Source organism: Acinetobacter baumannii (assembly GCF_009759685.1).
Classification (GTDB): domain Bacteria; phylum Pseudomonadota; class Gammaproteobacteria; order Pseudomonadales; family Moraxellaceae; genus Acinetobacter; species Acinetobacter baumannii.
The window spans coordinates 2,421,344-2,535,482 of record NZ_CP046654.1 but is presented as its reverse complement, the minus strand read 5'-3'; the positions used below and the strand labels follow the sequence as shown (position 1 = coordinate 2,535,482).

The following is a 114,139-nucleotide window of genomic DNA, read 5'->3' as shown; positions in this document are numbered from 1 at the left end:
CAAGCTTCCAATGTGCACGGGAGTAAGGTTATGCGAAATCTGGCTGGTCTAACTTGCATCATTGCAGCCATCTGCTTTCTCGGTTTACCCGTTATTCTTGCCATGCTGGTGTTATGGGTTTTTATCAGTTTAGCAAACTATGCTCTTGGGGGAGATCAATAAATGGATAAGAACCTCAAACAGATCACCATTGTTGTTTATTTGGTCATTGGTTTCTTTTATGCCATCTATCAACATTTCTGGGGACTCTATAGCTATAAAGGTTTTGCCTTTAACTTAGGTCAAGGGCTGGCCTGGCCTTTTATCATGTTTCCAACCCTGGGAAAGATTGTAGGCGGTATTCTGATCTTGCTGTTCATTATTTTTATTGTATTAAAACCCAAATAAAAGTTGCTACGTCAAATGCCACTGTATGTTGAAAATGTATCTCTAGGTGAACCTACAGTGGCTTTACATCTCCTGGTGTAGATGAGCGACACAGCGCCATCTTATATAAATCACAGAAATAATAGCATTGGATATCATCAACCATGAAAATGATAAACCTATCAAAAATATTACTGATCACTTCATTGATGGGATTTTCATTCCATCTGTCAGCAAGCCCGGTACCTGTGTACAAAGGTGTTCCTAAAACCGACAGCCAGTTTCCGCAGTTTCTTAAGAAAAACCATAATCAGATTGTTCAGCTTGATCTCACGATTCGAAATCCGGCTGAGTTTGACGATATCACCTATGGCTATCGGGGTGTAAGCCCAACCTTTTACGTGGCACCACTGGGTAAACTTAATTATGAAGTTTATATCGATTGCGACAAAATCAAACATCCAAATGCAACCACCACCATTGGTCAATGTGCACCCTATGTCAAATGGAATCCTCAAACAGGCCATTTAACAGGAAAGTTTAAAGTAGTTAGCCAAGGTAAAAATGGGATGGGGAGTATGCTGTATAACCTGATTGCCACTCCATAACCACGGACTGCTTTTTATATTCAACTCAAAGTATGTTAAAGAAGCAAAGAAGAAATCTATGAAAAAAACAATCATTGCCTTAGTTACATTCCTTACCTTATTTACAACAATGTTTGCCGAAGCAAAAACTGACCCAGACCTAAAACTGGTCAAGCAAAAAGCTGGTCAGATCGTGTCAGCAAATCGCCAACCTGACAATGGAAATGCCTTCAATATTGGAGTCAATAAAGATGAACATCCACATGAATATACCATTGCATATGATCTAGGTATCTCAGGCGATATCATCAGTTGTGAAATTCGGGTTAAGGTTGAGAATAAAATGGTTATTCAAACCACAGGTGTTATCTGTAGTTAACCACTCTCTAGAACTAAAATTTCAATCTTATTCTAACTCCATATGAAAATCAGGGAGGTTCACCCTCCCCAACTTTATGCCCATCCATCAATAAAACAATTGACCACAGCTTTGGCATTGAAAGCTGCAACTTGGGGTGACAGGCGCACGATCAAACAAACTATTGAAAATACCACCGACTACGGCTCCTGCAATCCCACCCACTATAGGTGAAATTGGCAAACTCTTTGATAATGCAGCACCCATCGTGGCAAATGATGCTGACGATGCCAGGCTCTGGCTTCCTGTTTGGGAATGATGGTTCACCACCCGAATAACATGTTCTGAATGGCAGTTTGGGCAAGTAATGTTCATAAGATATACCTCTGAAATAGAAAAGGCTTACCAATGCGATAAGCCAATAAAGAGAAGATGTTTCTCATCTAGATGGTACATATCTGTGTATGATTCCAATTAACGCTGTGACATGCCAAAGGTACGCATCTTCCTCGTTGTTTTTACTCGGAGATATTGTTCTTTTTCAGGTCGTGCTAAATAGGATAGCGTTGAACACATTCTTCGCACCTGATAATCAACTCCGCTATAGATAATGCCAACCCCTAAAGTATCTTGATCCTCGTATTGCTTTAAGTACCTACGATCATGGCAATTAAAGTAACTCCCTTCATCATCAGTAACATCTTCCCATAACTCCCCTACAACCTTAGCAATCTTCCATGCACTCGTGCGCTTACGCTCATTAAAGATCAATGCAATATGGCAATGATAGCCTTTCTTTTCTCCCTGCTCTAATGCCCATACCAGTAGCAATATATCCTTTCCATATTCGGATCGCTTGATCTTTCTCCGAAGCGTTTCTAAATCATTATCCACCTGTTCAATATCTGGACTAACCACATAGGCTAAATCAACCCTTACCACCAGCACAGCAGAATAGCTTTTCAATATTTCTTCAAGGCGATTATCAAGCTTGGCAGCATTTAATGTTTCGCTATAACGATGTTGGCGTAATTCATTCAGGTGATCAGCTCTAGCTTGATTGAAATAAGCTTGCCAGTCTTTAAAGGTTGTTCGTTTCAAGCGATTGCAAAGTGATGATGAAGTTTCATATTGCAGGTCGTAGTCATGGAGCAAACTACAAAAGAGATCGATTAAACAGGTATAGCTAAAGTCAGGGTTATAGATTTGATCGAAGGCTAAGAGAAGGTCTGTGAAGGTTTCATAAAATGATCTTGGCTGTCTTGTAGCATCGAGACTAGTTAGGACAAATCTTTCAATTGCCATCAGTAGGGATGCTTCGTTGATTTCATTTTGGTTTAGGCTAACGTTCATGTTCACTTACCTGTAGTTATTTAGAACTACATGAAATGGCTATGGTGTTATTAATTACCTAAAGGTTTTAAGATCATGGTGAAGTGATATGGTTATTTAATAAGGTGAGAGGTTAATAGGTTTTAAGTAGTTAGATAATAGGGTTATGGATATAAGCTATGATTTAGAGATTGGATATTGAATATGTTGGTATGTATTAACTAGAATGTATTGGTGGTATTAACTAAGTCATTACACCTAATCTATACCTGATATATGCAATATGATTTTCCCAATCTGATCGATATATTAATATACCCATATATGATGTAGTGGCAGTTTTTCATCTATGATGAATTGCCTAGTTCATGTCAAGTTATCCGATGCTAAAATATCAATTAGCAGAGGCATGTAAGTTCCTTGCCAAACAGAAGACCTACAAACGAAGCTGAAAAATACTCCCTCACTTGTGGAGATTCTGTATGAGGTTGCCCCATAGAGGTGCCTATATCACTTTATATACATTATTAGAAGCTTATAAAAAAAACATGCGAAATCGTCTTAAATCATACTAGAAACCGCCCAAAAACCCTTCCTACATTTGGCTAAACTAAACGGAAAGCTTACTGTAAGAAGGTGTCAATTATGTATCAAAGCTCTGCACATAAAGAATTAAAACAGACTCTCAAACAATTTTCTGATGAGGATATGATTTGGGTTTTGCATGTCATGAATAAAGATCATGAGGAACATTATCTTGGAAGAAACATTGATGATATGGACTCTGCTTTAGTCCGGTTAGATATTAAAACCTTAAATACCATGACTAATATGGATGAAATTAGAAGCAAGGTTATAAACAGTTATGAGGAAATTAGGGAAGAATTTATTAACCAATTCATCGATACTTTAAAAGACTTTCAAAGCACGTTAAAAATACGAGGAAGAGACTTATCCACATACAAGAGCAACAAGCGTCTATTATATTTTGTACTCAACCAGATTAACCACAAGGAGGATCAATATAATACTTTCCGTGATATACAGAATGAATATTTTAGGTTCCTCTATACGATATTCATGCTACCCAACTATTACGACACAAACCGCACCCTTGATGATCTGGAAGCCAGTTTTAGTAAAATCATAAGCAAGAAACCATTACACTTTAAAAGCTTTGACAGTGATGAGTTCTACCCATGGGCTAAAACTTATATGGATCAAGATAGAGAAAATGCTAGGGTACTCAATAGTACAAGCTATAAGCCTCTAAATGCCAAAGAGTGTAGTATTGTCGTTAATGCAATCTTTGACAATTTGTTAGCTATAGATAGCAACATATATAGAGCGCTAAAAGATAGGTTATCGAATGCTGCGTACCAAAAAAACTACCGCAAGAAAAACAAAGGGCGTAAGCATCATTACTATCTAACTGATAAAGCCCTTTATTGCTTAAATATATTGGCAGAGAAGCACAATGTGACCGAAGAAAAGATGATCGAAAACCTTATCAATGAGCACTACGCCACGGAGTGCATGGACGCAAACGGTAATCATCTTTATTCGCCTACGGGCTAAGTATCCCAATACATAGAGATCATGGATGGGAACTCCCATCCATGAATCTTAAATTAAGTCGAGTATTGGTTAGCGATTTGCCGAGAGCGCTCTTTAAAGCCTATAGATGTTATTCTATACATTGCTCTTTTATATTTCTTTCAAACTTTAGAGTCTTCATCAACACTTCATTCAGAGAAGCTGTGTTAAAGGGAAGGATATCTTTAAGCTTTTCGAAGGGATAACCTCCACTTGAACCACCCTCAAGCTGCTCCATGAAAGCTGAGAGCTTTGCTATTTCTTTGTGCAATTTATCCTCTTTTGAAGCTGTTAATGCTTTACTCAGCATTTCTTCATGTAGCACGTTTACTCGTTCCCTACTAACTTCCAACTTTGACTTGATCCATTCCTCGTCATGTATTTTGAACCTCCGCGTGACTTCATCTATGTTTTCTTTCACGGCTTTATATACACTCGGGTATTTCTTCTTATTCTGCTGTACTTGTTCAATCAACAGATCAAAGAATATTTTCTTTTTAGCCCTTACAATTTTTTGATATTCGCCTTGAGTGCTTCTACCTTTAGCTATTCTGATTTTCAAAGATGAATTCTGAAATCCATAATTGAGCAGGTCTAGGCCAATGTATTCATGAAGTATTTCCTTATAGGCCTTATGTTGTTCTTTCTCATTTAATTTTTCCAAATCACTTCTCAAAACTTCCAGTTGATCCAGAAGGTTAACCAAGTCACTTATTGAATAGCCATACTGTTGCCTAAAAGCCTCATACCGTGTTTTCTGACAATTCTCGACCATTTCCTGATAAATACGATTACGCTCTTCCACAGTAAAACTTGACTGGGAATGCAAGTGTGAATCAAGACTCTCCTTTCGTGTAATGTCCACATTAATATCAATTAGAGCCTTCAATAAATCTTTAACTGTTAATGACATGGAACCTTTCTTTGAATCAAGTTCACCACAAAACATATCAAGCTTTAACTTTTGAAACCCATCATCCAGATAGTCCGCTAGCCAACTAATATTAAGGTATTGGTTCAGCAACTCTGTTTCTAACTCTTCAATTAAATGTTTATCGAATACTTTCATACCACCCTGTAATAACCTCTTAAATCATAGTTCATAGCCCCAGTTTAAAATTTTACATCTAACTAACTTATAAAAAATTATTTTTACGGCTGTTGAATCCTTAATAGGGCCAATCTTAATGTGAATAATAGCAACCGTGATCACACACTCTAATGCAACTTGAAATGCTCTAGTACAGCAGGACATGAAAGGAAAAGACATGGTTTCAGATTTATCAACTTACGATTATCTATTTTTGAAGTTTCGTTCACTACACGTAAAGCTTGAAGATGTTGTAAAGGAATATTATCCGCACCTATGCAAAGAAAACATGCTGGCAGGAGTACGCCAGAATAGATTCCCCTTTTCATGCTTCAGAATGGATGACAGTCAAAAAGGAACACTCTTTGTGGATATACGGGAGCTTGCTGGCGTGATCGATGATATCCACCGTAAGCAATACACTATTTTTCAGAACAGAACCCAAAAAGCAATTCAGCAATTAAATTAAGAAACTATAGGAAAAAGAAAATGTTAGAAGCGCGCTATCGAGTAAAGGATCTTGTGAATTATCCCGAACGTGCAGCGAAAGATTATGTAGATCGTAGTGGCCGTAGACGTCGTCTGTCTCATAAACCTGCGAGTAAGGGCTTATTGAATATTGCAGAGTCAACTTTTTGGAAAATGATTCGCCGTGGTGACTTCCCTAAACCCATTTATTTAACAGCAAGTATGCCCACTTGGACTGAAAGCCAAATCAAAGCTTGGCTTGAATCGAAAAGTCCTAAAGCAGCATAAAGTAAAACAGCCTGTCTATGACAGGCTGTTTTTTGAAATGGTACATTGAACCACGGCATTTCGCATGAAAAGTTTTTAATGTATCTAAATTAAAAATAGGTTCACTTCACTCTTCTACATCAACATTAACATCATCAGCCTCATCATCAAACTCCTTAATAATGTCCTCTAATGATAATGACGCTCTCTCTTCTCTAGGTATCAGATCCTTAGCTCTTAAAACAGGAACTCCCTCCAAGATTGATCTATAAAAAAGAGCAAAACCACCTCTATCCAGTTCAATTATTTCCAAGCCTAAACTTGCCAGATTCTCATAAAGGGAAATGTAAAAAGCTCCTCTAAGACGCTGCCTTCCAGATATTATTCTTAACGTTTTTTCACTTATACGTCCTTTTGTTTTATTACTTCTTTTCAACATAAGTGCCAATAAATAAGCAACTCGTTCAACAGGAACAATCATTTCAAAATCCAATTTATCCTAAATTAGGATAATAATAATCCTAAAAAAAGATAATGTAAAGTTTATTTTACACCCTATTCAGTAGGATAGATCTAATATGAAACATATAGAAATCTAAAGTCACTCGATGGTTTCCTAAATAAATAAAGCCAATTTGAAACAAATTGGCTTTATTAGGCTTCTCTATAATGTCTTACTACCAAGTTAAGTCGAAAAGCATACCATTCAATCTGAAAGCAATGACTCTAAATAATCTGCCCACTCCTGCATCATCTCACGACGGTTATTCAAGAACTTGGTTCGATTGTAGGCTGTACCATTGTTATCCTTAACCTTATGAGCTAATTGATGCTCAATGAAATCTACACGTTGCTCTAAAATCTCATCCAGCATAGTACGTGCAGTTGCCCTGAAACCATGTGCTGTCTGCTCACCGCCGTAGCCTAAACGCTTTAAAGCCGAATTGATTGTATTGTCTGAAATGACTGTTTTACCATCCCGCCCTACAAAGATATATTCACTGTAAGGATGCAAATCAATGATTGACTCTATCAGATCAAAGGCTTGATCTGATAAGGGCACAATATGAAGCTGTTTGGTTTTGCTAGCAGTAAATTTAAAACAACGCTCCTCACGATAGTAAAATTCCTTTTTCAGCATTCGTATCTCACCCGGTCGCTGGAAGGTCAATACAGAGATTTTTAACGCAACCTGTGTTGTCAGCAAACAACGAGGATAGAGTTTGGAGTAGTTCCAAATTTTGTTTAGCATAGGAGCCAAGTCTTGCTCCTCTGTTACTGCTGGAAAATTCCCTGCCTGTGGTTTTGGCAGTTCAATATCTTCAATAGGATTGTATTGAATCAGCTTTTTCTTACGGGCCGATTTAAATATTTGATTGAGATCAGATTTAAGACGTTTGGCAACAGACAAAGCACCACGTTCTACAATGCGTTTGAAGACTTTAGTCTCAAGTATTTCCAAAGTAAGCTGAGGAAAAGTTAATTCGCTAATATAAGGGTAAACATCGTGATTTAAACGACGGATTGTTTCTTCATCCTGTTTTTGTTCAAGTTCGCGTTTATGCAACCATAGCTCAGCAATAACACGGAAGGTATTTTCAGCTTCTTTCTGCTTTTGTGACTTGGTTTCAATCCGCTCCATCGCTGGGTCGATACCCTGCTTAATGAGCTTCTTATATTTATCCCGAATGGTACGAGCATCTTCTAGCGAAACTTCTGGATAAGTACCCAAAGATAAATCATTACGTTTGCCCAAAAACGGGCGTGTATAATTGAATATCCAGTATTTGCTACCACTCTGGTCAATACGCAAATACAGGTTGCCTCCATCTGACAACTTATACATCTTATTAGGATCAGGTTTAGCTTTTTTAACTTGCAAAGCACTAAGCTTGTTTATTCCACGGGTCGTCATAATCCAGACATAAAAAAATGCAGTAAGAGCGAATCTTACTGCATTTTTTACTACTTTATAACTGCCAATTGACGTACTGTGTCATGGCTTGTAGTATCACTTATTTCCAACTTTAACCTTATAAATCATATACTTATACAGCGTTAAACAGTGTCAGAAATTTGAATTTGGCGGAAGCGGTGAGATTCGAACTCACGGAGGACTCACACCCTCGTCGGTTTTCAAGACCGGTGCATTAAACCGCTCTGCCACGCTTCCATGTGCGTAAGAATACAAAGCTTATTCATTTTATTCAAGAAAAAAATCATCGCTTTGTGTTCAAGTGCATATTGTTTCATCAATTTTACAGTTGGGCAGCCAATTCTGCTCCTTCTTTAATCGCACGCTTCGCATCTAGCTCTGCTGCGAGCTTTGCACCACCAATAATATGGTAGTTCGCTATAGTCGACTCCCCTTCTTTTGGCATCAAGTCTTTTACCGACTCTTGCCCCGCACACACTACAACGGTATCTACACGTAAAAGCTGGTCCTGACCATTATGCTCAATCCAAAGCCCTTCATCGGTAACTGCTTTATATTGCACGCCACGAAGCATGCGTACACCATGCTTTTTAAGCTGGGCACGATGTACCCACCCCGAAGTCTTGCCAAGACCAATACCGAGTGGGGTTGTTTTACGTTGCAATAAATAAATTTCTCGTATTGCTGGTTCAACCACAGGTGGCTGCATACCACCTTCAGAAACATAATTTGGATCTGGGTCTACACCCCACTCACGTTGCCACTCGGCTAAAGGTTGAGGCTGTGGTTGATGTGGTGGTTTAAGTAAAAATTCTGAGACATCGAAACCAATACCACCTGCCCCAATCACTGCAACTTTTCGTCCAACTTCAGCACCCTGTAAAACTTGAGCATAAGAAAGAACTTGAGGTGAATTACTTCCTTCAATCTTTAATGCACGCGGCACGACTCCAGTCGCCACAATCACCTCATCAAAACCTTCGCGTTCAAGTTGTTCACGATTAACACGAGTATTTAAACGAACATCTACCCCTGTTTTTTGAAGTTGTACTTTAAAGTAGCGAATCGTTTCGTGAAATTCCTCTTTACCCGGCACAACCTTTGCAAAGTTAAACTGACCACCTACATCTGCATTGGCTTCAAACAAGGTCACTGCATGACCGCGACTTGCAGCAACAGTTGCAGCAGACATACCGGCTACACCACCACCTACAACGGCGATACGCTTTGGTTGTTTGGTTTTGAAATAAACCAATTCAGTTTCATGGCCTGCACGTGGGTTTACTAAACAAGACACACGCTTATTTTTAAATGCATGATCTAAACATGCTTGGTTACAGGCAATACACGTATTGATTTCATCTACACGATTGGTCGCAGTTTTATTTACCCAAAAAGCATCGGCCAATAAAGGGCGAGCCATTTGAATCATATCTGCTTTGCCGGCTGCCAAAATCTCTTCAGCAGTTTCAGGCATATTAATACGGTTAGACGCAATGACTGGAATTGAAATATGTTGTTTTACATGAGCCGTATAATCGACAAACGCTGCACGAGGGACCGAGGTGACAATAGTCGGCACACGTGCTTCATGCCAACCAATACCCGTATTTAATAAAGTGACACCCGCTTTTTCTAAAGCTTTCGCAACCGTAACCACTTCTTGCATGGTGTTACCGTCATGCACAAGGTCAAGCAGCGATAAACGGAAACAGATAATAAATTTTTCGCCAACTTTTGCGCGGATCGCTTTGACAATTTCAACAGGAAAACGCATACGGTTTTCAATTTCACCGCCCCAACGGTCTGTACGCTGGTTTACATGGCGACTTAAAAACTGGTTAATCAGATATCCTTCCGACCCCATAATTTCAACGCCGTCGTAGCCTGCCTTTTTGGCAATGTCGGCACACTGTGCATAATCTTCAATGGTACTGAGAATATTTTTTTCAGAAAGTTGACGTGGCTTAAATGGTGAAATCGGTGATTTTATTGGACTCGAAGACACTACAAATGGTTGGTAACCATAGCGTCCTGCATGCAAAATTTGCATCAAAATTTTTGAACCATGCTTATGAACGGCATGAGTCACCAAACGGTGCTGCGGAATATCAAATAAGCTATTCATGGTTCCGCCAGCCGGAGCCAACCATCCTTGACGGTTCGGAGAAATACCGCCAGTCACAATCAAACCAACTCCACCTTTGGCACGCTCTTCAAAATAAGCTGCCAGTTTTGGGTAGTTAAAAAAGCGGTCTTCTAATCCCGTATGCATAGATCCCATGACCACACGGTTTTTAATGGTAGTGAAGCCCAAATGTAATGGTTTTAATAAATTGGCGTAACTTGTCATGCTGCGTCCCAATATTTTTTTGCAACTTGTTGCATAGTACTTTAATACTTTTTTGATAATTTTGGATGACCAAGAATTATTTTTTATTTGAGATTATGGTCAATCTATAAATGAAGCAGATAATCCCATATTATTCTTTAAATAATAAATAGCCATCACAACAAGTGAATTAATGCTTTTTTTGCCAAAAAAAGCACCATGAATAGTGCTACAATAGCCGCCATTCAGAATTCTCGAGACCGCCTCAACGGGGTCTTTTTCATAAATGTTAGGATTAGCAATGACTGATAATGCAACTATCTTGCAGCATGTACCAGTAGGCAAAAAAGTTGGGATTGCCTTCTCCGGTGGTCTAGACACTTCAGCTGCTTTATTGTGGATGAAACAAAAAGGCGCTGAGCCTTATGCATATACTGCAAACTTAGGCCAGCCAGATGAAGATGACTACGATGCAATTCCAAAGAAAGCAGAACAATACGGCGCTGTAAAAGCTCGCTTGATTGACTGCCGCTTACAATTGGCGCTTGAAGGTATTGCTGCAATTCAGTGTGGTGCATTCCATATCAGTACAGGTGGTGTTCCTTATTTCAATACGACTCCACTCGGTCGTGCAGTAACAGGTACTATGCTCGTTACTGCCATGAAAGAAGATGACGTAAACATCTGGGGTGACGGTTCAACTTATAAAGGTAACGATATTGAACGTTTCTATCGTTATGGTTTGTTGACCAACCCAAATCTTAAAATTTACAAGCCGTGGTTAGATCAAAACTTTATTGATGAGCTTGGTGGCCGTGCAGAAATGTCACAGTTCCTCATCGACAACGGTTTTGACTACAAAATGTCAAAAGAAAAAGCGTACTCAACTGACTCAAACATGTTGGGCGCAACTCACGAAGCAAAAGATCTTGAATACCTAAATGCAGGTATCAAAATCGTTGACCCAATCATGGGCGTTGCTTTCTGGAAAGAAGAAGTTGAAATCAAACCAGAAGAAGTGACTGTACGTTTTGAAGAAGGTGTACCTGTTGCATTAAATGGTCAGCGTTTTGAAAATCCGGTTGAGCTTATTCTTGAAGCAAACCGTATTGGTGGCCGTCATGGTTTAGGTATGTCTGACCAAATCGAAAACCGTATTATCGAAGCGAAATCTCGTGGTATCTATGAAGCACCGGGTATGGCCCTTCTTCATATTGCTTACGAGCGTTTGGTTACTGGTATTCACAACGAAGATACGATCGAACAATACCGCATTAACGGTTTACGTTTAGGCCGTTTACTTTACCAAGGCCGTTGGTTCGACTCACAAGCGCTTATGTTGCGTGAAACTGCACAGCGTTGGGTAGCTAAAGCGATTACTGGTGAAGTAACACTTGAACTTCGTCGTGGTAATGACTACACCATCATGAACACTGAATCTCCAAACTTAACGTACGAAGCTGAACGTTTAACAATGGAAAAAGGTGATTCAATGTTTACGCCAATGGACCGTATTGGTCAGTTGACTATGCGTAACCTCGACATTACCGATACACGTGCAAAACTAGGTATCTATACAGATGCTGGCTTGCTTTCAATCGGTCAAGGTTCTGCTGTACCTCAATTAGACAATAAGAAAAAATAATTTCTTATAACGTCAAAAAAGCCACCTCAATAGGTGGCTTTTTTATATTTAAAATTAAGTTAGGCAATTTCGGCGACTTGTAATGGCTGATAATAAATTTGATTACGGCCAAGCTGTTTTGCCCGGTATAAAGCCTGATCTGCCGCATGAATAAGCCTATCTTGTCCCATCTTTAGCCCACCCGTATATACGGTAAACCCTAAACTGATAGTGACATACTTCGACACTAAAGAAGCTGCATGAGGAATCGCTTGCCGCTCAATGGCTTTATAGATATTTGCAGCCACTGAATAAGCACCCTGTGCAGGTGTTTCAGGTAATAGTACAACGAACTCCTCGCCCCCATAACGCGCAACAAAGTCGACATGACGAATTGAGTTTTTAATTGCTGCGGCAATGCTAGAGATGACTTTATCTCCCATCTGGTGCCCGTAAAAATCGTTATAGTTTTTAAAAAAATCAATATCAATAAATAAAACAGCTAAAGGACGCTTCTCTTGATTTGCTCGGTAGTAGAAAAAATCAAACATCTCATCAAATGTACGTCGATTCGAAATTTGAGTCAGGGCATCCTGCTGGCTTAAATGCAATAACTCCGACGCTTCAATCCGTAAGATCTGTTCATTAATTTCAGCAAGCTGGTTATTTAAAAAAAGACTTCTTTCTCTTGAGATGAGCATACTGCTAATCGAGAAACCTAAAATACAACTACCGAACAAAGCACGGCCCAGCGCAATATAATCACAATTTACATCTAACAAAATAAGAAAAGCAAAAACTAAAAATGCTGCCAATAAACCAACACAGAGCATATGCAAAGGTTTAATACCGCTTAATATGAACCCGAGCATATATAAAAATGAAAGAAGCAACATAGACTGGTTCTTAAGCGCCATATTTCCGACACTAAGCAATAACATCGCATTAATAATAATGGTTAAAAATACAATACCACATGCAGCTAAATAAAAGTGTTCGGAGAGTTTTGTAAATTTGGCAAAAACCCAGAACAATAACAGGGCAAGTGCAATATTCATTGCACTAAGTAAGCAATGAATAAAATCCAAAGTAATATAAGGTACCCCAATCACTAAATAGTCGGTCGGCAGGGCCAGTAAAATAAAAATTAAATAAGTGAGTACACCACTTGCTAGAAACTTTGAGATGTTCTGTCTAGTTCGATCAAGATTTAAACACCAGAATTTTTTTTCCAGTTGTTTGGGCAAAGGCATATTGGCATAACGATGGGTATGTAGAGTGACCAAATACTCGATTTCTTCTTTAGATTTGAGTAATTGATGTACATTTCCCCTATTCGCCACTAGTCGATTCCTACATATTCTGCATTAACAAAATATAACATTATTTTTTAAAGCTCCCTGCGCTTTATTTTGCCACTTGTCCGTAATTCTCGTTACCATTTTCACACTTTATCGATTATCATTTGTTTTATTTCGAAGTTTGAACTGCCTTGAACTCTATTACCCTGCTCCAGCCAGATGATTGGCATGCACATTTACGTGATGGTTTAGCATTAAAACGTACTGTTCCAGATTTGGCTAAACAATTCGCCCGCGCGATTTGTATGCCTAACCTTGTTCCGCCTGTAAAAACAGTAGAAGAAGCTTTAGCTTATCGCGAACGCATTCTTGCTCATGTTCCGGAAGGCAATAATTTTGACCCTCGTATGGTGCTTTATTTTACTGACCACACTTCACCAGATGAAGTTCGTAAAATTAAAGAATCAGAACATGTAAATGCGATTAAGCTTTATCCTGCTGGTGCGACCACAAACTCCGATAATGGTGTGAGTGATATTCGTAAAGTTTATGCAGTCATTGAGCAATTAGAAGAGCATCAAGTTCCGTTATTGCTTCATGGTGAAGTAACTCACAATCATGTAGATATTTTTGATCGTGAAAAACGCTTCCTAGATGAGGTATTATCACCTCTATTGAAACAGTTCCCGAAACTTAAAGTTGTGCTTGAGCACATCACTACTAGTGATGCAGCACACTTTGTTTTAGAACAAGACCGTAATGTGGCGGCAACAATCACTCCACAACATTTATTATTTAACCGTAATGATATGTTGGTCGGTGGTATTAAACCGCACTTCTACTGTTTACCAATTTTAAAACGCCAAACGCATCAAACGACTTTACTTGAAGTAGCGACAAGCGGTAATCCTAAATTTTTCTTAGGTACAGACAGCGCTCCTCATGCACAAAATGCAAAAGAGAATGCTTGTGGATGTGCAGGCTGCTATAGTGCACCAAATGCAATTGAGCTTTATGCACAAGCATTTGACCAAGTCGGTAAATTAGAGCGTCTAGAAGGTTTTGCTAGCCATTTTGGTGCGGACTTCTACGGTCTACCACGTAATACTTCTACCATTACTTTGGTTAAAGAAGATAACCTCGTTCCAGAATCTTTTGATTATTTAAATAATCAAAAAATCATCCCGCTGCATGCCGGGAAAACGCTGCAATGGAGAAAAGTGTGACACAAGAAAACTCTGTCCCGGTCATTGGCCAACGTTTTCGTGGCTTCTTACCTGTTGTTGTCGATGTTGAAACGGCAGGTTTTAATGCCCAGACAGATGCATTGCTAGAAATCGCATGCATTCCGATTGTGTATGATGCGCAGGGACAATTTGTCCCTGGTCCTGCATTTCATGCACATATTAACCCTTTTGAAGGGGCTAACCTCGACCGCCGTTCGCTAGACTTCATTGGTATTGACCCATTCAACCCAATGCGTATTGCAATGGCTGAAGATGAAAGAACTGCTTTACGTCGCATTTTTAAATCGGTTAATGAAGTTCGTAAACAGCAACATTGTACTCATGCAGTACTCGTAGGCCACAACGCGCATTTTGACCTTGGGTTTTTACAAGCGGCCATTGCTCGCTCAGGCACAAAAAACCAAAACCCGTTCCATAGTTTTTCAGTGATGGATACGGTCACTTTAAGTGCAGTAATGTTTGGACAAACTGTACTTGCAAAAGCATGTATTCAAGCTGGAATTGAGTTTGATGGTAAAGAAGCACACTCTGCTTTATACGATACTCAAAAGACTGCTGAACTGTTTTGCTATATTTTGAACAAACTGTCTCCTTACCTCCTTGACAGTTTGGTGGCGGCTTCTTAAGATACCGCCATCCTCAACGTCCCTATCGTCTAGAGGCCTAGGACATCGCCCTTTCACGGCGGTAACCGGGGTTCGAATCCCCGTAGGGACGCCATATTCTCTTCATATAAAATTTTTCTCTCTAAGTTCTGTCTTCTTATTCTTTTTATATTTTTCTTTATTTCTAAATAAAATACACTTGTGCAAATATATCACTGATCCAGTATTCCCTTTACATAGATTTACAATATAATAATTCTTATTTTTATACTGATATTTATTATCAAAAAGGTTTTAAATGGATCTTAAGCTTCGCCTTCTCTCCCTGAGTATTGCACAACTATGCTGTATTCCAGCTGCTTTTGCAGACACGAACAACTCTTCAACTACTCTTGCAACTATCAAAATTAAAGCCCAACAGGCATCTGACCAGACTTATAAAGTGGATAGTTCCAGTAGTGCTACGCGTAGTGAAATTGCATTACAAGATACCCCGCAATCTGTGAGCGTGGTAACCCAAAAAGTAATTGAAGATATTGGTGCAACTCGCTTAGTTGAAGCACTTGATTTAGCTGGTGGCGTGACTCGTGCTAATAACTTTGGTGGTCAAGGTTTAACTGGTTTTAACGTGCGCGGGTTTACCAGTGGTGAGTTTTATCGAAACGGGTTTCCAATTAACCGTGGCTATCCAAATGCGCCGGATAGCAACACAATTGAACGTGTAGACGTTTTACGTGGCCCCTCTTCTAGCTTATATGGACGTGGTGACCCAGGTGGTACATTTAACTTAATTTCTAAAACACCAAAGTCTGAGCAACAAACCACTTTAGGTGCACAGCTCAGTAGTGAAGGTTTATATCGCACTACTGTCGATACAACAGGTACTATCCCAAATGCAGAAAATATTGGTTATCGCCTAAATGTAATTGCAGAAGGTGGGGATAGTTACCGTGACCATGTCGAATCTAAACGTTATGGAATTGCACCAGTCATTCAATGGCAAGCTACTGATGCCACCAAGGTTACTTTTGAAGCCGATATTTTAAGAAACCAACATCCACTCGACCGTGGTCATACACGTTATCCAACACAGAAATCTTTTAATAGCTCACCAGAAACCTATTTATGGGAAACGGGTAAATACTACAATCGACTCTACAATGATAACAATATGACTCAATTACGAGTTGAACATGACCTTGGGAATGACTGGAAGCTAAATGCTGGCGTGCAATATTTAAATGGCAAATTGCATGGCTATGCAGTAGAAGCAAATGGCATTCAGGCTGATGGAGAAACATTAGGGCGAAATTACAATTATCGCGAATTAAAATGGCAAGATACCGATGCCCAAATTAATCTCACAGGTAATTTTCAGCTTTTAGGTTTAGCCCATACTTTAGTGACTGGGCTTGAATATGAAAATTATGATTATAAGTCATACATTATTCGCTCAAGCGGAGATATCGGTAGCTACCCTATTAATATTTATAATCCAGTTTTAGGGCAACCTTTACCTGAGCTCAATCGTGTAACCACACATGACCGTGAAAGCTTAAAAACAACGGCCCTTTTCGTACAAGACCAAATCGACTTAAATGAGCGTTTAAGCGCACTCTTAGGCTTACGATTTGAGCATTACGAGCACGATTACAAAAACCTATTACCAAATACTACCAACTGGAATACCAGTCATGATGCATTTATTCCACGTTTAGGCTTAGTTTATAAAGCAAGTGATGACCTTTCATTCTATGGCAATGCTGCAAAATCTTTTAAACCAAATACTGGCGCCAGCCGTAACGGAGAAGGTTTTGATCCTGAAGAAGGTACGGCTTACGAGTTAGGTTTTAAATGGCAAGCACTTGATAATATGTTATCGATTGATTCCGCTATTTTTTACGCCAATAAAGAAAATGTCTTAACACTAGACCCTGTTGATTCAGCTTATAAAGTCGCTGCTGGCGAAGTTCGTAGCCGTGGCATTGAGTTAAATATTGCTGGTCAAATTACACCTGCCTGGAAAATTATTGGTGGATATGCTTATACAGATGCGGAAGTAACTAAAGACAATACTTTGCACAAAGGAACAGCTCTAGCCAATATTCCAAAGAATAGTTTTAATCTTTTAAATATCTATGAATTTCAAGATGGCCCTTTACAAGGCTTAGGTCTAGGCATCAATCAAAAATATATTGATAAACGTGCAGGTCAGACAGCCAATAGTACCTATATCATGAAAGGTTATGCAGTTACAGATTTGGTTTCTTATTATCAGGCGACACCAAAACTTCGTCTTAACTTAGATGTGAAGAACATTTTTGATAAAGTTTATGATGAAAGTGCTTTCAATTTATATGCTTATCCGGGTGAATCACGTACCGTTCAATTAGGTATGAGCTATACGTTCTAAATTGAGTATAAAGGTACTATTTCATCCTTAGAAATAGTACCTTTACTTTAAGAAATTTTTACGCTGACTTACGTGAATTCACGCGTCCTTGAACAACAGCCTTAATATTACCCTTGGCATAATTTAGAAACACAATTAGAGGTGACAGTTTAGGATTTGGCTTTTTACCCTGCCCAATAGCTTTAAATTGTGCTGCATACCAAATGATTTCCATAATCGCCATTTTATCGACAAAAGGTAAACCTGTTTTAATCGGTTTTACTGCATAACGAACGTCTTGTCCTGCAATTAAACGTTCTGTTAAATCTGTTTCAACTGCAAGTGGACGAGCAATACCAATAAAATCACATGCACCACTTGCCAAAGCAGCATTCATGCCTTCTACTGTACGGAAGCCACCTGTCACCATAAGTTTACATTTTACATGCTGACGGATTTTTTCAGCGAAGTCTAAGAAATACGCTTCACGTGCAATGGTACTTGCTTTACGTTTATCGGCTTTTGCACCAGCCATTGCAGGTGCTTCGTAAGTTCCACCTGAAATTTCAATTAAGTCGATCCCTGCTTCATCAACTGCTTTAAATACCGAAATCACATCTTGTTCGCTAATACCACCGCGCTGGAAGTCGGCAGAGTTGAGCTTAACGGAAATAATAAAATTATCAGAAGTTGCTTCACGTACTGCTTTATAAACTTCTAGTAAAAAGCGAGTACGGTTTTCGATTGAACCACCCCACTGGTCTGTACGTTTATTGGTTAATGGTGATAAAAACTGGCTAATTAAATAGCCATGTGCACCATGTAACTGTACCCCTTCAAAACCCGCCTTTTCACAAATACGAGCAGCGTTCGCAAAACGTTTAATAATATCCAAAATTTCTTCATGCGTAAGAGCACGTGGAGTACCAAACATAGTCGCTAAAGCTGGGCTAAAAGGAACTGCCGAAGGTGCAACTGTTTCTTTATTTAGGCCCTTTGGACACTGACGACCAGGGTGAGACAATTGGATAAGTTGTACCATCCCATATTGTTTACCGACTGCTGCCCATTCTTTTAAACGCTCTAGGTCACGCTCGGTTTCAATCACCACTACCCCAGGTTCGTTTTTGGCCTCTACATTGACCATAACATTTCCAGTAATCGCACAGCCCAAACCACCTTTGGCCCATGCACTATACAAACCTAAATGTAATTCATTCGGCTGGCCTTCATAGTTTGCAAGTGCCTCACTCATTGCACCTTTAATAATCCGGTTTTTAAATGTGGTATTTCGAATTGTGATTGGTTGTGCAATCTGGCTCATGGTTAACCTCTTTTAATATTTTAGAGCAATTACTCTAATTTAGATGAGTTATAGGTCATGTCAAGGGAAAATCGATAACTGACAATAGCACATGTCAAATTTAAAAAATATAAAAAAATGCAACTTTTTGCATTAAAAATTTAAATAAAATTTATTTTTATAAAACATAATTTTATTAAATAAATTTAACAACTTGCCGCAATTAACTGCTTGGTATATTCAGTTTTTGGGGCATTAAACAACTGCTCAGTCGGCTGATATTCCATAACTTTTGCATGTCGTAATACCATCACTTTATGACACAGTGCTTTGACCACATTTAAATCATGACTAATAAAAATATAGCTCAAGTGCTCTGTTTGCTGTAAACGTCGTAATAATTGAATCATCGCTTTTTGCGTGGTTCGGTCTAAGGCAGACGTTGGTTCATCTAAAATTAAAAGTTTAGGTTGAACTACTAAAGCTCGCGCTAAAGCAACACGTTGTCGTTGCCCACCAGAAAGTTCATGTGGATAGCGATGTTGAAAGCCCTCTGCCAGCTCAACTTTTATCAAAGCTGATTCAACTTGCTGTTTAATTTCTTTATCAGTTATCGCTTTGACTTTTAACCCTTCAGCAATAATCTGCCCTACCGTCATACGTGGGTTTAGACTACCAAATGGATCTTGGAAAACAATCTGTAAGTCTGACCTGATCTTGCGTAAAGCTTTTTGTTCTAAGTGGTTTATATCTTGCCCTAGAAAGTTAATCTGTCCCTCACTTTTAATTAATCGAACCAGAGCCAAAGCCAATGAAGATTTTCCGGATCCACTTTCACCCACAATGCCTAATGCTTCGCCTTGAGCAAGCTCAAAATTTACATTTTCAACCGCATTGGTATAACCCTGAATTCGATTAAAGAAACCACGTCGTATTGGATATTTAACATTGAGTTGTTGAACAGATAAAATTTTATGACTGGTTGAATGTTGCTCAGCGAAACCAAGATCATGATCTAACAATTGCTGGGTATAAACTGAAGTTGAGTGTTCAAAAATCTGTTGAAGCTTACCTTGCCCTACAACTTGTCCTTTATGTAATACAATCAGTTCATCAGCATAACGGCGTACCAAATTTAAATCATGGCTAATCAAAATCAGTGCCATACCATATTTGCTTTGCAAAGATTTTAATAATTCTAAAATTTGCGTCTGTAAAATCACATCAAGCGCGGTGGTTGGTTCATCTGCAATTAAAATTTTAGGTTGAAGAGCTAGCGCAGCCGCAATCATCACCCGCTGTTTTTGACCACCTGAAAGCTCATGCAGATAACGTTTTAAAATGTACTCTGGATTAGCAATTCCTACATCTTTTAATAATTGAATTACCTGCTGTTGAGCTTTCGCTTTTGACCCACCTTGTAAAATAAAATTTTCACCGACAATTTTTTCAACACGATGCAATGGATTTAAAGCCGTAGAAGGCTCCTGAAAAATCATGGCAATATGATGACCACGTAAATAAGTTCCAGTCTTTTCGTCTATTTGTAAAATATTTTTTGAATCAATAATAATACGACCAGATGTTTTTAATTTTTCTGGTAATAATCCCATCATCGCCAAGCAGCTTATTGTTTTACCTGAACCACTTTCACCTACAATTGCAAGCGTATCACCAGCTTTTAAGTGTAAATTGAGACCTTCTAATAAAGGCTGATCTTGCGTAGAGATTGAAAGGTTTTCTATATTTAGCAATCTAGCATCTACATTTAAGTTATTTTCTTGGGTCAAATGCATCACGTGCCGCCTCCCCAATATAAATTAATAATGACAACACAAAAGCAAGGCTAAAAAACCCAGATAAAGCCAACCACGGTGCGTCTAAGTTATTTTTACCTTGCAACAACAACTCACCTAAAGAGGCTGCATCTGGCGGCAAACCATAGCCCAAGAAATCAAGTGCGGTTAAAGCAATAATATTTGTGGTCAAAATAAAAGGTAACTGCGATAGACTAGAACTTATGGCATTTGGCAAAATGTGCTTAAAGATAATTGCTCTATCAGTTAAACCTAAAGCCTGAGCCGCACGTACATAGTCAAGTTGACGCGCTTTTAAAAATTCGGCACGGACAATTCCCACAAGTACAGTCCAGCTAAAGAACAGCATAATAAAAAATAGCCAATATACATTTGGGGTAAACATGCTGACCAAAATCATGACCATAAAGAGCATAGGTAAACCATTCCAGACTTCTACCAACCGTTGCCCTAACAAATCGACCCAGCCACCATAGTAGCCTTGTATAGCACCCACAAAAATGCCAAGTAGTGCTGCACAACCTGTTAAAGCCAAGCCGAAAAGTAATGAGACTCTAAGCCCATAGAGAATACGTGCAAACACGTCTCGCCCTTGGTCATCTGTTCCTAACCAGTTCTGCTTAGAAGGTGGCGATGGCACAGGTACAGCCAAGTCTAAATTAGGAGTCTGGTAAGAAAATCTTATAAGGGGCCAAATAGCCCATCCTTTATGATTGATAAGCTCTTGTACAGCGGGATCTTTATAATCTGCTTCTGTTTCAAACACGCCACCAAAAGTGGTTTCGGGATATGTTTTAAAGACAGGCAAATAATAAGCGTCCTCATATTTCACCAACAATGGTTTGTCGTTAGCAATGAGCTCAGCAGCCAAGGACATCATCAAAATGAGACTAAACAAAACAAAGCTTGCCCACCCTAATTTATGTTGCCTAAACTTTTGCAGTCGTGATCGCACAATAAAAGACATTATTTGCCTCCTTGTGCGTCAAAGTGAATACGCGGATCAATCCATTGATACAGTACATCGCAAATAAGTCGTAAAAGCAGACTAAACAGCGTGAAGAAAAATAATACGCCAAAAATAACCGGATAGTCTCGCTGAACAATTGCTTCAAAGCCCAACAACCCCACACCATCTAGGTGAAAAATAATTTCAATAAAAAGATTTCCCACAAAGAAAATGCCTGCTAAAGCCTCAGGCAATCCAGCAAGAACCACTAAAATGGCATTACGGAATACATGTTTATATAAGACTTGTTGGCTATTTAAACCTTTTGCATAAGCTGCCAAGACATAAGGTTTATTAAGCTCTTCTAAAAATGAATATTTGGTTAGATAAGTTAGGCTGGCAAAACCACCCAACACCATGGTAATAAGCGGCAACGTCATGTGCCATAAATAGTCCGTAATTTTTCCGAACCAACTCAATTGATAAAAATTATCTGACACTAGGTTTTGTAATGGAAACCACTGAAAATATGAACCGCCAGCAAAAAAGACAATAAGCAGTATACCAAAGACAAAGCTGGGTACTGCATAACCCACCACTAGCAATAAAGAAGTGGAACGATCAAACCATGTACCTTGTTGTTTGGCTTTTTTAATACCGAGCGGAATTGAAATAAGATAAATCAGCAAAGTGCTCCATAGCCCAAGTGAAATTGACACAGGCATTTTTTCCCAGAGCAGCTCAACCACTGATTTATCTTTAAAAAAGCTTTGTCCAAAGTCTAAAGTCAAATAGCCTTTTAACATCAGTAAGAAACGTTCCACTGGAGGATGGTCAAACCCGTATTGGGCTTTAATTTGCTCAACCATTTCGGGGCTTAAGCCTTTAGCTCCTTGATAGTACATTTCAGTGCCTAATATACGCCCTGCTCCTAAGCCACTTTCTACTTCATGAATTGCCTGTTCAACTGGTCCACCCGGTGCAATTTGCACGACCACAAAGTTGATCAATAAAATAATGAACAACGTTGGAATCATTAAAAGAAGTCGCTTTAGAATATATGAACCCATATAACAGGATTTCCTTTAGGTACGTGCTTTTATTGTTGATGTAAATATTGAGCAACTTTCTTAGCTTGGTTTGCATTACTCCACCAATACTCTATACCGGCAGAGAGCACAGGTTTCACTTTAGGCTGCTGATACATATTCCAGTACGCATACCAATAATCCCCTTTTCCATAAGTCGGGATCTGGTAATATCCTGCACGAAGCAATCGGTCAAGAACATGAGTATAAGTGATTTGCTGTTCACGGTCTTTGGCAGTGACCAGTTTTGAAATCACCTCATCAATTACCGGATTACGAATACCAGCGTAGTTATAGTTGCCATCTTGAACTGCTGCTGCACTTCCCCAGAACTGAGCCTGTTCATTGCCCGGGTTTAAAGATTGCGGCAAATTCATCGTAGTCATATCAAAGTCATAACGGCGTGTACGCTCTAAATATTGCGGCGCATCAACCTGCCGTAAATTAATATTAATTCCTAATTTTTTTAAATTTCTTACAAATGGCATCAGTGTTCTTTGTTTGCCATCTTGCTGAATGAGAAACTCAATTTTTACAGGTTTGCCTTCGGGTGTATATAATTGCCCTTCTTTAATTTTATAACCCGCTTGAATCAACAACTGTCTAGCAATTAATAAATTTTGCCGGTTAAAACCACTGGCATCCGAGACAGGATATTTCCAGTCTGTCAAAACAGCTTTTTGCATGACTGGAGAAAGCTTTGGTAACAGAGGCTTTAATATGGCCATTTCATTGTTTGAAGGACGACCTGTCGCTGCCAAATCACTATTTTCAAAATAACTTTGTAGTCTTTGATATTGTCCGTAAAACAAAGCTTTATTTTGCCATTCAAAATCATAGGCATAAGTCAAGGCTTGTCTAAAGCGGATGTCATTGAAAGGTTTGCGCCGTGTGTTAAAAACATAACTCTCGGTTGCAATGGGGTTATGATGTCTAAATTTATATTGCGTTACCAAACCTGCTTTTACAGCCGGAAAATGATAGTCAGTGACCCATTTTTTAGGATTAGTTTCTTCATGCAAGGTATATTGCCCAGATTTAAAACCTTCGAATGCAATATCCCAATTTCGGTAATAAACATACTTTAAATGATCGAAGTTATAGCGTCCTTTATTAATAGGTAAGTCTTTTGCCCAATAATTCGGATTACGTTTATAACTAATACTTCGTCCTGCATCAATTTTCTCAACCACGTAAGGCCCAGAACCTATAATCGGTTGCAAGCTAATACGGGTAAAATCACGTTTCTGCCAATCTGCTTTTGAGTAAATCGGTAAACTCGCTACAACAAATGGCATTTTAGGATTATGGCTGGACTTAAAAGTGAATTTAACTTGATGTGGGTTTATCACTTCTGTTTTCGCTAAGTCTGCAAGATACATTTGTAGACCAAAATTAGATTTGGTTTGATAGGTATCAAAGCTAAATTTCACATCTTCAGCTGTTACGGGCAGCCCATTACTAAATCGAGCTTTTGGGTTTAAATAAAAAATAACTGACTGAGTTTTTATAGGATCATACGAAACTTTTTCTGCCAGAAGTGGATATAACACCCCCACTTCATCAAGTGACTGGGTCATTAAAGTATCAAAAAGATAATTTACCCCTTCTGTCGCATTTCCCTTACCGTTCATACTGTTTAAGTTATCAAATGTCCCTTGCGCAGCCTGACTCAATACTCCGCCTTTAGGTGCATTCGGGTTGGCATAAGGCATAGCAGCCATTGCCAGATATTTAGGCTTAGAATGAATTGCGATATACGGCGTGGTTTGCTGAGCAGAGAATATAGCTTGCGAAAAAACACTGAGCCCGACTAGCAGGCTCAGTTGAGAATATAACTTTTGCATAAAGTACTAATTATTCTATAAATTAGGCACTTTAATGATATCGCCAATACGCAATTGAGTCGACGGTGTTAGGTTGTTGAGTTCCGCCAGTAAAGTGGTTTCTAAACCATATTTACTCGCAAGACCAATTAAGGTATCACCACGTTTGACTTTGTATTCCACTACAGTTTTTGGAATCACAATATTTTGTCCACGCTGTAAATTGGCATTTGCTTTTAATGCATTCATTTCAGCAAGTTCACGAACTGAAATACCTGCACGACTCGCAATAGCATTTAACGACTCACCAGCCTTAACCGTGTACTTTTCAGTATTTTTTCCTGCAACTACAGCTTTTGGAGACGATTTTGCTGTATCCGTTTTAGCTGTTTCTACTGTTGGTAAATCACCTGTTAATTTTAAGCGTTGACCAACACGAACATTACTGTTGCGAGACAAACCGTTCAATGCAGCAAGGTAATCTAACTGTAAATGATAGCGGTTGGCGATATTTCCTAGGCTATCACCAGATTTAACTGTGTAGGTCTCTGGTGTTTCTTCTTTGGTATTTTTAGCCGAAACTTTGCTAGTTGTTTCAACTTCACCAGTTAATTTTAAACGCTGACCAGCACGAAGGCCTGCAGTACGTGACAAACCATTCAAATCAGCCAAATAACTGGTTTGTAAGTTATATTTAGCTGCAATTGCATTTAAGCTATCGCCTGACTGCACAACATATTGGTCAGGAACTGATGCACCAGCCGGAACTTTTAGAGTTTGTCCCAGTTGGACATGACTGTTCGCTTTTAAGTTGTTCAGTTCAGCAAGCTCAGCTAGGCTAATTTTAGACTTGGTCGCAATGCTTGATAATGTATCACCACGCTGCACTTTATAACTTTCAGTTTTATATGATGGACCTGCTGCAAGCTTTTCATATTTACCAGAAGCCTTGCTGTCATCAACTTCATCAACAGTGATTTCTTTTGCAGGTACATTAATTTTTTGGCCTACAATTAAATTACTACCAGCTGATAATCCCGGTGTTAGGTCTGCCAACTCTTGATTAGATAATGCATAACGGTCTGCAATTAATTTCAAATATTCGCCGCGTTTAACAGTATAACTCTTCGTTGTAATGCGACGTGTACTTGCTTGAATTGCCTTTGGTTCTACTTTAGCAGCACGATTACCTTTAGGCTCTTTTAACTGTAATTTTTGCCCTACAAACAAGCCATCTGTTACAGACAAATCGTTATATTCAGCTAGCTGTTTCACTGACAAATTAAATTGATTTGCCACTCCTGTTAAACTGTCATTTGCTTGAACAACATAGACATCAGGTTTAGCTGCCGATTTTGCCGTATTTTCCACCTCTTGAGGCTTAGCATCATAGAGATATAGGCTGGTTCCTACAAATAAAGTCTTTTCAGGGTCAATCTGGTTCCATTTAGCTACATCACGCCAGTTCACACCATTCTTCATGGCAATAACTGCTAAAGTATCGCCAGGTTGTACTGTATAAGTACTACGCTTACCTTTAGGTTGTACAACCACAACATCTGTATCAGTCTTAATATAAGGCTTATCTTTATTACGCTGAGCATCTTCAGAGTTTGCAAGAGTTGCATCTTCAGCTAAAGTTTTTGGATAAGCAAAACCTTTACTTACTTCTTTACCTTGCTGCTCAGCAACAGATTGGCTGGTCTGAATTGCGGTTAACTTAATTTTGCCATCATACGGATCGACAATTTCTGTACCCTGAGGTGCAAGTGCTTTTAACTCGGCAACAACTTGGTCTTTTTCAGCTTGAGTAGCTTGAGGCTCTAAAGCTTGATCAACTGTTTCCTTTTCTCCTTCAGCACGCACTGCCGCTAAAATTTTCTCGCGTTCAGTTGCTGAAATTGGTGGTTCCGTTCTCACAGGTTTGATATTTGCAGCCGGAGTGACCGCAACAGGAATACGCGGTGCACTTGGTACATCAGCTGACGCTGCAAAAGCAGCTAGCGCATCAGAACCACGAGGTGTTGCAGTTTTTACCGTTACCGAGCTGCTACTTGTTTTAGCAGGCGTCGATGGTCTTACTGGCTGAGCTGGAGTTGATGGAGTAGTTCTAACTGTGACTGAAGTTGAAGTCGTTGTGGTCGGTTTAGACGGCGAAGTAACACTTGCCCACCAGCCTGAACTTCCACCTGCTTTCATCCCTTTTAACTTGTTATCCACTGAAGGACTTATATCAGCTGGAATCAAAATACGCATTGGACTTGCAGGGTCTACTGTTTCACCACGATAGCCTGGGTTTAATGCATATAACTCAGCACGGCTAAGGCCCGTTACCGATGCGATTTCATTTAAAGATAATGGTGCAGATAAGGTAACTTCACGGAAATGGGGCCTGTTTGCAATCGGAGGTAACGAAACCCCATAAGCGCGTGGGTTTTTAATAATTTGTGCAACAGCCAAGAAACGCGGAACATAGTTCATGGTTTCTTGCGGTAATTTTAGTGACCAATAGTCTGTTGGCAAACCAGCAGCCTGATTTCGGTTAATCGCCTGTTGAATACGACCCGGACCAGCATTATAAGCAGCCAAAGCTAATTCCCATGAACCGAACTGGTTATATAAGCTTCCTAAAAACTCATAGGCAGCACGAGTAGATTCCACAACATCACGGCGTCCGTCGTACATACCCGTTTGTTGTAAACCATAAATACGACCAGTACTTGGAATAAATTGCCATAAACCCGCCGCCGCCGCACTACTTGTTGCAGCTGGGTCATATGAACTTTCAATCACTGGTAATAATGCAAGTTCGGTTGGAAGACCACGGCGTTCTGCTTCTTTAACAGTATGATATAAATAACGACTTGCGCGAGCACTTAAGCGGTCAAGGTAGGGCTGACGTGAGATAAACCAACTACGCTGTGCTTCAATACGTGGATCCCAATGATTGAGGTCCATTTTGAAGCCTACGGCCATACGCTTCCAGACATCACCGTGTTTTAAAATAAGTAAACGGTCGCCCTCTACAGCACGCATATCTGTTGCTGAAAGTAAGTCTTCTAAAGAGTCCAGACTGCTTGCATCAAGATAGCCTGCTCCACTCACCTGTTTTGTTTTCGAGGTTTTTGCAGATTGCCGAGTCGAAGAACAGCCTGTTGTAATACCCAACGCAGCTAAAGCAGAGCTAAGGACTGTAATTTTGAATAATGATGCTGCAGATGGCTGCCACACAAATGTGGTTGGTTTATACATAAAAACTTCCAAACAACTCGCGTAATATTTCTTGGGGTCTGCCCACAAACCCTAGGTCTTCGATGCCATTGTAGTAAAGCATGCAAGATAGACAAGGCAATAATTTAATGTCATTTGCATGGAAATGTTACAAGAAATTAAAAAAAGCTTGCTTTGTAACGATGGAACCGAACTTTTTGCGTATACAATACACCAAATTCAGCTCTTTTTCTTTCAGTTTAGGTTTCGATTTATGTCTCAAACAATCACACTGTATGTTGATGGTGCATGTCGTGGCAATCCGGGTTTAGGCGGTTGGGGTGCATATGTCATTACCGAGCAGGGTGAACATAAATTATTTGGCGGTGAACCCGACACAACAAATAACCGTATGGAACTTACTGCGGCTATTGAAGGAATTTCTTTTTGCCCTCCTGATGCTCAATTAATTGTCTGGACAGACTCAAATTATGTGAAGCAAGGTATTACAGAATGGATTCATGGTTGGAAAAAGAAAAACTGGAAAGATGTTAAAAATCCTGACCTATGGCAAAAACTCGATGCCGTTTGTGCGGGTAGAAATATTGAATGGAACTGGATTAAAGGCCATGCAGGACATGCAGGTAATGAAATGGCTGACCAACTTGCGAATTTAGGTGCAGACAAAACTGCTCAAGAACTTAAGCAACCACAGTCAGCCACTGTATCGCAAGATATAAAAAAGCCTGAACAAGACTGGTTACTAGACGATCCTTTCGGATTCGATCTGGTTGAAACAACCGAAGATGAAACGGTCACTTTAGAGCAGACACAAGAAGTTGAGATGATTGTTGTGGATGAAGAAATGAATGTAGTTAAGGCTGTAGAACAAGAAGAACAACAGCAAAATACCAATATTCATCCACAAATTGTGATGACTGAAGCCAAGCTTAAATTACAAGGCCCAAGACAACTCATACTCGATACGGAAACAACTGGTTTCTATTTCCAAGATGGTGACCGCATTATTGAAGTCGGTGCCATCGAAATGATTAACCGTAAGCTTACGGGTAGTTCGATTCATATTTATATTAATCCTGAAAAACCAGTGGGTGACTCTGTTCAAGTCCACGGTATTACTGATGAGTTTTTGGTCGACAAACCAAAATATGCAGAAATTGCAGATACCTTATTTGAATACCTAAAAGGCGCAGAAATTATTGCCCATAACGCAACCTTCGATATGAACTTCTTAGATATGGAGTTTAAGCGTGTTGGGTTACCTGCTCTTTCAGAAGTTTGTGAAGTTACCGATACTTTAGCTTTAGCGAAAAATAAGCATCCTGGGCAGAAAAACTCACTTGATGCCTTAGTTAGACGTTATGAAATTCCAGCGCGTGACCGTACTTTCCACGGCGCATTACTCGATGCTGAAATTCTTTCTGATGTTTACTTGGCAATGACCGGTGGTCAAGTTTCCTTTGATATGGATGCCCTATCGCAAAGTGAAAGTGACCAGCAAAAAACGACCAAAGCTAGAGTTCAAATTGAATTACCTGTTATTTACCCTTCAGATGAAGAGCTAAACATACATGAGACTTGGGTCAAAGAATTTGAGAAAAAACATGGAGAACCTTGCCTTTTTGCAAAATAAATTTTTGATTCTCTAATGTTTTTTTAGTTTCCCCTTTTGCAAGTTAAGTTATATTAGTCGTATAGATTTTTAGCTCAAACTATTGAGCCATGACGAATATAACAATTGATTTTTTTGCAAAGGGGAATTTTTTATGTCTGAGCATAATTCGATTCAATTTGATCCAACAGCGTTACTCATCATTAAAAATGAAATTGATAATTCAATAAAACTGGTGGAAGGCGCTGTAAGTACCTTAATTGAAGAACAGGCTCTCCCTTTTGGTATTGATGATGCATTAGAACAATTTAAACAATGTACTCAAGTCTTACGTCTCATTGATATTCCGTATTTGGCAAAAATCACTCAATATTCAACCGAGTTGATGCAAAAGATTATGGCGAATCCAGAGCACATCAATACCGATGACGTTGTTGCTTTAAGTGAAGGCACAACCATGGTTAAACGTTATATTGAATTCATCTGTTTACGTGAAGTCGAAGTACCTCAGTTTCTTTTAGACACCTTAAATAATTTAGAAAAAGCTTTAAATAAGCCACTAACCTCTTCTGGAAAACAGATTGCATCAAAGCTTTCAACAGCTTCACTTGAGTTACCGTTACCCGAAGTGCTTATTAATGAAAGAACTCAGTTTATCCATCAGCTTTATAAATTATCACTACATCAATTTTTAAATAAAACTGAAAATGCTCGAGACTTTCAAGCATTTAAACTGATTGGCGGTTATTTAGTGAGTATGGCTCAAGGTCAACCAAGCCAGCAATACTGGCAATTGGTAAACTCTGCCTTTAGTCATATTGATGAACTTGTTTTAAATGATGCTCGCCTACGTGTGTTCATTAACCTTGAAAATGCCATAAGTTTATTTTTAGCTTCACCTGAAGGCTTTGAAGCAAACTTAACTGCTCTAGCAGATATCCTGAGTATTGTGATTGGACAAGAAGACCAACTTGCGCAGCAAATCCGTAGTCAGTTAAACATTGGTCATGAGTTTCTCACCGACACTCAACTCAAAACCCTGAGCCAACATTTGTATGGTCCAGACTTTGATACCATGCAAACAGTAAGTCAATTAATCTTAAGCGAAATGAACAAAGTTCGTAATGATATTGAATATAACTACCAAAACATGTCACCAGAAAAAGCTCATCAACTACAAAGCAATCTTATGCAGCTTGCTCATACTTTTAAATTACTCAACTTAAACGAGGCTGCTTCAGAGCTTTCTCAACAAGCCAGCAGTTTAAGCCAAATCAATATATTGAGTAATGAAAACTATGCTCAGCAGTTGATGAAAAGCATTTTATCTGCCATGAATGCCATTGGTATTTTGGTGCGCCATTATTCATCTAACCGTCTACAAATTCGTGTGAACAATACCAATATCTCTCTAGATCGTTTAGATGAAGCACATCAGACATTATTGAATGAGACCAAAAATTTAATCGATTTTGTATGCCAAAGTTTGACTCTCTATGCCAACGATCAAACTCAAAATATTGAAGCAATTGCAGGCTCTTTAAAAGAGTTGGCTGGCGCGGCTGAATTTTTAGGAAGCACAGTTCAACAAAATGCTTTACTTGAAACTGCCAAGTTTGTACAACAGCAAATCGATCAAAATCAGCCTTTCAATCATGATCAGATTCACTGTATTTTTAACGTTTTAGCTGGGCTAGATATGTTAGTTGACAATTTAAAAAATAAACAGCCTGTTCTACAATCCATGTTTGATGTAGCATTGCTAAGTAGTCAACAACTTCAAAAAAGGCAGCTTAATGTCTGAGTTATCACTTGCTTATATTTTTCATCATCAACAATTATTGGTTGACCAAAACCTTCAATTACCCAAAGTCGAAAAGTTAGCAAGTGATCTGCTTTTCACTCATGATGAACAGGTCATTGCACGTGACCTGTTGAGTGAAGAAGCCATTCCGGAAGGCCTGCAACTCGTTCCAATTCGTCAACTTATTTCCAACTGGTCAAAAGAACAATTTTTACAGGCAAGTCGTGCTGTACAGTTGCTCGAATGGCGACGTAATCACAAGTTTTGTAGCCACTGTGGGCATGCTACCGAAGTACACCCTACAGAATATGCTATGGTGTGCCCTTCTTGTCGCTACCACCAATATCCGCGTGTAAACCCATGTATTATCACCATCATTACTAAAGGCGATGATGAAATTTTATTGGCGAAATCTATTCACAATAAAACCAATATGTATGGCTTGATCGCAGGATTTGTAGAAGTTGGGGAAACGCTTGAAGAAGCTGTTCAGCGCGAAGCTTTAGAAGAAGTGGGGCTTAAACTCAAAAATATCCAATATATGTCAAGCCAACCTTGGCCTTTTCCAAGCAATCTCATGATTGCATTTAGAGCTGAATATGAGTCAGGTGAAATTTCTTTGCAAGAAGATGAAATTGCCGATGCACAATTCTTTAAATTTGATCAGTTACCTGAAATTCCATTTAAAGGCAGTATTGCACATGCAATGATTACGCAGATTACTCAAGCGAAGTAATCTGCGCTCTCAAACAGATGTTTTAGAATACTTCATCCAGAAAGTGCAAAATGGTCCGTTTAGTTCGGAAGTAATGACTTACAAAACTCGATAAACTAGCCAAAATTGTAATATGACCTGTTTTAGGGATCACAGCGATATGACTGTGATTTCCGCTTTGTCTAAGTGCCTGATCAAGATCAAAGGTATTTTCTTTTTTTACAAGCTGATCATTTTCAGCCATGAGCAGATAATGCTTAATATGATTTTGATTTACAAAATAATATGGCATCACTTCTTTATAAGAAATGCTTTGATCAAAAGCATCTTCGGCAAGCGGATCACCTTTATAATCAAAATGATAAGGACCTGCCAAACCAAAAATTGCTTTAATATTACCTAAACACTGAATTGTATTTGGTTTTGGGTGATAAACAGCAGACATCACATTAAATGCACCTGCCGAATGCCCCATAAGCACAATATTCTCTGTCGAGATTTCCAGTTTTTCTTGGTTCTGGTGTAAATAGTTTAACGCTTGCGTTAAGTCATCTACATAACTTGGAAAAATATTCTTCGGTGCGAGCTGATAGTTAATGACAGCAACGTCATAACCTTCTTTCGTAAACGCTTCACCTATAAATAAATAGTCTCGTTTATTACCATGTTGCCAAGCACCACCATGTACAAAAACAATGAGTGGTCGATGAGCTAAGCGCTTAGTAGAACGATAAATATCTAGACGATGGCGAGGCTTTAAGCCATAACGCACATTTAAAACCTGCTCAAAACCATCTTTTGGTGTAAAACGGTTTAAAGCAAAGCTCCCCAAATCATACAGACGGAACTCTTTATAAAGAGTTCTCGCCTGCTCAATTTTGCTTTGTAATTGTTCAATCAGGTTCATATTTTATTGTGCAGAAGATGCTGGATCTGTTTGGTCCGGATCAATTGCAACAGGAGTTTGAACTGTTGGTTGAGCAAGAACGTTATTAATTACTGGTGTAGTTGTTGCGCTGGCAGTACTCGCTGCCGGAGCAGGCGCTAAATCAATATTATCAATGAGCGTTACAATCTTAGTCACGTTACCGACATTTTGAAGCACATTGTTTAAATCATTAATTTCAGCTGTGTTTAAACGGCCCATCACATATAAAACACCATCTTCGGTATGGACCAGTACTTTACTGTCCGATACTACTGGCGCTTTCATTAATAAAGCACGTGTATTTGCGGTTACCCCAGCATCTTGCATGATCGTGTTATAGCTTACTTTGTTACCCACGGTAATGTAGTTATGTACAGCTTTCACATCACTCATGGCTTTAACGTTGTCTTCTGCCAACTGTTTTAAGTATGGGTCTGGCACCTGTCCAGTTAACAATACTGTGCTATGGAAGCTTTCGATGTTAATACGAGATTGTTTAAAACGCTGATCAAGCTTATAGAGGTTAATATTCGCTGTACGCTTAATTGAAGAATCAATAAATACTTGGCCTAAGCTACGTACACCACTATCTGTTCCAACTGGAGCTGTACCTGTTCCACCAGAAATAAAACTTGCGCAACCTGACAAACTTGCGACACAAAGCGCTGTTACAGCAATACGTTTCAACACTCCACCAGACTCCTATCAATCTCTTCTTGGCTTGATCATAAAACATCGGTCTTTAATTTGCTCAAAAGAGTAATGAACTCTTAATCCAAAGTAAATGCATTTTCGATCCATTGCAGATCATAATGGAATTTCGAAAAGTCTTGCTGTACTGTTTTTGCAATTTTCTGTGGAAAATCAAAACAAATCACATCAAAACGACAATAAAAATCCTGATAAGATGGGTAGCGCTGTAAAAACCTCATCGCCGTCTTAATTATTTTTTTCTGTTTACTCAAGGTCACCATTTCACAAGCTTGACCATAATTTCCCTGCCCTCGCGCTTTTACCTCAACAAAAATCAATTCGTTACCGCGTTTTACAATCAGATCGACCTCTCCACGGCGTGAATGATAATTACTGGCGACCCATTCATAATTTTGTTCTTTTAAAAGTTTTAGTGCTGTTTGTTCCGCCCATTGGCCCAACTGCTGTGCAACTAACATAATTTTTTTGTTTCCCCAATTAAAAATGTAAATACTGTTAATGCCGGTTCTATGCCTTTTTATTTTTGAATTGAACAAATCAAAAGCAGATGTTTCGAAAAATAAAAAGCCTACTGACATTGTTCACGCCAAAAACATAATTTCGGGTACACTAACCCATTAAAATTGTTTATCTGTACGGAGTAAAAACCAAATGAGTGCTCAGTTATTTGTTGTAGCCACCCCAATCGGGCACTTAGATGATATGACTTTCCGTGCAATTGATATCTTAAAATCAGTTTCTGTTGTTGCTGCCGAAGATACACGCCAATCAGCTCAATTATTCAAACACTATAATATATCTACCCCACTTACCGCATGCCACGACCATAATGAAAGCAACAAAATTGAGCAGTTAGTTCAAAAGTTACTCGCTGGTGAAAATATTGCTTTGATTAGTGATGCAGGTACACCACTTATTAGCGACCCCGGTTTCAAACTGGTTCGAGCTGCTCAAGAAAATGGTATTAGGGTTGTACCTGTACCGGGTGCATGTGCTGCAATTGCGGCGTTAAGTGCTGTGGGCCTACCAAGTGACCGTTTTAGTTTTGAAGGCTTTTTACCATCAAAGGCTTCTCAACGTATTACGCAACTCGAAAAACTTAAAAATGAAACTCAAACCTTAATTTTCTATGAAGCGCCACATCGTATTTTAGAATGCGTAAAAAATATGGCTGAAGTATTTGGTGAAAACCGCCCTGTAGGTTTCGCGCGTGAAATTACCAAAACATTTGAAACGATCAAAAAAATGACCTTAAAAGATTTGGTTAGTTTTATTGAAAATGACCATAACCAAGAAAAAGGTGAAATTGTTCTTGTAGTTGGCGGTGCACCAGAAAAAACCGATCTGGAACAAGAAAAACTAGATGAGCTTTTAAAGCGCTTACTTCAAGATTTATCAGTTAAAGCAGCATCTCAACTGGCTGCTGATTTAATGGGTATTAAGAAAAAAGTCGCTTATCAACGTGCGCTTGAGTTAACACAATCTTAATTTATTAACTAAACGGTGATGACCAACGCCTATGTCATCACCGCGCATAAATTTTGCATAACAATATTAAAGATAAAAAAATAAGAGTATTGATATGACTGAATCACTTGGAAAACTTGGCCCGCATGAAGGACAAGAACTAGAATTATTACTCTCAGGCAAAAAACCTATCGCTTATTTTTATGAGTTATTACCTATTGAATTTATAAAACATCTTGAGCAAGGATCTTTATCTATGCTCAGTAAAGACATTGAAACTTCTCTGTCTCTCCCCTTTTCAATTATGTTGATCTATAAAGATGCGTCTTTGGCAGATTTGAATGAACTCATGTTATGTATTGAAAAATCACTAAAGGAGACTCAGCTCGAAGATCGCTTAGAGCTTGACCGTAGAATCGGACAACTTTTAGGTTACTCAACACAAGATATAGAGTTTTATATTCAACACATTTCAAATCGTCATTTAAAAACTAAGATCTAAAATTATCTCAATATCTGTTTTGCTGATTCAACAATGGTCTCAGTCAGTACATCAAGTTGTTTCGACTGTCTTTTCCAGTGATGCCAATATAAAGGAACATCAAGTTGAGCCTCAGGCATAATATCAATAAGTGTTCCATTTTCGAGTAATGGTTGAACCTGAAGCTCGGGCACCATACCATAGCCCAAACCTAGTTGAATTGCTTTAACAAAAGCATCTGTTGCCGGAATAAAACTATAAGGATAACTCTGCATTGGTAAACCGTATCCTTTTAATAAAACCTCTGAATGCATTAAATCTTTATGGTTAAAAATAACCGCCGGTGTTTTTCTTAAAACTTCTCGGTTAATTCCACCACTAAACCACCGATTTACAAACTCGGCCGATGCCAGCATTTTATAGCGCATTTTACCAAGAGGCTGAGCTAAGCAACCCGCCATCACCTGCTCTTCTGCTGTAATACATGCATTGACCTGCCCCGTTTCTAGCAAAGTATGCGTGTGTGATTGATCATCAATTTTTAGCTCTAACACTATTTTTTCTTTAAACAATGTTTGCTGAATAGTGGGTAAAAGCCAAGTTGCTAATGAGTCTGCATTTGAAGCTAAAGCAATTTTATAAAATTCCGATTCAGAAGATTTACCCATTAAACCTTGTAAAAGATTTTGCTCCATTAACCTTGTATGACGTAAATGCTGGAGCAAGGTTTGCCCTGCTTGTGTGAGTACACAAGGGCGGCCCCGTATAATTAAAATCTGCCCTAAATATTTTTCTAGTGCTTGTACACGTAGTGATACAGCAGAGGGAGTTATACATAAGTGCTCTCCTGCCGCATCAAAACTCCCGACTTCTGCAACCGCCAGAAAAGCTTCACATTGCTTACTATCTAACATACAAAACCTAAATTATTTTTAGCCAAACCTAAATATTCTTAATTTTACTTATTTCTCAATAAAAAGTCAGATAATTCCCCCATCTGATTTGTTTCTGCTTAATGGTTATGCTTTCTCTGAGTGTGTTTTTTAAAGGTTTAGGTATTGGTAGCGGCCTAATTGTAGCAATTGGTGCCCAAAACGCTTTTGTTCTAAAGCAAGGGCTTAAACAGCAATATGTATTTTGGCTATGCTTAATTTGTGCCCTGTCCGATTCGATTTTAATCGCCTGTGGTGTATTAGGTTTTGCCGAAATTATGACAGCATCACCCATCTTAATCACAGTCGCTAAATATTTAGGGGCAACGTTCTTATTCATCTACGGTGCAAAAGCCTTCTATGCCGCGTTTAAAACTAACCAAGGCATGGAGCTTGATAGCAGCCAAAAGCAGACTTTAACTCAAGCACTTATAACCTGTCTTGCCTTTACTTGGCTGAATCCACATGTCTATTTAGATACCATTGTACTGATTGGTTCGGTTGCGACACAGCTAGAAGATAAAATCAGTTTTGCCTTAGGCAGCATTCTTGCCTCTTGGATCTTCTTTTTCAGTCTAGGCTATGGTGCAAGATTTCTAAAACCATTATTTATCAATCCAAAAGCTTGGAAAATTTTAGATTTCATGATTGGTTGCGTTATGTGGAGTATCGCAATATCACTTCTCATCTAATGCATTCAAAAACAAAAAAAGTACCATGTAAGCATGGTACTTTTTTATGCAATCAAAATTAAGCTTCTGAACCCAACATTAACTTTGATTGTTTTCTTTCTTGTAATGATTGCTTAATCACAGCATAACCCGAAGATACACCTAAATATGCAATAACAAAGGCTACGAATAAATCCGGAAATATAGTGCCTGTTCCAAACACGCCTACAGCTGCCAAAACAACAGCAATGTTAGCGATAGAGTCATTTCGACTACACAACCAGACAGAGCGCATATTGGCATCACCATCGCGGAATGCATAAAGCATTAAAGCAACAGAAACGTTAGCAATTAAAGCGATTACCCCAATTGCCCCCATGACCATCGGTTCAGGTGAAACGCCATGAAAAAATGACCAAACGACTTTTGCAATAACGAAGAACCCAAAAGCGGCCATCGTTATACCCTTAACAAGTGCTGCGGTTGCACGCCAGTAAAGGCTCATCGAAAGCACGACTAAAGACAGAGCATAATTTGCAGCATCTCCGGCAAAATCTAATGCATCTGCCCATAATGAAACAGATTGGGCTTTATAACCGCCGACTATCTCAACGACAAACATGAGTGCATTAATTACAAGAGCAATCCATAACGCTTTTCTAAAGCGCGGGCTTGCTTTCTTTGTAGGAGAGCAGGTTGAAGCACATCCACATCCAGCCATTTTATTTCCTCAAAAACTCTTTTATAGTGATTAAAAACCCTTGAGTAGCTCCAGAGTCAAGTCTTATGAGTCTTTCTATTGGTCAATTATCAAAAAAAGCGGATGTCCCGATCGATACTATTCGTTATTACGAAAAAGTAGGTGTGCTGGACCGCATTCAGCGCTCAGAAAATAATTATCGTGTTTACACAGATCAAACACTCGCAGACCTATTATTTATTAAACATTGCCGTGAATTAGATATTTCTCTCAGTGATATTAAAACGCTAAAAGAAATGAAAGCTCAGCCGAAACGGGCTTGTACGGAAGTTGATAATTTGGTGAATAAATACTTGATAGAAGTATCGGAAAAGATTGAGCGACTGTTGCTTTTAAAAGAAACCCTAATCGATTTAAAACAACACTGCTCTACCGACCGTACAGTAGATGAATGCGGCATTTTAAAAGAACTACAAAACCATCCTTAAATCATCATAAAACGGGCAATAAAAAAGCATCACTCAAGTGATGCTTTTTTAATATTAACGATCGCTATGTTCATCTGGTGGAACTTCTGTGATTCTTCCGCCACGAGCTAAAAACGCAGCGACTTCATCTTCCAACGCTTGGCGTTGTTTTTGTTTCGCGGTTACGGTAAGTGTTTCTGCTTCTGCAAGATCGGCATCAGTTAAGTTGCCTGCTTCTTCATCAGCTGCACCACTTTCAGCCGCTTTGGCTTCATCTTCATCTACAGCAGAATCTTCTGCATCTTCATAATCATTGATATCTGTCATTTTTACACTCCCCACAATGATTTGTATTGCATCATCGCTATGGTCTTCAAGACCTCAGAAATTTAGCAATCTCTTTGCATTTAGCAAAGAGCCAAATTGGTCAAATCCGTATCTTTTCTGACCGAATTGGTAATGATATATAAATGATTGTTTAAAAAATATCTACTGATATTTATTTAGATCAGTAGAGCATAAACTTCGTAATTATTTTAACGACTATACTGGGTGTTTTGTAAAGCCCCTAAACCATTTGCTTGTTGCATAAAACTCTCTTTTAAGAACGAAATTTGTTCAACTTGCTTGAGTCCCACATTCCGGGCCCAAATCAATGGAAATAGCTCACTGCTTTCTAGCCAACCAATTGCCGACATACTATGCATCATCGCATCATTCTGTCCTTTACGGCGGTGTTCATAACGCATTAAGGTTTGTTCATGCGCCCATACACCACGACCTAAATCATGCAATAGTGCATCACAGAGTACAGCTGCATCTAAACAACCAATATTCACCCCTTGTCCAGCAAGTGGATGAATCACATGAGCTGCATCACCGATTAGGGCTAGACCAGCTTTAACGTATTGTTTTGCAGCGCGCGCTTTCAATGGAAATTGTGCTCTTGAACGAACATCTAACACTTCACCCAACATATGTTGGCTTTCTCGAGTTAAAAGCTGCATAAACTCGCTATCACTTAAAGCCGAATATTCATCGGCATAATCATCTGGTAGTGTCCAGACAATGGACTGCCAGTAGCCATTTTCACTTTCTTCAAGACTCGCCATCGGCAAATATGCCAAAGGTCCAGTAGGTAAAAAGATTTGCCGAGCAACATAATGATGAGGCTTAGACGTTTTTATCGCACAGCTAATCGCTGCTTGTTTGTAATCTAGTACATCTAGATCAATAAAGGCTTGCTCACGTACAAATGAATTGGCGCCATCAGCACCAATAAGCAGTTTAGTTTTAAGTGTCGCGCCATCTGCCAATTGAATATGCCAACACCCAACACCTTGCTCAATACGGGTAACACGAACTTGAGTACGATAATCTGTTAACTGCTCAAGCATTTTTTGTTGAATCGCAACATTCAATACACTTGGCTCAACCATAGAACCCAAGGCTTGCTCTGGCATTGGTCTTTGCACAGACTCATGGCCAAAATTAATTTCACCATAGCCATTTAAGTTCCACACTTGCATGCCGGTATAAGGCATTTGACGTGCCAGATCATCCCAAACATTGACTGTTTTAAGTAAATGAATCGTCGCTTGGCTAAGTGCTAAAACACGTGGATTCATCACGCTTAATGTTTTTTCAACATCAAGTACAGGGGCAGCATCAAGCACGGTAGGCTGTACACCACCTTGTGCAAGTAATAAAGCAGTTAAGCCACCAACTAGTCCACCACCAACAATGACGACATCTAACACTTCACTCATGCTTTTAACCCCATTGCATAGTTTGCTACCAGTGGCTTCACACCCGGAATGACATCAAATGCAATTAATCCCGTATTACGGATTAATTTTAATAATGGGTTTTGGTTACTAAAGCCCCGAACTACGGTATCGCAGAATTTAATTACTCGCTGCTGGTCAGATAAACGGGCTTGTTCATAGGCAAGTAAATTATCTGGGTTACCAATATCATCAGATGCGCTTAACTGGTTCACTAAATAACGCAGCAATACATCTGCATCACGCAGACATAAATTAAAACCTTGCCCAGCAACAGGATGGATTGTATGCGCTGCATTACCCATTAAAATAACGCGTCCAACAGCTTGTTTATGCGCAAGCACTTGTGAAAGCGGATAACTAAAGCGTTTACCCGTTTTTTCAAATTTACCCGCTCTGTCACCATAAGTTTTTTGCAAAGCATCTAAAAAGTGTTGGTCGTTTTCTTCGCCCAACCACTCACCTTCAGTGCCTTTTTTAACAGGCCATACCACTGAGCGACGGTATTCACCCGGTAATGGCAACAAAGCTAAAGGCCCTAATGCACTAAAACGCTCAAATCCTACATGCTCATGCGGTTTTGAAGTCTGAACAGTCGTAACGATCGCAACCTGATCATAGTCGTGGACATCGACACCCACACCAATTGCTTGACGACAGAAAGAATCACGCCCATCTGCTGCAATTAATAATTTTGACTCAAGCTTTAAAATTTCATCACCGCGCTGAGCTTCGATATATACTTGTTCAGCATCTTGAGTTAAGGCAGTGACTTGTACGCCATCAATTAGCTCAATCAAAGGTTGTTGGCGTACTTGAGTTAATAAAACACGACCGAGCCACGCATTCTCAATGACTTGTCCAAAGCTTTCGACTTTTTCTTGTTCTGCAACTAAACGTGCTTTACCAAAACTGCCTTGCTCAGTAATGTGAACCTGCAAAATTGGGGTAGCATGTTGTTGTAATGCATCCCATAACCCTAGCTTCTGATAAATCTGTACACTACGACGTGATAAAGCCGTATTACGTGCATCGAAACTAGAATGGTAAGGGGCAACATTCTGATCATCATAGTTTGGGTATTTCACAGCTTCTAATAGCTTGACTGCGATATTAGCCTTCGCCAGCATGAGGGAAAGGCTCAAACCCACCATACCCCCACCTACAATAATCACTTGTTGTTGCATCGAGTTTGCTCCTTTGGCGAATACGTTTAATTATGCTTTAGCTTGCGCCATTAAATGTTCAATGTCTGCAATATCTTTAACTACATCGGCAGTTAAAACTCGTGGGCCTTTTGACGTTGCGACCACATCATCTTCAATACGAATGCCAATACCACGCCATTTTTTATCTACAGTTTCGTCATCTGGTGCAATGTATAAACCTGGTTCGACAGTAACAACCATGCCCTCTTCATATTGGCGCCAGTCGTCATCTTTTTTATAAGAACCGACATCATGTACATCCATACCTAACCAGTGGCCTGTACCATGCATATAAAATTGACGATAGGCTTCTGTTTCAATCAGCTCACTCACATCACCTTTGAGCAAACCTAAATCAACTAAGCCTTCCGTTAAAATTTTGACTGCCACCTCATGAGGCTCACGGTATGAGTTACCTATACGTACTGCATCAATCGCCACATATTGAGAGGCTAATACCACTTCATACAATGCTTTTTGTTCGGGGCTAAATTTCCCGTTTACAGGAAAAGTACGGGTAATATCCGATGCATAGAACTCATATTCACATGCAGCATCAATTAAAACCAAATCACCGTCTTTAAGAGCTTGGTTATTTTCAACATAGTGCAAAATACAAGCATTGGCACCGCCACCAACAATACTGTTGTAAGAAGGCACACAGCCGTTTTGCCCAAATATATAATTGAGCTCGGCTTCTAATGCATATTCCATCATGCCGGGGCGAACAGTTTGCATTGCACGAGTATGTGCCTTAGCACTAATTGTTGAAGCAATTTGCATCAGCTCAATTTCTTGCGGTGATTTAATTAACCGCATTTCATCAATAATGCGATCAAGTTGAACTAACTGGGCTGGAGCGGCTTCATGACGATGCTCGGCATTCGCTTTTTTGATCCATTGGCTTACTCTGGCATCAAATCCAGCATTGTGTCCGATTCGATAATAAAGACGCTCTTTATTTAATAATTTTTCAATAATTTCTTCATCAAGCAGATCAATTGCATAAGCTTCATCTGCTTCGTACTCTTCAATTGCGCCGTCAATTCCTGCACGATAACCATTCCAGATTTCCATCTCGCGATTACGTTCACGGCAAAAAAGACTATAGCTATAGTCTGTAGCATCTTCGAAGGTTTCAATGACAGCCACTGCCTCAGGCTCTGCAAAACCCGTCAAATAGAAAAAACTACTATCGGCACGGAATTTATAATCCGCATCACGATTACGGTACATTTCCTCACGCGTCGCAATAATCGCAATGCTGTTTGGACCCATTTTTTCTGCTAGACGGTTTCTGCGATGTTGAAAATCAGCTTGAGGCAATTTCATAATGATCTACTTGATTTAGAATTTTAAAGTCAAAAAATTAAACACAGCCAATAACACATCGCCTCAATTAACTTGGGCGATGTGGTGTAAACATTTCTACAATATTTTGATCTGCGGTGCCTACAGTAGAAGTTTTACTTTTTGCATAAAAGTTTTTCAACAATGAACTTTCAGCCACTGTTACTTTCTTTCTACCAATAGATAAGCTCACTGGAATAAGGCGTACAAATTCATACAATTCTTCGTAACTGCTTTCGCCTTCTTCGTCGTTATCAGAGTCTTCAAATTCTACTGCTGCAACATCTTGCAAATGTTCGATCAATTCACGCTCATCTGTACGAACATGTCCCGAGGCCAAACCAAAACCGAGCACAACGCCAGCACACCAATCTGACAACGCTTGTACACGGTCTTGAAGAAGATGTTCATCATCTGGAAGCATTGGCAAATAGTCCAATTCATCTTCCGATAATGCATGTGCTACATCTTCTGCTTCATCTGTTAAAAGCGCTAAAGCTTCTTCATTTAACTCAGGCACATTAAGAGTTGTTAAGATTTGTGTCCATTCTTCACGCGTAGGCGCTTCTGTCACACAAACAATACCTGTTAATAAACCATGTAACTCACTAGGGCTTGAAATTTCTTCAATTCCTTCAAAATGAGCGTTCCATTCTGTCCAGCCTGAAATATCGTCTTGCATTCGTTTATCCAATCTCTATACTTCGTATATATTACCTTTGATTGCAATTCTGTGCGACCTCGTTATGTTAGAACAATTACAGCGTCTACAAGCGCATATTGGCGTTTTAAAAACACGCTTACATCATCTAGAGAGTGAAAATTCTGCTCTCTCGGAAGCTAAAGAACTGGCTGAAACAGAGCATCACGCACAAGTTGTGCAAAAAAATAGCATCATCACTAAAAAACAAGAGGAAATTGAGACATTAACTGAGCAACTCACTCAGTTACAAGGCCAATTTCAACAATTGAATCAAGATGCTAACACACTTGCAGAGCGTTACAGCCGCCTAGAAAAAAGTACGACCGATTTAAAAAATCGTTTTCAGGAAATTTTGGCAGAGCGTAATGAATTACGTGTTACCAAAGAAAAACTTCAGTCACAGCAACGTCAAACTCAACAAGAGTTACACGACTTGCAGCAAGATCGTGACCGTTTGTTACAAAAAAATGAACTTGCCAAAGCAAAAGTTGAAGCCATCATTCAACGTTTAGCAATTTTAGGTACTGCTCAAGATCAACATGCGCAAGAAATTCAGCAACTTGCTCATCCAAATGCTGAAGCTGGTGAGGAGACACAATCATGAGTGAACAAGTCATGGTAGAGCTTCGGCTGATTGAACAAACTTTTAGGCTTGCAACGACTTCGGATAAAAGAGAAGAACTTGAACGTGCAGCTGAGCTTCTCAATGAAAAATTCAATGATATGCGTCGTAGTGCCCCTCGTGTTGAGCATAATAAACTTGTCATCATGGTAGCTCTACAGCTTACTCAAGAAGTATTAAGTTTAAATAAATCTTTGCAAGAATATGCGCATTGTGAACGTTTACTCCAGACTATTTTGGAAGATGTTGAACAAATAGTGTAAACAATTCGCATAAAGCTTCATCAAACGCAAAGTAAGTTTACAGTTCGATAGGCTCAGATGATTGCCAACGAAGTCAGATCAGTTATACTAAAGCTGTCTCTGGGATGTTCGCCAGCCGGTCTGATTCCCCTGAGCCGATATCATCTCTTTAGGATGGTGTTCTGCATATTTAGAGCGTATGCCTACCCCGAGTAGGAAACCCAGCAAGTATGCGTCACCTCCACCTTGAACTTTAGGGTTCAAGGGTAACGACATGCAGCGGCATCTTCGGAGCATTTATTTTTAATAGATAACAATAACTTAAAACAAAATCCCCTACTTAAAACTCTCTTTTTTAATAGACCAAACCTTCAAAATAGACTCTTAATAGACTTCACAATTATTGTATTGTATCGTTAGGTATTGCTTTGTATTGCTTAATTTAAAGATGGCTCAACACATTAAATTTACTAAATCGGTAATAGACTCTATTCCTTTGTCTGAAGAGAAACAAATCTTTTACAGAGATACAGTAACTATAGGATTTGGCTTATGTGTGGGCAAAACTAAAAGCTATTTTGCTGAAAAGAAAATGCCTAATGGCAAGTCTAAACGTAAAGTTATTGGAAAACATGGCGTCTATACATTAGAACAAGCCAGAACTGAAGCTAAACGGCTTCTTATCTTGATGGATGAAGGTGTAGATCCAGTTAAGCAAAAGCGTGATTTACGAGCTTCAGCAATTCAAAATGATGCCTTACAAAAGCTAGTCCCTACCCTTAGTGAAGCTTACCAATACTATAAATTGCGTAAAAAGCTGGCGGAAACATCTTTAATTGCCTATGACGGATGCATAGAAAACTACTTTAGTGATTGGAAAGATTTAAAACTTGACCAAATCACCAGTGCAATGATTATTGATCGTCATCTGAAGCTTTCGAAAGCAAGCCCTTCCCGAGCTAATCTTGCATCAAAATTTTTACATGCTCTCTTTAACCATACGATTAGCAGGTATAAGGATGAGTCCGGGAATAAAATTCTAAATATAAAAAACCCGGTTGTTATCGTTAAAGAAGAAAAAGCTTTCAATAAAATTAAACGTAGAAAAGGCCATGTTCGTGCAGATCAGCGCGAAGCATGGGCATTGGCTGTGGCCACTACTTATTGGATGGGTGAACAAAATAACGATTTTAGAGCGTACACAAACCAAGACTTTTTATTCTTACTTGCTCTAACTGGTTTTAGACGTAGTGAAGCAGAATCTGTTGAATGGAAAAATGTAGATCTTCAATTTGGTACCATCAAAATTATTAATACGAAAAACCATGAGGATCTTTTGCTACCTATGGGTGATACCCTTTGGCACATTATGCGTGAACGAAAAAAACGTGCCGGTGATAACAAATATGTCTTTACCGATAGAAATGGTGTTTCCCATATTTCAGACCGCCGAGCAGCACGTGACAAAGTAACTGAGAATTCTGGTATCGAATTTACGTTCCATGATTTACGCCGCACCTTTGGCACTATCGCGAACAGCTTGGCCATAGGAAGCTATACGATTAAAAGGCTAATTAACCATACCACTGACGATGATGATAACGATGTGACTGATGGATATATTCAAGTTTCTTTCGATGATTTAAAGAAAGCTATGAATATGATTGAAGACGTGATTATTTCTGAACCAGTAAAAGCATTAATCAAAAGTCGCTTATATTTCGAGAAAAATGAATCGAGAAATCAGGCTCAAGAATTAATTAACCACCACATTCAAGTGTTAGATAACTTTAAAATGGCAGGCCAAATTCTAGATTTTTAGAACTCAAGTTTTAAGAAATCCTTAAGTAATTGAAAAATTCTTCTAAATAGTTAAAATTAATGTGACGCATTTATCACTTTATATAAATTATGAAAAAGATATTTTTAGCTGCTTTAGCAACAATTGGTTTACAAGCCTGTACTACACCTTATCAAGAAATGGGGGCTTCTGGTGGCGTTGAAGCCACTATTATTGATGATAATGTCTTTCAAGTACGCGCATCTGTAAACGGATATACCCATAAATCGATAGCAAACCAGTACGCATTACGTAAAGCTGCTGAAGTATCTAAATCGCTAGGGTGTAGTTATTTCTCAGCTATTAACAATACAAGCCAGAGTTACAATCAAAATATTTCTAAAGTTGATGCTGGCCTTAAGACTACCCCAAATGGTGTCTATTATGTCTCAAGTGCTGGTACACAATATAAGTTAATTAAACCATCCAGAAACAATACCTATGTTTGCTTTAATGAAAAGCCAAACACTGTTTTGCCTGGTTTAATTTACAACGTTAAGTATGTTCTGGGTTCTCCAATGCCTACAGGTAAATTCAAAGTTCCGAATAGCTGGCGTTAAAGATATATACCATGAGGGTGAATAATAGCGTCTACAGTCTATTATTTACCCTCTTTTTATTTATATTAGTTATGATGGAAAAGTAATTTCGAAAATCATAAAGAGGTTACTTTGTATGTGCGCGAACTATGAACCTATAAATAAAGATCGAGTTCACCTACTAGATCTATTCGAACCGACATTCGACTATAAGAATGGTGTTTATCCGGGTTACGACTGCCCTCTTATTTTTTAAATATAAAAGAACCAATACATTTTATAAAACGAAGCAAGTCTATTTTGCTTCGTTTTATATAAATTAAAAATATATTTATTTACATTGGCTCAACATATCAAGTTTGTTATTTACTACCTGAGTTTTTACATCCAGCAAACTTAACAAACTTGGGAATAAATTATCCTGACTTAACTTTTGTTTAGTTTGTTGGCTTAAACAATTCACTTGAGCAAGATTATGTTGTTTCCAACTTTCAGAGAACCACATAATCATTGGTACATGTGTTTGTTGGCTCGGTGCGATTGCATAAGGTGAACCATGTAAATATAAACCATGTTCTCCGGTTGATTCGCCATGATCAGATAAATACCATAAACCTGTCTGATACTTTGATATTTCTTTTAGAGTATTAATCATTTGGCTTAATACATGGTCTGTATATACAATTGTATTATCATAACTATTTAGCAATTCAGTTTGCGAACAGCCCTGTATCGCATTAGTATCACAAGTCGGTTTAAAAGGTTGATATGCCTCAGGTGCACGCTTGTAATATGCAGGTCCATGACTACCCACTTGATGCAGAACAATCAAACGCGGACGATCATCATCTTTGGCAATAGTAGCCAAATACTGCTTTAAGCTGTCAATGAGAATGTCATCATAACATTCGCCATCTTTACACCATTTTTTCTTTAAGTTTTCTGGAATCTGGTATTGTTCAACGCGATCACATGCACCTTTACAACCCGAGTTATTATCAATCCAAGTCACTTGGTAACCCGCACGTTTTGCAATATCTAATAAACCTTCGCGGTGACTAGCTAATTGCTCATCATAATCTACACGTGGCATACCCGAGAACATACATGGCACAGAAACAGCTGTCGCCGTACCGCATGAGCTCACTTGCGAAAAGTTGAAAATATCTTGTTTAGAAAGCTCCGGATTCGTATTTTTTGCATACCCATTTAGAGAGAAACTTTCGGCACGTGCCGTTTCACCTACAACAAGTATCATTAACTTAGGGAGGTTCTTTTGTACTTGCTGAACTTGATGAGCATCTTGTCCATATATCACAAGAGGCAGATTTTTCTTCGGAGCCTTCTTATGATAGTAAGACATAAGCGATGAAATACTATTTTGCGGTGAAATCATCCCTTTTAAATCACGATGCTCACGAAATATTGCAGCGAAATCGACATAGTAAGTAAAAAGTAAAACACCGACCACTGCAAATGAAGCTACCAGTGAGAATACTTTCTTCAATAACAACCGTGATGCTTTTTCTTGTTTAAATTTAACTTGAGTAATTAAAAAAATGGGCAAAATAACAAAAAAAACTGTCCATAAAACAAAGCGTAAAGAGATTAGATCGGTAAATTCCGAAACATCGGTCTGCACCATATTTTGAATTTGGTCGGGTGAAATAATGACACCCAATGTGTTTACAAAATAAGAGCTAAAGCCACCAATAAATATCAATAAAATTGCAAAGATTTTGGCAGTCCATTTCCAATTTATTAATTGAAAAATTAAATTATATGCCGCTATTAAAATAACTAATGTCGCCCCTAAGAAAAGAACTGACTTAATACCATTATAAGGTGTAAGTTGATGGATTTTTTTAAAAAAACCTATATTCAGAAATAAACCTAGCCAGATAGATAAAAGCAAATTAAAATTTAATAGTGTAACATCCTTGCATATTTTTTTGAATTTAAAAACATTAAGTGCCATTTTTAAAAACCATTAAATATAAAAAATGCTAAGATTAGATACCATACCTTAAAGAAAAATTAAAAAAGAACCTTTGTAATATTCTTTATTTATATGACGATGGCTCCTTGAGCTAAAAAATCAGTTCATTATTTGAACACATTTTATAAATAAAAAATTTTAAACTTTATAATTGATTATTTTAAAATCTTAAAACCGATTAATTATTCGGCTTTAAGACTATATTTTTATTACTAAATTTGAAGACAGGAGATAAGAACTAACTTTATATCTTTAGCAACCTAAATATGCATAGTTATCCCCAGTTGAAATGCTCGCCCTGGTAGAGGGGCAATATATTTTAGAGGAGAGTTTTGTGGTCTAGCCTCTTCGTTCAGCAGATTTGTACCATTTAAAAATATATCAAATGAAGCATTTTTAATCTTTAATTTTTTATCTATCTTAAATTCAAGTAAGTTGTAACCAGATAAAGGAACTTCCTGTATTACATTCTTACCTAGATATCTTGGCTCATCGTAGTAAATACTTGAAATTTTACCTTTCCAAGAATCATTTCTCCACTCAAGAAACATGCCATAACGATTAGTAGGCATATTTGGTAGGTAAACTCCATCATTAGCTAACCTTATATCTGTAGGATTAACAGCCTTATTTTTAACAAAATCAGCTAAACCACCTAGTTTAATATTCCCAATATGAGCTAGATTAAAATCATAAATTAAATCAATTTCAAACCCTTTGACGTCAGTGTCTGTCTGTTTCCAGTATTTTAAAGGTAATCGATTTTGCACAGCAACACCTGAATGAGATAAATACATATAATTTTCAAAATCCATTTGATACCCAACAAGTTGCATGACCCAATTATTCCAATTCAAAAACATACCTAACTCTAAACTTTTAGATTTTTCTGGTTTGAGATTCTGGTCGCCTTCTTCTTGTGCCATAACAGAATAGTGAACATTACTTGAATAGAGCTCATTCACTTCAGGTGCTCTTTCTGAAATACCATAATCAACTTTTAAATTTATAAAATTATTAACCTTATATTCTCCTCCGATAAAATATTGGTTTAAATTATATTTTCTATTTTCTATTCTTGAATTACTAGCATTTCTTGCTAGTTTAAAATCATTATCTTGAAGCTCATGTTCAATTCTTTCAAAACGATAGCCCGTATTTAAAGTAAATTGTTTGATATTTAATTCTTCTTGTAAGAATATAGCTTTACTAATAGTACTTACATTAGGTAAATAGCGCTGAGTACCACTTCCTTCGATATTCCTATTTTTAAGGCTAAAACCAAGTATCCCATCTAATCCCTTAAAGGATGACTGTTTCATTATTAATTCAATTAATTGATTATCAATTTTATACTCATTAGCTTTTGCAGTACCAACATATTCTCCAGATTTATTAGAAAGCTGTTGAAAATTCAAACTTATCTCTTCTGCAGAGGAAATTGGTTGGATAAAATTGGAATTTAATACAAAACGATTTTGATCTATTTTCACACCAACCGGTAATGTTTCATAAGAATCAGCAAAAGATTGATTTTGTAATGAAAATCCTGGTACACCATATTCACTTTTTTTCTTATCTGCACTCAATCCAATGAAACCTTTATCAAAAAAGTATGTTGTTCCAAACCCAATATTCTCATTCTGAGCATAACTGTTACCTAATTTTTTAAAATAATTTGGTGTAACATCCGTATTGATCTTTTTTATTGTATTTTGCGGAGTATTAGGTATGTACTCTGGATTTTTTGGATTTATATATGTTTTTCCTCCCCATATAGATGTGGGCTTATCTGTATAAAAAGAAAAATCGCCATCTGCCCAATCAGGATTCTCAGTCATAAATTTATCTATGTATGGTTGTGACGACTTGTTATAAATATGTTGGACTCTACTATCTTTTTGACAGGAAGCTGCTAATGCACTATTGATCCCACCTGAATTTGAAAAAATCTGGTCTTCACATAATTTGGCTTTACTATTTCCTGGAATTTTATAAGAAGAAATTTCATATTCTGAATATCTTATATTTGTAGACCAGTTTTTTTGATCATTGATGTTAAAATTGAACCCCTTTACATCAAAATCATTAAATCCTTTCCGAAAGACAATATCTAATTTGTTTGGCTTTTCTTCAATTTTTTTAGGAATTAAACCCGATTCTATTTGAACACTCCCGCCTATTGCATTTCCGCCATAACGAATATTATCTGTATTTTTGTTCACTATCACTTTTTCTATAAAAATTGGATCGAATGGTATATTAATATTTCCACTAAATGCATTCATTCCATTAATAAATTCTCCATTTTCAATTACTCCAACCCGATTTCCACTCAAACTACGTATAACTGGTGCACCTGCATTGGGTCCAAATGAAGTACTTTGTATACCTGTTATATTTTTAAGAGCATCACCTATTGTATTGGAACTTTCTACTTTTTCTTTGTCCACCACATAATTTTTTTCCTTTAATGCATTTGCCTTAAAAACAAGAGGCTTTAAAATTGCAATTCTCTCCTCAGCTTGCACTTGCTGAATTGCTATAAAAATTAACGGTAAAGCTGCCAAAGGTTTCATAATCCCCCCCTTTTTTAAGAAAAGGTTATATTATAACATAACATTAAAAAAACAATCCCTATACATCCAAGCACTTTCATTTATTAGTAAACAGAAAATGATGATTCAAGTTAAATAAGTAGTTTCTTTATTCATTTGATGCTTTTTGGATTCTTTTAACAGATTGAAAAGCTTCTCAACTACAACAGAAGAAATTTCATTACACAATTTAAGGATAGAAGTATGTGCACAACCCTAGGATGAAAGATAGAGGATTATCAAGCTATACAATAACAAACATAAGACTACTCGAGCTTTGTAGAAGTATGTGAATTGAAGTTTATTAAATAGCCCTGATCATTCAGGGCTTTTTTTTATAATGCTCTAGCGCAAATTGAGACATTGACATTGCTATTGATCGTATGAGCTGTGCATCCTGAAAATAGAATGCACAGCAATGTAATTGTTAAAGCTATCTTTGATCGTCTGCAATGAAAGACTTTCATATAACAACTCGATTGGCGATCCAACCATAGAAAAACTGTTCCTGGCTAGGATTGCGTTCACAGATTTCAATGTAACGTTGCCCTTGCATGATATTAAGAACACGCACCAGGACTTTTTCGCCGTCTTTTCCACGCTTGGCCAGATAAGTTTTGAGTGCATTAAGAGTTGCTGGACCATAAATTCCGTCAACTGTTAAATCTGGCCAACCTGCTTTACCTTGGTTATTCAGCAAATTTAAAGCACGCTGTAAGAGTGGTTTTGCAAATCCGGTACCGCAATTTACCCCAGTATCTAAAAGCTCTTCAGCAACTAACGAGCTAATTACATTCACTTGATCAAATCGCGGATCTGTCCAATACTGCTTTTTATAAATGGCTTTGGCCACATCAAGCGGTAAATCTTTCATGTTGCCCTTAAAGCCGTTAGTACGTGCTACTGCTTCAGTAATACCGTACTTTGTTTCACCGCCTCGATCTGCTGGGTTGTTTACGTACCCGCCCTCACGCTTAATTAACTCGTCCAGATATTGTTCAATGTTCATTTCGGTTTCCTTCAGATGTAAAAAACCGCCCGAAGGCGGCATTAGCTGTTTTCAATGTCTTTTCTGGCTTTCTTAAACTCTTTGATCACTTCAACGATCGTTTTACCTTCCTGTTTATCTATAAAATTAAAAATCCAACGGACTAAAGCCCAACCGGGTAAACCACAAACAAAGAAGAACCCACCTAGAGCAATCATCCCCCATACATCAGTAACCCATTCATGAAGTCCCCACTTCACAATAATGAATGAGCCGCCAGCCAAACTTGATACAACCGTACAGATCAAACCAACTGCCCACTCTTGTGGTGAGCGTGGCATACGAGTCATTAATACAACTGCTGCAACCAAACCGACTGCTAAAGTCACCATGATTGCAATCCCATATAATTTTAAAAGTGCTGTAAAACCGCTAGTGGAAACTGGTTCCATTAATTTCTCCAGAAAATTTAGGTAATAAAAAAGCACCCGAATTGGGTGCTCAAAGTTCTTATAAGGTTTAAAGGGTTTGTAAGATTTTCCCTCCATTAATCAATTGAGTTGTCAGTGGTGCAACTCCCACAATTGCAGGTCCACCTGGCCCCGGCTGACCTTCAGTTGTGCCATGGTATTTCCAGTTCCATGTTCCATCATTAGTAGACTTGGTACCACGTTCGCCCCAGTTTCCGCCATCACCTGATAATGGGGATCCATAACGGTCATTTTGGGTTCGGTAGCCTTTTCCGGGTACCGAAGCTTCGGCATCAGTAATTTTTAAGACATTGAAGTAACTTCCAAAATACCAGCGCCAATCTTGTGAGTCGCTTGAAATTGGCTGGCCTGTCATGACCCGTCCAAATGGTGCACCAGCTCCACCCGGAATACCTTGAACACCATAAGACAACCCAGTGTAAATACCGCTTGGTGTTGCTCCACCACCAGATCCACCTCGAGCTAGAGTGCCGCCATCAATAATCAGGTTTAGTTTGCTGTGCCGGTTCAATAAACCGGGTGCTCCCTGAAACCCATCACGTCGGGTTTTAGTAAAGTTGTAATCCGGATCGGACTCCCATGCGCCAAATGCCAAATGAGGTAAACCGCCATCACCACCACGCCCAACAACAGCACCTTTAATAGTCAGATTTACCACCAGATCAGGTGGGAACTCACCAGTATCAATGGCGGGTAGTTCAGTCGCTGCAGGGGCAATAAATTCCTGTTTCGGCGGACTGGAGTTGTAGTCGAATTTATAGACAAATCTGGTTTCCGGTCGATAAGAACTCGAACTAGAAACTAGTGCACCAGATTCAACTACAAAACTGATTTCGCCAGTCGTTGGCAAATCCCCTCTTTGCATCTGATATAAACGCGCCAGATTAATATCCAGCTGGTCATATCGAATGTAAATTGGAGAATCATCAACCGGCACGTCAATAAAGTCTTTATCGTTGAGGTAATAGCGCTCATCGTAATTAATTGCTGTAATAGTATTAGAGAACTGGTCAACCGGTTCTCTTTTTGCAACCAGATAAGGCAATGAACCTTTAGTATCATCATTAACTACTGTATAGATGGTATTTACAAAATCATCAGGACTTAGCTTTAAGGCCCCGTTCGGCAACCGCCCTAAAACCACCTTATTTTTGGCTGAACCCGGTGTAACAGGAATCAGGTCCACTGTGCCATCCGCCATTTGCAGATAAATCACATAGCTCTTGCCTGCAATGAAATCTACATCATGGCTTAAGGTGAGGACTAAACCTTCTTGCTGTACCACCTCACCGCTTTGATGAATACCATTGCGATAATCCGCTACAGCAATCCGGTCACGTAAAACCAGTAATTCTGATTCTGGTGCCGCATCAAAGGTAATGGATTTGCGCTGGAAGCGCATCTTGTTCCAAATCCGGTATGCATTGAAATGCGCTTGCCACTTGTTTCGTACACCAACAGATTTCACCTCTTTTGGGTTTTTGGCTCCTTTATCCGGTAAATAGATATTGATACGGCTATCGTCGGTCGGATCCGTGTATTCATAGATCAGTCCGTCGTAGTCATCCATCACGCCAAAGGTCAGGTCATGCTTGTAACTATCCGGAATGATATTCCTGAAGTTAAACAGCATTACCGAGTTATCAGTTGGCCGTTCAAAATAAAGCTTGAGCTTATTGTTTTGCCGATATGCAGTACAAAACACCGCATCACAAAGATTGGTAACCAGCTCTTCAAAAGATAGATTCGTATCATCAATGGTAGTACAGAACTCAGCCGCTAGCGGCGTACCAAAATAATCAACTACATCATTATAGGTCCGATAGATGTTTTCAAGATCAATCTCATCGATCGAACGGCGGCCAATCTTGTCATCGAGTGCCATAGATACCAAAGCATCAGCAAAGCTAGACGTTGGATATAGCTCTGTTGTCATTGCCCCGTTTTTATAAGTCGGCAACATTCGCTGAAGATCAAAATTGATCTTGCGGGACTTAACAGATAAAGCTCCAGTGGTTGCATAAGTACGCGCACGAAAAACCGTTTCATGTTCATACACTGTGCTTTGTAAAGGATAAGCACCGTAAAGCGCCTGCCACTTTACTTCATCAACAACTGTTGTGACTGTCGGAGTCGGAGTTAAACGGCGTGCACGGACACTACAACGCCCCTGAAACGTGACCATATCAAGTGTTGCACCAACGGTCTGACGTGACTTTGCCGAACCTTTCAAAATGATCTGCTTCAGCATCGGATTACCAATCGCTGCACCAGATTCATTTACCGGTGTTACTTCAACTTCAATCGTGACATTAACAGCGGCCTGATACCCACCTGAAGAAACGGTATAAAGTCCATTGGTGGCCACAAAATTACACAGCACCCGGCTACGTTCAACATTGTCCAGAATGAATGGACCAATCCATTTTTCACCTATTGAACTGATCTTTGGTGACAAAGCTGCAGTTTGTTGGTTATTTAACTCTTTAAGCTTTAACCAGTTAGCATTAACGGCCGCCGGATTTGATAACGTCATACGGTCATCAGCTACCGATAGAACGCTATAAGTACCATTTAAATCAAAAGTCTGGCCATTAAACGTGAATGAGGCATTGGTGATTTCTACGCGGTCATTACTTACAAACTTAGTGGTTAAATCTGTGTTGTTTGCCGTTGCCCGAAGAATCTCGTTTGGATATGCAAAATGAAGGTAGTTCGTACCTTCTAAAGATTGTGTATCAGCAGGACGTAAAACTTGGCCATTAACAGAAGTTTGATGCTGAACCGTTAGTGGCGGCGTGGTAATTTCGGTACCAAGCGAGAAATATGGCTCACCTGAAACAATATCTACACCTGGTCGAAAGACTTCTACCGATGCGCCAGCAATATCGACAATATTGGTTTCACCGTCATAAGCTCCATTGATTTTATAGTGTCCACGCCCAATACAGCCCACTACATGCTCAACTTCAACGTTGTTTTCATATACCTTGTAAGGTACTGCGATTAGGTCGGGAGTATTCCACCCAGCTCCATAGTTATCAGCAATACGACCATTCACCCGGATCTTGTTTTCCCGGTTAGAAAGTTCATTGTTTGCTGAAGAAGACTGGTTAGTATTTTGAGTCGTTTGTGCTATTGATGGCGTTGGCATTAAAAATGCGATCGCAATACTAATCACAATCGAAACAATAGCCGCGACCCATTTAGGGTTCTCAACTACGATAAAAGTGCCCGGTAAGAAATCAAGCTGCTTTAAGTCATATGCATTCTTTGGTGTGACTTCATTCGCAAATGAAATTTCGGCATGATCCATATTGCTTGTAGTATGAAAGATACGGACATGCTCAGGCATATGTTCATATTTTGAAGTGAGCCATTGCCCAATGGTTTGAGCCTGCTCAATTGTCTTTTCTTCAGACAAAGCGTCTTTTTTATAAATAACTTTAATCATAATAACTGACCCGATTAAACCCCATTTCCATCACAACCTCTTCAGGCAAATAAGTGACTCCGCTTTCCATGAGGTGAAGAATCTTTTGCCCACGAAAAAGCCCCACATGCGGGGGCTTATTTCTTTGTCTCGGATGGAAGGCGACTATGCAGCCTTCCTTGGGCATGGGTAGCGGATTTAAAAGTTTTAACCGTGAAGATAAAAAAGTAATTTTGCCCTTAGGCTGCATAAAGAGTTCAAGCGCTTCAGCCCGATCTATGCCATATAGGTCCATTGCAGCTTCATGAACAAAGTGAACACAGTTGTAGTGATCCTCGTCATATTGCCTATCGAGCAAATGATCATGACTTTTCATATAGCCCCCTTCAAACCACTAAAGCGATCCAGTGCAAAAATGTCCCCAGTTTTAGTGGTATTTAATCGTGGTGATTCAGCCTTGAATGTCACAGCTTTATGGTTCATGGCGACACTTGAGAGTTGCAGTCCAAGTAAATAAAACATTGGAGAGTTCAGATTGTCTGAACTGTAAATCCGGTAATTTACGGTTGGCTTTACATCTGGATATTGCCCTTCGATTACCCGTTCAAACTCATCAGGCATCACATCACCTAGACCAGAGATAGAAACGGTTAATGTCTGGTCCAGATCACCAAGCATTCCGGATCTTTGTATAGAGACTGGCAAGAACTCATAATAGACCTGACCGGATCCTTCCTTATGTTGTACATAGACACCTCGGTCATCATTACGGACTACCCGATAAGTATTCATAAAAGAAGGATGTGATAGCTCAATACACCCCAGTTGATAGACATCAACTTTCCGATTGAAAAAGAACTTGGCATATTCGTTATCCATTAGACCTCCCAATCTTTAATTAATGCTATATCGGCATTCAGGTTAGGCTGGTTTTGAACAACTTCGAGCTGCGCGTTCACACGATATAAGTTGCCGTTGACTTCATTGGTCTTGAACGAGTTTGGAATGAAATTGCATAGATATTGCTGACGTGTTCCCTGATCAATCACCAAATCCGCATAAAATGAGGCTGGTTTGTTCTGGTAGACCCGCCAGAAAGCCATCATTTTATTGAAATCGGTTTTACTTAAGTTCCAGTTCACATCAACAATGTGGCTGTTACGTTTCACATCGATGTAATAGCGACCACGACCGCCATCCATCTGCTGACGTTTCACATCATCACCCGGTGTTACGCCATAGCCGCTGGTCTGAGGATTTAGCTTTAACTTGTACATAACTTTCCTTCAGGTAATAAAAAACCACCCCGAAAGGTGGTTTGATGAAATAAGGTTTAGATATTTAAATTAATTACAAAAACGATTTAACATTAAGAAATCGATTTAATAATAGTTTCTTTACCATCTTCAAAAATCTCTTTTACTACAAACTTGCAGTAGGCTTCATCTTGAGATGGTTCAGTCAGTAAAGCTGGATTCACAAAATCTTTGATCTGTTTTAAACGGATCAATTCATAATTTCCATTTCTTTCCAACTGATAGTCCATTTTTACATCACAACTATACATAGTAGTTGACCCAATAACAGAAGTAAGCCTGAAAGTTAACTTCTTATTTGCGGGTACTTTAAACTCAAAAAACTCTTCACCATTATTTAAACTGATTGTGGGTTTAGGCATATTTAATTTTTTGGGCTCATGCATAGAGCCATACTTTGTTAAATTATTTGAAATCTGCTTAGTTATTAGGTTTTTTGAAATTTTTTCACCCTCATTATTTTGATAAGTAATATAGAACTGCACCATGGGAATATTACTTCTATAAACCCTTAAATTTGCAGTATTTCCCGAAACATCATCCTGATACATATTTGTGGATCTTACGAGATTATTTACCGCAGGAATGGCACATCCCGTAAGGCCTAAAAGTGTTGTAGAAATTACAATTATTTTTTTCATGTCTTAACCATCAATTTTAATGCCAACAGACTCTATCACCTTGAAATTTAAATATTATGAAAATGAACCCTCCGAAAAGGGTTCAAATTATTAAGTACGATTTCTTCTCGCTGTCGTATTCTCAGTCAAAGACCGACTAATGGTTGAGTTTGGATTTGCGATTTGATCACTTACAAGCTTAGGTACCGTTCTTGGAAGCTGCTTATCCAGTTCATCTTTAACAATGATCCGGACTGTTTGCTCGTCCAGTTGTTCGGCTTCAACTGTCGCCCCACTCACCTGATTAATCACTTCAATTTTGAAATTGATTGTCGGTGAAGCTGGCTCAATTGAAGGCATCATCTCAGCTTGAGGGCGTGAAGTACTTCCTAAAGTAAAGTCCTGAACATCATCCAGATTTGAACGATCCTGAACTAAACCATTGGATGAGAAGTAGACCTTGCCATCATGGAATAAGTCTAAATTTCCAGAAGAAGCTAATTTAGGTGTGTCTCTATTACCCTTATAGATAATCTGAGTATCTTGAACCGGTTGATTAAAGATGTCAGCCTGCTTTTGGCTTTCTATAAAGGCACTAGAGCTCATCATTGCACGGCGCATGACACTATCTGCCAAGGCATTGTTATTGAGAAAAGCTTCAGGGTTTGCACTCTTACGCATTTTCTCGACTAAGCCAACACCGCCCCAGCGTTTAATATCTTCTTGGGACCAGACCACCTCTCCTTTATGGACAATACCAGCAGGCTGATATTTCCCACCTGATCCAGTGTAACCACCGTCAGCAAAGCCTTGATCTTTAATTGCCCGGATGTTTGCAATGATGCTTGCACCTTGTGCAATAGCACTTGCAATTAATGGGATATTTGCTGGAAAACCAACACTAGCCGCCTTTGCAATACTTTGCTGAATAGAAATACCTGCAGCTGCAATGGCATAAGCTTTATCAGCAGCAAACATGATCTTGTATGCTTTTGATTGCTCGCCAAACATTGAACCAAACATCGATGTGAGTGAACCCATCATTTGGCCACCAAGAGCAATTTGAGCATTCAATCGATCTTGGTGATACTTATCTTCAATATCCTGAGCATTCTGAGCATATTCGGCAGCGATCTGATTGCGTTGGTCCTGAGCAGCTTGAATGATAGCTGTTTTCCGGTTTTCGAAGTCCTGTTGCTTGATGAGTCCTGCTTCCATGTGTGCATTTAGAACATCTAAACCATTTTTTTCATCAAGATCAGTAGCAGCAAATTGACTATCTGCTAAATCATTTGCAGCATTTAAACGGCTAAATCGTTCCTGATCCTGTCTGAAAAATTCTCCGGTACCATTCATATCCGCTTGGATACCACCCCAGTTTTGAACAGCATTATTCACTTTATCGCGTGTCTCTTTATCCTGATTGGCTTTAGATAATGCGATTAGCTTTTGCCGCTCTTCTATAGAAAGCTTGGTATTCTTAAGAATTTCCTCCCGTTCGAGTCTGTAACGTTCCTGCATGGCTTGCGTTTCAGAAAGCAGAGATAAACGGGCTTGAAACAACCGCTGTTCCTGAGCTAGTTTTAATAACCCTAACTCTTGCTGTTTTTGCTGTTCCAGCAATTCAACAGCTTGCTTCTGCTCAAACTTACTTAATTCAAGGTCATGAGCTGCATTGAACTTTTTACGGTTAAAGGACTCTTCTAGTAACTGTTCCTCGGTTTTCTGGAACTCCTTATAGTCTTCCAATTTCGTTCTAAGGGCTTGTTTGGCTATAGCAATATCATTATCTGCACGACGATTTATTTCCGCCTTTATTTCTGCAGTACGTTCCGGGCTAAAGTTTGCTTTATCAACATCCTCCAGTCTTGCCTTTCTATTATTGTTAATCCGTCCGACTTCACTAGCCACCTCATTTTCAAGTGACCGTTGCAAATCCTGTTGACGTTCAAGTTGAGATTGAATATCACCAGCTGCTTTATCACTTCCTTTACTTGCACCACCTTTCACCTTGCTCTGCATCTTGGGAGATTGATGTAGAAGCTTAAGAGACACTCCATCCTCAAAGATCACTTCACTGACATAACCACCTCCCTTGCTGTCATACCATGTCTTGATATCTTTCACAGCAACATTGGTCGTGATTGGTGTTCCTTCAGGCATTGAAAAATCAATACCTTTATGAAATGAAGAAGCCCCTTTAGTTGGGGCTTTTCGTGGACCATAATTAGAACTGATCTTGTAGGAAGTTAAAGGTTTTCCTCCCGCCTGTAATCGAGCCAGATGTTCATTAGAAACTTTCTGACCTGACAATGAGCCACCATATCGGACGTCAAGATGTGGACCAGTACCAATACCGGATTGACCGGAAATACCGACCAAGCGTTTAGTAAGTTTTGCTTGTTTTTCAATTTCCTGCGTCTGCTTTCTTTTAGCTTCAGTTAATTTATCTTCTCGCTCCTGTTGTTCTTCGATGATCTTGAGATTTCTAAGTGCGCTATCAATTTCATCTTTAGACAAAATTGCACTCATTCCTTTAGCTTTTTGCAGTTCTAAAATGGCATTAGCTTGAGCAACAGTGTAACCTTTATCAAGCCAACCTGATTTATAGATTGAATCAATAACGCTATCTTTTTGCTTGGCTTGATAATCTTGCAAAGCCTTAGTTGCCTTTTCTGCTTCAGTAGCAGTATTTCCTAAAGCATCCGCTTGTTTTTGATGCTGAATTGCCGCATTTTGTGCTTCATTACCTCCAAGTTTCACTTCAACTCTTAATAATTTAAGTTTCTCAGCTGATAAACTTGCTTTAGATGCATTGTCATCATACTGCGCAGCCTGTTTTTTCAGATTTTCATATAGATCTGTAGGCAACTTAATTTTATTTAGACGTTCAATGGCTTCTGTATAGCTGATAGTTCCAGTTCTCGCTTCTTGGGAAATTTTTTCAACCTCCCTATTTCCTCGTGCATAGTTCTCGATATCAATTAATGCAGACCCTACAGCACGCGATGATTTCTCTAATGCTTTATTTTGTGCATTAAAAGCAGTAGTTAAATCATTAACTGCTTTAGCCTTATCATTGCCAGTTAATTTTTTTAACTCCTCATCAGCTTTCTCAGCAACTTTAGCTTGTTCAGCAAGCTTTTGCTTTGCCTCCTCTGCCTTATTATTAAAATAAGAATAGGCTGCCGCTAATCCCATTACTCCTAATGTTGCAACTCCAGCCCACCCACCAATTAATCCAAACGCCCCTTTAGCTAGTCTCCCTGCAATTGAAGTTGCAGTATTTAGCTTAATTTGAGCTGCTGTTTGTGCATTTGTAGCAGCAGTTACTGCTGCCTGTGCTTGTGCGTATCGAGTTGCTGCCGCTGTTGCGCCAAATTTAGCTTGGGTTTCTGCATTTGTTGCTCGCACATTCGCGAGATGAGCTTTTGCTGCATTCAAAGCAGCGGTAGCTTCTGCATATTCTGCTTGAGCATTTAATACAGATGCTTGGCGGCTCGCTAAAGTTGAAGCCATTCCCTCTTTAATAGCAGCGCTCTTCATCAAAATTGCACGAGTGATATATCCAATACCAACTACTAAAGCCCCATCAGCAATTAAATCTAAATTACTTGCAAGAGTTTGAACTGATCCAGCTAATACCTGTGCCGCACCACTTCCCTTACCTGCTTCGCCAACAAATTTTGTGATCTCGTTGTTTAGGAGTGTGAGAGACTGCCCGATTGTGATATCTGTTTTAGCAAAAAGAGCATCAACATCAGATTCTACATTTCTAAGCGCTTTTACAATTTCTTGTGAAGTAATTTTTCCTTCAGCTGCTACTGAACGTAATTCACCTACAGTAATACCCATACCTTTAGCAATAGCCTTTGCTAGTGCTGGGGTTTGCTCCATTACAGAATTAAGTTCTTCTCCACGCAACGTTCCACTAGCCAAGGCCTGCCCGAACTGAACTAAAGCTGCATCAGCAGCTTCTGCGCTTGCACCACTAATTGCTACAGCTTTAGAAACTGTTTCAGTTAAACGTGCTGTGTCATCCATTGTGAGGTTTAAAGTTTTGGCATTATCACTAAAACGCTGGTAAACCTGTAACACAGAATCCCAAGCTGAATAGGTTTTTTGAGCAATTCGGAAAGTGTCTTCCGTTGCTTTATTTAGTTCAACTTGATTGTTAGTGACTAACTTAAGGCGATTTTGTAATCCAGTATATGTATCCATCTTTGAAATGGCTGAACCTACTGTTAATAAACCAGCCATGTGTCCAGCTAAAGCTCTGGTGGCTACAGACAAGCTGTCCATAGACTTAGATGCAAATTCACCTTTACGTTCAATGCTAACAAGTTCATTGCCTAGATTACGCGCATTACGTTCAGCATTTTGCGAATCAATAACAATGACCAAACGGGATTCTTGTGCCATTTTACTTTCCTCTAGGCAATAAAAAACCCACTCAATGAGTGGGTAGTTCTTTTTAAGTTAAATATAATTACCAAGCAGGGTAGTTAAACCAATTTTAAAAAGCATCCTAGGGTGCTTATGCAAGATATTATTTATTCTCATGGTAACGAAGAATACTAGCTACTTTTTGAAATAAGTAGCCTGCAAGGAATCCATTAAATATAATTCCGATTCCTGTTGCTATCATAACTCCAGACCAAACCGTTTCTTTACCATAGTAAGAAGCTACTTCAATTCGACCAAATGCAAGAATAAATAAAAAACCTGCGATAAAGCCAAGAGCTATTAACACCCACCCGATAGCATTACAAACTTCACTTTCTCTCATTGGTTTATATTGTGGTGCACTCATCTTAATCTACCTTGTTAAAGTTCTTCAAAACTTTGTAAGTAATATCTTGATTAGTGGCATCAATTACTTCCAATAAAGCACCTTTATAACCTATTTGCTTAGATTGGCTTAAATCATATTCAACATCATTATTGAATGCAGGACGTGCTTGATTACTTGAGAATTCACGGTACCCGACATTAATTTTATTTCCAAATTTTCCACTATAAATTAATGTTTGTTGGAAGGAATTATCTGATGCAATTGCTACTGTCTTCATAGTAGCTTGATGTTTATCAGTACAGTTTTTTGCATTAAATACTGTTACTACACAGAGCTTACCTTCAGTATCTAACATAACTACTTTAAATGGGTCAGCTAAAGGGTTTTTCTGAACCATCCCCCCACCACTGACAGTGTTGAATGGCTGAAAATATTGCCCTTTTTCATTTTTGCCTGTTTTTAAGTAAATGCCTGAAGTAAGTGAATAAGCAAAACTAATTTTAATATTTTCAGGGACGTTTAGAACTTCACGATCAACCACCATTCCCTGTTCAAGCATTTGATCCCCTACAAATGCTTTATTAACTGATCCAATTGGCGGTTTGCTTATATTTTTAGGTATAGCTTGATAATTATAGGCTGGAGTAGCGCACCCCACCAACCCAAGACCAATTAAACCCGCAGCCAATATTTTTTTCATGAATTTCACCGTTTGTTATAAAGTGTACTAACTTTAACAAACTGGTTACTAAATGTCACATAAAGGAAAACCACCCGAAGGTGGTTTCTATCAAATAAAACTAACTAAGCTATTTCACAATTGGTTTGATGCCATGAATGGTTATTTCCATATGAAAAACTAATTTCACTTGGTACTAAAGTTCGTTCCTGATGATTTAATGACTCAATCATACTTCTTAGTTTGCCATCACCTTGAACATGCTCTTTATATAATGCACGAAGTAATAGCTCAGTAGGTTTACCAATTAAACCGCGATCAGCTTCCCAATGTCTAATACTAGTCTCACTGACTCCTAAAAGCCCAGCAAGATTCTTCTGTGACAAGTTTAGTTCTTTACGTAAAAAACGAATTTCCTCACCATTCAAGTCAGGCTTTTGCGTAATTAAGAACAACCCAATGGCATTATGAAGCTCATGAACAGATTCAATAGATACGAGTTCACCATAGTCTTCATCATTTTCAATTGTAAATCCATTGCGCAGCCAAATATTGCTCAGACCGCATTCTTCATAGTGATACATAATTTAGCCTACTCTCTAAATGTAGTGACTACTACTGAGAATTCACCGTTCTCGCTCTGCTTGATTGCAACAGCTGTTGTTATGTATTCGCCTGCAGTGCGAACAGAAACATTTAACTGGCAATCACCACGAGTATTTGGGTACGGCCCCTCAGTAATATCTCCATGCTCAAAACAGCAAATAATTTGCTTCATAGAGATACAGCGTTCTTTCATTCTTTCTTTTGCATGTGCAGTTAACTTGATTTTGCTAGTATCTCTAGCAAATGCTCTAAGTTTTTGTTTAGCTTCAGTTAATGTTAAACACATACAAGCAAACACCAAGGTTCTTGGAAAGAGTAAAAGAATGCTGAACCGTCAAATATTGACGGTAAGGTGATTATTCATCATTTGATAATCACGCGCAACACCTTAAAGGTAATTTTCTGTCAATCCAGATCAAGTATTTTGTAACATCGACTGCGTTATTTTGAGTCGCGTTTAAGAGCAACTGCTTAATTGTTTGACGTTTTGACCAAATTAGGCTTTTCAGTCCCTGGCAATACCTAATTTGGTCACTTACCTTTGCTTTTGGTTGATATCTTCTTATGGCACTCCTCCAAAAACAAATTATCCAACGCAAAAATACAGTCATTAAAAATATGAGCAGCCACTGGCAAATCATTATGCTCAGCATAGACATTGATAGCCTGCTGATCTAAAGATAACGGTATGCTTTGCTCATAACGTCTGGATCGACATATAGTGCTAAATGCCGAAAGAATTGAATCAGCCGCATACGAATATTCTGGCGGATCCGGAATACGGCCGCCTAAGAACTTGATTTGCTCGATTTCGTGCGGCGTTTTCGACGCATACGTTTTTTGGTATTTGTAGAGCTCCATGACTTTCCCAGAATTAAAGCCTTGTCCTTGTCTGCGTCTTCCTGAATCTTCTGGGCCTGTTCTTTAATGAATAGCCAGATTGAAATACCAATATCACCAAGATTAAGAAGCTTTGAGGCATTCTCAGGTGTATATGGCTTTTCGGACTCAACAGTTTTACCGTCTACGATTTCGGCAAATACCACACCTTTCCAGTCTTCGATTAAGTGGGCCGCGCATGCATCCATTAAAAGCTCGTGGTAAAGCTTGGCATCTTCATCTTTGACCATCACATCATAGCCTTTAGACGAGATCTGGTTTCCTGCCCGTTCAATAGCTACCTGAAAAGGCTTATAAGCGATACCACGGACTTTGAACTCAGCCTGTACATCGCCATCAGCACCCTTGTATTCACACCATTTTGATACGTCTGAGCTTTTAATAATTCCGACTTTTAAAGCCATAACAACCTCTAATTTTTAGAAATAAAAAAGCCCATGGGTTTCCATAGGCTTTGTTACTGAATAAGTTGATTACACAAGAGCACGTACAATCGTTGGACTGGTACGCACTTGGGCAAAATTGATATCTATTGTAATAATGTCATCGCCACCACCATCAGGGTGATTTGCTTCCTTAACTTCAAGTTGCGGGAAGTTAAACGAGTACTTACTGCCTTTGGTATCTGTAATATCGAAGGTCAATGTAAATACATCACGGGTTTTAATAGCATCAATCCAAGAAGCAGATGTTGCTGAAAACATGAAATTAGCATTTACGCCAATATCCATCATTTTCTCTAAGTAAAACTCAGGCGTGTACTTACCAGAACCGATACAACGGATCGCTTCCAGATTATTACTAAAGTTGATGGTAAGTGTCTGCAGACAAGCTTTACCCTGAATTGATTGACCATTAATAAGTAGCTTTTCAACATTTGGCATACTCACCAGAGGGCGAGTCGATGCTGGAATAGGATTTGTAACAGGATTAACCTGCTGTCGCGTAAATGAGCTACCTACTAAACCAAAGTTACCAGTGATTTTGCCTGTGGTCTGGATCGTCATTTCACCTGTATTCACTTGAATACCACGATAAATAAAGACTTGACCAATATCTTCAAAGACTTTTACCAAGGTAAGAGACTTACGTACTCCACCACCAAAACTTAAAGCATTTGCAGCCCAGTTATTGAAAGCGAGAACATTTAAGAATAAGTCAAAGGTACCTAGTGATAATTCAAACTCTAGTTGACCAGTTACTTCGGCTTCCGTTACAACAGCGCCTTGGCGAAAACGTGAATCAACTACTTCACTGCTATCTTCAGTAGTAACATTTTCAGTCAAACTATCAGTAACACGGCGAACGGTGTACCAGACTGGATTTGCAGGAGTTGTTCCTAAAACTGCTTCCTCACAAGCATATAATCGAATTTTTGCGCCTGAACTCATTTGTGGTTCTCCAAAATTTAGGCAATAAAAAACCCGCTGTTTAAGCGGGTTATTAAAGTGTTTCGTCTGTTTCTGAGATTTCTGGCGGTTCCACGCCATTCATGGCTGCAGCAACTGCCTGAGATAAGTTAGTCGGCTGGAAATCCACTGGTGTTTCACTCAACGGCTCTTCAGGCTCTGGTTCAGGTTCTTCATGCAGACGGATATCAATCCAGCGGCCTTCTGGAATATCAAGTGGATTTTCGAGATCAGCTACAATGGCTGCCTTTTCCACATCAAACTTACGTTTATAAGTTTTAATAGAAAGATCACCATTTTCTAAGGTTGAATATTCAACTGCTACTACCGTATTACCGTTGGCATCCTTAGGTACTTCGATATACCAACCTTCCTGTGCAAAGCCTAAAGAGCCCTTAATCAGATAGTCACCAGTGCCTAATTTGTCAAAAGTGATCGGTTGCTTGGCAGCATCGTTATTTAGCTCAATATGACTTTGGAAAAGCTTAACGACTGGTGAAGCGGCTTTAATAAAACCATTTCCATCAGTTGTAGTATTTTGTGCAGTCAATAAATTAAACCAATTAGACCAAGTACCACTATTATTAAATCGATACTTCAGGGCAGAATATGAGGCAGCTTTCCCAAGCTGAAATGAATGACTTCCATTTGTATATAAACCCATTGAGCGTCGGGTACAGTGTAAAAAGAAACCATAAGGACCAATACTATTACCAGTATCATTTGTTAAAGTGTCATCTGTTCGAAAAAAACCATTATTAAGAGGAGCAACCATATCAGATACACGAGAACCTTCAGCCCCTATCCCCCAATCACCGACTCTTAGTGCTCGTCCCGGCGTAGGATCATATTGACTTGTTGTTGACGCTAGTACAGCAGCAGTTCCTAACCCCAAATTCATTCTAGCTGTCTGTGCATTATCAGCTCCTAATCCTCCCTGAGAAATTGATAAAGGGGTTGTAAGTCCCTTAAGCTCACTAATATCACTATTTACCCCACTTGCAGCTGCGCCTAGGTTAGCTCGTGCACCAGCCGCTGTAGTTGCCCCCGTTCCACCTTGAGAGATAGCTGCAGTACCAACTACTTGAGAAAAGTTGGGTGCCAGATTGGGAATACCTGACGCAAATGGCAACATAAACTGCCGCTTGCCCTGTGAGGCGTTATATGGGAATGGCCGATGATCCCAACTAAATTTAAAAACAAGATTTGCCATTATGCTGTTACTCCGTCAATCACTTGGAAAGTCAAAGTTTCAGTGTGCTGTGTAGTGCCACTAACTACAGCTTTAATATCCATCTGACACAGCCCTAAAGGCCAAGTTGCAGTGCTTGCACTAGATTTAATGTTCAGCCACCCTTTCTGTGTGCTTTGGCTTAATGCAGTACAAGTTAATGTGGCCACAGTAGCACCATCAGCCAGAGCTTTAACCTGTGAAGTGAAGGTATAACCTGTAAGATCAATTGCACGGCGCACATCATCTGGTGGATATTGCAGGGCTTCATCCATATCAACTAGCTGAAGATTTAAGTTGAAAGTGTCACCACGCTTAAATACAAAATTGCTCATAAGTGATTCCTATAGACATAAAAAAACCACCGATGAGGTGGTAGTGATTAAGACATAAAGTACCTCTCAAAATGGAGGTCTCATAATTCAAATTAATTAATATCTAGGTTTATATCTCTTGTTTCCTCCACTCGTAATACAGTAGTGCCCACCTCTAGGACCCACGCAATAATCCACCACAGCACATGAACAATCACTATCGTAGTAGGTTTTTTTCTGTTTTCTTTCAGAATGATGAGGATGAGATTTTAAGGCCTGATAATTATTTGACGTGGTTGATCGAGACTTTTGTTTAAAACAGCCATCCGTTTCACATAATAGCTTTGTTGATAACCACTGAGGTGATGAGGAATTTAAGGAAATACGTGCCCAGTTTCCTTTCATCTCATAAATATCAACTTTTTCCCCACGTCCTAACTTTCCTACTACTTGACCGTTTGGTTTATCTCTAATATTTAAAGAATTAGTGTTGATATATTTTGATTCGATAACTTCCTCTACTGCACTCTGCGCATTTTCTGAGTCTGAAGTTTGTTTTGGAGAGTTATCATTGCCTGAACCAAAAATCCCTAAAGCTACTAATCCTGCGGCACCCCAGCCTAAAGTTGATTTTTTCATGTTTTACCATTTGTTATAAATTTCCATTACTGTAACAGAATGTAATCACAAATGATAATATGCTGAGGTCATTAAAAATAATCGCCTTGCAGTAGCTTTTTCTTGAACTCAAAGCTCATTATCTAAATCGACACTTACTCCAGTAACAACGTTATGTTTAGGCCCTCCGAGACTAACAACATTAGCCAAGCGTATATTCACATCAGAAACACATAGCTTGTTTTCAGATTGCCATTTGCTCAACTCAACAGACATAACATCTTCAAGATGCCGTTCCAGTTCTTGCCGTTTAATTTCGATTTCTTCTAAAGTCAGCATACATGACATATCAATTCACCTTGTACCCAATGCTCACATTATACTGAATGAAATCAGCATCTTTACCCGCATAAATAGATTGGCCATTCAAACATTCTAAGTGTTCGATTGTGAAATATTCAAAATGAGCAAGTAATGCATCACTCAATTTTGTGATTTCAATTATTCCTGAATTGGGACGTGCAAAGCATTGAATCATGATATTACCGGTACGGCGAGTACATGGCTTATCTGCAATGCCAGAATTAAAACTGGGACCACCTGCAATCGTTAAGCGGCACCAAACACCATCTTTAGGTACATTAAAGCCTGGAGCATTTGGATACTGTATTCTGTCCTGCGCAATACCAGTAAAGCTTTGCATACGATCAATAATAGCTTGCCTTGTTTGCTCTAAAGTCATTGCCATCTTAACCACCGTACTTTTGAGAAATAAAGTTAAACGTGAGGCCATAAATACCTTGTGGTGCTTGATCAGACCAGCCGTTTTCTAAGCGGGGTGCATAAGCTTTATTGTTCTGGATATAAACCAAATTGCCCAATTTAATCTTTACAGCTTGAATTGCTGCATCTTGAATTGGGTTTGTTTCAGGTTCACGCACGCCGAAATCAGCAGATCCAATCGAAACAATATGTGAAGCACGGTATGCTCCAGTATCAACAGGACTTAAATTAACTAAGGATTGCACGGTATCCATGACAATATTCTTTACATGTGCTTCTGCTGCTTTAGACACATCAAGACTAAAACTAGTCGGCTTTTTCCCCTTCCACCCCATGACTTTTAACCTCGCTTTCCTCATACATCTTAAAGAGATCCTGAGCGATCGCCTGAATTGAATAAGCTTCAAACTCAGAGCTCGGTTCTCGTTCACCCATGAGCTTTTTAATCTTTTGCCAGACATGAACAGCTTCATGTAAAAGCAATCCATACACTTCAATCTGATTTCTTTCTGAAGTATCACCAAGCTGAACAACTGCATATGCACCTTCGGAATAGAAATCAACCTGAGCTGCAGCCCCTTCAATAGACAAGAATTGATCGACCTTATTCATGTCCTCAAATAGCAAATCCATATGCAGTTGATTTCGAACTAATGTGTAATGCACATGCTGAAATGGTGAGATAAGCCACAAAGGAACGTAGTTTGTATTTACCATTCAAACTCCTAAATTGCGCCCATTAAAAAACCCACCGAAGTGGGTTTTAATTTATGCAACTGAGCACTTTTCTAATTTTAAAGACCAGTCTTCTCCAAATCTTCGATTAAGATAGTTAGTAATTTCTTCTTCGTATTTTGGAAATGTTGCCTCAGTTACTACTACAGCATTTCGACCACCTGTAACTCCATATCGGTCAAAGCCATTTTCAGCATCTCTAGAAGTTGTATTATTTGAAAGATAAACTTTTGCCTTACCATCTTTAATTAGACTAGCTTTGCCTCTTACATTTGGGCATTTCTTTTCTGGGATTTCAATGACGATTACATATGCTTGAGTTGCCATAATTTAATTACACCTTCTCAATTATGAAATCAACGCCAGTTGTCATTCCACCACTAAAACTATGGGCAGTTAACTTAGCAGACTCTTCATCATCTATTTGACCAAATTCTACAGCTTTTTCTTTTGAATCTGTTGTAGTAAGCAATCCCTCATTGTCTGGAATTAAATATTTACCAGAATCGGTTAACTTAACGATATACCCCATAATTTCCCCAAGAAAGTATTTTAAAAATAGGTATATAGCTTAAATCAACTAAATTAATCAATACAAGCTTATACCTTCCTCAACTGACATTTCCAAATAGTAGAAGCTGGATCCTGTTGAATATGAATTACCCGGAATGAGCCTAAGGCTGTTAACCACTCATCATCAATCTTTGGCTCTTTGGTAACTTCATTCTGCAGCACTGTAGCCTTTTTATCTGTGGCCAGTACTCCAAGCGTCTGAATCTCATATTGACTGTATGAGCCAAACAGAACGCCACGACCAGAATAGTTTTCTTTAACTTCGACATAAGTTTCAGTTTTAGGATCCCAATCTTTTCTTGAGATCCGGTCACAAGTAAATGAATGAACGGCGTCCGCTAAATCATCATTAAATGCTTCAGCAATATCTGCCTGAATTTCTTCACGTAAGCCCATTTAAATTTTCCTGACAAAAAATACAGCTTTTCGTTTGCTGTAAGGCTTAATCAAATCAAGAATGAATTGTTCGATTGCACTAAGCTTTACTGATCCGTCCTGATATTCCTTTTCGGTCTCAACCGTATCAGCTTTGACCTTCTTACGTTTTAGTGCCTGTTCCTGCCCTTGATATAGATCACCTTTCATAATGCCCTTGATGATTTGATAGGAGGCCGTTTTTAAAGGTTCAGGTACTTGGGTAGCATCTTCATAAGGCTTAACGTTACGTGCTAATAGATATGCTTCGGCCATTTGGAGGTATTGAGCCTTATCACTGGCAGATAAAGCATCAAAGCCTTCAACATGTTCTATCGCTTCTTGTTCAGTGATAAAGCTCATGAATTATTCCTTTGGAATTAATGCTAAAAGTTCATCTTTTTTAGCACCTGCTTCAAATGCAATGCCTTTTTCAGTTAGTACAGCTCGAAGCTCATCTACTTTTAGACCAGCATAGTTAATTGGTTGTGGTTGAGTATCACTTGGTTTTTGGTCATCTTCAGGTGTTTGACCACCTTCACCTGATTCAAGTTCAGCAATACGTGCTTTCATTGCTTCGGTATCATTTTGAAAGGCAATAAATTCGCCCTTTACTGTTGCCAGTTGTTCTTCGAGTTCAGCAATTTTTGTTTCTGTCATTTGTTGTCTTTCCCGTGCACGGTTAAATGATGAAAGTCCCATATGTGGATCTCCAAAAAGATAAGGCGGTGTTACCCGCCTTTTTGTTATTTGATCTTGTGCTTGAATGCCACAATACGGATCTGTTTAGGATCGTAGACACGTTCCCAGTTTGCGGCTGTTGCTAGACCAGCATTATTAGGTGCAATACCTGTATCACCTGCCCACTTAATGCCACGAGGATGCAATACAAAGTGACGGCGGTTAATAAGAATATCTGTACCTGCTAGGCTGTCTCGGTCAGTCTCTACACCAACTGGTGCACCAATATCTTGGAAACCAATCGCACCTTGGCCAAACAAGAAAGAGGTAAATACATCACCATCCACTGGCATACCGTCATCGACAATCACACGGCGATCCATAAAAGTTTTGTAAAGCACCACACCATCAGCATCACGCACAGTTTCAATTAAACCTTGCTTGGCTAGTGCTGCCATTGTGAATGAGTGCATTGAAATCGCTGTTAATTTATCAACAGCATCTCCCAATTTATAAGATGCATCGATAAATGAATGACCATCAATTACGGCTGCTGCTCCAGTACCAGCCGAAATGTCATGGGTATTACCTGCCATGCTTGCAGACCCAAATACACCTTTAAGTGTATTTACGGTAAACCCCTGAAATTCACGAGCCCAGTAATCTGCTACAAGATCAGCAATCGCACCCAATGGGTCATCACCAGATAATGCTTTAGATAAATCATTTGCACCCCAAGCCTTACCACGGGCATGCAAAATAGCAATATCTTTACCAGCCGTGATGTTATTTACCCCAAGAGCTTTACCATCTGAAAGTACTTCGGACTCACCGCTTAAATCATTCCAGAAAGGAATATTTACTGTGGTACCGCCTTCTGTACCAAAAGCGACTTTTTCATCAAGCTCCCCAACAATGCCTGACTGCCATAATGCAGACTTCTCGGCAGTCTTATTTAATACGTACGGAGTAAATAACTCAGGTACGATTACATCAGCAATTTTTGTCTCAGCCATTAGGCTTTACTCCTTAAAGTTTAATACCGTGTTTTGCCGCTAGCTCTTTAGCTAGTTGCGGGTTTTCATTTCGTAATTGCGCCAATTTGGTCATATTTACCGAGCCATCTGCTTTGAGAATGTCTGGCTGACCTTTTGAATTGTTGCTACCAGGTGCGCCCATGCCATTAGGTTTAGGCCAGTAATACGGTTTTTGCTCGCGTAGAGATTCAACCCATTCTTTTGGGGTCATCGGTGTTTGGCCGTCTTTACCAATGACTACTTCCCCGTTTTCATCAACTGCCACAGCTTTGCCGTTTTCATCTAATGCAAACTTTGACTGAGCTAAAAAGGCGATATCAGGGGTCGCTTCTGGCAATGCTTCAAGTTCAATTGCAGCCTGCACAATTTGGCTTTGAATTACTGATTGCTTGAACTTTTGAGCATAAGCTTCGGCTTTATCGGCACGTTCTTTTTCGGCCTTCAGTAACTTTTCATGCTCTTCACGCATCTTCTCGGTGCGCTTCTGAATCACTTCGTTAACCTTGCCTTCTGCGATTAATTTGGCCTCTTCATCCTGGTCAATTTGAGCAAAGACTTTCTTAACAATTTCAGGATCAATTCCTTCAAATTGTTTCTGAAGTTTTTGAAGTTCCAACTTTGCATTCTTAGCAGCATCTCGCTCGCTTTGAAGTGCAGATTTCAAACCTTTTGGATCTTCATAACCTTCTAAGTCGAGGCGAAACTTCCCGTTTTCCTCGACATATAAAGCTCGGTGTTCTTCTTTGATTGCATCAAGTGAATCAACAATAAATGGCAATGACATGTTCAAACCTCTCGTTTGATTGGGTAAAGACTTATCTCAAGGCATTAAAAAAGCGCCCCTAAGGACGCTAAATTTCGATTGAAAACTTAGTAATTTGTTGCAAATAAACGGTAGCCTTCTAGCTCCCAAAGTTTATTTTCAGCTGACTTTTCTGCATTTCCACGAGCCATACGCTCACCAATTTCAGCATCAAAGTTTTCAGCATTCACACATGCACTAAAACCCGTTGCTAGGAAAAACTTTCCATCTAAAAATGCATGGACAAAAGTAGATGTCGTGCCACCGGGGCGTTGCTCAACCGTATATGTAACACGCTCCATCAATGAATCAATTTGCGCTTTAGTTACTCGGGGTGCCACAGACTTTTCAGCTAACTCTTGCTCTGTTACTTCTTTGATCATTTTCTTCTCACAAAAAAAGCACCCGAAGGTGCTAAGGTTAAAAATTAAGTTCTAATTGATGAGTGCAATCGCTTTTAATCTTTCAAAAGTAAAACCATAAATTGCCATGGCTCTTGAAATCTTAATTTGAAGAAATGGCACCAGAATTAATTTTGTGCTCAGAATATATTGAGCATCCGACATATTGATTTGCTTTTCAGACATTTGTAGTACCTTTCGCTACATTTGCTTTGTTTGAGTCGGCCTTGGTTCATCAGTCAGTAAGCGAACACCATGAGCACCATATGCTTCAAAAGTTACAGTAATTGTTGCAGGTCCATTTAAGGCATCAGAATTCATCTGTACTGCTCTTTGTCCAGCTAGTGGTTGTCCAGTTTCTTCATCACAAATAACCAGATAACCTTTCAAAGTAGGGTGACGCTTTAGCACTAAATGTCTTGACTCACTCATAAGCCCAACTCCTTAAAGGTTTGCTCATCCAACTTTCGAAGTTGGTCCAATGTATATAACCGCCCCTCTGGATCGAAGAACTTATCAAAATCAAATTTTCCTTCCTTATAGAGCTTGTAACGTTTCGGCCCCAACCATTCTCTTTGAAAGAAATCATCTGTCTTCTTGAAGAACTCTCTAAACGTAGTATTGGCATCTAGCTGCCCTATTAACTGGCTACGCTCTTCTTTCGGGATGTCTTTAACTCGACGTTCGTCCATAACAAATGGCCGTTCACCAACTAATTTCCCGTCTTTCTCTACAGGTACCAGAATACTTCGGCAATTAGGATGCAACGGCGGTACGCGCTTTGCCGGATCGTTAATCTCCCATACGGAACCATCAAGAGTTGCGCAAAGTTTTGAAGTTCTTCCGTCTAAAGTTGCTACCAGTCTTACGTATTCAAAGCCAATCTGGTTAAAGCTATTGAGATAAGCTTGATTGGCTACATGACTACGAACTGTTCTCACCGTACGGTCGATATCAGTCTTACTGCTACTTAGAAGCCCATCCTCATAATTAAGCCGCTTGGTGCCGCGAATGCGCTGAACTATTTCCTGATTTGTTTTACCTGAGTTGATACCATCCCGAATGGCATACTCAACTTTTTGGCGTGCAGTTTCAGCAATCTTAGAAAGCAGCTCATCAACCAGTGCTCCTCCCACCAACGGTACTTTTTTAGCTGCTGCATAAAGCTTTTCACCATTTGGCTTTTTGATCTTGCCGCCATATAGCTTCGCCGTATAATTGGCTTCATATACTGCCAAGGCAGTAGCAGAAACTGCGAAAGCTTCAGGTAATGCAGTATTTAGTCCTATAAACCACTGAGCAATCAGATCACGAATTTCTTTAAGATTAGTTGTAGTGTACTGTCCACTTGCTAGAGCCATCTTTTCAGAATCATTTAATTCATCAAGCAAATCCCGAAGCTTTGCCAACATTAATATTGACTCATCATTAAAGATTTTTAGTAGCTCATTAACAGATTGAGAAGACACCCGATATAAGTACGCCTGATGTTGGGTAAGTACTTCAATCAATGATTTATCTTCTTTTGAAGCCATACGTCACCTCTACAACGGCATACTGTCCCGTTCACCTTCAACCCGCTTCACTTCTTCCTGATAGTCGTGAGCTGGTAATTTACCTGTCATCAGGTATTCCCAATATGTGCGGAAAGAGTTCTTTCCGGCAATAGCACCTTCATAAAGTTGTTTGGCCAGATTGATATCGTATTGCTGAACGATAAATTCAGGTTCAACCGTAAATGCATATTTTGTTGAATCCAGCTTTAACCACTGAGCTGCATATTTGATAGCTTGTTCAATAGCTGCAGCAGCACAAGTGACAATGCTATGTAGGCTTGCTTGTTGGTCATCCTGACGCGCACGTCGTGCTTCACCTGATTCTTGTGAGTTGGTATCAATCACCTTTGCTCCAGCTTCTAATGCCGAATTCTTTTGAGCATCCATTTCCTTTTTAGTGAGTTCAATGCCACTACCTGAAATTTCGAGATAACCACACTGAGATTCACTAGGAAGGCTCCAGACAGCCATCACACCAGTAACGCTAATATCTTCATCACCCTCAAGTCCATTAATCCAAGGCTGCGGATGAGCTGTATGGTGAAGTGACTGGTAATAATCCGCACTTAGCTGGTAATACTTGAGTGCTGCCTTGGCCATGGTAAGCAATGGTACCGTTCCAACTTGTGGAGAATTATCGGTCGTTCCACAGAAAACAAACGGCGTGAAAGATAGCTGATTACCGCCGAGATCTGGCGTTTTATCTTCTTCAACAGAGCCATCAAATAACCGTACAGTTAGCGCACCATCAACCATAGATAAAACACGGTGAACCGTCTTTGTATCATGCCCAAACTCATCTTCACTATTTTCGAATTGTTCCTCGAGCACTAACAGCTTTAGATCCTTACGGCCACCAATGCTGTTTTCCTTCCAGTTAATGATTGATAGCGCATCATATAGAGCGAAATATGGCACACCAGCCCCATCAACATCGACAAGCAAACCACAGCGCCCAAACTCTAGCAACTCTGAACAAATGCGAATAAAGAGCTGTTTAAGCCCAAAACCATCATTGGTTGCATTCTCTATCAAACCCTTTAACAGAGAACTTTCAATTACGATGTTAGGTTCCAGCTTTGAAACTAAACCAATCATCGTGCGTAATGCGTCCTGAACCCATAGCGGATACTGAGCTCGACTTAGATAGGCCTTATAAATCTCTCCAGTCGTATCACCTTGCTTTTCAGCCTCAATCATTCCGGCCGATTTAGCTAGGTACTTTGTTTGTGCCTGTTTGATCTGCTCTTCACCAGCAACGGCGTCCCGCATAATCTCCCAGCTTTTTTGTGCAGCAATATACTGCGGATGTTTATCAGTAACTGCCATAAAAACACCAATAAAAAAGCACCTGAGAAGGTGCATTGATTAACGAGAAAAACCAGCGATTGCGCGCCGTTTAAATATTTTCTGAATGATGACTGGGAATCTCTTAGCTATTGGATATCCACCAGCGTCCCCAACGTGGTCCAAACCAGCGCTTTTATCTGGCATTCCAAAATCATCATAGACTTGCTGTTCTAAAGTAGCCGTAAAGTTAGGACACTTGTTTGTGTTCACTTTTAAGTGTCGTTCACCCTCAGCATTCAGAATTTGTGCATTAACTGCAGTGATACGATCTTTAATACCGGGATTCACACCATTAACTTCAACTTTGAATCCATTTTTCTTTAAGATTGCATGATCAGATTCACTGAAGTTCTTTGATGATGTTGCCTGACCTGAAGCATCTGGAATCACAGTAATATCGTGATCTGGAAAGCGCTCATTAATCAGTTGACACATCGTCGGTGTATCTCTCACGCCAACCAGTTCATCTAAAGCTCTTGGCTTCCCTTCTCTAATGACATAAACCACAGCAGCCATTTTAAGCACGTTAAAATCCATACCAATGAGTAAAGGCTCACCTTTCTTAATTTCTTCATCCGTGTGGTTTAGAACTCGATCAAAGTCGGGGTAAACAGCACCACTGGTTAAATTGACAAACTGCCCTCTTAAATAAGCTGAAATTAATTGCGGCGGATAAGACTCATAAAGTGATGATATGTAGTCATCTGGAAGATTAGCTTCATTGTCATAAGTTGAAGCTTGAATCATTCCATAGAGCTTACGCTTAGCCTCTGATTTATTTGCCTCTTTAACAAATTGCTCGTATGTAAACTTAAAACCTTCTGGTGTTGTGGCCACATCAATACCGTTGAGCAAACCAGCTTGCTTATAACGCATACGAGCGATGATCTTACGCCAAGCCTGTTGAGCTTTGACCTTGGCCATAACATCAAGCTCATCAATCAAGGCGTGGCCAATTTTAAAACCTACAATGGTTGCTGGTTTCTCCATAGACCGGCAAATGATTGTAGTTCGATATTGCCGACCATAATAGATATCCACCTCTTTATTGGTTTCATAAACCTTAGTTTTAAGCCCCCAATCGAAAGCAACCTCTTCAATAGTTGGAAAGAAAATGTCGCGAATCTGCGGGTAAGTTGGAGCAAAATAACCCAAAGGTACTTTTGGGAATTCCCAAGCTTTGTTGCATAAACTGGAGCATCCAACCCAAGTCTTTCCCGATCCAAAGCCAGCGACAAATGCGCGGAACTTCTTTTCCATCTGCAAAAAATTAGCCTGAGGTACATTCAGTGTCGGATTGATGTTCGGCATCTTTTTTACTCGCATCTACAACTTGAATAGTTACCTTGACTGGTGTTGGATCTTCATCACCTTCACCCTCTCTTAACTTTTCAATCTCAAGTTGCTTTAACTCAAGATTTAAAAGCATGAGGTCATAACCCTGCATTTCTTCCCTAACCTGTTTAATAACCCCTTGCTTCATAAGCCTGTTGTTCTTCCAGTCTTCATAGATCTTCTGAAGTTCTTTAAGCCGATAGGCTTTATTAGCTAAAGGGATGTCATAAACATTCTTTTTAAAGTCCTCTCGGGTTTTATGAAAAAGGTCTTTATATTTCTTACTTAAATTCTTTCCTGCCGCTTTTGTCGGGTCATAAAGTTGTACCTGTTTTCGATCAATCTCAATGTTAAATTCTTGCTTGACAGCATTAGCTACCTGTTGAGGGGTATCCATGCAGGCAAGCGCTTGAACAATAAATATTTTTACCTGTTCTTTAAGTGCAGCCATACCCCCACCTTTGTCTAGCTACGTCTAGCAAAGAAGGCAAAAAAAAGAGCCATTCGGCTCAGTTGATTACGCAGTTTCCGCAGCATTTTGAAATATCAAGTTTCGAAACAAACGGCGGATTCTTTGCAGCTTCAACGATACGTTTAACGCTTTGACTCGCCCCCCACCGTTTGGTTACACCAACAAACTCTTCGACATCGTGACCAGCTAAATAATGTTTAGGTAAACCTGTTGAGCTACTAAAGATCATTTCACCGTCTTCATCACGTTCTACGCCTATATGGTAGAGTTCATGCTCAAGCAAAGCACAAAACTCACGATCATTTGCTTTGTCGCAAAATGTAGCATCAATGGTGATCAAGTATGTTGGCACAAAGCCGAACCAGTCTCGCATCTGTTGCTCTTGTCTGGCCTTACGCCATCCACCAACATTGAACATGACTTTTTCGCACTGACCTAACACCATAGCTTGCTTGCTTTTATATGCAGAAGAGGCCCAAGCAAATGCTAAAAATTCTTCATTATCGTGAAGCAGCTCAGCTATGTGATCATGATCGGGATTATAAAGAGGTCCACCAATAGTTAAGTAATTAGCAACAACCCATTTTTTTAGATCTGGTGCTGGTGTTAGTCTTATTGCTTCTTCTTCATCTGCTTGATCAATAAAATCAGTCGGTGGAAATGGTCTGATCTGCTCCATCTTCAATTCTCGCTAATTCGTCTTTTATCCAGTTAATGACATATCCCGACAAAACAGAGTCTGGATGAAAGCGCTCTATTTTGTAACCCATCTCTTCAGCATGATCATATCGATCAAGACTCCATGCTTTATTTGACAGTTTTCCACTACGCCCACCAGACCAGGAACCGCCCTCAATTTCAATGAGCAAACGCAATTTCACAATATGAAAGTCAAAGCGCCAGTGTTTGGTATGGATCGGCTGAAACTTCTGTTCAAATCCAATCGACAAATCCTCAAGCTCTTCCTTAAGTGTTGCCTCAGCCTCGAGATATTTTTGTGTAGGCTTTGGCAGTGGCCGGCTTTTAGGTTTAGTTTTAGGTTCTTTTTTCCGAGTAAGCCAAAAGTATTCTGTAGAATCCATTATTCTTACCCATAAAAAAACCGCCCTAAGGCGGTGGCTAAAAATAGAGACAACTAACTATTATTTCTTAAAAGTTGCCTTATAAAGCTTTGAATTAAAGTAATCCGTAATTTCTTTACCTTCGGTTTGAATTTTTTCCTCATTTAAAGGTAAAAAATCTAATTCATATTTCAAGCTCATATACTCTGGAATAAATTTCTTTATAGGCGGAGGTGGTTTAGGTCCACCTTCTGTAATTTTTTCGATAAATCCAGCTAACCATAAAATATACTCACCTTCTGAATTATGAGGAGGAATCAAACTCACATCTATTTTTACTTTACATTCATCTAATTGTTTACTAAACAATTCAACAAAATCAATAAAATTATATTTTAATTTAAATTCTGTTCCCTCAATTTCTCTGCGTATACATGTCATAAGTAAGTTCATATTTTCAATACAGTCATGTGAAAACAATTCCTCATCTTTAATTTTGTTATAAATATTTTCCGCAAACATGAGATACTGTGGCATTTCGGCAGCTCCTCATTTTTATAAAGTATTTTTCTTAAGGTAGTCCTATTATAACAATGTTGCAACAAGAAATTTTCCATTTTTAGTTTAAGGAAATTTTAAAAATTATAAAAACGATTATATTCAATAAATTAGTACGAATAAAAGCTAGGGAAAGTTTGATTTTTCTATTGAGCTTTAAAATGGATTATTGTGTTTAAATTATCAATTTAAAAAGCTTGCCTAGTAGGCAAGCTCCCCCTTTTTTGATATTTGCGCTGATCAATAAGGTTTAGGGTTACTTAAAGCAACACACTGATAATACTGAAATATTCAAAAATAAAAAAGCCCACTTCCTATTTTTATTCAGAAATGGGCTTAGCGAAAAAAAACGCTTAGACCTGAAATAGGAAATATCTATTCGGAAATATCTCCAACTTCATATTGGCATAATATTTAAGCACTAGCAATAGGGATTGAATTAAAAATATCAAATATTCATATTTAAATAGATAAAGATTTCTTTTTTTAAATGGTTTTATTTTTAGCCTACATAATTTTTTTACTTATCAAGACTTATAAAGAATATGTGCCCATCAATAGGTAATACTTAATAAGGTCTTATGTGTAGTAACCATTAGGCTCTAGAGAGTAAGAAATCACACTGACTAAAAATAAAAAATAATTAATTTTCAATATCAATGATCATATACTGCAAAGTTAAGTATATTCCAACTTCTCCATTGTTGAGTGCCTCATATAAGTCTTCATCAACAAAATCTCCAGATTCATCATCTAGCCATTTATGAATTTGAATAATTTGTATATTCCCTTTTTTGTCTATTCTTGCTATTGGGTCTATTACGGACCGAACTATCACCTTCTTCTTCGTCTCAACATCAAGCAATGTGATAATTGTCATTTTAAAATCCTTATAAATATCCTGTATAACAACTACGCTCAATCAATAAAGATTTTTATATTTAAATTACTCCAATAGCAATCTTTTCAATCTAAAAAATAAATAAAAAACACTTTAATAGTATGTGCCTATTAGAAAAGATACCTTAAATATTCTACTAGCAATAAAAAACCGCTTTAAGGGCTGTTCATCTAAAATTCACAGGTACTTAATGAAGTTTTTTTTTCTGTCTTTGCATCTTTCTGGGCTCACAAATTTTTCCAATAAAGTTAGTTAACCACAAAATACTTTCTTCACGATCTTCAAAATGAGGTATAAGACTTAAATCTACTTTTATCTTGCGATCAGCTAAAGGCAAACTTAAACAATGTTCAAAGTCTATTGAGCTGTACTTCAATTTGAGTCTTTTTTCTGCAGCTTGATTCTTTATCTCAGCCATAATGCGATTTAGATTAACGATCAAATTATTTGAAATTTTATTATTTTCATATACCCGTTCGTAAACTGTCTCAGCTACATCAATGTAATTTATTAGCTCTACATTCTTATTCACGACATTTGTACTCCGTTTTTTATAATTATCCGTCTAAAATAATGTTTATTTGATTTACTAAATCCTTCGCCTAGGTAAAGATTGTTTAAATTCTGTCACCCTGATTTTAAGTAAATATTTGAATTTATTATGCAATTACTGAGTTTTATAATATTTATATACATCTTTGTTCTTAACGCCCCTTTTTTCTATCACTTGCCCATTGAGTTCACCATCAACGCAAATAAACATTGTACTAATCCATAAAATTATGGAGATCAGCTTAACACAAAAAGAAAAAGCCCCCACTAATCAATAGTGAGGCTTTGCCGTATTTCCCGGCTAGCACATTTAAAAATCGATAGCTAAAAAAAAGCCAACTTGTTAGAGTCAGCTTAATTCAATCGTTTGAGAATCATGCTTGCATAGTTATTGTCCGTTGCAATCTTCTATCATTTTTATTTTTATAAATATAATTTAAACCAGCCATGTGACATTTTGATTAAATTTCACTCAACACTTTTTTTGTTAAATAAGTCACATTTAATCTTATTAATGCACTAACCATTACAACCTATAAACACAATGTGTATCAATTACTTCTGCTTGATTTTGTAAATTACAGTATCCTTAGTTTACCTAACTGCCAAAATCAATAACACAATGGAACACCAAACACTTTTAGACGAATTAAATTCGCAGATTGAATATTACTCAAAAAGAACTGACTGCCCACCAACTAGAATTCGTATTGGGTATAAAACCTATTACGAATTAATGCAGAATCCTAAATTTGCCGATGAAGTATCAAACTCCGCTTTAGATCCAAACAAACGCAAATACAAAAAATTAAAAATAAAAGTTACTAAGGATGACAATCAACTTGAACTTGAATGATTTCTCATAAAAAAGCCTACTCTTTCAAGTAGGCTTTCCCCTTATGACTTTTGCGCTGATCATTAAGGTTTATTGTTGTTTAAAGCAACACTCAGATCTTACAGAAATACTTAACAATAAAATAGCCCCGCCAATAATCGATATTTAGCAGAGCTTCTTAAAGCTTATACAGTTTATCGTGGAAGATATCTTTTTGAACCTGTGCTATTAAGGCAGTAATGTCCACCTCTAGGCCCAACACAATAAGTTCCAGATGTGCAGTAACAAGAGTTATTAGTCGTTTTACTATAACTTCTTGGAGTCCGTGTAGTAGCAGAACTTCTAGTTCTAGTATTATTATAGCCTTTTGATTCTCTTTGAGGAGTTGAGTAAACAGGCTGCCTGTTATCAAAACTCCCTTTTGAATATCTATAGGTGACTGGTGGAGTATAACAACCAGCAAAACTGCACAAATATTTAGTATCAATCCATTGTTGTCTATCCATATTTGGATTTAATAACGCCCATTCATCTTGGTACCAGAATACATAAACTTCACTTCCCCCTTTCAATTTAAAGATTTCTTTGCCATTTGGCATATCCTTGACTGGAGCGGTATCAACACTAATCCAATTTTTAACTGGATTAAACCTTTCAACTTTTTGCTGCGAAAAGTCTATGGACGGTATAGATACACATCCACTAATACCCAAAGTAATAACTAACCCTATTAAATAATTTTTCATTTTATTAACTTCTTAGAAAGAATAATTTTAATGCGAAGTAAACAATAAGCTACCTAATAAAAGCAACATATACTTTCATCTAATTTAAATACATAAAGAAAAATTAAAAAACCCGCTTCTAAAAAGAAACGGGTCAAAAAACAAAAAACTTTCAGCGCAGTATTTGTGACATATCATACAAGTTAGAAGATGTATTTACAATATACTTTAAGCTTAATTTTTTGATGCTCTCAAAATATCCAAAACTCGCTTTGACATTTCATGCAAGTTGGACCCTATTGGTAGCCAAAAATGATAATTAATGTTGTCACGGTTAAAAACTTGCTTGTAGTACTCAGTTTTGAATGATGGATCAATGTCAGAAGCCTTAAGTAATCTGCCTTCTTTTTCGATCACTTGCCCATCTAATTCACCACCAACACAGATATTCATTTTTACCAGCCTGGACTATATAGCAAAAAATAAAAAAAATCCGTACCTTGGGGAAAGTACGGACTAAGCTTTTCAACTGAAAAACACTATAATGGAAATAGACATCATATAGTAAGTTTAATATACGATAAATTTCATGTTTTTTCAAATCCTAATTAAAAGCCCACGATTAAGTGAGCTTTTAAAACAAATTGGTGCAACGCTTATAACTTTGTCCACTATATCAAAAATATGCCATAAAGCGTCTAGACAGTCAACAAGTCTAAATTATGCTTTTCTACTAATTGAGAAGCTTTTAAACGTTCAACGATTTTAATCATTAGATCATTGGCAGTTATAACGTCGATTCCTTCAAATGCTTTTAGTGTTAATTGCAATTTATTATTAATTACATTTGTAATTATTGATATTTTACCAAAATAATCAGGGTAGTATTTCAAAGTTTCATTAACTTTCTCCCGACTAACGCCTTCATATAGTTTTACAGTGTATGTTTTCATTTGAACCTCCATTGTGTCTTAATCTTTTATCATGACCTAATAAATAAAATCTAGCGCAACTCACCATAATTGCGACCTGAGCTTTAGATTGGTTTGTTTCTTGAGCAACCTTCAACAATCCTTTATTTTCAACCTTATTTTTAATTAAACAAATTAATGCAAACTTAGTTGTAAAATCTGTTTTATCAGAATTTAATAGACTTCGTAAAAGTGCTTGAATTTGATCCGCCTCATAATCACTGATCTCACATCGAATATAAGATTTACTTTTTTGTACTTCTTTGCCAGCTTCACGCATCAACCAGTAAATTTGATTGATATGAAGCCCATCTGGCAAATCACCCCCTTTCATTCTAACTGTTTCACACCATGCGCCAAACTGCTCTAACCAACCGTCAATAGTATATTTAGACCAATCCATTTGTTGTGTTTTTAAAACTGCACTCATTTTTCACCTACCAATTGCTCAATTTGTTTAATCGCCACGCCTGCTTTCACTTGCTCTGTGCTGAACCGTAAAACTGTAAAACCCATCATTGCTGCGGAGTTGTATTTCTCCATATCCCCTATATAGCCTTTGCCCCTTGTATGACGGCCTCCACTCCAGATCCCGCCTTCAACCTCAATCAAAATTTTTGTACCAATAATCAGAAAATCAGCTCTCCATTTGCGTTTTGGATGGAACTTATATTCCTGTTCAAAACCGATCTTGCATGCTCTTAAATGCGTTGCCAGAACCATTTCACCCACACTTGGTTGTCTGGCAACTTGCTTTGCTGAACGCCGCTTTTTATTTTTCTTTATCGGAAATAACTTGCGGTATTCAGCAATGCTGACTGATGACATCAAGCACCACCTTTCAGCAAATTTTTCAACTGATTAGCAAAGCAGTTATAAACTCGTGCTTTATCTTGATCGCCAAAAAGGCTTGAAGCATGAGCATCGTGTTTATACTTTTGAACTAGGTTTTCAATTGAACTTCTTAGCTCAACTAAATTCGCTTGTTGTTCTTTTTGAATCTCCCAAGCCCACTTTCCAGATTTACCCTCAAACTCACTCATGACTGGCTCCTTTTCCTCTGGCAACTTAGTCATAACACCATCTGGAAATTTAAAATCTCCATGCCACTTCCCGTTTTCCCAAATAGACCAAATCCCACATTCATCACTGTTGTAGTAATATCCAGCCTGCCAATGTGTCGCACCTTTAGGGCGGCGTTTTAATATTTGTTCAAACATAACCGCCTCCGTATATTGATTCGTAATCAGCAATTGCTTGAAGCAACTTGTATCCAGCCGATTCAGGCCTGTTTTTGCAATGAGACAAGTCATATAGCTTTACATCATCAATGCCGCCCCATGATTCGACCAAATCAACCGACTCCACTAGACGCTTAAGTTCAGAAAGGTCTACAAAATATTTTTCTCGGTCAGCCTTGCTAATCTCTACACTTTGACCACATTGGAACTCGAAACCTTCATTCCACTCAGTTGCGTTAGAAGGTGCTGAATCAACGATTTCTTTCGCGTATTGCAGCCCTTTATCTCTAATTAATTTGGATGCTTTCATACATTCGCCCCTTCAATTAGCTGAAGAATATTTCTAGGTATTGGCATACCCTCCCGACGGCACATCTCTGCATATTCATATGGATTATCAAAAGGATCTGGACCTAATTCTTTTGCAAGTTCAGGCTCTTTTTCTTTTGCCTGAAGTTTTTGTACTGGTGCTGGTTTACGGCCATTAATCTTTAACCGTTCCATCAAAGATTTGAGATGCTTTTGCGCTTCCTCATTGGAAACTGGTATATGCACTTTCTGCTCATTTTTCTGAGCTAATAAAATTGGTTCTTGGTACCAAGCTTGGGTTTTACCCTTCAGTTGTGCTTCAGCCTTGTATTCATCATAGATCTTGATAAATTCCATTTTGGCTTTGTACATTTCACCGTCTTGGATTAGTAAATAAACTTGGTCTAAAACAAATTTGGTCAAGGTTGTAATTTCTTGGTTCTGCTCTCTTCCGTCTGGCAATGTCACTTTTTTGTGTTGAGAGATCTGAGTGTATTCACAAGCCTTAACCCAAGCCTTCTCAGCGCTCCACCAATCATCACCCATGCACATAGCACGGAATTCAGCGAAGTTAGGCATGTATGTATTTGTACTTGCGTAAAATAGCGCTAAGCCTCTTTGAAGTTGGTTAGGTGTAACCCCAACCAATGCTTTAGCAAGCTGCTGTTCAACGATTTGCATTGGAACGGCATTTTTCCCCTCTACTGGAAAATTCTTATTGAACTGAACAGCGTATTTAGTTCTGTAAGCCGCAATTAGTTCTTTCAAAAAACTTTCAAATGGTGCTAATTCATTCATGATTAATAGCCTCCAAAATCTTGTGACACTGGCGTAACGTCAATCACGTTTGAACGGTTGCTCTCAGCGTACATTTGAGTGAAATAACCCGGTTCTTCAGGAACGTTATGAGATTGTGGGTTTTCCTGAATTTGATTTTGGCGAGGCTCAAATACACCCTGATAATTTCCGATAATTGAGTTTTCCAGTGATTGGTTAGCCAAAGGTCCAAACGAGATAAGTTTTTTAAGGATTAGCTTTACTGCGTTTTCAGAAAGTGGTTTTTTGATGCTGATACGCATATCAACAAAATTGTTCCACAGTTCTGAATCTACACATGCAGGTAGTTCAACTGAACGTGGATTAAATTCATTTGGTTTTTCTGTTTTAGGTTTTTCAGAAACAGACCCTCTTTTTTTATTTATTTTTTTATTACTTTGAGAGTTGTTTTTGATAGTGATACTTTGTGTGTTAAAAATTTTTACTAGTAGCGGTAAAAAATTTTTACTAGTGTAGTTAAAATTTTTAACTAGAAGTGGTAAAGAATTTTTACTAGTTTGGCCATAAATTTCAGGTAGTAAAAAATTTTTACTAGGGAATTTAAGCACTAAACCAACGCTAGTATCGTTACCTAATTTGAATGTATTTCCATGAATTGTGCTTGGTTGTTCCACGACTAAACCAACTTTAATTAATTCATTAAGGCATTTAACAACTGTCGGTCTACTCTTCCCTGTAATCTCTTCAAATTGAGTTAAAGAGATGGAATCCATCTCCTTATTCCAGCCACGAGTTTTACGGCAAATAACTAAATAAATTTTGCATGCAGCATCAGAGATTTTATTTAAAACCTCGTCAACAAATGCATTAGGCACTTGAAAGGAATTAGGCACAAAATTACTCATGTACACCGACCTTAGGCTTTACATACCCACCAAATTTTTGAACCAAGTCAGCATTAGCCAAACTATTAACGATCTGCCCTGCTAACCACTGATTAGTGCGAAAACGCTGTGCCATAGTTTGTGAAAATTCTTCACGCGTTATTGCAGCATTATTTTCGTCATAACCTTTGGCTCTTAGATTTTTACGGTTACGATCATGTAGCTCATTGAGAATCACTAACGCTGGATCAAAGAAGGACTGAATTTCCTGAATCTGTTTGTACTCAGGTTTATACTTAAATTAACTATTCATGACACCTCCGCTAATGCTTGCTCTGCGCTTGTTAGCCGGCGTTTGGCGTTGAGCTCTGCTACTGTTGCTGTACGGATTTCTTTTGATGAAACCAGAATCAAATGATTCTCCGATTTGATAGTCCACAACCTAGTCAAAGTTTTGTTTTTAACTTCAAACAAATCATTTGATTTGAAAGTACGGCACTCTTTAGTAAGCACTACAACGTCACCCACTAAAAATTCTGGCTGGTTGCGTTCGGTTGTTTGATTTGATAAATTGTTTTGCATATTCATGGGTTCCTAAATTTGTGAATGCGAAACCACTCCTGTTACAGCAGGTAGTGGTTTTTTATTTGAATAAAATCCGCATGTATTCAGGTGAAGTGAATGCATGTGCTAAATAAACTCGCGTTGCTTCTGCAATTTCAGGTGAGCAATACACATCACTTTCTTGCACAACCTTCAAACCAATGGCTGTCAACAAAAAGCTAATAAACTCAATCTCAGTCCATCCATTTGATTTCTTTTCTGTTTTCATCCGTGAAAGGATGCTTGCATCGACATTTATCATCTCTGCTACTTGTCTTTGATTGCTAGCGTTAAGTGCTTGCAATATGAGCGATTCGTTATTGCTAGCGCTTGCAGGCAATTCATTTAATACTTTGCTCATGGTTTAGTTCCTAAGCGGTTAATGCTTGTAAATCGGCTTTAAGTTTGCCTTTGGTTTTGACTTGCAGGACTGCTTGAGTTCTGGCTGGTATACCGTTGTTTTCCCACTTCCAGAGGGTCACGGTTGAATATCCAGTTTTTTCAGACAACTCTTTCCGATTTTTGCAGCCGTGGTATGTCATGAGGTCACTAATTTTCATGGTTACACCAAGTTAACTATAGTTAATAAACCAAATTTACCACTTGTTAACCATAGTTTCAATAGATCGTATTAACATTAGTTAATGTTTTTGGAATATTTGTTATGTCTTTACACACTCGAATTAGGCAAAAACTTGAAGAAAAAAAATTAAGAGCCGCTGATTTAGCAAGAGCAACTAAAAAATCTCCTGTTGCAGCAAAGAAATGGCTAGATGGAACTAGCGTACCTACAGCAGAAAATTTGAAAGTCATTGCGAAATTTTTAGGTGTGAGTGACGATTGGTTGCTTTATGGTGGATCGGATGAACAAGAATCGAGTAACAATTTAGCTCAATTAAATGTTATTGATATTGAAGCATTTAAGCAGAAGTACAATATTCCAGATAGTGAAGATGCCGTTAAGTTTGTTCAAGCGCCAGCTAAGCCTTTCCCTATACAAAAAAGATATGTTCCAGTTAAAGCCTATTCAAAAATGGGAATGGATGGGTATTTCACAGATATGGGATACGATGGAAATGCTGGGGATGGCTATGTTCCAACTCATACAGCAGGTCCACGAGCCTATGGCATTAAAGGCACTGGCGACTCAATGTTTCCAGCAATTCGTAATGGCTGGTATGTTGTATGCGACCCTGATGCAGATCTTGTGCCGAATGAGTTTGTTCAGGTGTGCTTGAAGGATGGAAGATGCACAATTAAAGAATTTGTCGGCATCAATGGTGGGGTTTTAAGTTTGCTTTCTGTGAATGGTGGTGAGCGATTTTTCTTTGAAATGGACGAAGTTGAAAGTATTACCGCTATTACAGATATCGTGCCGCCAAGTCAGCACAGACAAGAACATCCTTATTCGCATTAATCACAGGAAGACTTATGGACAATTCAAAACGACCAATCAACCAGATTATTGCTCGCATCAATGATGCTGCGAAACATGGTGAAGCTTTGGTGCTAACAGCCGAAGAAGTGAAGATCCTCTCAAAGGACATTGGTGATAAAGTCTTTATTCCAGTCCTTACAAATGAACAAGTAGTGCAGTTGGTAAAAGAAGGAAAGCTTGGGCAGAAAATTAACAACACCAAAGATTAATAAGTTGTGAACCCGACACAGTACTTTAGAGCGATTCGGGAGGAGGAAATAATGAGTAAAACAGTAGTAAAAGACAAAACAGTACACTACAAAAAAGTAGATTTTCTAAAAGGCGCCAATCTAGGTCAATTACTAAAAGCACAATTGCTGGATAAGGATTCTTTTTACTATAAAGCCATAAATCGTCAACAATTTGTCTCCGCAACAAAAGATGATTTTATTCTAATTAATCATGCTAGTTCACACCAAAGCATGTTCTTTGGCGAGTTGATTATTGTTGAGTCAGGCAAAGCTCAGGCTGTATTAAAGATAGACAGTGATGATGCTACTGAATTTCCCATTAAAACCTATTTAACAGATGATCTGCCAGATGATGAAGATGGCGTTGACGCTACAGAGGTTGTAAGAAAAGAGTTTATTGATAGTGTTCTTTACTTTGGTGTTATTGATAACCATGTCGCAATCATTCAATCAAGATCACTTACCGCTAGAACCTTGGAGTCATATTTGGGCTGGCTTTTGGGTGAAGCAGCCAAAGCATTGCCAGAGAATAGTGCATTAATATTAAAAGATGCTCCAAATCCCACTGTTAAGCAAAAGCTTGAATCAACTCCAGCTAAAACTATTTCAATCTCATCTGGCATTGGGTCAACAGAACTTCAACCTGTTCATACTGTCGAATCAAGCATACCTGCGAAAATTGACTATAAAATTGAAGATAATGTGGTTGATGTGCTTAAGTCAGCTTTTGGAGTTGATTTAGAAAATTTAAAACTAGAGGATGGGCTTGATGACGCAAACCTAAAGTTAAAATTAACACTTACATACAACCGCAAAACCTCAAAAAGTGGGCAAAAAGTTATTGATACTGTAGCTTCATCCATGCGACATAATGATGATTATGTTATTACTCTTGAGGATGGGACCAAGGTTACGGCTGATAATCTAAAAATGAGCGGCAAGATTTCAGTTGAAACAATCAATAATAAAGTTTATAACGACGGCCTAAAAGTTCAATTGTATAATTGGATGACTACCAATATAAATTTTGGTGACTAATATGGCTAAACGCTACTTACCCTTCTACAATAATGCTAGATTTATCGCACTAGTGTTAGTCGGTCTGTTTGCTATATTTTCAATAATTTTTAAATATTTAGAGTTAAATATTACAATAAATCTGGTTCAATTTTCATTTGTACTGCTTCTCCCTTTAAGTCAAATTTATTTGGCTTATAAAGGTATGCTCGATGCATTAAAGCTTGATGGTTTAAATCAGTCAGAACGAGATAGGTTGACTTCAACTGTGGACATAAGAAGTAAGTCATCTTTATATGTGGCTATGCTTTTTATTATTCTTGTTTTTAGTATGTATATACTTAATTTATTAGGCTTACTTTCAGCTAAGCATCTTTTAGCTCTAATACTTTCTGTTGGACTCACCTCAATTTTTAGCTTCTTCTTAGCTTGGTCTGACTTAAGAGAAATCTCTTTGCTTGAAAAAACATTAAAAGATCGCAAAGAATCAAGAGAGGCAAAAGCAAAAGTATTGAGCAATAAGTAAAAAGCGATCCAATTCATCTAATCTACCCACCACCACGGTGGGTTTTCTTTTTTAATATATTCAAATTTTCCCTGATATTATGGGATTAAGACTTTGTGCCAACATTGATCTTAAATAACCATTAATATCGGAGAAAATATGAAAACTGAAATCATAGAAGCTCTAGCGTTAGAGCTTACTAAGGCAACCATTGCTGATACTGATCCTTCAACCATCAATATAAAAAGTGCTGATCTTTGGGTTAAAACCTACCAGGAATCACTGAAAGCGGTAGAAGAAGCTTTAAAAGAACTTAAGCCAAAGCCTAAAGCCACATCAAAACCCATTTCAGGAATGAGCTAACCCTGATTACTCACACTCTACTATACTTACCTTGCAGTTATTCTTGGTGGCAAAGTCATCAAGAATAGCTTTCAGCGCATACGCGTTCCGAAGCGTGCACTCTATTTTGAAAGCGGCTGTGCAATCACCAAAAAGAATCTTTTCAGCACGATCAACTTTTTCTTCTAGTTGATCAATATTACTTTCCTGAAGCAGTAGTTTCTCAACCATCTGCTTGCGCCATTCAAACATTTCTTCGCCTAGACTCATTTCTATCACCTTTGATAGTTGGGTTTTCTTTTGTCTATTAAAGCATGAATTATAGTTAATAAAAAGATTAACCATTGTTAACTTTTCTCTTGACTAAAAAATTAACCATAGTTAATATAAATCTCGTAGACAACAAAAAAGCACATCGACTCTCTTACCTTCCGATGTGCTTTTGCAAACTGCGAGATCAATTATGAACGTAAAAGCTACCCCTTTCAACTCATTTGCATTTGTCAGCATGGCTGCTCTTGCAATCTCTGGTGGTTCTTTAGTTGCTTGCCAATTGCAACCAGCTTTCCAAACAAAAGACGCACCTACTCTTTTTACACCTAAAACTCAACCAAGTACTTACAGCGTGTTAACCGCAAAAATCACAGGTAAGCATTCTGGAGTTGCTGTAATTAAATTAGATAGCTTCCGTTTAAACGTTAGCTTTGATTTTGAAGCTCATCCAGACAGCTACGGCGTTCCGGGTTCTGAATTCACCACTGTTGATATTACCCAACTCACAGTAAATGAAATCACTGACATTAATGGTAAGTCATATAACGATTTCACCGAATTTGAAGACATCCGCAACATCAATAGCCTTCTAAAAGGCTTCATCGAACGTAACAAGTTGGTGGAGGCAGCCTAATGAAAGATTACAACTGCCCTACTTGCAAGAAGATGATTCCTGTTGACCGTTCAAAAATCAAAGCTGGTGATGAGGTTTCATTTTGCAGAGTAACCCAATCTTCTAAATCTGCTCGTTTTTCTTCAAAAGAAGGAATTGTCGATTGCCGTGAAGGTGATGTGGTTTTAGTTAAATATCGCAAAGAAATTATTCCTTTAAATATTAAGGACGTCTCACCTGTAGATGCTCCTAGCCCGCTTACGTATGCCTTTGTTGGTGCATGCGAATGTAAGGAGGCTGAACATGTCTAATTTCAAAAAGCACCCTGACGGCTATAAGTCTTTTTTAGGTCGTGATGATAAAGGGCTGTATTCAGTTCGCATCGGCTGGCAAGTGTACGCATCTAATGCTAATGGCTCAGTTCTTTACAAAGTTAAAGACGGATTTAAGACGCCTTTAAATGTGTTCAGGTTCCAAACTGACTATCCAAAAGTTTGGAATGAACTCACACAAGAAATTGATTTTCAGCGCAGAAAGCAGCTCGCTATAAAACTGCGTGAAACAAATATCCCTACCTATGACCGCAAAGCTTATAAAACTAAGCGCGGCTTCACTGGCTCAAGATAAGGATAATAAAAATGGCTCTACCGATTATTACTGCTGACCAAACTTTATTAGTTCAAGCAATTATTGTGTACCTATACGCTGATCCGGGTTTAGGTAAATCATCGATGGGCTTTACTGCGGAAAAAGCAATTTCTTTTGACTTTGACCGTGGTGCTCACCGTACTGGTGAATTACGTCGAGGTGCGGTTGTACAGGTTCAACAATGGAGTGATGTTGCAAACCTTACGCCGCAGGACTTAGCACCCTATAAAACCGTAGTCATTGATACCGTGGGTGCAATGCTTGAATGCATTAAAACCCACCTGTTACTTACGGCAAATAACCGTCAAAAAGATGGTTCTTTAAAGTTAAAGGCTCAAGGATTAGCGAACCAAACGTTCAAGCAATACATCAATACTTTGATCAGTTTAGGTAAAGACGTTGTTTTCATTGCACACGCTTCAGAAGATCAAAACGGTGATCAAATTATTTACCGACCAGATCTAGGTGGTAAAAACCGTAACGAGCTTTACCGTATCGCAGATGTGATGGGTTATCTAACAACTGTTACTACAGGTGAAGGTAAAAATGCCCGCGTTATTAATTTTAAACCCTCGCCTACACATCATGCGAAAAACTCAGGTGCTTTAGGTGGTGAAACTGGTGAAGTATGGGTACCAGATCTTAAAGCACATCCTACTTTCTTGGCTGACCTGATTACTCAAGCTAAAGATCACATTAACACCTTAACGCCTGCACAACTTGCAGCAGCTAAAGCCCAAGAAGAGCTAGAAAACTGGAAACAAAGCTGTGAAGAAGCTGAGCATGCAGGTGACCTTAATCAATTAACTGAGTCGCTTGATAAAGAACACATGTATTACCAGAACATGCGCCAAGCAATGTTAATGAGAGCTAAAGCATTGAATTGCACGTTTGATAAACAACGTGGCACTTGGATTAGTCCACCAGAATTTAACGGTATCTCAGATCAACAAAGAGATGAACTTCAAAACTTTATTGCTGAACGTGGCCTCGATGTAAAAACAGTTTGTGAGCACTTCGGCATAGATGCCCTGATCCAAATTGAAGCGGCAAAACTAACTGCAGTTAAACAAGAAATTGAAACCTTAGCGAAAACGGGGATGACAGCATGAAAATTCTAAATAAAGTTGAAGCCAAACTTGCTTGGGCCAACGGTGAATTACTTTTAGTAAATAATACTGAGCGTAATGGCTGGGAACCATTTAACCCTTATGACTTTGGCTTTGATGTTTTTGATAAATTCGAATTTCAATTAAAGCCTAGAACTATTTTTATTGGTGAATTTGAGGTACCAGAACCATTAAGAGTTGCGCCAGAAAAAGGTTCTACTTGCTCTTACCCTAGCCCAACTGTTGAATTAGGTGTGCAGCAGTTTAAGTGGAATGGATCTAAAGGACAATTGCGCATGCTCCAGCATGGCCAAGTTCACTCAAGTTTTGATAATGCATTTGCTCATTGCTGCGCGATTATTAAAATCAGCGGTGGTGAGTTTGCGGAAGACATTCTAAAACTTCTAAATAAGCCTACTGAAGAAGTCGAAGAAGAAAAGCCTTCAGAAAGTCATGCGGAATCTCTAAAAGTTAAAAATTCAAAACCAGAGGTTGTAGAAAAAGCACAAACAGCTGAGCCGGCTATTGAATCAGAAACCGCTGATTCAGAATATCAGAAGAAACTTGATACCCTGCTGCAACGAGTTAAGGACTCAAAAACACCAGACGAAGTAAATGCAGTTTATCGATATACACGCACTTGGTCTGATAAACAAATGGAGCCTTTGCTACTTGCAACTCACAAACGTCTTGAAGAGCTCGAAAAATCTAAGGCGCAAGCAACTGAACCACCTTCACTAATGGTCCAGATCCAAAACGCGCCCGACCTCACAACATTAGATGCTTTGGAAATAGATGTGGCCGCACGAGATCCACAGATTCAATCACGACTCATGGACTTTGTTAAGAAACGCCGCTTTGAATTAGAGAACCCTACATCTACGCCACTTCAAGAGGCTGAGCCTGATTATTTATTAGGAGACGGTTTCTAATATGAAAGATCAGTACAAGAAAGTGAGCCAAAAACACATGCTTGGTTTTATGTACTACTTGCAATTGCTGGGCTACGTAATAGTCCGGCAAGGCATGGATCAAGCGATGTTTCTAACCAAGCATTATGCGGTACCAGTCGCTTGGCGCCGCATAACGATCGACTATCACAACCGGTTAAATAAACCCGCGCAGCAGCTTTATAAAGAGTTTGTTGAATGGACTAAAGAAGAATATGCAGAGATGGTGGCTTAAATGACAGGTAATGAACGTATCCCTTTTGAATCACAATTCAAAACTACAGAAATTTTTAAACGTGAAAGTGCTATTCGTAAAAATGACATCCTAGCATTCAGTGAAACAATGAATGGCTATTTCAATATTGTAACTAATGATGCTTGGCAGTTATGGAATAAAGCCAAAGCCGAGACGGTGCCAGATACTCCCACCCCTAGTGTCACTCTAACTTGCGCTGAACTAAAAGAAGCCTTTGATTTTGGTGCGCCAGATGGGGAAAAAGATCAATTCCAGATGGAAACTGAAATGACCATCAAATGGCTCCAAGATGGTTATGACGGTGAAGGATACTACTGTTGGTATGCTGATTTACCTGAGGAAGGTTGCATTAAGTTGGGTGTTAGCGAATCGGGAGCTGAAGGATGAGTGAATCAACTTTATGGGCGGTTGCAATGCGACCTGAAGGTTACAGCCCTTTTAAGCAAACGCCAGCAGCTTCAAAAGAGATAGCTGAGCGAGCTGTTGAGCGTTATAGAAAAATGCATGAAAAGGAAGGCAACAACTTTTTCTTAGAAATTTTTGATGATGTTATCAAAGTTCAGAAATGGCACGGTTCCCGCAAAGATCATATTAAAAATCTATTTTATGTTGAGAGTTGGTTTAGTGAACCTATGTACCAATGCTTTGATTTGAAGACAGCTGAACGTGTTTTTAAATTTGATGAAATAGTAATTTGCTACAAGAAAGGCTCTGCCCCTCTTGTAACCAAAAGCTTTGATGAAGCAAAACTATTTTATGGATCTAGTGAGACGGGTTTTAAATATCAGATCCAGCCAATAGAACCACCTGAAAACCTTTTCAATTGGTTTCATCCAGATATTGAATTGTTTGACACCATTGAAGAAGGAGCTGAAGCCTATACAAGAGAACAGTGGGCACAACTTCAAATGAATCTTAGAGTTGAAATTGAAACTCAACTATTAGATTACGATGAAATACCAAATATACCGGAAGATGCAGTAGTTTGGCCAAACTGGAAGCCAGAACCGCCAGAACAAGGACTCTTTTTAATTGCAGCATTTGATTCAGAAGATGGCCCTGTACTTTGGTGGGCAAATCCTAAAGCGGAAAGTAAGGAGAAATAAATGTCACGTTTAACTAAATTAGATCGTATGACTCATGCAGAAAAAGAGGCTGCTAAGAAGGAATTTTGGGAAGCTGCTGATAATCAAACTTTTCCACCTGAAACAGTAGCTATTGTTATGCACGTATCCTTACCGTGGTTGCAGAAGAAAAGATGTGAAGGTGGCGGCATTCCATTCTCTAAACCTCATAAACGACAAGTAAATTATATGAAGTCTGATGTTTTGGCTTATATTGAACAAAACAAAATGGCACATACAGCATAAGCGGCTAAGTGCCGCTTTTTTAATCACCAAAAATAGACCTTTAATAGACTTAAACTTGAAAAATAGACCGTATTTATCAAAATAGACCATTAATAGACTATTTTTGTATTGCTAAAGATTGTGTAATATTGCATTGTATTGCTTTAATATAAATTATTAAAAATATTGATTTTTTAATATCGCTAGGTATTGCTTAATATTGCAATGTATTGCTAGAATTGAGAAAGACCCGCTGAACTTTAGGGTTCAAGGGTAACGACATGCAGCGGCATCTTCGGAGCATTTATTTTTAAATAAATACCTATAAATTCGAATTTTATTTTTAAATTAAAACACCTAGACAGACCTGTCAGTCTATTTTTTATTCTCTTAACTAATTAGTTGTTCTTAAAAATTAAATACTCATTATTTTTTTAATTATTATTCATTTCTACGTAAGCATCCCTCATACCATCCTGCTTGGAAATCTTCAATTGCTTGGCGTTTAAAGAAACTTGTCTTAAATACTTTGGCAGCATAAGCTGAGCTAATTAAGTCTTGATAAAGCTGCTTGGCTTTTTCATCTGCTAGCCCATCGGCAATTTGTTGTAAATCTTGTGCTGGTACTTTTTGCTGTCGTGCTTCCATCACGTTATAAGCGACCTTTTTTACGATATTACAAATATCCGGGTCAGCTGTACTTTCATTAGCATAGCAACCGATGGCAATAAAACTTAATAATAATATTTTAAATTTCATATCCCTATCCTATTATTCATCTTCCGTTCTTAAAAAAGTAATAGATGAGAAGACCTATTCCTTTCAAAATGTTCAGGCAGGATTAATTACATAAAAATAAATGATCATGACCACAAGCAAGATGGAAGCAAGTGTTAAATAGGTGCCGACTGTATTAAAACTCTGTAAAAATTTTAAGATCTGCATTTCAAATCCAGAGAAAAGTTGAAGTAATTAACAGAAGAAATTTAGCACAACTAAATAATGCCAATCAATTCACACTTTTAAATTTTTATCGTGATTTAATTCAAATATTATTCTTTACATTTTATCCCCAAAGTCCCTTTATAGTAGTCAGTTGCACTTTTCAAATCTGACAATAATTTTTCTTCAGTGTACGGTTTTGGTGAAACTTCTATCAGTGCAGGCATGTATTGTTTTTTATACACATCAGGATAGTCATGACATAAAATTTTAACTTTAACTTCTTGAGGGGTATTTGGATTATCTAACTGATCTAAAAATTCACCAATTTTTCGGTCCGACTCTTCAAATTGAGCTTTATAATCAATTTGAGGTGCCTCAGATTCTGCCTGTTTCGTACATCCGCTGAGCAATGCCACCCATAACATCATTGTTAAAAATTTTAACTTCATAGATTTCACATTTTCATATTCATCCTTAAATATACTTATCCTGATTAAATGTAAATAAATACTGTAAATACGTAAAAAAGAAAAAATTATATGTAGATAGCTTCTCCTAACAACAAAACTATTTTTACCTGGTCTAATACATTAGAAGACTGCTTTTTAATAATTTTTAAATTTCGGTGAAACCATAGAAAAGTAGGTATAATTTTGCTCGACTGTCCGCAAATCTTTGTTAGATTTCTCCATGAATGAATTAAGTTTTATTAGAAAAAATTTAAGATCTAGAAGACGAGCTTTAACCCAATTTGAGCAAAAACAGGCTCAGCTTAATGTTTTACATTACCTAAATCACCTTCCTATTTTTCATTCATCAAAAAAAATCGGTTTATATCTGCATGCTTTTGGTGAAATCCATACCGATCTTCTTATCAAATTATGTTTTAAAAAGAACAAACAAGTTTATTTACCCATGATTTGTTCGATGAACCAACGTTTAGTATGGGTAAAAATAAATAAAAACCAATATTTAAGTCGTCGTTTTTCTCATCACCCATTGGGAATGAAAGAACCTATGGCGACTCGCGGAAAACATGTAGCACAGCTTGATTTGCTACTTATGCCACTTTTAGCTTGCGATCACTACGGGACACGTATTGGTATGGGTGGTGGTTATTATGATCGTACATTAGCAAGTGCTAAGCATAAACCTTACCGTTTAGGATTGGCACATCAATTTCAATTTATTGAACACACTTTAGAACGTCAAAGTTGGGATCAACCATTAGATGGTTTACTGACTCCACAGCACTTTTATTATTTTAAAAGATGATTTTTATATAAAATTTATAAAATCTCCAATATATCCTTTTACTTTTTTAGCTCCTTAAAAAACGAAAAAGTAACCACCCTAAGGATGGTTACTTTGCCGTGACAGACCGTTTTACCAACTTATATTAACACGTCTATTTGGCGCTAAACATTGAATAAGTTGTGAACTATTGTTATCACTACACTGCTTGTATAAGTCGGTCTGGCTATTCGCCTGTATTTGTATACGGCTTGGTTCAACACCTTGTCGTACCAGTAACTTGGCAACCGTATTCGCTCGTTTAGATGATAACTCTTGGTTATAACTAAACTTACCCAATGGGTCTGTGAATCCAGAAACAATAATTGGGGTTGTTGTTGGACTTTTCTTAATTTGCTCAGCAATTTTCACAACGCTATTAGTACCTTCTTCAATCGCACTCGCATCAAATCGATCAAAAGCAAATAGGACACTCGCTGTACAATCTGCAATTACAGTGCTACGTGCTGGTGCCTGATTATTTGCTCCCAAAACAACTAAACCTTCACACGCTTCACCCTTCCAAGATAAACGTTCTGCTAAATAGTGCTTATCAAAATCAATACGCAACTGGCAACGCTGGTACTGGTGTGTGTTGGGAACACGGATATCTAGCACATAGTTCCAAACTTTTACTGCAAAAAGCCCTTCACTAAATTGGGGATTGCCTAGTAAAGCTCGAATTTGATCTTTATTTAGTCCTGTATCTAAACGAGCAACATCTTGGTATTCATAACGTTTTACTTGTTTCAAATAACTCTTTTCAATCGCTGGAAAATGAATTTTCTGTTGCTGAGCCTGTTCATTTGCATAAGTTGTGACTGCGAAACCAGCAAAAGCTGCTACGACTAAGCTTTGGATTGTTTTGTTCATCTCTATAATCTCTTTAATCTGTCGAGCAAGGAGAGCATTGCCCTCCTAACCAGTTTCTTAATTAATCACACCACTAATACCAACACGGACGCTTGGCTCACCTTGAGAAGCAGCTGCCACACCACCTGTAATTGACCAACGGCCATTGTCAGAGGTTTTGCGTAAGGTCACACCGACTGCGTTCTCACCACCATGATATGCCGCACCAACAGCATAGGTATATTTACCTGCTACAAACGGCGCATTTTCTAAGGCCATGGCAGCGGCAATACCTGCATTAGCTTTTTTCTCAACGTCATCAATACGTTTATTGGTGTCATAGAACACTTGTTGTAACTGATCGCCCAGATTGGTAATTTTGTTACCCAATTCTTGGTTCGACTGGTTTAAGGTCCCAATCGCATCATTAATATTGTTCTTACCTGTACCACCAATATTGTTGGTTGTAATTGAGCCATCTTTAGGATCAATCGTAGTATTTCCACCAATACTGTTTTTGATGCTTTCTGAAATTTTATGGATTTGACCACCATTTACAGCTTGGTTCGAACCAGCTTTAATCTCACCATCTTTAACACCTTGAACAACACGATCACCCTCTTTACCAGCCATATTAATGCTAGTACCACCAGTATCTTTACCGACCGTGATTTCACCATTTGGTTTTTGCTGTTGAACTAACCCAGCTTTACCATTAGAAATGTTATCGATGTTATTCTGAATATTCTTAATATCATTCGAGTTCTTATCGACTTGATTTTGAACATTCCATAATTGACCACCATTCACGGCATCTTTAGAGCCTTCAGCAACTTTACCATCCGCTACATTTTTCAGATTGGTACCTTTTTCTCCACCACCTAAAGTGACTGAGTTCTTGTCGACATTGCCATTTTTATCTTTGTCATACTGCACAGCATGATCAGAAAGCTTGCCAATATCTTTACCAATTTGATCTTTAACTTCGTTAATTTTCTTATCTAATTGGCCTTTGTTCACCGCATCTTTTGCATTAATACCGTCTGCAACATTGGTAATTTGTTTACCACCTGCATTAATACCATTCACTGTGATGCTTGGCCCGCCCTTGATGATTAGACCTTGTTGATTTAAGACATGGCCCCCGACATTCACGCTATCGAACTTCACATCTTTTAACATCTCAATTTTGACACCATCTTCTGTGGTACGGGTAATGATGTTCTCGCCACTAGTTTTATCTTCAGCAGTTTCTGGATTAGCCCCACCCACAATATTGATAGTGTCACCAAGCTTACGGTGAACTGCTTTGCCTTGGGTTGTTTTCTGGTCATTCGCACCAAAATTTAGCCCTTTTTGAGTCAAGTCATTTACACCATTGGTGACTTTTTCATCTACAGACTTAATGGCGTCATTGATGTTGTTTTTACCTGTTCCGCCAATGTTATTGGTCGTCAGACTACCATCCGGATTAACAACGGTATTTCCACCAATATTGTTTTTGATGCTATTAGAGATATGGTGAACCTGACCACCATTTACGGCATCTTTAGAATTTTGTGCAATTACACCATTAGCCACATCAGTAATTTTCTTACTACCAGCATTAATGCCATCTTTAGTAATGCTTGGGCCATCTTTAATAGTCAAACCATTATTATTAAGTACGCTATCACCTGTGGTTACACTATTTAATGTCAGATCTTTTTTAGTCGACACTTCATAGTTAGTGCTGCCATCTTTATTAACAGTTTCTTTTACAACAATGTTGTCGCCTTCAGTTACAGTAGTCTTCGCTTTAGTTGCAGTATTTTTTACTTCACTAATTGCATCATTGATGTTGTTTTTACCTGTCCCACCAATGTTATTGGTCGTCAGGCTACCATCCGGATTTACAACGGTATTTCCACCAATACTGTTTTTAATACTGTTTGAAATCTTGTGAATTTGGCTACCATTTACTGCTTCTTTTGAAGTCGATGAAATGTGGCCTGCTTTCACATTATCTAAAACCGTACCGTCTTTACCTTTTAAGGTAACTTTATCTTTAGTTTTAGCATCATCGTATTTTACCGCAGCATCATCGGTTGCATTTTGCTTGGCAGCAAGATTGTCCAACTGACTCTTATTCACTGCATCTTTGGCATTGATACCATCAGCCACATTGGTAATCTGTTTGCCGCCAGCATTAATGCCTTCTTTGGTAATACTTGCACCTTCTTTAATCGTCAAACCATTCGTATTTAGGGTGGTGTTGCCAGTAGTCACACTGTCAAACTTCGAGTCTTTTAACAGTTCAATCTGAATACCATCTTTGGTAGTACGGGTAATAACGTTCTCACCGCTGGTCTTAGCCACCGGAGTTGACGCAGCTGCACCACCCACAATATTAAGCTTCTCACCAAGTTTACGATGGACATCACTCCCGCTATTACCAGCAAAGTTCAAGCCTTTGTTTTCAAGCTCGGTTTTAGTGCTGTCAATTTTGCTATTCAGCTCAGTCTTGGTGTTACCAATCGTATTATTTAACTCAGTTTTAGTGTCGTTAATCTGAGTTGTTAGCTGATCTTTGGTGGTATTTAACTTGGTGTTGGTATTATTAATCTGGTCACCAAGGTCTTTCTTGGCATCATTTAACTGATTATTCGTGTCAGTAATTCTGCCATTTAAGTTCTCTTTGACTTTGCTGAGCTGATCAACATTTACGGCATCTTTGGCATTGATACCATCAGCTACATTGGTAATCTGTTTGCCACCAGCATTAATGCCTTCTTTGGTAATGCTTGCACCTTCTTTAATGGTTAAACCATTATTATTAAGTACGCTGTCACCTGTGGTTACACTATTTAATGTCAGATCTTTTTTAGTCGACACTTCATAGTTTGTACTACCATCTTTATTAACAGTTTCTTTTACAACAATGTTGTCGCCTTCAGTTACAGTAGTCTTTGCTTTCGTAGCTGTATTTTTTACTTCGCTAATCGCATCATTGATGTTGTTTTTGCCAGTACCACCAATATTATTGGTCGTCAGACTACCATCCGGGTTTATAACGGTATTTCCACCAATACTGTTTTTAATACTGTTTGAAATATTGTGAATTTGGCTACCATTTACTGCTTCTTTTGAAGTCGATGAAATGTGGCCTGCTTTCACATTATCTAAAACCGTACCGTCTTTACCTTTTAAGGTAACTTTATCTTTGGTCTTGGCATCATCGTATTTCACCGCGGCATCATCGGTTGCATTCTGCTTGGCAGCAAGATTGTCCAACTGACTCTTATTCACTGCATCTTTGGCATTGATACCATCAGCCACATTGGTAATCTGTTTGCTACCAGCATTAATGCCCTGTTTGGTAATGCTTGGACCTTCTTTAATAGTCAAACCATTCGTATTTAAGGTGGTGTTGCCAGTGGTAACACTGTCAAACTTCGAGTCTTTTAACAGTTCAATCTGAATGCCATCTTGAGTTGTGCGAGTAATAACGTTCTCACCGCTGGTTTTAGCCGCTGGAGTTGACGCAGCTGCACCACCTACAATATTAAGCTTCTCACCAAGTTTACGATGGACATCAGTCCCGCTATTACCAGCAAAATTCAAGCCTTTGTTTTCAAGCTCTGTCTTGGTGTTGTCAATTTTGGTATTTAGTTCAGTTTTCGTATTACCAATCGTGTTGTTTAACTCAGTTTTAGTGTCGTTAATCTGAGTTGTTAACTCATCTTTAGTGGTATTTAACTTGGTGTTGGTATCAGTAATCTGGTTACCAAGATCTTTCTTGGCATCATTCAGATTCTTGTTGGTATCCGCGATCTGATTACCTAAATCTTTTTTCGCATCATTTAATTGATTATTCGTGTCAGTGATTCTGCCATTCAAGTTCTCTTTGACTTTGGTGAGCTGATCAACATTTACTGCATCTTTGGCATTAATACCATCAGCTACATTGGTAATCTGTTTGCCGCCAGCATTAATGCCATCTTTAGTGATGCTTGGACCTTCTTTAATAGTCAAACCATTCGTATTTAATGTGGTGTTGCCAGTAGTAACACTGTCAAACTTCGAGTCTTTTAACAGTTCAATCTGAATACCATCTTGAGTAGTACGGGTAATGACATTTTCACCACTTGTTTTTGAAGCTGGTGTTGAAGCAACTGCACCACCTACAATATTAAGCTTCTCACCAAGCTTACGGTGGACATCTGCTCCGCTATTGCCAGCAAAGTTCAAGCCTTTGTTTTCAAGCTCAGTCTTGGTGCTGTCAATTTTGCTATTCAGCTCAGTCTTGGTGTTACCAATCGTGTTGTTTAACTCAGTTTTAGTATCGTTAATCTGAGTTGTTAACTGATCTTTAGTGGTATTTAACTTAGTGTTGGTATCAGCAATCTGGTCACCAAGGTCTTTCTTGGCATCATTCAGATTCTTGTTTGTATCCGTAATCTGGTTACCCAAGTCAGTTTTTGTATCATCTAACTTTTGATTTAGATTGGTAATATTCTGAGCATTTTTACTAATATTGCTCGTGTTTTGGTTTACACGTCCATCAACATTTTTAAGCTGACGTACTGTTACCGCATCCGAGTCAGCTGAGCCATCTTCAACATTGGTAATACGGCGTTCTTTTCCAGCCGACCCAACAGAAATCACACCATTAGATTGAGAAGCATCACGATTAGTCAGGAAAGAAGTTTCTGTTGCTTCTGTCGCTACAGCATCTTGGCCTAAAGCAACACTATTTTTGGCTTCTACTTTACTGCGTGCGCCTAAAGCAACACCACCTTCAACTAATGACTGAGCACCTTGGCCAACTGCAACTGCATTTTCTTGATCGGCAATTGCACCGCCACCAATCGCTGCAGCATTTTTACCCGTGGCTTTAGCACCACCACCTACAGCAGCAGCATTTTCATTTGTAGCCTCAGCTCCTTTACCAATTGCCGCTGAGTTATCACCTGTTGCCTGCGCACCACTACCAATTGCTGCAGAACTGTTCCCAGTCGCTTTTGCTCCTTCACCCGGTTTATTACCAGAGCCAATTGCTGTTGAATTTGTACCCGATGCCAATGAGTTAATACCCATTGCCGATGCGCCATCACCTATTGCTTGTGCAACAGCACCGAATGCAGCGGCGCCTTTACCCGAAGCATTTGACATGACGCCAAAAGCAGAAGAAGCATCACCAGTTGCTTTAGAAGTCATACCAAACGCAGAAGAAAACGCTCCTGTACCTACAGCTTGAACCCCAACAGCAGTTGAACCATGATTCGCTTCGGTTGTTGGATATTTACCTGCCTGTAAAGTACCACCAGTAATTTCCGTATAGGTATTACTTAATTCCGTATCACGTGCAATTTTATCAACGTCATCGCCACCAATCGCAACTGATGAATTTCCTTTTGCAATCACGTCGGCACCAATTGCTACTGACTGGTCCCCAATTGCTTTCGTCTGATCACCAATCGCAACAGATTGATTACTATTGACTCCTTCGGCACCTTGAGTCGATGCATTACGACCTATAGCAACATCCCCACGTCCTACAGTTTGGCTACTACTTCCCATTGCAATAGCACCAGAACCTATTGCCTGTGCACTACCACCAATCGCCATTGCCTCACGACCAGCAGCAGAAGCATTTACCCCTACAGCAATAGCATTACGACCAGTCGCACCATCATTTTCAAAGTTACCACCTTGCTGACCATTGTCATTAATACTGACATAATGGGTACGAGCAGCTTTTAACTGACGCACAGTTGCAGCATCAGAATCTGCTGCACCATCTGCTACGTTTTGAATACGGCGTTCCGTTCCAATATCTCCGATTGACAAAACACCTGTTGGTGCTGATTGTTTAGTCAAGAAACTTTCACCAGTTGCTTGACTGGCTTTTGAATCTTTACCTAAAGCAATACTGTTTTCCGCTTCAGAACGGGCACCTTTACCAATTGCTACGCCGCCTTCAAAGCTAGCTTCTGCTTGGTCCCCAATAACAACTGCATTATCTTTTTGTGCCTTTGCACCGGTACCAATTGCGACAGACTTTTTACCTTTAGACTCTGAAAATGCACCAATTGCTAAAGCATTTTCTTCAGTAGCAACCGCACCTCCACCAAATGCAATCGAGTCTTTACCCGTTGCTTTAGTAGCCATTTTTGGTTGATAAGCAGCGCCTGCCTGCCCAGCAACAGGATCAGCATTTTCAATATCTGGTGAGCCAATCGCAATTGAACGGTAACCTTCTGCAGTGGCTGAATGCCCTATGGCTAAAGAACCTTTACCCGTCGCAGCAGCAACATTACCAATAGCTTGTGAGAAGTCGGCTGTCGCTGCAGATTGACGACCAACTGCAAGAGCAGTATTTCCAGAAGATAAAGCACCCGTACCAATTGCCACACCTGAAATACCTTGAGTCGTCGCATAAGAACCTATTGCTGTTCCTAGGCCTTTCTCAACTACAGCCCCCGTACCAACACTGATTGCTCCGCCTTGTTTCATTGCGCCAGCATAAGCACCGGTAGAATTATTATATGGATTATTACGATTTGCGATGTTAGAGCCAGTTCGGTCTTGAGTTTGTGCCCCGCAGCCAATAGCAATATCTTTTTGATTAGCCGTATTAGCGTTTCCTTCACGACATGAAGTTGTACCAGAAATGGATGTTCCTTGGCCTATTCCCCCTTCGGTATTTGTCCCAGCAAAAGCATTTGGAGCAAAACAAATTACACCCGATAAAACTGCCGCTGATACATTTAAAGTTTTTGATTTAGTCTTTGTTTTACTTTTTGCAATTTCAGAAGTTGCAACCCATGCTCCAATCGAAGCATTCCAAATGACCTTGTAAACTTTATTCATAAAACTTCTCAGACAAATACCGAACTCAACGACCAATAAAAATATACAAATACATTTTTAAAATTTTTGGCCCCAAAAAAAGAGGCGGCATCCTAATTGAATAAATTTAAAGGGTAAATATAAAACCGAAACAATGATAAGAAAATTTGTGATTTTAATTACAAAATATATTTTTATAATTAATTTTAAGTTTTTGAATTAATTTAATAAAATTTAAATTATAAATATTGTGTGTTGTTTTTGTTAATAATAAGTAACTTTATTTTAAAATAGAATAATAACTCTAAATAAATGTTTATTTTTTATCAAATTAATTAAATATAAATATTTTAAAAAATCAATTTTACTTCAAAAAAAATAGAATATTAGCTCTAAAAAATAATATCTAATTTTATTTAAAATATATTATAAAAATACAGGTGTATATTATAAATTATAGTGTGATTATTCTAATATCAGGCAAATGATATAAATAATTAATATTTAAATATACTTAATAAAAATATGTATTTTAAAATTAAAACTAAACAAATAATTTTACTTACAAACAAGTCTTGCTCCAGTAAGAGAAGAAGAATTATTAAGTAAAAATGAGTAGCCGCTCTACAAAATTTTATTCTTCTTAAGAATTAATCTATTGATTCATAACATTTTTAAAAAAAAGTTGACTAAATTAGTCCTTTTTTCAACATTTTCTATTGTCATGCCCTTGTAATTTTTAAAATACACATCACTATAAAAAACATGGCAACCTCGTTGTCACTCATTAGGAGTGCCCATGTCTGAACTTATTATGAATGAAAAAACTGACTTAGAGCCTCAGGTTCCAAGTGTATTACCACTATTAGCCTTACGTGATGTGGTGGTTTATCCACACATGCAGATTGCGCTATTTGTGGGTCGTGAAAAATCGATCAATGCAGTTGATGTGGCTCGTAACAGTGACAATTTAGTATTTGTAGTTGCGCAAAAAGATTCGCTTACAGAAGAAATTGATCACGACAATTTATACCAGTACGGTACAGTCGCTAAGATTGTACAAGTAGTTAATCATGAAAATGATGAAAACTGCATTAAAGTACTTATTGAAGGCTTACATCGTTCTAAGTTGAAAAAAATTATCGATGAAGATAGTTATTTGACTGCCGAACATGAATTAAGTCCAATGACGATTAATGTAGATAAGGCAACGCAAGAAACTCGTTTACAAGAGTTACGTAACTTATTTGCTCAATATGCAGAAGCAAAATTACGTAATGCACGTGAACTGGTTGCTGCTGCCAACAAAATCGAAGACTTATTGCAATTGATGTTCTTCGTAGCAACTCGTGTGCCTCTAAATATTGAAATTAAGCAGAAATTTTTAGAGTACGATGAGTTTGAAGCTCATTTGCAAGAGTTGATGAACTACTTGATGAATCAATCTGCTGAACAGCAAATTGAGCAAACTTTACATGACAGCGTAAAACGCCAAATGGAAAAGAACCAACGTGAATACTTTCTAAATGAAAAAATGAAAGTCATTCAACGTGAACTTTCCGACATGAATGGCGGTGCTGAAGATGACGTTGCTGAAATAGAGAAACGTCTTGCTGAAGCTGATTTACCTGAACACGTACGTAAAAAAGCCGAAGCTGAGTTCCGTAAACTTAAAGCAATGCAGCCTGCATCTAGTGAAGCTGCTGTGGTACGTAACTATCTAGAAGTGATTCTAGATACGCCATGGAACAAAGCGAGCAAAGTCAGTATTAACCTGAACAAAGCGCAAGAGATTCTTGATGCCGATCATTATGGTCTTGATGACGTTAAAGATCGTATTGTTGAATACCTAGCTGTTCAATCACGTGTGAAAAAACTCAAAGGCCCTATCCTTTGCTTGGTTGGACCTCCAGGGGTTGGTAAAACTTCACTTGGTGAATCAGTAGCGAAAGCAACAGGTCGTGAATTTGTTCGCATGGCGCTTGGTGGCGTACGTGATGAAGCAGAAATTCGTGGACACCGTCGTACTTATATTGGTGCGATGCCAGGTAAAATCGTGCAGTCTTTAACAAAAGTTGGTGTGAAGAACCCATTATTCTTACTCGACGAAATTGACAAGATGGCACAAGACTACCGTGGTGATCCTGCTTCAGCTTTGCTTGAAGTGCTTGATCCATCACAAAACAGTAAGTTCAACGATCACTATTTAGATCTTGATCTTGACCTTTCTGAAGTGATGTTCATCTGTACTGCAAACAGCATGAATATTCCAGAAGCCTTGTTGGACCGTATGGAAGTTATTCGTCTACCGGGTTATACCGAAGATGAAAAAGTTAACATTGCTGAGCGTTACCTTGTTCCTAAAGCAATTAAGAACAATGGCCTACGTCCAAAAGAGTTAACTATTCATGAAGAAGCGATCCGTGACATTGTTCAACGTTATACACGTGAAGCTGGCGTACGTAATTTAGAACGTGAAGTTTCTAAAATTGCACGTAAAGTCGTAAAAGAAGCGGTAAGTAAAAAATCTAAAAACTTACAGCTTGACGTTACCTCTGCCAATCTTCCTGAATACCTAGGTCCACATAAATTTGACTTTGGTATGGCCGAAGATGAAGCACAAGTAGGCCGTGTAAATGGCTTGGCATGGACTTCTGTAGGTGGTGAATTGCTTACTATTGAAGTTGCAGCTGTTAAAGGTAAAGGTAAATTCATTACAACCGGTTCACTCGGTGATGTAATGAAAGAATCAATTACCACAGCAATGACAGTAGTACGCACACGTGCCGATGAACTTGGAATTGAAGCATCTCGCTTTGAAGAAACTGATGTACACGTTCACTTACCTGAAGGTGCAACTCCAAAAGATGGTCCATCTGCTGGTTTAGCGTTAACAACTGCACTTGTATCAGCATTTACTGGAATTGCGATTCGACCAGATATTGCAATGACAGGTGAAACAAGTCTAGGTGGTCGTGCGATGCGTATCGGTGGCTTGAAAGAGAAACTTCTTGCTGCACATCGTGGTGGAATCAAGCTCGTCTTTATTCCTCAAGATAACGTTCGTGATTTGGCAGAAATTCCAGACAATGTGAAAGAAGGATTAGAAATCAAAGCTGTGAAAAGCATTGATGAAATCTTACCTTTAGCATTAACTTCGATGCCAAAGCCTTTACCTAAAACACCGATTGTAAAACCGGTGGAAGGCTCAAAAGCAGCGCGTCACTAATTTAAATATAAAAAAAGAGGGCTTCGGCTCTCTTTTTTTGTTACACAATTTGATTGAAAAATATCCAACCATCCTCATAATAAGAAGTAAGAGTAATTAATTCTATTATTTGCTCTTGTCTATCTTATGTCACAGATAGCCTTGTTTTTATTCTCTATGATCATCTGAACTCCAGACAGATGATCATTTGATCGCAGTCCAACACCGTTTTTTGGACTGCGTTTTTTATGCCCACTTACTCCCCCGCAGTTAACCTCTCCTCAGGTATAATGTGCCAGCTGTTTTGACTGAATAGACAACATGAAAATTCGTATTCTGACCATTGGTCAAAAAATGCCTGCTTGGGTACTTACTGGTTTTGAAGATTATTTCAAACGCATCCAGCCTTTTGTTCAAACTCAGGTTATTGAACTCCCAATGGCAAAACGCGGTAAAAATGATTCAGAAGCAGATATTTTAAAATACTGCCAAATCGAGGGTGAAAGTATTTTAAATGCCTTAAAACCTAATGAGACCCTTATTGCTTTAGAAGTTGGCGGACGCGAGCTCAGCACAGAAAAACTAGCAGACACCATGAAACAATGGATGCTTGAAGGTAATGATGTGGCACTCGCTATTGGTGGCCCAGATGGCTTGTCAGATCAGGTACGTAAAGCCGCTGCTTGGCACTGGTCACTTTCAAAACTTACCATGCCGCACCCTTTAGTACGTATTTTATTAATCGAGCAACTTTACCGAGCGATGAGTATTAATCATAACCATCCTTACCACCGTGCATAAAAAGAACAAACGTTTCATTTTAAGAACAATCCGTTGAAATCAGGATACTTTTAACATGTCCTGATTTTGGCATAATGACTATTATTCTGCTTTTCAACTCAGGTGTAATGAAATGGAACTACAAACCCTTCCCGGACTGTTTATTTCACATGGTTCGCCCATGCTTGCACTTGATCCAGAACAAGTGGGTCCTGCCTTACATCGTCTTAGTGTAAATCTGCCTACTCCAAAGGCAATCATAGTGATGTCTGCTCACTGGGAAAGTAAGGCACTCGAAGTAAGTAGTTCGACTCGTCCGGAAACATGGCATGACTTCCGTGGTTTCCCGCCAGAGTTGTATGAAATTCGCTATACTGCCCCCGGTCAACCCGAGCTTGCAGAAGAAATTTTGAAGTTGTTAGCAGATGCTCATTTTGTCGCACATGCCAATAGCACTCGTCCTCGTGACCACGGCGTATGGATGCCTCTTTTACATATGTATCCAGATGCAGACATTCCTGTCGTTGAAATTTCTTTACCTATGGGCTTAACTGCACAGGAAATTTATCGGATTGGCCAAACGCTGGCACTTTTACGTGAAAAACAAATTTTACTGATCGGTTCTGGAAGTATTACCCATAATCTTGCTGAACTGTCTTGGCAAGGTGACAATTCGAAAGTACCTGAATGGGCTTCAACTTTTAGAAATACAGTGGTCAGTAAGCTGAGTCATCAAGACTATGATGGTGTACTGGAGTGGCAAACCCTGCCGTTTGTGAAACGTAATCATCCTTCACTTGAGCATTTTGCACCTTTGTTTTTCGCTATGGGTACGGGACATCGTTTTACGATTGTTCATAGTAGCTTCACAATGGGCTCACTAGGTATGGATATATATCGTTTTGATTAATTTTTGGAAAATACCCCCGTTTCGCGGGGTATACCACTATTTTTGTTGAAAATTAGAATAATTTACAAACTTATACATTTTAAAAACCGAAACAATCAAATGTTTACATTTTCTTTTTTTAAGAATGTTTTAAGCTTAGTGCTGTTGTTTTTTTACTTGAAGTTTTTTTAAATGAAAATTAAATATTTAATTCTTGCGTTATTACCTTTTTCTTTGATGGCGTGTCAAACAGTTTCAAACACTCAAGCTCCAATTGTATCTGAGCAACAACAAAATTTGGCTACTACTTTAAGTGAATATGCTTGGACTTATCAAAATGTAAAAGCATCTAAGCCACTTATTCTTAACTTTAATGCAGACGGTAAATTAGCAATTAACACTGGCTGTAATGGCCAAGGCGGTACTTGGAAAGTTGAAGGCAACCAACTTGTAACTTCTCCACTTGCATCAACAATGATGGCTTGCCAAGACGATTTAATGAAACAAGAACAATTGTCTAATAGCATCTTTAGTGAAGCGAAATTGCCAATCGAAATTAGTAATAACAATGGTCAGGTAATCTTAAGCGTGACAGATAAAGCAGGTCAAAAGCATATTTTCCAAGGCGAAAAAGCAACTAATACTCAAGCTTTAACTGATTATTCATGGTCATACCAACCTGAAAATACTAAAAAGCCGATTGTTCTTAACTTTACAAACGACCGTTTATCGATTGATACAGGTTGTAACCGCCAAGGCACCACTTGGAAAGTTGAAAACAATACGATTGTAACGACTGATGTCATGTCAACTATGATGGCTTGTGAACCTGCTTTAATGAAACAGGAACAATTCTCTAGCAGCCTCTTCCAAAAACGTGCGATTCCATTTGAACTCAATACAACAAATGTTGATCAACCAACATTGACAGTAGCTGATGCTCAAGGTCAGAAATATACGTTCACAGGTAAAATGACACCTGAAGCAAAATATCAATCTGAAGGTAAAACTGTTTTCCTTGAAGTAGCGCCAGAAACTAAATCTTGTACGGGTGTTGCACCACAAACTTGCTTGCAAGTTCGTGAAGTTAAATATGATGACAAAGGCGTAAAAACTTACGCTGACAAAAACTGGTCATTATATTATGGTCAAATCGAAGGTTTTGAACACAATCCAAACCAACGCGTAATCTTACGTGTAAAACGTTTTGAAGTGAAAAATCCAGCAGCAGATCAATCTAGCCAAGCAGATGTGTTAGATATGGTTGTAGAACAAGAACTCGTTAAAAAGCCTAAAAAATAAGTTTTAGACTAAAAAAATCCGATGCTTTTGCATCGGATTTTTTTATTTCTATATTTTAATAGATACCTTGTGCAAGCATCGCATCAGCAACTTTTACAAAACCAGCAATATTGGCACCATCTACATAATTCACAGTACCATCTTCTTTAGTACCGTATCTAACACAATTGGCATGAATATCTTTCATAATTGCATGTAAGCGTTCATCGACTTCAGCATGTGTCCAGCCTAAACGAATCGCATTCTGAGACATTTCTAAACCAGACGTTGCCACCCCACCTGCATTAGAAGCTTTACCAGGCGCATACAAAATCTTAGCTTCAATAAAATGCTCAACAGCTTCAAGTGTAGATGGCATATTAGCGCCTTCAGCCACACAAATTACCCCATTAGCGATGAGCGTTTTGGCATCTCCGCCAGTTAATTCATTTTGTGTTGCACATGGTAAGGCAATATCTACAGGAATATGCCAAGGTGTCTTCCCTTCAAAATATTCAAAGCCATGCTTAGAAGCAAATTCTGAAATACGGCCACGCTGGATATTTTTGAGTTCCATAACTTCAGCAAGCAACTCATCTGTAAAACCATTTTTTAAATAAACGGTACCATTTGAGTCCGATAGCGTAACCACTTTTGCACCTAAGAACATTGCTTTTTCAGCAGCATACTGCGCAACGTTTCCAGAACCAGATATCGAAACGGTTTTACCAGCAAAAGACTGCCCACGTGTTTTTAGCATTTCTTCTGCAAAATAAACCGTACCGTAGCCTGTTGCTTCTGGACGCATTAAGCTACCGCCAAATGAAATTCCTTTACCTGTAAACACACATGCCGTGTCATTACTGAGCTTTTTCATCATGCCAGCCATATAACCTACTTCACGTGCACCCACACCAATATCTCCAGCAGGGATATCGGTATTTGGACCTAAATGACGGTAAAGCTCAATCATAAGTGCCTGACAGAATCGCATAATTTCAGCATCAGATTTACCTTTAGGGTTAAAATCTGAACCACCTTTTCCTCCACCCATTGGCAAAGTTGTAAGTGAGTTTTTAAAAGTTTGCTCAAACCCTAAAAATTTTAAAATAGATAGGTTGACCGACGGATGGAAACGCATCCCCCCCTTGAATGGACCAATTGCTGAATTGTATTGAACACGGAAAGCACGGTTAACTTGAGTTTGCCCTTGATCGTCCATCCATGAAACGCGAAATTGGATCACACGTTCTGGTTCCACCAAACGTTCTAGCAATC

The 114,139-nt window shown here is 38.6% G+C and carries 128 protein-coding genes, 2 tRNA genes, 1 other RNA gene and 1 pseudogene (2 of these 132 cut by a window edge); 46 read left to right on the top strand and 86 right to left on the bottom strand.

Features of this window, described 5'->3' with window-relative positions:
• The 5 genes from GO593_RS12130 to GO593_RS12115 all read left to right on the top strand — a co-directional run.
• Window positions 1-26 carry the 3' portion of a hypothetical protein gene (locus GO593_RS12130; RefSeq protein WP_000845021.1) on the top strand. Its footprint begins 232 nt before the window's first position, so 26 of the gene's 258 nt are visible here — the last part of the coding sequence; its start codon lies off the left edge, out of view; it ends in the stop codon at window positions 24-26.
• 4 nt (window positions 27-30) lie between these two features.
• The gene (locus tag GO593_RS19320) at window positions 31-162 is read left to right on the top strand and encodes a hypothetical protein (protein WP_257935149.1); all 132 of its coding nucleotides are present in this window, start codon (window positions 31-33) and stop codon (window positions 160-162) included.
• Window positions 163-387: a hypothetical protein gene (locus GO593_RS12125; RefSeq protein ID WP_000360130.1), complete on the top strand. Its 225-nt coding sequence runs from the start codon at window positions 163-165 to the stop codon at window positions 385-387.
• 143 nt (window positions 388-530) lie between these two features.
• On the top strand, window positions 531-974 hold the full coding sequence (locus GO593_RS12120) for a hypothetical protein (protein WP_001984892.1): 444 nt from the start codon (window positions 531-533) through the stop codon (window positions 972-974).
• 58 nt (window positions 975-1,032) lie between these two features.
• Window positions 1,033-1,332, top strand: a complete 300-nt coding sequence (locus tag GO593_RS12115) for a hypothetical protein (protein WP_000750961.1) — start codon at window positions 1,033-1,035, stop codon at window positions 1,330-1,332.
• An 87-nt stretch (window positions 1,333-1,419) separates the two neighbouring features.
• On the opposite strand, the gene GO593_RS12110 is transcribed toward GO593_RS12115, so the two are convergent.
• Both GO593_RS12110 and GO593_RS12105 read right to left on the bottom strand, forming a co-directional pair.
• A complete protein-coding gene (locus tag GO593_RS12110; RefSeq protein WP_001027738.1) occupies window positions 1,420-1,686 on the bottom strand; it encodes a hypothetical protein in 267 nt (88 codons plus the stop codon).
• A gap of 99 nt (window positions 1,687-1,785) precedes the next feature.
• Entirely contained in the window at window positions 1,786-2,664 is an 879-nt protein-coding gene (locus GO593_RS12105; protein ID WP_001103141.1) for a YagK/YfjJ domain-containing protein, read from the bottom strand.
• A 624-nt stretch (window positions 2,665-3,288) separates the two neighbouring features.
• On the opposite strand from GO593_RS12105, the gene GO593_RS12100 reads away from it, so the two are divergent.
• Window positions 3,289-4,221, top strand: coding sequence for a hypothetical protein (locus GO593_RS12100; protein WP_000284926.1), 933 nt, complete (start codon window positions 3,289-3,291; stop codon window positions 4,219-4,221).
• A 109-nt stretch (window positions 4,222-4,330) separates the two neighbouring features.
• Here GO593_RS12100 and GO593_RS12095 read toward each other — a convergent pair whose 3' ends face one another.
• The gene (locus tag GO593_RS12095; protein ID WP_000862188.1) at window positions 4,331-5,308 is read right to left on the bottom strand and encodes a hypothetical protein; all 978 of its coding nucleotides are present in this window, start codon (window positions 5,306-5,308) and stop codon (window positions 4,331-4,333) included.
• Between the two features lie 199 nt (window positions 5,309-5,507).
• On the opposite strand from GO593_RS12095, the gene GO593_RS12090 reads away from it, so the two are divergent.
• Window positions 5,508-5,798, top strand: coding sequence for a pyocin activator PrtN family protein (locus GO593_RS12090; RefSeq protein ID WP_000253102.1), 291 nt, complete (start codon window positions 5,508-5,510; stop codon window positions 5,796-5,798).
• Window positions 5,799-5,818: 20 nt separating this feature from the next.
• Complete coding sequence (locus tag GO593_RS12085) at window positions 5,819-6,085, top strand: helix-turn-helix transcriptional regulator (RefSeq protein ID WP_000888568.1); 267 nt, start codon at window positions 5,819-5,821, stop codon at window positions 6,083-6,085.
• 106 nt (window positions 6,086-6,191) lie between these two features.
• On the opposite strand, the gene GO593_RS12080 is transcribed toward GO593_RS12085, so the two are convergent.
• The 4 genes from GO593_RS12080 to GO593_RS12065 form a co-directional block, all read right to left on the bottom strand.
• The gene (locus GO593_RS12080) at window positions 6,192-6,545 is read right to left on the bottom strand and encodes a hypothetical protein (RefSeq protein WP_000636896.1); all 354 of its coding nucleotides are present in this window, start codon (window positions 6,543-6,545) and stop codon (window positions 6,192-6,194) included.
• A 225-nt stretch (window positions 6,546-6,770) separates the two neighbouring features.
• Window positions 6,771-7,979: a tyrosine-type recombinase/integrase gene (locus tag GO593_RS12075; RefSeq protein WP_000213119.1), complete on the bottom strand. Its 1,209-nt coding sequence runs from the start codon at window positions 7,977-7,979 to the stop codon at window positions 6,771-6,773.
• 168 nt (window positions 7,980-8,147) lie between these two features.
• A tRNA-Ser gene (locus GO593_RS12070) sits at window positions 8,148-8,237 on the bottom strand.
• Window positions 8,238-8,322: 85 nt separating this feature from the next.
• Window positions 8,323-10,353: an NADPH-dependent 2,4-dienoyl-CoA reductase gene (locus tag GO593_RS12065; RefSeq protein ID WP_000205096.1), complete on the bottom strand. Its 2,031-nt coding sequence runs from the start codon at window positions 10,351-10,353 to the stop codon at window positions 8,323-8,325.
• 265 nt (window positions 10,354-10,618) lie between these two features.
• On the opposite strand from GO593_RS12065, the gene argG reads away from it, so the two are divergent.
• On the top strand, window positions 10,619-11,977 hold the full coding sequence (argG, locus tag GO593_RS12060) for an argininosuccinate synthase (RefSeq protein ID WP_009518994.1): 1,359 nt from the start codon (window positions 10,619-10,621) through the stop codon (window positions 11,975-11,977).
• Window positions 11,978-12,036: 59 nt separating this feature from the next.
• Here the strand turns inward: argG and GO593_RS12055 are convergent, their stop codons facing one another.
• Window positions 12,037-13,299 (bottom strand): GGDEF domain-containing protein, encoded by a 1,263-nt coding sequence (locus GO593_RS12055; RefSeq protein WP_000013374.1) that lies wholly within the window; start codon window positions 13,297-13,299, stop codon window positions 12,037-12,039.
• Window positions 13,300-13,448: 149 nt separating this feature from the next.
• Here GO593_RS12055 and pyrC point away from each other — a divergent pair, with 149 nt between their 5' ends.
• From pyrC to GO593_RS12035, 4 genes are all read left to right on the top strand, one after another.
• Window positions 13,449-14,483, top strand: coding sequence for a dihydroorotase (gene pyrC, locus GO593_RS12050; protein ID WP_001084868.1), 1,035 nt, complete (start codon window positions 13,449-13,451; stop codon window positions 14,481-14,483).
• Window positions 14,468-15,130, top strand: coding sequence for a ribonuclease T (rnt, locus tag GO593_RS12045; RefSeq protein ID WP_001982681.1), 663 nt, complete (start codon window positions 14,468-14,470; stop codon window positions 15,128-15,130). The genes pyrC and rnt overlap by 16 nt, the downstream gene beginning before the upstream one ends.
• Before the next feature lie 18 nt (window positions 15,131-15,148).
• Window positions 15,149-15,224: transfer RNA gene (locus tag GO593_RS12040), tRNA-Glu, on the top strand.
• A 183-nt stretch (window positions 15,225-15,407) separates the two neighbouring features.
• Complete coding sequence (locus GO593_RS12035; RefSeq protein WP_000364473.1) at window positions 15,408-17,522, top strand: TonB-dependent siderophore receptor; 2,115 nt, start codon at window positions 15,408-15,410, stop codon at window positions 17,520-17,522.
• Between the two features lie 58 nt (window positions 17,523-17,580).
• Here GO593_RS12035 and GO593_RS12030 read toward each other — a convergent pair whose 3' ends face one another.
• The 6 genes from GO593_RS12030 to GO593_RS12005 all read right to left on the bottom strand — a co-directional run bounded on the left by GO593_RS12030 (window position 17,581) and on the right by GO593_RS12005 (window position 27,736).
• Window positions 17,581-18,825: an NADH:flavin oxidoreductase/NADH oxidase family protein gene (locus GO593_RS12030; RefSeq protein ID WP_000077973.1), complete on the bottom strand. Its 1,245-nt coding sequence runs from the start codon at window positions 18,823-18,825 to the stop codon at window positions 17,581-17,583.
• A 185-nt stretch (window positions 18,826-19,010) separates the two neighbouring features.
• Entirely contained in the window at window positions 19,011-20,600 is a 1,590-nt protein-coding gene (locus GO593_RS12025; RefSeq protein ID WP_000550787.1) for an ABC transporter ATP-binding protein, read from the bottom strand.
• Window positions 20,578-21,588, bottom strand: coding sequence for an ABC transporter permease (locus GO593_RS12020; protein WP_000008516.1), 1,011 nt, complete (start codon window positions 21,586-21,588; stop codon window positions 20,578-20,580). The genes GO593_RS12025 and GO593_RS12020 overlap by 23 nt, the downstream gene beginning before the upstream one ends.
• Window positions 21,588-22,640 carry a microcin C ABC transporter permease YejB gene (locus tag GO593_RS12015; protein ID WP_000536095.1) on the bottom strand — a complete coding sequence of 351 codons (1,053 nt, stop codon included), beginning with the start codon at window positions 22,638-22,640 and terminating at the stop codon, window positions 21,588-21,590. The genes GO593_RS12020 and GO593_RS12015 overlap by 1 nt, the downstream gene beginning before the upstream one ends.
• Before the next feature lie 29 nt (window positions 22,641-22,669).
• Window positions 22,670-24,505 (bottom strand): extracellular solute-binding protein, encoded by a 1,836-nt coding sequence (locus GO593_RS12010; protein ID WP_001171012.1) that lies wholly within the window; start codon window positions 24,503-24,505, stop codon window positions 22,670-22,672.
• A gap of 15 nt (window positions 24,506-24,520) precedes the next feature.
• Window positions 24,521-27,736: a lytic transglycosylase gene (locus GO593_RS12005; RefSeq protein WP_000277838.1), complete on the bottom strand. Its 3,216-nt coding sequence runs from the start codon at window positions 27,734-27,736 to the stop codon at window positions 24,521-24,523.
• Window positions 27,737-27,968: 232 nt separating this feature from the next.
• Between GO593_RS12005 and dnaQ the strand changes: the two genes are divergently transcribed.
• The 3 genes from dnaQ to nudC all read left to right on the top strand — a co-directional run bounded on the left by dnaQ (window position 27,969) and on the right by nudC (window position 31,867).
• Window positions 27,969-29,348, top strand: a complete 1,380-nt coding sequence (gene dnaQ / locus GO593_RS12000; RefSeq protein ID WP_001984886.1) for a DNA polymerase III subunit epsilon — start codon at window positions 27,969-27,971, stop codon at window positions 29,346-29,348.
• A gap of 133 nt (window positions 29,349-29,481) precedes the next feature.
• Window positions 29,482-31,131: a hypothetical protein gene (locus GO593_RS11995; RefSeq protein ID WP_001289233.1), complete on the top strand. Its 1,650-nt coding sequence runs from the start codon at window positions 29,482-29,484 to the stop codon at window positions 31,129-31,131.
• Window positions 31,124-31,867 carry an NAD(+) diphosphatase gene (gene nudC / locus GO593_RS11990; protein ID WP_001292948.1) on the top strand — a complete coding sequence of 248 codons (744 nt, stop codon included), beginning with the start codon at window positions 31,124-31,126 and terminating at the stop codon, window positions 31,865-31,867. Before GO593_RS11995 ends, nudC begins: the two co-directional genes overlap by 8 nt.
• A 22-nt stretch (window positions 31,868-31,889) precedes the next feature.
• Here the strand turns inward: nudC and GO593_RS11985 are convergent, their stop codons facing one another.
• From GO593_RS11985 to GO593_RS11975, 3 genes are all read right to left on the bottom strand, one after another.
• Window positions 31,890-32,753 (bottom strand): alpha/beta hydrolase, encoded by an 864-nt coding sequence (locus GO593_RS11985; RefSeq protein WP_001048902.1) that lies wholly within the window; start codon window positions 32,751-32,753, stop codon window positions 31,890-31,892.
• Between the two features lie 3 nt (window positions 32,754-32,756).
• Window positions 32,757-33,464: a BON domain-containing protein gene (locus GO593_RS11980; protein WP_000919363.1), complete on the bottom strand. Its 708-nt coding sequence runs from the start codon at window positions 33,462-33,464 to the stop codon at window positions 32,757-32,759.
• Window positions 33,465-33,544: 80 nt separating this feature from the next.
• Window positions 33,545-33,946 carry a YraN family protein gene (locus GO593_RS11975; RefSeq protein WP_000959396.1) on the bottom strand — a complete coding sequence of 134 codons (402 nt, stop codon included), beginning with the start codon at window positions 33,944-33,946 and terminating at the stop codon, window positions 33,545-33,547.
• A 193-nt stretch (window positions 33,947-34,139) separates the two neighbouring features.
• Here GO593_RS11975 and rsmI point away from each other — a divergent pair, with 193 nt between their 5' ends.
• On the top strand, window positions 34,140-34,976 hold the full coding sequence (gene rsmI, locus GO593_RS11970; protein WP_001275993.1) for a 16S rRNA (cytidine(1402)-2'-O)-methyltransferase: 837 nt from the start codon (window positions 34,140-34,142) through the stop codon (window positions 34,974-34,976).
• Window positions 34,977-35,070: 94 nt separating this feature from the next.
• A complete protein-coding gene (locus GO593_RS11965; RefSeq protein WP_000140384.1) occupies window positions 35,071-35,457 on the top strand; it encodes a hypothetical protein in 387 nt (128 codons plus the stop codon).
• Between the two features lie 2 nt (window positions 35,458-35,459).
• Here the strand turns inward: GO593_RS11965 and GO593_RS11960 are convergent, their stop codons facing one another.
• Window positions 35,460-36,350, bottom strand: coding sequence for a LysR family transcriptional regulator ArgP (locus GO593_RS11960; RefSeq protein ID WP_000887369.1), 891 nt, complete (start codon window positions 36,348-36,350; stop codon window positions 35,460-35,462).
• 107 nt (window positions 36,351-36,457) lie between these two features.
• On the opposite strand from GO593_RS11960, the gene GO593_RS11955 reads away from it, so the two are divergent.
• Window positions 36,458-37,060, top strand: a complete 603-nt coding sequence (locus GO593_RS11955) for a LysE/ArgO family amino acid transporter (RefSeq protein ID WP_031945389.1) — start codon at window positions 36,458-36,460, stop codon at window positions 37,058-37,060.
• 58 nt (window positions 37,061-37,118) lie between these two features.
• Here GO593_RS11955 and GO593_RS11950 read toward each other — a convergent pair whose 3' ends face one another.
• Window positions 37,119-37,760: a cation transporter gene (locus GO593_RS11950; RefSeq protein ID WP_000896577.1), complete on the bottom strand. Its 642-nt coding sequence runs from the start codon at window positions 37,758-37,760 to the stop codon at window positions 37,119-37,121.
• A 65-nt stretch (window positions 37,761-37,825) separates the two neighbouring features.
• On the opposite strand from GO593_RS11950, the gene GO593_RS11945 reads away from it, so the two are divergent.
• A complete protein-coding gene (locus tag GO593_RS11945) occupies window positions 37,826-38,227 on the top strand; it encodes a MerR family transcriptional regulator (protein ID WP_000058923.1) in 402 nt (133 codons plus the stop codon).
• Window positions 38,228-38,281: 54 nt separating this feature from the next.
• Here GO593_RS11945 and GO593_RS11940 read toward each other — a convergent pair whose 3' ends face one another.
• The 5 genes from GO593_RS11940 to GO593_RS11920 all read right to left on the bottom strand — a co-directional run bounded on the left by GO593_RS11940 (window position 38,282) and on the right by GO593_RS11920 (window position 43,233).
• Window positions 38,282-38,533, bottom strand: coding sequence for a hypothetical protein (locus GO593_RS11940; protein ID WP_000129799.1), 252 nt, complete (start codon window positions 38,531-38,533; stop codon window positions 38,282-38,284).
• A gap of 209 nt (window positions 38,534-38,742) precedes the next feature.
• Window positions 38,743-39,975: an FAD-dependent monooxygenase gene (locus tag GO593_RS11935; RefSeq protein WP_000005681.1), complete on the bottom strand. Its 1,233-nt coding sequence runs from the start codon at window positions 39,973-39,975 to the stop codon at window positions 38,743-38,745.
• Window positions 39,972-41,180, bottom strand: a complete 1,209-nt coding sequence (locus tag GO593_RS11930) for an FAD-dependent monooxygenase (RefSeq protein WP_001187371.1) — start codon at window positions 41,178-41,180, stop codon at window positions 39,972-39,974. The genes GO593_RS11935 and GO593_RS11930 overlap by 4 nt, the downstream gene beginning before the upstream one ends.
• A gap of 30 nt (window positions 41,181-41,210) precedes the next feature.
• Window positions 41,211-42,533 carry a Xaa-Pro aminopeptidase gene (gene pepP, locus GO593_RS11925; RefSeq protein WP_000775476.1) on the bottom strand — a complete coding sequence of 441 codons (1,323 nt, stop codon included), beginning with the start codon at window positions 42,531-42,533 and terminating at the stop codon, window positions 41,211-41,213.
• 67 nt (window positions 42,534-42,600) lie between these two features.
• Complete coding sequence (locus GO593_RS11920) at window positions 42,601-43,233, bottom strand: UPF0149 family protein (RefSeq protein ID WP_001150153.1); 633 nt, start codon at window positions 43,231-43,233, stop codon at window positions 42,601-42,603.
• Between the two features lie 64 nt (window positions 43,234-43,297).
• Here GO593_RS11920 and GO593_RS11915 point away from each other — a divergent pair, with 64 nt between their 5' ends.
• The 6 genes and pseudogenes from GO593_RS11915 to GO593_RS19165 form a co-directional block, all read left to right on the top strand.
• The gene (locus GO593_RS11915; RefSeq protein ID WP_000893185.1) at window positions 43,298-43,858 is read left to right on the top strand and encodes a hypothetical protein; all 561 of its coding nucleotides are present in this window, start codon (window positions 43,298-43,300) and stop codon (window positions 43,856-43,858) included.
• Complete coding sequence (locus GO593_RS11910) at window positions 43,855-44,139, top strand: cell division protein ZapA (protein WP_000003719.1); 285 nt, start codon at window positions 43,855-43,857, stop codon at window positions 44,137-44,139. The genes GO593_RS11915 and GO593_RS11910 overlap by 4 nt, the downstream gene beginning before the upstream one ends.
• 93 nt (window positions 44,140-44,232) lie before the next feature.
• A non-coding RNA gene (ssrS, locus tag GO593_RS11905) (6S RNA) lies at window positions 44,233-44,417 on the top strand.
• Between the two features lie 149 nt (window positions 44,418-44,566).
• Entirely contained in the window at window positions 44,567-45,940 is a 1,374-nt protein-coding gene (locus GO593_RS11900; protein ID WP_000046989.1) for a tyrosine-type recombinase/integrase, read from the top strand.
• An 89-nt stretch (window positions 45,941-46,029) separates the two neighbouring features.
• Complete coding sequence (locus tag GO593_RS11895; protein WP_000718101.1) at window positions 46,030-46,518, top strand: CC0125/CC1285 family lipoprotein; 489 nt, start codon at window positions 46,030-46,032, stop codon at window positions 46,516-46,518.
• 115 nt (window positions 46,519-46,633) lie between these two features.
• A pseudogene (locus GO593_RS19165) lies at window positions 46,634-46,750 on the top strand (SOS response-associated peptidase); the annotation flags it as partial.
• Between the two features lie 78 nt (window positions 46,751-46,828).
• On the opposite strand, the gene GO593_RS11890 reads toward GO593_RS19165, so the two are convergent.
• The 42 genes from GO593_RS11890 to GO593_RS11690 form a co-directional block, all read right to left on the bottom strand.
• Complete coding sequence (locus tag GO593_RS11890) at window positions 46,829-48,475, bottom strand: phosphoethanolamine transferase (protein WP_001207327.1); 1,647 nt, start codon at window positions 48,473-48,475, stop codon at window positions 46,829-46,831.
• Window positions 48,476-48,756: 281 nt separating this feature from the next.
• A complete protein-coding gene (locus GO593_RS11885; RefSeq protein WP_000803005.1) occupies window positions 48,757-51,075 on the bottom strand; it encodes a TonB-dependent receptor in 2,319 nt (772 codons plus the stop codon).
• A gap of 481 nt (window positions 51,076-51,556) precedes the next feature.
• The gene (locus GO593_RS11880) at window positions 51,557-52,102 is read right to left on the bottom strand and encodes a glycoside hydrolase family 108 protein (protein ID WP_001019739.1); all 546 of its coding nucleotides are present in this window, start codon (window positions 52,100-52,102) and stop codon (window positions 51,557-51,559) included.
• 41 nt (window positions 52,103-52,143) lie between these two features.
• Window positions 52,144-52,533: a hypothetical protein gene (locus GO593_RS11875; RefSeq protein WP_000433907.1), complete on the bottom strand. Its 390-nt coding sequence runs from the start codon at window positions 52,531-52,533 to the stop codon at window positions 52,144-52,146.
• Window positions 52,534-52,600: 67 nt separating this feature from the next.
• On the bottom strand, window positions 52,601-56,026 hold the full coding sequence (locus tag GO593_RS11870) for a host specificity factor TipJ family phage tail protein (RefSeq protein WP_000598554.1): 3,426 nt from the start codon (window positions 56,024-56,026) through the stop codon (window positions 52,601-52,603).
• Window positions 56,019-56,381 carry a hypothetical protein gene (locus tag GO593_RS11865; protein ID WP_000835160.1) on the bottom strand — a complete coding sequence of 121 codons (363 nt, stop codon included), beginning with the start codon at window positions 56,379-56,381 and terminating at the stop codon, window positions 56,019-56,021. Before GO593_RS11865 ends, GO593_RS11870 begins: the two co-directional genes overlap by 8 nt.
• Window positions 56,378-56,884, bottom strand: coding sequence for a DUF1833 family protein (locus GO593_RS11860; RefSeq protein WP_000368394.1), 507 nt, complete (start codon window positions 56,882-56,884; stop codon window positions 56,378-56,380). Before GO593_RS11860 ends, GO593_RS11865 begins: the two co-directional genes overlap by 4 nt.
• Window positions 56,884-57,282 carry a hypothetical protein gene (locus tag GO593_RS11855; RefSeq protein WP_000277448.1) on the bottom strand — a complete coding sequence of 133 codons (399 nt, stop codon included), beginning with the start codon at window positions 57,280-57,282 and terminating at the stop codon, window positions 56,884-56,886. The genes GO593_RS11860 and GO593_RS11855 overlap by 1 nt, the downstream gene beginning before the upstream one ends.
• Window positions 57,283-57,374: 92 nt before the next feature.
• Window positions 57,375-57,962: a hypothetical protein gene (locus GO593_RS11850; protein ID WP_000721057.1), complete on the bottom strand. Its 588-nt coding sequence runs from the start codon at window positions 57,960-57,962 to the stop codon at window positions 57,375-57,377.
• Window positions 57,963-58,052: 90 nt separating this feature from the next.
• Window positions 58,053-62,363 carry a tape measure protein gene (locus tag GO593_RS11845; protein WP_000046573.1) on the bottom strand — a complete coding sequence of 1,437 codons (4,311 nt, stop codon included), beginning with the start codon at window positions 62,361-62,363 and terminating at the stop codon, window positions 58,053-58,055.
• A 127-nt stretch (window positions 62,364-62,490) separates the two neighbouring features.
• Window positions 62,491-62,754, bottom strand: a complete 264-nt coding sequence (locus tag GO593_RS11840; RefSeq protein WP_001275792.1) for a hypothetical protein — start codon at window positions 62,752-62,754, stop codon at window positions 62,491-62,493.
• A 1-nt stretch (window position 62,755) separates the two neighbouring features.
• Window positions 62,756-63,436: a hypothetical protein gene (locus tag GO593_RS11835; RefSeq protein WP_000721572.1), complete on the bottom strand. Its 681-nt coding sequence runs from the start codon at window positions 63,434-63,436 to the stop codon at window positions 62,756-62,758.
• A gap of 104 nt (window positions 63,437-63,540) precedes the next feature.
• Window positions 63,541-63,999, bottom strand: coding sequence for a helix-turn-helix domain-containing protein (locus GO593_RS11830; RefSeq protein ID WP_000274931.1), 459 nt, complete (start codon window positions 63,997-63,999; stop codon window positions 63,541-63,543).
• Window positions 64,000-64,007: 8 nt separating this feature from the next.
• Window positions 64,008-64,307: a DUF4258 domain-containing protein gene (locus GO593_RS11825; RefSeq protein WP_000335868.1), complete on the bottom strand. Its 300-nt coding sequence runs from the start codon at window positions 64,305-64,307 to the stop codon at window positions 64,008-64,010.
• 502 nt (window positions 64,308-64,809) lie between these two features.
• The gene (locus GO593_RS11820) at window positions 64,810-65,325 is read right to left on the bottom strand and encodes a hypothetical protein (protein ID WP_001185585.1); all 516 of its coding nucleotides are present in this window, start codon (window positions 65,323-65,325) and stop codon (window positions 64,810-64,812) included.
• A 69-nt stretch (window positions 65,326-65,394) separates the two neighbouring features.
• Entirely contained in the window at window positions 65,395-66,312 is a 918-nt protein-coding gene (locus GO593_RS11815) for a phage tail tube protein (protein ID WP_000094278.1), read from the bottom strand.
• A 52-nt stretch (window positions 66,313-66,364) separates the two neighbouring features.
• Window positions 66,365-67,543 (bottom strand): phage tail fiber protein, encoded by a 1,179-nt coding sequence (locus GO593_RS11810; protein ID WP_000002408.1) that lies wholly within the window; start codon window positions 67,541-67,543, stop codon window positions 66,365-66,367.
• The gene (locus GO593_RS11805) at window positions 67,543-67,896 is read right to left on the bottom strand and encodes a hypothetical protein (RefSeq protein ID WP_000064593.1); all 354 of its coding nucleotides are present in this window, start codon (window positions 67,894-67,896) and stop codon (window positions 67,543-67,545) included. The genes GO593_RS11810 and GO593_RS11805 overlap by 1 nt, the downstream gene beginning before the upstream one ends.
• Before the next feature lie 96 nt (window positions 67,897-67,992).
• A complete protein-coding gene (locus tag GO593_RS11800; protein WP_000749909.1) occupies window positions 67,993-68,514 on the bottom strand; it encodes an SH3 domain-containing protein in 522 nt (173 codons plus the stop codon).
• A gap of 108 nt (window positions 68,515-68,622) precedes the next feature.
• Window positions 68,623-68,841, bottom strand: a complete 219-nt coding sequence (locus GO593_RS11795; RefSeq protein ID WP_001277696.1) for a hypothetical protein — start codon at window positions 68,839-68,841, stop codon at window positions 68,623-68,625.
• 1 nt (window position 68,842) lies between these two features.
• A complete protein-coding gene (locus GO593_RS11790) occupies window positions 68,843-69,241 on the bottom strand; it encodes a phage tail terminator-like protein (RefSeq protein ID WP_001251864.1) in 399 nt (132 codons plus the stop codon).
• Between the two features lies 1 nt (window position 69,242).
• The gene (locus tag GO593_RS11785) at window positions 69,243-69,611 is read right to left on the bottom strand and encodes a hypothetical protein (RefSeq protein ID WP_000539749.1); all 369 of its coding nucleotides are present in this window, start codon (window positions 69,609-69,611) and stop codon (window positions 69,243-69,245) included.
• Complete coding sequence (locus GO593_RS11780; protein WP_000248411.1) at window positions 69,583-69,993, bottom strand: hypothetical protein; 411 nt, start codon at window positions 69,991-69,993, stop codon at window positions 69,583-69,585. Before GO593_RS11780 ends, GO593_RS11785 begins: the two co-directional genes overlap by 29 nt.
• A 51-nt stretch (window positions 69,994-70,044) precedes the next feature.
• A complete protein-coding gene (locus GO593_RS11775) occupies window positions 70,045-70,338 on the bottom strand; it encodes a hypothetical protein (RefSeq protein ID WP_000235282.1) in 294 nt (97 codons plus the stop codon).
• Between the two features lie 7 nt (window positions 70,339-70,345).
• On the bottom strand, window positions 70,346-70,543 hold the full coding sequence (locus tag GO593_RS11770) for a hypothetical protein (RefSeq protein WP_000540685.1): 198 nt from the start codon (window positions 70,541-70,543) through the stop codon (window positions 70,346-70,348).
• Between the two features lie 68 nt (window positions 70,544-70,611).
• Complete coding sequence (locus tag GO593_RS11765) at window positions 70,612-70,980, bottom strand: hypothetical protein (RefSeq protein WP_000524257.1); 369 nt, start codon at window positions 70,978-70,980, stop codon at window positions 70,612-70,614.
• Entirely contained in the window at window positions 70,981-71,361 is a 381-nt protein-coding gene (locus tag GO593_RS11760) for a hypothetical protein (protein ID WP_000008459.1), read from the bottom strand. It abuts the gene before it with no gap.
• Window positions 71,362-71,364: 3 nt separating this feature from the next.
• Window positions 71,365-71,700 carry a HeH/LEM domain-containing protein gene (locus tag GO593_RS11755; protein ID WP_000524488.1) on the bottom strand — a complete coding sequence of 112 codons (336 nt, stop codon included), beginning with the start codon at window positions 71,698-71,700 and terminating at the stop codon, window positions 71,365-71,367.
• 44 nt (window positions 71,701-71,744) lie between these two features.
• Window positions 71,745-72,695, bottom strand: a complete 951-nt coding sequence (locus tag GO593_RS11750) for a major capsid protein (protein ID WP_000852265.1) — start codon at window positions 72,693-72,695, stop codon at window positions 71,745-71,747.
• Window positions 72,696-72,708: 13 nt separating this feature from the next.
• Entirely contained in the window at window positions 72,709-73,500 is a 792-nt protein-coding gene (locus tag GO593_RS11745; protein WP_000056390.1) for a hypothetical protein, read from the bottom strand.
• Between the two features lie 86 nt (window positions 73,501-73,586).
• A complete protein-coding gene (locus tag GO593_RS11740; protein ID WP_000589038.1) occupies window positions 73,587-73,901 on the bottom strand; it encodes a Gp49 family protein in 315 nt (104 codons plus the stop codon).
• Between the two features lie 51 nt (window positions 73,902-73,952).
• The gene (locus tag GO593_RS19075; RefSeq protein ID WP_001291451.1) at window positions 73,953-74,105 is read right to left on the bottom strand and encodes a hypothetical protein; all 153 of its coding nucleotides are present in this window, start codon (window positions 74,103-74,105) and stop codon (window positions 73,953-73,955) included.
• Window positions 74,106-74,120: 15 nt separating this feature from the next.
• Window positions 74,121-74,351, bottom strand: coding sequence for a hypothetical protein (locus GO593_RS11735; RefSeq protein ID WP_000004550.1), 231 nt, complete (start codon window positions 74,349-74,351; stop codon window positions 74,121-74,123).
• On the bottom strand, window positions 74,348-75,454 hold the full coding sequence (locus GO593_RS11730; RefSeq protein ID WP_000146970.1) for a minor capsid protein: 1,107 nt from the start codon (window positions 75,452-75,454) through the stop codon (window positions 74,348-74,350). Before GO593_RS11730 ends, GO593_RS11735 begins: the two co-directional genes overlap by 4 nt.
• Before the next feature lie 9 nt (window positions 75,455-75,463).
• A complete protein-coding gene (locus tag GO593_RS11725; RefSeq protein ID WP_000301495.1) occupies window positions 75,464-76,804 on the bottom strand; it encodes a DUF4055 domain-containing protein in 1,341 nt (446 codons plus the stop codon).
• Between the two features lie 39 nt (window positions 76,805-76,843).
• The gene (locus GO593_RS11720; RefSeq protein ID WP_001132930.1) at window positions 76,844-78,136 is read right to left on the bottom strand and encodes a terminase large subunit domain-containing protein; all 1,293 of its coding nucleotides are present in this window, start codon (window positions 78,134-78,136) and stop codon (window positions 76,844-76,846) included.
• Window positions 78,096-78,611 (bottom strand): DUF2280 domain-containing protein, encoded by a 516-nt coding sequence (locus GO593_RS11715; RefSeq protein WP_000729387.1) that lies wholly within the window; start codon window positions 78,609-78,611, stop codon window positions 78,096-78,098. The genes GO593_RS11720 and GO593_RS11715 overlap by 41 nt, the downstream gene beginning before the upstream one ends.
• Window positions 78,612-78,669: 58 nt before the next feature.
• On the bottom strand, window positions 78,670-79,311 hold the full coding sequence (locus GO593_RS11710) for a putative metallopeptidase (protein WP_000435231.1): 642 nt from the start codon (window positions 79,309-79,311) through the stop codon (window positions 78,670-78,672).
• Entirely contained in the window at window positions 79,280-79,714 is a 435-nt protein-coding gene (locus GO593_RS11705) for a hypothetical protein (RefSeq protein WP_000378523.1), read from the bottom strand. The genes GO593_RS11710 and GO593_RS11705 overlap by 32 nt, the downstream gene beginning before the upstream one ends.
• Window positions 79,715-79,774: 60 nt before the next feature.
• Complete coding sequence (locus tag GO593_RS11700; protein WP_001136773.1) at window positions 79,775-80,230, bottom strand: hypothetical protein; 456 nt, start codon at window positions 80,228-80,230, stop codon at window positions 79,775-79,777.
• A 664-nt stretch (window positions 80,231-80,894) separates the two neighbouring features.
• The gene (locus tag GO593_RS11695; protein ID WP_000152657.1) at window positions 80,895-81,131 is read right to left on the bottom strand and encodes a hypothetical protein; all 237 of its coding nucleotides are present in this window, start codon (window positions 81,129-81,131) and stop codon (window positions 80,895-80,897) included.
• Window positions 81,132-81,339: 208 nt separating this feature from the next.
• Entirely contained in the window at window positions 81,340-81,684 is a 345-nt protein-coding gene (locus tag GO593_RS11690; protein WP_001039309.1) for a hypothetical protein, read from the bottom strand.
• 642 nt (window positions 81,685-82,326) lie between these two features.
• Between GO593_RS11690 and GO593_RS19160 the strand changes: the two genes are divergently transcribed.
• A complete protein-coding gene (locus GO593_RS19160) occupies window positions 82,327-82,560 on the top strand; it encodes a hypothetical protein (RefSeq protein ID WP_000401163.1) in 234 nt (77 codons plus the stop codon).
• A gap of 173 nt (window positions 82,561-82,733) precedes the next feature.
• Here GO593_RS19160 and GO593_RS11680 read toward each other — a convergent pair whose 3' ends face one another.
• From GO593_RS11680 to GO593_RS11620, 13 genes are all read right to left on the bottom strand, one after another.
• Complete coding sequence (locus tag GO593_RS11680; protein ID WP_001984397.1) at window positions 82,734-83,285, bottom strand: hypothetical protein; 552 nt, start codon at window positions 83,283-83,285, stop codon at window positions 82,734-82,736.
• A gap of 213 nt (window positions 83,286-83,498) precedes the next feature.
• Window positions 83,499-83,717 carry a hypothetical protein gene (locus GO593_RS11675; RefSeq protein ID WP_001017713.1) on the bottom strand — a complete coding sequence of 73 codons (219 nt, stop codon included), beginning with the start codon at window positions 83,715-83,717 and terminating at the stop codon, window positions 83,499-83,501.
• 245 nt (window positions 83,718-83,962) lie between these two features.
• Window positions 83,963-84,217 (bottom strand): hypothetical protein, encoded by a 255-nt coding sequence (locus GO593_RS11670; RefSeq protein WP_000861102.1) that lies wholly within the window; start codon window positions 84,215-84,217, stop codon window positions 83,963-83,965.
• Window positions 84,189-84,665, bottom strand: coding sequence for a hypothetical protein (locus GO593_RS11665; RefSeq protein WP_001277127.1), 477 nt, complete (start codon window positions 84,663-84,665; stop codon window positions 84,189-84,191). Before GO593_RS11665 ends, GO593_RS11670 begins: the two co-directional genes overlap by 29 nt.
• Window positions 84,662-85,063: a DUF559 domain-containing protein gene (locus GO593_RS11660; protein ID WP_000100162.1), complete on the bottom strand. Its 402-nt coding sequence runs from the start codon at window positions 85,061-85,063 to the stop codon at window positions 84,662-84,664. Before GO593_RS11660 ends, GO593_RS11665 begins: the two co-directional genes overlap by 4 nt.
• Window positions 85,063-85,455 (bottom strand): hypothetical protein, encoded by a 393-nt coding sequence (locus GO593_RS11655; RefSeq protein WP_000462878.1) that lies wholly within the window; start codon window positions 85,453-85,455, stop codon window positions 85,063-85,065. The genes GO593_RS11660 and GO593_RS11655 overlap by 1 nt, the downstream gene beginning before the upstream one ends.
• A complete protein-coding gene (locus GO593_RS11650; RefSeq protein ID WP_000647826.1) occupies window positions 85,448-85,786 on the bottom strand; it encodes a hypothetical protein in 339 nt (112 codons plus the stop codon). Before GO593_RS11650 ends, GO593_RS11655 begins: the two co-directional genes overlap by 8 nt.
• Window positions 85,783-86,583 (bottom strand): hypothetical protein, encoded by an 801-nt coding sequence (locus GO593_RS11645; RefSeq protein ID WP_001003671.1) that lies wholly within the window; start codon window positions 86,581-86,583, stop codon window positions 85,783-85,785. The genes GO593_RS11650 and GO593_RS11645 overlap by 4 nt, the downstream gene beginning before the upstream one ends.
• Window positions 86,584-86,585: 2 nt before the next feature.
• Window positions 86,586-87,467 carry a replication protein gene (locus GO593_RS11640; RefSeq protein ID WP_000064627.1) on the bottom strand — a complete coding sequence of 294 codons (882 nt, stop codon included), beginning with the start codon at window positions 87,465-87,467 and terminating at the stop codon, window positions 86,586-86,588.
• Window positions 87,460-87,720, bottom strand: coding sequence for a hypothetical protein (locus tag GO593_RS11635; RefSeq protein ID WP_223233568.1), 261 nt, complete (start codon window positions 87,718-87,720; stop codon window positions 87,460-87,462). The genes GO593_RS11640 and GO593_RS11635 overlap by 8 nt, the downstream gene beginning before the upstream one ends.
• 35 nt (window positions 87,721-87,755) lie before the next feature.
• A complete protein-coding gene (locus GO593_RS11630) occupies window positions 87,756-88,034 on the bottom strand; it encodes a hypothetical protein (RefSeq protein WP_001984388.1) in 279 nt (92 codons plus the stop codon).
• Between the two features lie 55 nt (window positions 88,035-88,089).
• On the bottom strand, window positions 88,090-88,410 hold the full coding sequence (locus tag GO593_RS11625) for a hypothetical protein (protein WP_000048916.1): 321 nt from the start codon (window positions 88,408-88,410) through the stop codon (window positions 88,090-88,092).
• A 10-nt stretch (window positions 88,411-88,420) separates the two neighbouring features.
• Entirely contained in the window at window positions 88,421-88,609 is a 189-nt protein-coding gene (locus GO593_RS11620) for a hypothetical protein (protein WP_000703023.1), read from the bottom strand.
• A gap of 104 nt (window positions 88,610-88,713) precedes the next feature.
• On the opposite strand from GO593_RS11620, the gene GO593_RS11615 reads away from it, so the two are divergent.
• The 5 genes from GO593_RS11615 (at window position 88,714) to GO593_RS11595 (ending at window position 91,602) form a co-directional block, all read left to right on the top strand.
• Window positions 88,714-89,466 (top strand): LexA family transcriptional regulator, encoded by a 753-nt coding sequence (locus GO593_RS11615; protein ID WP_000052252.1) that lies wholly within the window; start codon window positions 88,714-88,716, stop codon window positions 89,464-89,466.
• Between the two features lie 14 nt (window positions 89,467-89,480).
• A complete protein-coding gene (locus tag GO593_RS11610) occupies window positions 89,481-89,696 on the top strand; it encodes a hypothetical protein (RefSeq protein WP_000370485.1) in 216 nt (71 codons plus the stop codon).
• Between the two features lie 51 nt (window positions 89,697-89,747).
• Window positions 89,748-90,755 carry a hypothetical protein gene (locus GO593_RS11605; protein ID WP_000048052.1) on the top strand — a complete coding sequence of 336 codons (1,008 nt, stop codon included), beginning with the start codon at window positions 89,748-89,750 and terminating at the stop codon, window positions 90,753-90,755.
• 1 nt (window position 90,756) lies between these two features.
• A complete protein-coding gene (locus tag GO593_RS11600) occupies window positions 90,757-91,260 on the top strand; it encodes a hypothetical protein (protein WP_001129676.1) in 504 nt (167 codons plus the stop codon).
• 138 nt (window positions 91,261-91,398) lie between these two features.
• The gene (locus GO593_RS11595) at window positions 91,399-91,602 is read left to right on the top strand and encodes a hypothetical protein (protein ID WP_000845537.1); all 204 of its coding nucleotides are present in this window, start codon (window positions 91,399-91,401) and stop codon (window positions 91,600-91,602) included.
• A 6-nt stretch (window positions 91,603-91,608) separates the two neighbouring features.
• On the opposite strand, the gene GO593_RS11590 is transcribed toward GO593_RS11595, so the two are convergent.
• Entirely contained in the window at window positions 91,609-91,851 is a 243-nt protein-coding gene (locus tag GO593_RS11590) for a hypothetical protein (RefSeq protein WP_000051960.1), read from the bottom strand.
• Between the two features lie 193 nt (window positions 91,852-92,044).
• On the opposite strand from GO593_RS11590, the gene GO593_RS11585 reads away from it, so the two are divergent.
• Genes GO593_RS11585 through GO593_RS11545 form a run of 9 tightly spaced genes read left to right on the top strand, consistent with a single transcriptional unit; the run spans window position 92,045 to window position 96,800 of the window.
• Window positions 92,045-92,488, top strand: a complete 444-nt coding sequence (locus GO593_RS11585; RefSeq protein ID WP_001101038.1) for a hypothetical protein — start codon at window positions 92,045-92,047, stop codon at window positions 92,486-92,488.
• Window positions 92,488-92,778, top strand: a complete 291-nt coding sequence (locus GO593_RS11580; RefSeq protein WP_000656405.1) for a hypothetical protein — start codon at window positions 92,488-92,490, stop codon at window positions 92,776-92,778. The genes GO593_RS11585 and GO593_RS11580 overlap by 1 nt, the downstream gene beginning before the upstream one ends.
• Window positions 92,771-93,094 (top strand): hypothetical protein, encoded by a 324-nt coding sequence (locus GO593_RS11575; RefSeq protein ID WP_000064463.1) that lies wholly within the window; start codon window positions 92,771-92,773, stop codon window positions 93,092-93,094. The genes GO593_RS11580 and GO593_RS11575 overlap by 8 nt, the downstream gene beginning before the upstream one ends.
• Before the next feature lie 11 nt (window positions 93,095-93,105).
• Window positions 93,106-94,227 carry an ATP-binding protein gene (locus GO593_RS11570; RefSeq protein WP_001207474.1) on the top strand — a complete coding sequence of 374 codons (1,122 nt, stop codon included), beginning with the start codon at window positions 93,106-93,108 and terminating at the stop codon, window positions 94,225-94,227.
• The gene (locus GO593_RS11565; protein WP_000698529.1) at window positions 94,224-95,156 is read left to right on the top strand and encodes a hypothetical protein; all 933 of its coding nucleotides are present in this window, start codon (window positions 94,224-94,226) and stop codon (window positions 95,154-95,156) included. The genes GO593_RS11570 and GO593_RS11565 overlap by 4 nt, the downstream gene beginning before the upstream one ends.
• Window position 95,157: 1 nt before the next feature.
• Window positions 95,158-95,409: a hypothetical protein gene (locus GO593_RS11560; protein ID WP_000654846.1), complete on the top strand. Its 252-nt coding sequence runs from the start codon at window positions 95,158-95,160 to the stop codon at window positions 95,407-95,409.
• Window positions 95,410-95,817, top strand: a complete 408-nt coding sequence (locus GO593_RS11555) for a hypothetical protein (protein ID WP_000147323.1) — start codon at window positions 95,410-95,412, stop codon at window positions 95,815-95,817.
• On the top strand, window positions 95,814-96,536 hold the full coding sequence (locus GO593_RS11550) for a hypothetical protein (RefSeq protein WP_000004579.1): 723 nt from the start codon (window positions 95,814-95,816) through the stop codon (window positions 96,534-96,536). The genes GO593_RS11555 and GO593_RS11550 overlap by 4 nt, the downstream gene beginning before the upstream one ends.
• Window positions 96,537-96,800, top strand: coding sequence for a hypothetical protein (locus GO593_RS11545; protein WP_000088974.1), 264 nt, complete (start codon window positions 96,537-96,539; stop codon window positions 96,798-96,800).
• 420 nt (window positions 96,801-97,220) lie between these two features.
• On the opposite strand, the gene GO593_RS11540 is transcribed toward GO593_RS11545, so the two are convergent.
• From GO593_RS11540 to GO593_RS11530, 3 genes are all read right to left on the bottom strand, one after another.
• Window positions 97,221-97,538 carry a hypothetical protein gene (locus GO593_RS11540; RefSeq protein WP_000669355.1) on the bottom strand — a complete coding sequence of 106 codons (318 nt, stop codon included), beginning with the start codon at window positions 97,536-97,538 and terminating at the stop codon, window positions 97,221-97,223.
• Between the two features lie 72 nt (window positions 97,539-97,610).
• Window positions 97,611-97,724 (bottom strand): hypothetical protein, encoded by a 114-nt coding sequence (locus GO593_RS11535; protein WP_001166305.1) that lies wholly within the window; start codon window positions 97,722-97,724, stop codon window positions 97,611-97,613.
• A gap of 107 nt (window positions 97,725-97,831) precedes the next feature.
• Complete coding sequence (locus GO593_RS11530; RefSeq protein WP_000768233.1) at window positions 97,832-98,173, bottom strand: hypothetical protein; 342 nt, start codon at window positions 98,171-98,173, stop codon at window positions 97,832-97,834.
• A gap of 241 nt (window positions 98,174-98,414) precedes the next feature.
• Here GO593_RS11530 and GO593_RS11525 point away from each other — a divergent pair, with 241 nt between their 5' ends.
• Window positions 98,415-98,999 carry a 5-formyltetrahydrofolate cyclo-ligase gene (locus GO593_RS11525; RefSeq protein WP_001004364.1) on the top strand — a complete coding sequence of 195 codons (585 nt, stop codon included), beginning with the start codon at window positions 98,415-98,417 and terminating at the stop codon, window positions 98,997-98,999.
• A 111-nt stretch (window positions 99,000-99,110) separates the two neighbouring features.
• Here GO593_RS11525 and tpgA read toward each other — a convergent pair whose 3' ends face one another.
• Entirely contained in the window at window positions 99,111-99,890 is a 780-nt protein-coding gene (gene tpgA, locus GO593_RS11520) for a trimeric autotransporter adhesin/peptidogylcan-associated protein TpgA (RefSeq protein ID WP_001044114.1), read from the bottom strand.
• Window positions 99,891-99,947: 57 nt separating this feature from the next.
• On the bottom strand, window positions 99,948-106,724 hold the full coding sequence (gene ata, locus GO593_RS11515) for a trimeric autotransporter adhesin Ata (protein WP_001045602.1): 6,777 nt from the start codon (window positions 106,722-106,724) through the stop codon (window positions 99,948-99,950).
• A 778-nt stretch (window positions 106,725-107,502) separates the two neighbouring features.
• Here ata and lon point away from each other — a divergent pair.
• From lon to GO593_RS11495, 4 genes are all read left to right on the top strand, one after another.
• A complete protein-coding gene (gene lon, locus GO593_RS11510; protein ID WP_001292274.1) occupies window positions 107,503-109,932 on the top strand; it encodes an endopeptidase La in 2,430 nt (809 codons plus the stop codon).
• A 300-nt stretch (window positions 109,933-110,232) separates the two neighbouring features.
• Window positions 110,233-110,712, top strand: a complete 480-nt coding sequence (gene rlmH / locus GO593_RS11505; protein ID WP_000702193.1) for a 23S rRNA (pseudouridine(1915)-N(3))-methyltransferase RlmH — start codon at window positions 110,233-110,235, stop codon at window positions 110,710-110,712.
• Between the two features lie 112 nt (window positions 110,713-110,824).
• On the top strand, window positions 110,825-111,601 hold the full coding sequence (locus tag GO593_RS11500) for a dioxygenase family protein (RefSeq protein WP_000423005.1): 777 nt from the start codon (window positions 110,825-110,827) through the stop codon (window positions 111,599-111,601).
• A 171-nt stretch (window positions 111,602-111,772) separates the two neighbouring features.
• The gene (locus GO593_RS11495) at window positions 111,773-112,882 is read left to right on the top strand and encodes an META and DUF4377 domain-containing protein (RefSeq protein ID WP_000696023.1); all 1,110 of its coding nucleotides are present in this window, start codon (window positions 111,773-111,775) and stop codon (window positions 112,880-112,882) included.
• Window positions 112,883-112,937: 55 nt separating this feature from the next.
• On the opposite strand, the gene gdhA is transcribed toward GO593_RS11495, so the two are convergent.
• Window positions 112,938-114,139, bottom strand: the 3' portion of a protein-coding gene (gene gdhA, locus GO593_RS11490; protein ID WP_002098122.1) for an NADP-specific glutamate dehydrogenase. The gene runs 202 nt beyond the window's last position; only the last 1,202 of its 1,404 coding nucleotides appear in the window; its start codon lies off the right edge, out of view — the gene reads right to left on this strand; the stop codon is at window positions 112,938-112,940.

Excerpts from the sequence above, each read along its gene's own strand:
- GO593_RS19320 (WP_257935149.1), top strand. The coding sequence starts at position 31 with ATGCGAAATCTGGCTGGTCTAACTTGCATCATTGCAGCCATCTGCTTT.
- GO593_RS12125 (WP_000360130.1), top strand. The coding sequence starts at position 163 with ATGGATAAGAACCTCAAACAGATCACCATTGTTGTTTATTTGGTCATT.
- GO593_RS12120 (WP_001984892.1), top strand. The coding sequence starts at position 531 with ATGAAAATGATAAACCTATCAAAAATATTACTGATCACTTCATTGATG.
- GO593_RS12115 (WP_000750961.1), top strand. The coding sequence starts at position 1,033 with ATGAAAAAAACAATCATTGCCTTAGTTACATTCCTTACCTTATTTACA.
- GO593_RS12110 (WP_001027738.1), bottom strand. The coding sequence starts at position 1,686 with ATGAACATTACTTGCCCAAACTGCCATTCAGAACATGTTATTCGGGTG.
- GO593_RS12105 (WP_001103141.1), bottom strand. The coding sequence starts at position 2,664 with ATGAACGTTAGCCTAAACCAAAATGAAATCAACGAAGCATCCCTACTG.
- GO593_RS12100 (WP_000284926.1), top strand. The coding sequence starts at position 3,289 with ATGTATCAAAGCTCTGCACATAAAGAATTAAAACAGACTCTCAAACAA.
- GO593_RS12095 (WP_000862188.1), bottom strand. The coding sequence starts at position 5,308 with ATGAAAGTATTCGATAAACATTTAATTGAAGAGTTAGAAACAGAGTTG.
- GO593_RS12090 (WP_000253102.1), top strand. The coding sequence starts at position 5,508 with ATGGTTTCAGATTTATCAACTTACGATTATCTATTTTTGAAGTTTCGT.
- GO593_RS12085 (WP_000888568.1), top strand. The coding sequence starts at position 5,819 with ATGTTAGAAGCGCGCTATCGAGTAAAGGATCTTGTGAATTATCCCGAA.
- GO593_RS12080 (WP_000636896.1), bottom strand. The coding sequence starts at position 6,545 with ATGATTGTTCCTGTTGAACGAGTTGCTTATTTATTGGCACTTATGTTG.
- GO593_RS12075 (WP_000213119.1), bottom strand. The coding sequence starts at position 7,979 with ATGACGACCCGTGGAATAAACAAGCTTAGTGCTTTGCAAGTTAAAAAA.
- GO593_RS12065 (WP_000205096.1), bottom strand. The coding sequence starts at position 10,353 with ATGACAAGTTACGCCAATTTATTAAAACCATTACATTTGGGCTTCACT.
- argG (WP_009518994.1), top strand. The coding sequence starts at position 10,619 with ATGTTAGGATTAGCAATGACTGATAATGCAACTATCTTGCAGCATGTA.
- rnt (WP_001982681.1), top strand. The coding sequence starts at position 14,468 with ATGGAGAAAAGTGTGACACAAGAAAACTCTGTCCCGGTCATTGGCCAA.
- GO593_RS12035 (WP_000364473.1), top strand. The coding sequence starts at position 15,408 with ATGGATCTTAAGCTTCGCCTTCTCTCCCTGAGTATTGCACAACTATGC.
- GO593_RS12030 (WP_000077973.1), bottom strand. The coding sequence starts at position 18,825 with ATGAGCCAGATTGCACAACCAATCACAATTCGAAATACCACATTTAAA.
- GO593_RS12025 (WP_000550787.1), bottom strand. The coding sequence starts at position 20,600 with ATGCATTTGACCCAAGAAAATAACTTAAATGTAGATGCTAGATTGCTA.
- GO593_RS12020 (WP_000008516.1), bottom strand. The coding sequence starts at position 21,588 with ATGTCTTTTATTGTGCGATCACGACTGCAAAAGTTTAGGCAACATAAA.
- GO593_RS12015 (WP_000536095.1), bottom strand. The coding sequence starts at position 22,640 with ATGGGTTCATATATTCTAAAGCGACTTCTTTTAATGATTCCAACGTTG.
- GO593_RS12010 (WP_001171012.1), bottom strand. The coding sequence starts at position 24,505 with ATGCAAAAGTTATATTCTCAACTGAGCCTGCTAGTCGGGCTCAGTGTT.
- GO593_RS12005 (WP_000277838.1), bottom strand. The coding sequence starts at position 27,736 with ATGTATAAACCAACCACATTTGTGTGGCAGCCATCTGCAGCATCATTA.
- dnaQ (WP_001984886.1), top strand. The coding sequence starts at position 27,969 with ATGTCTCAAACAATCACACTGTATGTTGATGGTGCATGTCGTGGCAAT.
- GO593_RS11995 (WP_001289233.1), top strand. The coding sequence starts at position 29,482 with ATGTCTGAGCATAATTCGATTCAATTTGATCCAACAGCGTTACTCATC.
- nudC (WP_001292948.1), top strand. The coding sequence starts at position 31,124 with ATGTCTGAGTTATCACTTGCTTATATTTTTCATCATCAACAATTATTG.
- GO593_RS11985 (WP_001048902.1), bottom strand. The coding sequence starts at position 32,753 with ATGAACCTGATTGAACAATTACAAAGCAAAATTGAGCAGGCGAGAACT.
- GO593_RS11975 (WP_000959396.1), bottom strand. The coding sequence starts at position 33,946 with ATGTTAGTTGCACAGCAGTTGGGCCAATGGGCGGAACAAACAGCACTA.
- rsmI (WP_001275993.1), top strand. The coding sequence starts at position 34,140 with ATGAGTGCTCAGTTATTTGTTGTAGCCACCCCAATCGGGCACTTAGAT.
- GO593_RS11965 (WP_000140384.1), top strand. The coding sequence starts at position 35,071 with ATGACTGAATCACTTGGAAAACTTGGCCCGCATGAAGGACAAGAACTA.
- GO593_RS11960 (WP_000887369.1), bottom strand. The coding sequence starts at position 36,350 with ATGTTAGATAGTAAGCAATGTGAAGCTTTTCTGGCGGTTGCAGAAGTC.
- GO593_RS11955 (WP_031945389.1), top strand. The coding sequence starts at position 36,458 with ATGCTTTCTCTGAGTGTGTTTTTTAAAGGTTTAGGTATTGGTAGCGGC.
- GO593_RS11950 (WP_000896577.1), bottom strand. The coding sequence starts at position 37,760 with ATGGCTGGATGTGGATGTGCTTCAACCTGCTCTCCTACAAAGAAAGCA.
- GO593_RS11945 (WP_000058923.1), top strand. The coding sequence starts at position 37,826 with ATGAGTCTTTCTATTGGTCAATTATCAAAAAAAGCGGATGTCCCGATC.
- GO593_RS11940 (WP_000129799.1), bottom strand. The coding sequence starts at position 38,533 with ATGACAGATATCAATGATTATGAAGATGCAGAAGATTCTGCTGTAGAT.
- GO593_RS11935 (WP_000005681.1), bottom strand. The coding sequence starts at position 39,975 with ATGAGTGAAGTGTTAGATGTCGTCATTGTTGGTGGTGGACTAGTTGGT.
- GO593_RS11930 (WP_001187371.1), bottom strand. The coding sequence starts at position 41,180 with ATGCAACAACAAGTGATTATTGTAGGTGGGGGTATGGTGGGTTTGAGC.
- pepP (WP_000775476.1), bottom strand. The coding sequence starts at position 42,533 with ATGAAATTGCCTCAAGCTGATTTTCAACATCGCAGAAACCGTCTAGCA.
- GO593_RS11920 (WP_001150153.1), bottom strand. The coding sequence starts at position 43,233 with ATGCAAGACGATATTTCAGGCTGGACAGAATGGAACGCTCATTTTGAA.
- GO593_RS11915 (WP_000893185.1), top strand. The coding sequence starts at position 43,298 with ATGTTAGAACAATTACAGCGTCTACAAGCGCATATTGGCGTTTTAAAA.
- GO593_RS11910 (WP_000003719.1), top strand. The coding sequence starts at position 43,855 with ATGAGTGAACAAGTCATGGTAGAGCTTCGGCTGATTGAACAAACTTTT.
- GO593_RS11900 (WP_000046989.1), top strand. The coding sequence starts at position 44,567 with ATGGCTCAACACATTAAATTTACTAAATCGGTAATAGACTCTATTCCT.
- GO593_RS11895 (WP_000718101.1), top strand. The coding sequence starts at position 46,030 with ATGAAAAAGATATTTTTAGCTGCTTTAGCAACAATTGGTTTACAAGCC.
- GO593_RS11890 (WP_001207327.1), bottom strand. The coding sequence starts at position 48,475 with ATGGCACTTAATGTTTTTAAATTCAAAAAAATATGCAAGGATGTTACA.
- GO593_RS11885 (WP_000803005.1), bottom strand. The coding sequence starts at position 51,075 with ATGAAACCTTTGGCAGCTTTACCGTTAATTTTTATAGCAATTCAGCAA.
- GO593_RS11880 (WP_001019739.1), bottom strand. The coding sequence starts at position 52,102 with ATGAACATTGAACAATATCTGGACGAGTTAATTAAGCGTGAGGGCGGG.
- GO593_RS11875 (WP_000433907.1), bottom strand. The coding sequence starts at position 52,533 with ATGGAACCAGTTTCCACTAGCGGTTTTACAGCACTTTTAAAATTATAT.
- GO593_RS11870 (WP_000598554.1), bottom strand. The coding sequence starts at position 56,026 with ATGATTAAAGTTATTTATAAAAAAGACGCTTTGTCTGAAGAAAAGACA.
- GO593_RS11865 (WP_000835160.1), bottom strand. The coding sequence starts at position 56,381 with ATGAAAAGTCATGATCATTTGCTCGATAGGCAATATGACGAGGATCAC.
- GO593_RS11860 (WP_000368394.1), bottom strand. The coding sequence starts at position 56,884 with ATGGATAACGAATATGCCAAGTTCTTTTTCAATCGGAAAGTTGATGTC.
- GO593_RS11855 (WP_000277448.1), bottom strand. The coding sequence starts at position 57,282 with ATGTACAAGTTAAAGCTAAATCCTCAGACCAGCGGCTATGGCGTAACA.
- GO593_RS11850 (WP_000721057.1), bottom strand. The coding sequence starts at position 57,962 with ATGAAAAAAATAATTGTAATTTCTACAACACTTTTAGGCCTTACGGGA.
- GO593_RS11845 (WP_000046573.1), bottom strand. The coding sequence starts at position 62,363 with ATGGCACAAGAATCCCGTTTGGTCATTGTTATTGATTCGCAAAATGCT.
- GO593_RS11840 (WP_001275792.1), bottom strand. The coding sequence starts at position 62,754 with ATGAGTGCACCACAATATAAACCAATGAGAGAAAGTGAAGTTTGTAAT.
- GO593_RS11835 (WP_000721572.1), bottom strand. The coding sequence starts at position 63,436 with ATGAAAAAAATATTGGCTGCGGGTTTAATTGGTCTTGGGTTGGTGGGG.
- GO593_RS11830 (WP_000274931.1), bottom strand. The coding sequence starts at position 63,999 with ATGTATCACTATGAAGAATGCGGTCTGAGCAATATTTGGCTGCGCAAT.
- GO593_RS11825 (WP_000335868.1), bottom strand. The coding sequence starts at position 64,307 with ATGTGTTTAACATTAACTGAAGCTAAACAAAAACTTAGAGCATTTGCT.
- GO593_RS11820 (WP_001185585.1), bottom strand. The coding sequence starts at position 65,325 with ATGGCTTTAAAAGTCGGAATTATTAAAAGCTCAGACGTATCAAAATGG.
- GO593_RS11815 (WP_000094278.1), bottom strand. The coding sequence starts at position 66,312 with ATGAGTTCAGGCGCAAAAATTCGATTATATGCTTGTGAGGAAGCAGTT.
- GO593_RS11810 (WP_000002408.1), bottom strand. The coding sequence starts at position 67,543 with ATGGCAAATCTTGTTTTTAAATTTAGTTGGGATCATCGGCCATTCCCA.
- GO593_RS11805 (WP_000064593.1), bottom strand. The coding sequence starts at position 67,896 with ATGAGCAATTTTGTATTTAAGCGTGGTGACACTTTCAACTTAAATCTT.
- GO593_RS11800 (WP_000749909.1), bottom strand. The coding sequence starts at position 68,514 with ATGAAAAAATCAACTTTAGGCTGGGGTGCCGCAGGATTAGTAGCTTTA.
- GO593_RS11795 (WP_001277696.1), bottom strand. The coding sequence starts at position 68,841 with ATGTCATGTATGCTGACTTTAGAAGAAATCGAAATTAAACGGCAAGAA.
- GO593_RS11790 (WP_001251864.1), bottom strand. The coding sequence starts at position 69,241 with ATGGCAATGACTTTAGAGCAAACAAGGCAAGCTATTATTGATCGTATG.
- GO593_RS11785 (WP_000539749.1), bottom strand. The coding sequence starts at position 69,611 with ATGGGGTGGAAGGGGAAAAAGCCGACTAGTTTTAGTCTTGATGTGTCT.
- GO593_RS11780 (WP_000248411.1), bottom strand. The coding sequence starts at position 69,993 with ATGGTAAATACAAACTACGTTCCTTTGTGGCTTATCTCACCATTTCAG.
- GO593_RS11775 (WP_000235282.1), bottom strand. The coding sequence starts at position 70,338 with ATGGCAACTCAAGCATATGTAATCGTCATTGAAATCCCAGAAAAGAAA.
- GO593_RS11770 (WP_000540685.1), bottom strand. The coding sequence starts at position 70,543 with ATGGGGTATATCGTTAAGTTAACCGATTCTGGTAAATATTTAATTCCA.
- GO593_RS11765 (WP_000524257.1), bottom strand. The coding sequence starts at position 70,980 with ATGGGCTTACGTGAAGAAATTCAGGCAGATATTGCTGAAGCATTTAAT.
- GO593_RS11760 (WP_000008459.1), bottom strand. The coding sequence starts at position 71,361 with ATGAGCTTTATCACTGAACAAGAAGCGATAGAACATGTTGAAGGCTTT.
- GO593_RS11755 (WP_000524488.1), bottom strand. The coding sequence starts at position 71,700 with ATGGGACTTTCATCATTTAACCGTGCACGGGAAAGACAACAAATGACA.
- GO593_RS11750 (WP_000852265.1), bottom strand. The coding sequence starts at position 72,695 with ATGGCTGAGACAAAAATTGCTGATGTAATCGTACCTGAGTTATTTACT.
- GO593_RS11745 (WP_000056390.1), bottom strand. The coding sequence starts at position 73,500 with ATGTCATTGCCATTTATTGTTGATTCACTTGATGCAATCAAAGAAGAA.
- GO593_RS11740 (WP_000589038.1), bottom strand. The coding sequence starts at position 73,901 with ATGATCAAAGAAGTAACAGAGCAAGAGTTAGCTGAAAAGTCTGTGGCA.
- GO593_RS19075 (WP_001291451.1), bottom strand. The coding sequence starts at position 74,105 with ATGTCTGAAAAGCAAATCAATATGTCGGATGCTCAATATATTCTGAGC.
- GO593_RS11735 (WP_000004550.1), bottom strand. The coding sequence starts at position 74,351 with ATGAGTGAGTCAAGACATTTAGTGCTAAAGCGTCACCCTACTTTGAAA.
- GO593_RS11730 (WP_000146970.1), bottom strand. The coding sequence starts at position 75,454 with ATGGCTTCAAAAGAAGATAAATCATTGATTGAAGTACTTACCCAACAT.
- GO593_RS11725 (WP_000301495.1), bottom strand. The coding sequence starts at position 76,804 with ATGGCAGTTACTGATAAACATCCGCAGTATATTGCTGCACAAAAAAGC.
- GO593_RS11720 (WP_001132930.1), bottom strand. The coding sequence starts at position 78,136 with ATGCCGAACATCAATCCGACACTGAATGTACCTCAGGCTAATTTTTTG.
- GO593_RS11715 (WP_000729387.1), bottom strand. The coding sequence starts at position 78,611 with ATGGCTGCACTTAAAGAACAGGTAAAAATATTTATTGTTCAAGCGCTT.
- GO593_RS11710 (WP_000435231.1), bottom strand. The coding sequence starts at position 79,311 with ATGGAGCAGATCAGACCATTTCCACCGACTGATTTTATTGATCAAGCA.
- GO593_RS11705 (WP_000378523.1), bottom strand. The coding sequence starts at position 79,714 with ATGGATTCTACAGAATACTTTTGGCTTACTCGGAAAAAAGAACCTAAA.
- GO593_RS11700 (WP_001136773.1), bottom strand. The coding sequence starts at position 80,230 with ATGCCACAGTATCTCATGTTTGCGGAAAATATTTATAACAAAATTAAA.
- GO593_RS11695 (WP_000152657.1), bottom strand. The coding sequence starts at position 81,131 with ATGACAATTATCACATTGCTTGATGTTGAGACGAAGAAGAAGGTGATA.
- GO593_RS19160 (WP_000401163.1), top strand. The coding sequence starts at position 82,327 with ATGGAACACCAAACACTTTTAGACGAATTAAATTCGCAGATTGAATAT.
- GO593_RS11680 (WP_001984397.1), bottom strand. The coding sequence starts at position 83,285 with ATGAAAAATTATTTAATAGGGTTAGTTATTACTTTGGGTATTAGTGGA.
- GO593_RS11675 (WP_001017713.1), bottom strand. The coding sequence starts at position 83,717 with ATGAATATCTGTGTTGGTGGTGAATTAGATGGGCAAGTGATCGAAAAA.
- GO593_RS11670 (WP_000861102.1), bottom strand. The coding sequence starts at position 84,217 with ATGAAAACATACACTGTAAAACTATATGAAGGCGTTAGTCGGGAGAAA.
- GO593_RS11665 (WP_001277127.1), bottom strand. The coding sequence starts at position 84,665 with ATGAGTGCAGTTTTAAAAACACAACAAATGGATTGGTCTAAATATACT.
- GO593_RS11660 (WP_000100162.1), bottom strand. The coding sequence starts at position 85,063 with ATGTCATCAGTCAGCATTGCTGAATACCGCAAGTTATTTCCGATAAAG.
- GO593_RS11655 (WP_000462878.1), bottom strand. The coding sequence starts at position 85,455 with ATGTTTGAACAAATATTAAAACGCCGCCCTAAAGGTGCGACACATTGG.
- GO593_RS11650 (WP_000647826.1), bottom strand. The coding sequence starts at position 85,786 with ATGAAAGCATCCAAATTAATTAGAGATAAAGGGCTGCAATACGCGAAA.
- GO593_RS11645 (WP_001003671.1), bottom strand. The coding sequence starts at position 86,583 with ATGAATGAATTAGCACCATTTGAAAGTTTTTTGAAAGAACTAATTGCG.
- GO593_RS11640 (WP_000064627.1), bottom strand. The coding sequence starts at position 87,467 with ATGAGTAATTTTGTGCCTAATTCCTTTCAAGTGCCTAATGCATTTGTT.
- GO593_RS11630 (WP_001984388.1), bottom strand. The coding sequence starts at position 88,034 with ATGAATATGCAAAACAATTTATCAAATCAAACAACCGAACGCAACCAG.
- GO593_RS11625 (WP_000048916.1), bottom strand. The coding sequence starts at position 88,410 with ATGAGCAAAGTATTAAATGAATTGCCTGCAAGCGCTAGCAATAACGAA.
- GO593_RS11620 (WP_000703023.1), bottom strand. The coding sequence starts at position 88,609 with ATGAAAATTAGTGACCTCATGACATACCACGGCTGCAAAAATCGGAAA.
- GO593_RS11615 (WP_000052252.1), top strand. The coding sequence starts at position 88,714 with ATGTCTTTACACACTCGAATTAGGCAAAAACTTGAAGAAAAAAAATTA.
- GO593_RS11610 (WP_000370485.1), top strand. The coding sequence starts at position 89,481 with ATGGACAATTCAAAACGACCAATCAACCAGATTATTGCTCGCATCAAT.
- GO593_RS11605 (WP_000048052.1), top strand. The coding sequence starts at position 89,748 with ATGAGTAAAACAGTAGTAAAAGACAAAACAGTACACTACAAAAAAGTA.
- GO593_RS11600 (WP_001129676.1), top strand. The coding sequence starts at position 90,757 with ATGGCTAAACGCTACTTACCCTTCTACAATAATGCTAGATTTATCGCA.
- GO593_RS11595 (WP_000845537.1), top strand. The coding sequence starts at position 91,399 with ATGAAAACTGAAATCATAGAAGCTCTAGCGTTAGAGCTTACTAAGGCA.
- GO593_RS11590 (WP_000051960.1), bottom strand. The coding sequence starts at position 91,851 with ATGAGTCTAGGCGAAGAAATGTTTGAATGGCGCAAGCAGATGGTTGAG.
- GO593_RS11585 (WP_001101038.1), top strand. The coding sequence starts at position 92,045 with ATGAACGTAAAAGCTACCCCTTTCAACTCATTTGCATTTGTCAGCATG.
- GO593_RS11580 (WP_000656405.1), top strand. The coding sequence starts at position 92,488 with ATGAAAGATTACAACTGCCCTACTTGCAAGAAGATGATTCCTGTTGAC.
- GO593_RS11575 (WP_000064463.1), top strand. The coding sequence starts at position 92,771 with ATGTCTAATTTCAAAAAGCACCCTGACGGCTATAAGTCTTTTTTAGGT.
- GO593_RS11570 (WP_001207474.1), top strand. The coding sequence starts at position 93,106 with ATGGCTCTACCGATTATTACTGCTGACCAAACTTTATTAGTTCAAGCA.
- GO593_RS11565 (WP_000698529.1), top strand. The coding sequence starts at position 94,224 with ATGAAAATTCTAAATAAAGTTGAAGCCAAACTTGCTTGGGCCAACGGT.
- GO593_RS11560 (WP_000654846.1), top strand. The coding sequence starts at position 95,158 with ATGAAAGATCAGTACAAGAAAGTGAGCCAAAAACACATGCTTGGTTTT.
- GO593_RS11555 (WP_000147323.1), top strand. The coding sequence starts at position 95,410 with ATGACAGGTAATGAACGTATCCCTTTTGAATCACAATTCAAAACTACA.
- GO593_RS11550 (WP_000004579.1), top strand. The coding sequence starts at position 95,814 with ATGAGTGAATCAACTTTATGGGCGGTTGCAATGCGACCTGAAGGTTAC.
- GO593_RS11545 (WP_000088974.1), top strand. The coding sequence starts at position 96,537 with ATGTCACGTTTAACTAAATTAGATCGTATGACTCATGCAGAAAAAGAG.
- GO593_RS11540 (WP_000669355.1), bottom strand. The coding sequence starts at position 97,538 with ATGAAATTTAAAATATTATTATTAAGTTTTATTGCCATCGGTTGCTAT.
- GO593_RS11535 (WP_001166305.1), bottom strand. The coding sequence starts at position 97,724 with ATGCAGATCTTAAAATTTTTACAGAGTTTTAATACAGTCGGCACCTAT.
- GO593_RS11530 (WP_000768233.1), bottom strand. The coding sequence starts at position 98,173 with ATGAAGTTAAAATTTTTAACAATGATGTTATGGGTGGCATTGCTCAGC.
- GO593_RS11525 (WP_001004364.1), top strand. The coding sequence starts at position 98,415 with ATGAATGAATTAAGTTTTATTAGAAAAAATTTAAGATCTAGAAGACGA.
- tpgA (WP_001044114.1), bottom strand. The coding sequence starts at position 99,890 with ATGAACAAAACAATCCAAAGCTTAGTCGTAGCAGCTTTTGCTGGTTTC.
- ata (WP_001045602.1), bottom strand. The coding sequence starts at position 106,724 with ATGAATAAAGTTTACAAGGTCATTTGGAATGCTTCGATTGGAGCATGG.
- lon (WP_001292274.1), top strand. The coding sequence starts at position 107,503 with ATGTCTGAACTTATTATGAATGAAAAAACTGACTTAGAGCCTCAGGTT.
- rlmH (WP_000702193.1), top strand. The coding sequence starts at position 110,233 with ATGAAAATTCGTATTCTGACCATTGGTCAAAAAATGCCTGCTTGGGTA.
- GO593_RS11500 (WP_000423005.1), top strand. The coding sequence starts at position 110,825 with ATGGAACTACAAACCCTTCCCGGACTGTTTATTTCACATGGTTCGCCC.
- GO593_RS11495 (WP_000696023.1), top strand. The coding sequence starts at position 111,773 with ATGAAAATTAAATATTTAATTCTTGCGTTATTACCTTTTTCTTTGATG.